The organism is Bradyrhizobium sp. BR2003 (assembly GCF_009720285.1).
Taxonomy (GTDB): Bacteria; Pseudomonadota; Alphaproteobacteria; order Rhizobiales; family Xanthobacteraceae; genus Bradyrhizobium; species Bradyrhizobium elkanii.
Genome location: NZ_SMYJ01000020.1, coordinates 1 through 113535, shown reverse-complemented (window position 1 = coordinate 113535; position 113535 = coordinate 1). Strand labels below are relative to the sequence as shown.

Genomic DNA, 113535 nt, shown 5'->3' with positions numbered 1-113535 from the left:
GCGGCTCAGGCTTCATGCGCGGCACGCCGATCGAGCGCATGGTGCGCGACGCCCGCGTGCTGACGATCGGCGGCGGTGCCACCGAGGTGATGCTGGAAGAGGTCGCCAAGCGGATGTGAGGGGGCGGCTCTTCCCTCGCTCCGTTTCGGCAGGGCGATCGCATACGCGTCTTCGCCGGCCGCGCAGGAGCTTGGCCTCGTGGTTCGAGTCGCGCCGCAAGCGGCGCTCCTCACCATGAGGGTCCACCCCGACGGGGAGAGGTCGGATTGCGCCTGGCGACGCGACGCATCGCCCAGTGCAATCCGGTTGAGGGCTCTTTCTCTCTCGATGGACCGTAACCCCTCACCCGAGGAGCGGGCAGACTCACATCGCTATTTCGGGATAATAGAATAATACAGCTGATTTGCCCGACGTGTCAAGTTGCCCTGCCGGACGCCGAAACCTCCTTTGCATGGGGTTGTTTTCGATATTTTGGCCGCGCGCACCCGTGGTGATCGCAAGCGGGGTTTGCGGAAGCAGTCACTCCACCGGCTTGAAGCTGAGCGTCGCGGCATCGGCCTGCATGATCTGCAGCTTCTGGTTGGAGAAGCGCACGCCGGGACCGAAGCTGATCGGCGCCATCACGCCGGTCTCGACATTCTTGGTCTTCTCCAGCTCCGAGATGGTGCAGGCCCAGGTCGGCTGCTTGCCGCAGCGCTCGATTGCGGCAATCAAGACCTTCGCGGCGGCATAGCCGGTCATCGTGTAGCGGTTGATGCCCTTGAACTCGGCCTCCGACACCAGCGGCTTGGCCTTCTCGAGGAACGCCTTGCCGGCGGTGCCCGCGAACGGTTCGACATAGTCGACCGCGTAGATGCGGTCGCCGGCCGGACCCATCAGCTTCAACACCGGCTCGATACGGCCGGGCCAGAAGATGCCGGTCACCGGCTTGATGTTCAATTTCTCGAGCTCCTTTGTCATCGCGATGTTCTCGGCGATGATGCCGCCGGCCAGGAACACCTCGGCGCCGGAATCCTTCAGCTGCAACATGTCGGACGAGAAATCCTGCTGGCCCTTCTTGTAGTTGCCGCTGTAGACGACGTTCAACTTCTTGGCCTTGACCACGGAATCGAAGCCGTCGCGCACCGTGATGCCGTAATCGTCGTCCTGGGTGATCAGGCCCCATTTCTTGCCTGGGTTCTTGTCGGCGAGGAAGTTGACGAGGTGGATGATGCCTTCTTCGTAGGATTGGCCGACCACGAACACGTTCTTGCGCGGCGGCTCCCACAGGAATTTGACCGGCGCGACGTCGATCACCGTCGGGATGCCGGATTTCTCCAGCACCGGCATCACCGCGATCGACTGGCCCGAGCCGGAGATGCCGAGCATCGCGAAGACCTTGTCGACGTCGATCACCTTCTTGACGCCCTGGATGGTGCGCGCGGTGACGTAGCCGTCGTCCTCCAGCACATATTTGATCTTGCGGCCGTTGATGCCGCCGGCGGCATTTGCTTCGGCGATCGCGATCTTGTGGCCGATCGAGGCGGCGACGCCGAGCAGCGCCGGCGGGCCGGTCAGCGGCTCGACGTCGCCGATCAGGATCTCGCTGTCGGTGATCCCGGGATCGGCGGCAGCAGCGGGCCCGATCGCAAGACAGGCCGCGGAAAGCAGCAGCGAGGCCGCCGCCAGGTGTTTGATCATTGTCTCCTCCTCATGGTGATGCGTTTTTTGTTAGTAGCGCAGCGGCCAGTGCACCCAGGTCCGCCTGATGTCGTGCCAGGCGCCGACCAGCCCCCTCGGCTGGAAGCGCAGGAACAGGATGATGACGAGGCCGTAGAGCATGCTCTTCAGCTCCTGCGCGCCGGTCGCGAAGGTCGCGTCCATCTGTGCGCTGAACAGGCTGAAGACGAGCCGTGTCGCCTCCGGCAGCAGCACGATCAGGATGGTGCCGAGCACCGCGCCGAGCGCCGAGCCGAGCCCGCCGACGATCAGGATCGCCAGCGCCTCGATCGAGAGCAGGAACGGAAAGCCCTCGACGCTGACGAAGGAGAGATAGATGCCGTACAGCGCGCCGGCGATGCCGGTGATGAACGCCGAGGTGATGAAGGCGAACAGCTTGTAGGCGTGCAGGTTGATGCCCATGACGCGCGCCGCGGTGTCGTTGTCCCTGATCGCGACGAAGGCGCGGCCGACCCGGCTGCGGCGGATGTTGAGGGTGGCGAACAGCGTCAGCCCCGCGATGCCGAGGCAGAGATAGGTGAAGGCGGCATCGCCGTCGAAGCTGATGCCGAAGATCTCGGGCCGCTGCACCTGAATGCCGCGCGCGCCATTGGTGAGCCAGCGCATCTCCAGGATCACGGTGTTGATGATGAACGAGAAGGCGAGCGTGGTGATGGCGAGGTAAAGTCCCTTGAGCCGCAACGACGGCGCGCCGACGATCAGGCTCGCCAGCGCCGGCACCACGCCGGCGCCGAGGAAACCGACCAGCGGCGGCATGTGGTACTTCGAGACCAACACCGCATAGGCATAGGCGCCGGTGACGAGGAAGCCGACATGGCCGAGCGAGATCAGGCCGGTGTAGCCGGTCAGGATGTTGAGTCCGAGCGCGCCGGTCACCGTGATCAGGATGATCATCAGGAACGACAGCGCGTAGGAATTCAGAACATAGGGCGCTGCGATCAGCGCCAGCATCAGCACAGCCGACCATAGCCACACCGGCGGGGAATCGATCAGCGCAACCAGTTCGCCATAGCTCTGCTTGTAATCGCCGGTCCGCATCACACCCTCTCGATGTCGCGTTCGCCGAAGATGCCGAACGGGCGGATCATCAGCACGATGATGATCATGGCAAAGCCCGCGACCTCCTTGATGCCGGAGCCGACATAGCCGCCGGCCAGGTTTTCGGTGATGCCGATCAGGAGGCCGCCGAGGCCGGAGCCGAGCACGGCGTCGAGGCCGCCCAGGATGGTGGCCGGAAACGCCTTCAGCCCAAGCTGGAACATCGCCGGCGATAGATCATAAGACAGCGCAAAGAACACGCCGCCGATGCCGGCGATCACCGAAGAGGCGGCCCAGGCCAGCGCATGAACTCTTGTTGCGCTGATGCCCATCAACAGCGCGGTGCGGTCGTCGGCCGCGACCGCGCGCATCGCAACCCCGACCTTGCTGTAGCGGAAGAACGCCCAGATCCCGGCGAGCAGCAGAAGCAGCGTCGCGATCACGGCAATCTGCCCGGTGCGCACGCCGATGCCGCCGAGATGCACGATGCCGCGGCCCATGCCGATATCGAGGCCGTGCGGGTAGGCGTCCCAGATGAAGTTGATGGCCGAGCGCAGGATCACGGCGAGCCCGATCGTCACCATCACGGTGGCGAATACCGGCTCGCCCAGCATCGGCCGCATCACGAGGCGCTCGATGATCAGGCCGAGCAGGACAGCGGCGAGAATCGCGCCCACCGCGACGACGAACACATTGCCGCTGACCGTGGTCGAGATCGTCCAGGCGATATAGGCGGTGATCATGGTCATTTCGCCCTGGGCGAAATTGACCAGCCCGGTCGACTTGTAGATCACGGCGAAGCCCATCGCGATCAGGCCGTAGATCGCGCCGATCGCGAGCCCCGAGATCAGCAGCTGGATCAGATACTGCATTCAGCCCTCCGCCCGGTAGATGATGGCGAGCTCGCGGGCGAACTTCTTCTCTATCATGGCGCGGCGTACCTTCTGCGTGGCGGTCAGCTCGCCGTCGTCATGGTCGAGCTCCTTTTCCAGGATGGCGAACCGCCTGATGTTCTCGACCCGGGCGAACCGCTTGTTGGTCTCGTTGACGACGCGCTCGACCAGCTCATTCACTTCGGGAAGCTGCGACAGCGATTTGTAGTTGGTGTAAGCGAGCGCCCGGTCGCGTGCCCAACGGCCGACATTGTCGTAGTCGACCTGGATGATGGCGCCGAGATACTTCTTGGCCTCGCCGACCACGATCGCTTCCTTGATGAACTCGGAATCCTTCAGTGCGTTCTCGATCTCGGACGGCGCGATGTTCTTGCCGCCGGCGGTGATGATGATCGCCTTCTTACGGTCGACCACGGCGATCTCGCCATTGTCCAATATCTCGATAATGTCGCCGGTGCGCAGCCAGCCGCCTTGTTCCAGCGAGGCGGTCGAGGCTTTCTCGTCGAGGAAGTAACCTTTGAAGACGCCCGGGTTGCGCAGCAGGATCTCGCCGTCGGTATCACACTTCCATTCCGTCTGCGGCAGCGGCACGCCGCAGCCGCCGATCCGGTGATGGCTTTCGGTCTGGATGAAGGCGACGCCGCCGCTTTCGGTGAGCCCATAGCCCTGCGACACCGGCCGGCCGATGATGTCGAAGAAGCGCAGCGTCTCCGGCGAGATCGAGGCGCCGGCGCAGAGCCGGTGCCGGCTGTAGGCGAAGCCGAGATGGCGCTGCAAATTGCGGAACATCAGGAGATAGAGCAGCCCGTAGGCGGCGCGATCGAGCCAATTGTCGTTGCCGGCCTGCCGGCGGTCGGACAGCGTGCGGCCCCAGGCGAGGCAGGCTCTGGTGAAGCTCTGGCGCAGCCGACCGCTCTCGCCGAGGCGGAACAGAAAGCCCTGCTGAAGCTTCTCGTAGATGCGGGGCACGCCGACAAAGAAGGTCGGGGCGATCTCGCGGATGTTGATTGCGACCGTGTCGATCGATTCGGCGAACGAGACGGTGCCGCCGAGTACGAGATGCGTCACGGTGCCGTAGCAGCGCTCGGCGACGTGGCACAGCGGCAGATAGCTCACCGCCTCGAACGGCTTGTCGGCGATGCCGACGGTCCTGGCGTAGGCATAGGCGGCGTAGACGAGATTGCGATGGGTCAGCATCGCGCCCTTGGGCGGACCTGTCGTGCCCGAGGTGTAGACGAGGATGCAGACGTCGTCGGGCGCGCCCTGGCTGATCAGGCGGTCGAGCGTGGCGTCGGCCTCCGGGTTCTGCTGGGCGTAGGTCTTGCCGCGCTCGCACAATGCGGCGAACGACATCAGCTCCGATTGCCGGTAATGCCGCAGGCCCTTCATGTCGATGCAGACGATGGCTTCCAGATCCGGCAGGCCGTCATTGCCCGCCATCGCATCCAGCACCTTGTCGGTCTGCTCCTGGTCGCCGGTGACGACGATGCGGGCGCCCGAATGCTTGACGATATATTGCAGCTCGACCCAGGGATTGGTCGGATAGATGCCGACCGCCACCGCGCCGATCATCTGCGCACCAAGATCGGCATAAAACCATTCCGGCGTGTTCTCGCCGGCGATGGCGATCCGGTCGCCCGGCTTGATGCCGAGCGAGAGCAGGCCGAGCGCCACCGCGCGCGCGGTGTCGTAATAGTGCCGCCACGAATAGGGATTCCAGATGCCGTAGTCCTTCTCGCGCAGCGCCAGCGCCTCGCCGTGCATCGCGGCGCGCTGCCGCAGCAATTGCGGGATGGTGATGGCGGCATCCGCAAGCGCGGCTTGGAATGCGTCGGCGCAGGTTGCCGGCGGATTCCGCGGCGTGCTCGCTTGCAGCGGCGGATGAGCGGTGCGCAGGCTGTCCAGCGTCGACATCACGCGCCTGCCTTTGCCATCGCGTCAGTGCGCTGGCCGCCGAGATAGGCCTCCGCGACCGCCGGATCGCGCCTGATCTCACCGGGCGTGCCTTCGGCTATCTTGCGGCCGAAATTGAGAACATGCACGCGGTCGGAGATGTCCATTACGATGCGCATCTCGTGCTCGATCATCACGACGGTGATGCCGAGCTCGTCGCGGATGTCGAGCACGAAGCGCGCGATGTCCTCGGTCTCCTCCTGGTTCATGCCGGAGACCATCTCGTCGAGCAGCAACAGCTTCGGCTCGCAGGCGAGCGCGCGGGCGAGCTCGACGCGCTTTTGCTGGCCGTAGGACAGCGTGCCGACCACGGCGTCCCTGATATGCTCGATCTCAAGGAATTCGATGATGTATTCGACACGCTGCCGTGCCGCGATCTCTTCCTTGCGAGTACGCCCGTAAAACCACATCGCATCGAGCACGGTCGAGCGCAGATGGGCGTGGCGGCCGGTCAGGATGTTCTCGACCACGGTGCCGTGCTTGAACAGCGCGAGATTCTGGAAGGTGCGGCCGATGCCGACCGCGGCGAATTTCCACGGCGAGATCGTCGAGAGGTCGATGCCGTCGAAACTCATGCGGCCGCCGCTCGGCCGCAGCACGCCCGAGATCATGTTGAACAGCGTGGTCTTGCCGGCGCCGTTCGGACCGATCACGCTGCAGATCTCGCCGGGCTCGACGCGCAGGCTGACATCGGCGACGGCCTGCAGGCCGCCGAAGCGCTTTGACAGGTTCTCGACTGTGAGCAGCGCGGTCACGACAGCCACCGCTTGCGGCGCTTGTAATGTTTGACGTCGCGCAGGCTCTTGCGGCCGGCGGAGGAGACGCCGAGATAGAATTCCTGGACGTCCTCGTTGGCGGTGAGCCTCGCTGCCGTGCCGTCGAGCACGACGCGGCCGGTCTCCAGGATGTAGCCGTAGTCGGAGATATCGAGTGCGCGCTGCGCGTTCTGCTCGACCAGCAGCACCGTCATCTTCAGTTCGTCGCGCAGCCGGACGATCACCTCATAGATGCGGTCGATGATCAGCGGCGCGAGGCCGAGCGACGGCTCGTCGAGCGCCAGCAGCACGGGATCGGTCATCAGCGCCCGGCCGATCGCGAGCATCTGCTGCTCGCCGCCGGACATGTAGCCGGCGATATGGTCGCGCCGCTCATATAGCCGCGGAAATAGCGCAAACACCTTGTCGCGGCGCTCGCGCGCCTCGGCGCTGGTCCTGGTGTAGCCGCCCATTTGCAGGTTCTCGTCGATGGTCAGTGCCGCGAACACGCGGCGGCCCTCCGGCACCTGCACGATGCCGCGGCGGACCAGTTCGTCCGGCGCAAGGCGATGCACCTCGTCATTGCGGAAGCGGATGCTGCCGTTCTCGATCACGCCTTCCTCGGTATAGAGGATGCCGGACATCGCTTTCAGCAGCGTCGATTTGCCGGCGCCGTTGGAGCCGAGCAGGGCGACGATGCTGCCCTCGGGCACCGCGATCGAGACGTCGCGGATCGCCTCGATCGCATTGTCGTAGACGATCCGGATGTTGCGGAAGTCGAGCAGGCAATCCTGCGCCGGCATGGCCTCTGGCGCTGCTTGCGGCATCGGATGCGGGATGGTCGTCGGCATCACGCTCAGACCCGGCCGGCCGACAAGCGCGGACGCGCGGCGAGGATGGCATCGGTGACGAGCTTCGCGGTCTCGGCGCAGGCCTGGGTGCCGCCATTGCCATATTGCTTCACCGCGTCGCCGACGCACCAGAGGCCCTCGATGCCGGTCTCGCGCGGCAGATCGTAGCCGGCGCAGCTGCGCTGCGCCGGCCAGTCGTCGCGCATCACCCGGACCGAGAGGATTTTTGCCTGGTCGAAATTCGCGAACTGCTCGCGAAGATCCTCGAGCGCGAGCGCGACCTCTGCGTGGGAGTCGAAATCGCCGAGCGCGGGCACCGGAACCGCGTAGGCGACATAGAGATGCCAGCCTGATGGAGCGAGCTCCGGACAGGTGGCGCTGAGGTTCGCCATGTTGCAGAGTCGGCGCGTCTTGCCGAAGGTGACGATGCCGGGATGATTGATCAGCGGCTCGCGACTCGCGACATTGATGACGATGTTGGCGGCCGGGTGCAGGTCGTTCTTCACCTTGGCGATGTAATCTGCCAGGAACGCCTCGCTGCCGGCAAGCGCGACGGTGGCCTTCGGTCCCGCATTGCTGATAACGAGATCGGTGTCGATCCGCACCGGCTCGCCGTTCCTGAGCACGGTGACGCCTTCAACCTTGCCGTTGGCGGTGTGGATCGTCGTCGCCAGCGTTCCGAGCCAGATGTCGCCATTGCGCCTGACAGCGTTGCCGAGACTGTTCCAGACGCCGATCGTGCCCTGCGGGCAGAAGCCGAACTTCTTGAAGGCGCCCTTGCTGGTGAAATAAGTGAGGAAGGCGCGGGCTGGCAGTTCGGCGGCGTTGCAGGCGAAGATCGCCGCGCAGAGATTGCGGAACAGCGCGTGCACCGTGGCATTGCTGGTGTAGCCCTTCAGCCAGTCTTCGGTCGATTGCCGCCCGTCAGGCAGATTGCCGGAGCGGGCGTCGGCGAATTTCTCCAGGATGCGCGAGGCTTGCTTGGTCAGTTGGCCGAGCAGCAGCGACCAGCCGCCGCGGCCGACATCGATCACCTTGCCGTCGATGAAGAACGAGCTCGCGGGCTCCGGCGCGCGGATGTCGAGCGGGGCGCCGACGGTGTGGAAGGTTTCCTCGAACACGCCACCGAACTCGATCGCGATCGCCCCGATATTGACCTTGAAGCCGTCGATCTCCTCGGTCGAGGCGCGGCCACCGAGCCGGTCCTTGTCGTCGACGACGAGCGTATGCAGCCCGCCATGGGCAAGGCGCGCCGCGGCGCACAGCCCGCCGGCACCGGCTCCGATCACGACAGCATCGATCCTCTGAGAATCCACGCACAACCTCCCGCGATGCCGCCGGGTTGGTCCCGGCGTGCGCAATCCGCTTGCTTGATGGACGGCAGTCTAATATAATCCGACCGGTCGTTCAAATTATTTTTTGACGCAGGTCGCATCATCAAGGGCGATCGAAGAGTTCTGGTGGAAGGTGCCCGCAAAGGGGAGGAGAGCGTGCGGCTGCGGTAGTATAGAGAGACGGCAGTCGCCCGATTCCGGCGGCGCCGATGGTGCACGAGAGAGACGGCAATGGCGCGGACGCGCTCAGAGAATTACGACGAGATTCAGCGGAACATTCTCACCACCGCCTGCGGCCTGTTCGCGCGGCAGGGCTATATGCGTGCCTCGATCGCCGACCTTGCGGATGCCTGCAAGCTGTCGCGGGGCGCGCTGTACCATTATTTCGATTCCAAGGAAGCGATCCTGTTCGCGATCCTCGACGCCCATATCCGAGAGATGATCACCGACGTCGAGGCCGCGATGGCCGCAAAGGCGACGACGCTGGAGCGGTTCCGCGCCGCGATCCAGGCCATCGTCGCGCTGAATGCGCGTTCGAGCGACGAGCAGCGCGTGATCCTCAACGACCTCTCGTTCCTCGGCGAGACCGAGCAGGATGCGATCAAGGCGCTGGAGCGTCAGCTCGTCGACACGGTCTCGGATCTTCTGGTCAAGCTCGACAAGGAAGGCAAGATCGTCAAGCGGACCAAGAAAATCTACAGCATGATGCTGTTCGGCATCCTGAACTTCAGCCACACCTGGTACGATCCGAAGGGCGGGATCGATCCAGGGGAGTTCGCCGACATGGTGGTGGACCTGTTCCTGTACGGCTTCACCATGCCGGTGCCGGCAAAGGACGCCGCGCGGCCGCTGCGCCAGCGCGCCTGAGGCCGACGCGGCGCGCTTCGCGGCTGCGCGCCGATGATATCTCTCGCAGCGAGGCATCTCTCGCATCGATTATTCCTCATCTCATCTGCACATCATCGTGAAGGCCGAGACGTTGTCCCGCGCGTAACGAGCGCGCGGCGCACTGCGTAGTTCTGCTCACGAACGCCGCAACAGCGGCCGATGATGGCATCGCAGCGAGGGAAGAAACATCCGCATGAATCTGTCGTTCAACATCGCCGAACAGGGCGAGGGGTCTTATCGAGCGCTCGCGATCCTGCGCTGGGTTATGGTCGTGATCTTCGTGTCGTTCGGCATGCAGAAATTCACGCTGCAATCGGCGCAAGGCATCGCGCAGTTCATCAGCAACAGCCCGTTCATCTCGTGGCTGTCGGTGTTCGGTCTCCGGGGCGAGGCCTATGTGCTCGGGGTAGCCGAGTTCGGCATTGCGGTGCTGCTCGCCGCCGGCGCGTTCAGCCCGCTTCTCTCGGCGATCGGCGCGCTGATGGGCGTCATCACCTTCGCGGTGACGTGGTCGTTCTTCTTCACGACGCCCGGGGTGGTCAAATGGAGCCTGTCGACCGATCCGATGGCCTGGAACCTGGCCGGCGAGTTTCTGTTCAAGGACATCGTGCTGCTGTGCGTGTGTCTCGTGCTGCTGTTGGCGTCGTTGCCGCGGTCGATCGTCCGCTTGCGCGCCACATAGGTCTCGCGCGGCGCGATCGATGGTTAATCGATGCTTAACGAGGCATCGCGCGCATCCGGCATCCGGAACAGGACAAAACGTCGCGGACGACCGTGTCTTGAAAATCGAATCCAATCGGCTTATGCAACCTTCGATTGACGAATTGTTGCTAGGAAGAAACGTCCCCGGTTGGGAGCGGAATGTGACGAAGTCAGAAATATCCTTGGTCCGATCGGCAAGCGCCGGTCTTGCCTTTTCGTCGAAGCCCACTCCCGTCATTTTCAAACGTCCCGCATTTTTTTGTTCGATTGCAGTTCCCGCACCGTGGCTGGAGTGGGAGGGCGGTCGCGATCGCGGCTTCCGGAAGTGACCACCGGAACAGCGATCGGGCCGCCCCTTCCCGGCCGGGATGGTAACGGCGCAAGACGCGTAATCGTGAATTCGGACGCATCGGTTCCACCGCTAGGATCGTGATGTCGCCATCTCGCGATGGTGAACAGACTTGCCCGCGGGTCACATCGCAACATCGTCCTGATTTCGTTCTTCATGAGACAATGGCTCTCCGTCCGGATCGCGGCCGTCCTGCTCGTCGTCGCTGTTAGCGCGCTTGGGATCGCGCGTGCCGATTCCGACATGGATGCGCAGATCGGGGATATCGTCACGACGGAACTCGCGCCGACCGCGACTGCGGCCGACCCGGGCGGCCTCGCCGTGGCGGTCTATGCCGGCGGCCGAGTCGCCTTCTTCAACTACGGTTTCGCTGACGCAGCGGCGAAGCGACCGGTCACCCCGGACACGCTGTTCAACCTCGCCTCGTTGCGTAAGCTGTTCGAGGCGACGCTGGTCGCGCTCGGCACGGAGCGTGGTGAATTGCGGCTGGACGATCCCGTCAAGAAATATCTGCCCGAGTTGCATGGCGACTACGTCAGCCGCATCACCATCGGCGAGCTCGTCAATCACACGTCAGGCCTGCTGCTGCCGACCGACCATCCGCCATGGCCGGTCGGCACCTTCAGCCGCGATCAGTTCATCGCGATGCTCAATGCATGGACTCCACCGGCAGGCGAACAGCCGGGCAAGCAGCGCATCTACAGCCATGCCGGCTATGTGCTGCTGCAACTGGTGCTGGAGCGGCGCTATGACATGCCGATCGCGACGTTGATCGGAAGTCGTATCCTCAAGCCCCTCGGCATGACGTCGACCTTCGTTCCGGACCGCAGCGAGGACAACCGCGCGACGATGGCGCCCGAGATGATGCAGCGTGTGGTTCAGGGCTACTCCCACGACGGCACGGTGATCGGTCTGCCGGGCAATCAGCAGCGCTACTATGATTTTCCAGGCACGGGCCAGATGTTCTCAACAGCGCGCGATCTCGGCACATTGCTGGGCGCCTGCCTCGACGGCGCGGTGATCGATCCCGAATTGCGCGCGGCGTTGCAGATGACCGAACATGAAAGCTTTCGCGTCGACGAAAAGTTCGGCCAGGCGATGGCGTGGGAGCATGTGCGGCTGGACGGCGTCACCGTGATCGACAAGCCGGGCGGTCTCAATAACGCCTCAGCCTATGTCGGGCTGGTGCCGGCGCGCAGGCTCGGCATCGTGCTGCTCGCCAATCGCGGCGACTATCCGCACGAGATCGCCCGCTACAGAATTTTGCCGGCGCTCGCGCGACTTTAATCGCCGGACATGCCGGTCCAATGACATGGCCTGCGCGGCAGGGCAGGGGATGCATGCAAAAATCGCGATGGCGCGGAACCATGATCGGCTGTATAAGCCGGTAGCTTCTTCTCCATTCGAAGAGGCTGATATGACCGATCTGTATCCTGATTTGCACAATTGGCTTTCGCAACAGCCCCATGGGTTGCGAACCTTCAGGACCTTCCAGCAAAAACTCGAGATCCTCAGCAGGGACGACCCGGAGCAATGCGGCGTTTGCCGGTTGCTGAGCGGTCTCGTCGGCAACTACGTCGAAACTTTCGACGAGGAGCCGGTGCCCGTCGCGGTCGCCGACCGCGCCTATGGCCGGCTGCTCGATCTCGTCGCAAGCCTTGATCTCGAGGGAAATCCCGACCGGCGCCTGGCGGACATCAACCGCGTCGCGTCCTGCGATCTGCTGAATTGATCGCGGCAGCTTAGCGCAGCGTCGTCGCGAGCTCGCGATAGAGCGCGGCGTAGCGGCCGGCGCGATTGTGCCAGGAGACATCGGTGGCCATGCCGGCCTGTTGCAGCCGGCGCCAGGTCACCTTGTCGTTGAACAGCAGGTTTGCCTTGCGCAAGCCGTGGGCGAGCGCATCCGAGGTGACGGGTGCGAACTTGACGCCGGTCGGCGCATCGCCGGTGATCGCGACTTCGTCGAAGTCGAGCACGGTGTCGGCAAGGCCGCCGACATTGGCGACAACAGGAACCGCGCCGTAGCGCAGCGCGCACAGCTGGGTGAGGCCGCACGGCTCGAAGCGCGACGGCACCGCGAGCGCGTCGGCGCCGGCCTGGATCAGATGCGCCAGCGCCTCGTCATAACCGATCACAACCGCGATCCGTCCGGGATTGTCGCGCGCCATGGCGGCGTAGCGATCCTGCAGGTCGCGATCGCCGCTGCCGAGCAGCGCGAGCTGAATGCCTTCGCCGAGCAGCGTCGGGATGTTCTCGAGCAGCAGGTCGAGGCCCTTCTGCCATGACAGCCGGCTGATGACGCCGAGCAGCATCGCATCCGGCGCGGGATCAAGCCCGAAGCGCCGCTGCAGCGCCGCCTTGTTCACCGCGCGCTCCGCCGGTTGCTCGGCGCTGAAGCGCGCCGCGATGTCGGGATCAGTGGCCGGATTCCACACTGATATGTCGATGCCGTTGAGGATGCCGCTCAGCACGTCGGCGCGTTCGCGCAGGAGGCCGCCGAGCCCCATGCCGCCCTCGTCGCTTTGAATCTCCCGCGCATAGGTCGGCGACACCGTGGTGATGCGGTCGGCGAATTGCAGGCCAGCCTTCAACAGGCTGATGGTGCCGTAATATTCGACGCCGTGCAGCGCGTAGGATTCGCCCGGCAGGCCGAACGCGGCAAGCATGTCCGGCGAGAACTGGCCTTGATAGGCGAGGTTGTGCACGGTCATCACCGTGCCCGGCCGCGGTTGCCCGGCGTAATGCAGGAGGGCCGGTGCGAGGCCCGCCTGCCAGTCATGCGCATGCACGATGTCCGGGACGAAGGAGGTGATCGCGCCCTGGCCGATCTCCGCCGCCATCCGCGACAGCGCGGCAAAGCGGATGCCGTTGTCCGGCCAGTCGCGTCCGTCCGGACCGACATAGGGATTGCCGGGCCGCGCATAGAGATGCGGCGCGTCCAGCGCGAACAGATCGAGACCGTCATGCGTGCCGCCGAGCACGCGGATCGGCCCGCCGTAGAATTCCGGCCAGTGCAGCAGCGTCTCCGCCGAAGCCAGCGCCTTGAGCACGTCGGGATAGCCGGGCACCAGCGTCCGCGTCGTGACGCCGTGTTGCTTCAGCGCCGCCGGCAGCGCGCCGACCACGTCGGCAAGGCCGCCGGTCTTGACGATCGGGTAGACTTCCGAGGCGACTGCGAGGACGCGGATGGGCGTCATGTCCCCAGCCTGTCGATCATCGACTGCGTGATCAGCGTGATTCCGTTCTCGGTGGTGCGGAAGCGCTTGCCGTCGAACTCGGGATCCTCGCCGACCACGAGCCCTTCCGGAATCCGCACCCCGCGATCGATCACGACGTTTCTGAGCCGTGCGCCGCGGCCGACATTGACATAGGGCATGATCACCGCATTCTCGACATTGGCGTAGGAATTGACGTGCACGCCGGTGAACAGCAACGACCGCCGCAGCGACGCGCCCGAGATGATGCAGGCGCCCGAGACCAGCGAGGTCACCGCCTGGCCGCGCCGTCCGTCCTCGTCATGCACGAACTTGGCGGGCGGCGTGATCTCGGCATAGGTCCAGATCGGCCATGATCGATCGTAGAGGTCGAGCTCGGGCACCACGTCGGTGAGATCGATGTTGGCCCCCCAATAGGCATCGATGGTGCCAGCATCGCGCCAGTAGGAGCGCGGATCGTCGCCGGAGCGGACGCAGGAATCGTTGAACTGATGCGCGATCGCCCGGCCGTGCTTGACGATATAGGGGATGATGTCCTTGCCGAAATCGTGGGCCGAGTTCGGGTCAGCGGCATCGCGGCGCAATTCGTCGAACAGGAACTCCGAATTGAAGACATAGATGCCCATGCTGGCCAGCGACTTGTCGGGCTTGCCGGGCATTGGCGGCGGATCGGCCGGCTTCTCGAGGAAGGACTGGATCAAGCCGGTCTCGTCGATATGCATGATGCCGAAGGCGCTGGATTCAGCCCGCGGCATTTCAAGGCAGCCGACCGTGACATCGGCGCCGCTTTCGACATGCTGCTTCAGCATGATCTCATAATCCATCTTGTAGACGTGGTCGCCGGCGAGCACCAGGATGTACTTGGTGCCGTGCGCCTCGATGATGTCGATGTTCTGGTAGACCGCGTCGGCCGTGCCGACATACCACATCGTTTCGGAGACGCGCTGGCTTGCGGGCAGGATGTCGAAACTCTCGTTTCGCTCCGGCCGGAAGAAGTTCCAGCCCCCTTGCAGATGCCGGATCAGGCTGTGCGCCTTGTACTGGGTCGCCACCGCGATGCGGCGGATGCCGGAGTTCACTGCATTGGACAGCGCGAAATCGATGATGCGCGACTTGCCGCCGAAATACACCGCGGGCTTGGCACGCTTGTCGGTGAGCTCCTGAAGCCTGCTGCCGCGTCCGCCGGCCAGCACGAAAGCGAGGGCGTGACGCGACAAGGGTTCATTTCCGACTGATCTCATGGTCATCCTCCCAGGACTTCAGGCTGGCCCCGCTACCTTCTCTTGTCCGGAAGGCCTGATCGGGCGCCAACGGGGCCGATTGGGAACGTAGCAAGTGCATCCCGGTTGAGCAAAGCGGATGGCGAGCTTTCGTTCCCCGAACCCGGTCTCGCGAAGATCGGGGTTGCGGGCCGGTTAAAGCTATTGACGAGGCGCGATTTCGGCCTAGAGCAAGCCTGCGCGTTTCCTGCCGAGGCCAGCATTCCATGACACTTGCTTCCGTCACACCCCAGAACATCCGCGCAACGCTGCTGCTGCGCCGGGAGATCGCGCTGCTCGACGTCAGGCATGAAGCGGTATTCGCCACCGGCCATCCGCTCTTCGCCGCCAACATGGCGGCCGGCCGGATCGCGTTGGAAGCCGAGCTGCGACTGCCGCGCAAGGACGTGCCGATCGTCCTTTATGACGATGGCGATGGACTGGTCGCGGCCGCGGCCGACCAGTTGCGGGCGCTGGGCTATAGCGACGTTGCTGCGCTTGCGGGCGGCTTGCAGGGCTGGAAGGCGGCCGGTTACGAGGTGTTCGAGGACGTCAATTCCTACGCCAAGGCGTTCGGCGAGCTGGTCGAGTCGCGCAGGCACACGCCGTCGCTGAGCGCCGACGAGGTCGCCGCGCTGATCTCGGACAAGGCCAACATCGCGATCCTCGACGTCCGCCGCTTCGACGAATATGCCACCATGAACATCCCGGGTTCGGTCAGCGTACCCGGCGCCGAGCTGGTGCTGCGCGCCGGCGGCGCGGCGCCGGATCCCGACACCACCATCATCGTCAACTGCGCCGGCCGCACCCGCTCGATCATCGGCACGCAGTCGCTGATCAATGCCGGACTGCCCAACAAGGTGCGGGCGCTGCGCAACGGCACGATCGGCTGGACGCTGGCGAAGCACGATCTCGAGCACGGCGCCGGCAAGCGCGGCGGCATCGGTCCGTTCGAGGGCGCAGGCGACAATGCGCGCGACGTCGCCTATCGCGCCGGCGTGCGTCACATCGGGATCGATGAACTCGCCGCGCTGGACAAGGACATGCACCGCACGCTGTATCGCTTCGACGTGCGCGATGCCGAGGAATACACGGCCGGTCACCTTGCCGGCTTCCGCCACTATGCCGGTGGCCAGCTGGTGCAGGAAATCGACATGGCCGCGCCCGTGCGCGGCGCGCGCATCGTGCTGACCGACGACAAGAACATCCGCGCCGACATGACGGCGTCCTGGCTCGCGCAGATGGGCTGGGAGGTCTACGTGCTCGACGGCGGCTATGACGGCCGGCTCGAAGTCGGGCCGCCGCGCGTCGTGCCGCGGCCCGACCCCGCGCACCGCTACCGGCGCCCCTATGAAGGCACCGGTGTCGCGGAAAAGGCCATGCAGGCCTATCTCGACTGGGAGTACGGCCTCGTCGATCAGCTTCGCCGCGACCGCACGCACGGGTTTTACGTGATCTAGCGCATGAAGGGGCGTGGCGCAGGAGGTTTCCGCATCCGTCATGCCCGGGCTTGACCCGGGCATCCACTCTTGGCTTCTGCAAAAGAAGACATGAATGGCCGGGACGAGCCCGGCCATGACGAGTCACGCGCTTACTTCGGCAACGCGATCGGCGTCAGCTTGAACGGGCCGGGGTCCTTGCCCTTGTTGTCGCCGATCACGTAGGACAGCTTACCTTCGGCGACCCAGCCGACATCGCCGACCTGCGTCACCGAGACCGGTTCGGCGAGGCCATCCTTGATGGTGTCGATGGTGGCCTCGCTGCCCTTCACCGTGATCTTGTCGAGCTTGCCGTTGCCTTCGATTAGCAGGAAGCCGCCGCCACGCGCCCGCAGCGCGTCGGCGTGGTCGAGCGGCCGCGACGGCTTCAGCTCGGTCACGGCGCCGGCCTTGCCGTCCTTCATCTCGATCCTGAACAGCTTGGCCGGAATGAAGGTCGTGACGTAAAGATTGCCGTCGGCGCCGATCGCGATGCCGTCGAGCCCGACGCCGTCCTTGGCGGGCGCGAGCTGCGGATCGGTCGCGAACGTCGCCAGCGCCGTGCCGCCCGGCTTCAGGCTGTAGACGAACGGCGCAAAGGAATCGCTCACATAGGCGGTGCCGTCGACACCGACCACGATGTCGTTGCAGAACGATTTCGGATCACTCAAGGCAAAGCTGCCCTTTGGCGCGCCGCTCTTGAGATCGAAGGTTTTCAGCCAGGCGCCCTTGGCGTCGCTCGGCCCCGCCACGCCCATCGCGCTGATGTCGTTGGAGCAGACATAGAGCGTGCCGCTCTTCTCGTCGGCGAGCACGCCGAGCGTCGAGCGGCTGTCGGCGGCGCCCGGCTTGACCAGTTGCTCGGCCTTACCGCCCGAGATCTTGGTCACGCCACCATGGTTGAAGCTGCCGACGTAGAGCGTCCCGTCGGAGGTCGAGGTCACGCTCTCCGGAAAACTCTTGTCGGGAGCGCCGACCGGAGCCGTTTCGGCGCGCGCCGCGCCGGCTATGCCAAGCGCAAGGACGATGGCCGCGGCGCTGGGTAGCGATGCGCGGCGGATCTTGAGCAGTTCTCCCGTTGCGCGCGGACGTCCCGCGTCGCTATTGTTCTTTATCATGATCGCGTTTCCTCAATGAACCTGGTTGGACCAGACAGGATTTTCTTGGCGATCGTCTCCGGTCGATGGTTGTTGTCTGCAGGGTTCTCGACCGGATTGTTCACCCGCCTGCCTTGTCGTCTCGATATATACGATAGTATATAGCGTGAGGGAAGCAGCAGAGAGGAAGCTGCGACGGCTGGAGAGCGCGTCATGGAACGGGAATTGGCGTCGCGCCACCAATGCGTGTGCTGCGGTGGCATGATCGAGGGGATCGTCGACGATGATGCGATCGGCCTCGATATACAGATCGGCCTGTTTACGGATGAGTGTGCGTTCGTCTGCAACGAATGCACCGCGAGCCTGATCGCGGCTGCAGCACGGCGCAGGCAGGAAACGGTTCGCGGCAATAGACGAGGGCGACGGAACTCAATCCGGGCTGAACGCGTCGTACACCAGCTTGCGGAACGCGGGCGTGATGCGCTGGCGCTCGTTCTGGGTCTGCTCGAGCATGATGTAGATCATGTCGAGCTTCGGATCGACGCCGAAATAGGTGCCGCTGCCGCTGTCCCATTTCAACTCGCCGATCGAGCCCGGCGGTGGCGGTTTGGCGATGCCGGGATCGGTGCGCACGGCGATGCCGTAGCCGTAGCCAAAGCCGTCGCCGGGGAAGTACCAGTAGTCGCGGCCGACGCCGGAGCCCGGCCCGATATGGTCCGTCGTCATGGCCTTGAAGGCTGAGGGGCTGAGATAGCGCTTGCCGTCGAGTTCGCCTCCGTTGAGCAGCATCTGCGCGAAGCGTGCATAGTCGAGGATGGTCGAAACCAGGCCGCCGCCGCCGGATTCCCACTCCGGATGCGCGCGCCGGTCGTTCTCTCCCTCGATCAGGATCGTGTCCGAGGGCAGCGGCTCCGCCAGCCGTGTCCGTTCGGTCTCGGCGTCGAGCACATATCTGGTGTCGTTCATTTTCAAAGGATCGAAGATGCGCTGCTTCTCGAACTGATAGAGCGTCTTGCCCGAGACGATCTCGATCACCCGGCCGAGCACGTCGGTGGAATGACCGTAGCGCCACAGCGTGCCGGGTTGCCGCGACAGCGGCAGCTTGGCCAGCCGCGCCACGAATTCCCTGTTGTCGAACTTGCCGTCGAACAGATGTCCTGCGCGGTAGATCTTCTGGATCCAGTCGGCGCCGATATATTCGTAGGTGATGCCCGAAGTGTGCCGCATGATATCTTCAATGGTCACCGGCCGGATCGGCGGCACCAGCTCCACCTTGGCCGGATCGTTCCCACCGTCCGGTTCGATGGCAACCTTCACGTCGGCGAACGCCGGGATGTATTTCGACAGCGGATCGTGCGGCGACAATTTGCCCTCGTCGACCAGCATCATCGCGGCGGTGTTGGTGATCGGCTTGGTCATCGAGTGCAGCGCGAACATCGTGTCGGGCCGCATCGGCGACCTGGTCGTGACGTCGCGATAACCGAAGGTCTTCAGGTAGACCGGCTTGCCGTGCTGCTGGATCAGGATGACCGCGCCCGGAATTTTCCCTGTCGCAACCTCGTTGTCAAAGAATGCGGTGATGCGTTCGAGTTTCTCCGGTGCCGGGGCATCGGAGGCGCGCGCCGCGCCTGATATGACAACTGCAAGACAAGCGATCGCGGTCACGGCCCCGCGAAGCGTCAGCACAGCACGGTGGACTGCCCGATCATATCCGCATGACATTGAGAAGCCTGCCCCTGCCTGATGCCTTGAGCGCAGAGTTTTAACGGCGTGCGCTCCCGCGCACCATAATCATTTTGGAGCGAATTTATTCCCGGCGATGGCCGAAATTTACACAATTTGGGTAGCGCCGACAGGCGTGCGCACGGCATTCGATAGCACCTGCAGCGCCTGGCTCAGTTCGGCGCGGTTGCGCGCGGCGCCGAGCGACACCCGCAGGCCGCGCGGCGCGGCTTCGCCCGCCGCAAAGGCGTCTTCGCCGACCACGGCGAGGCCGTTGCGCATCAGATGCGACAACAGGTCGGTGCCGTCGAAATGTTTCGGCAGCGGCATCCAGAGATGGTGGCTCGCCGGCCGCGCCGCGTAAGTGACGCCTTTGAGGAAGCGGGCCGCGAGCTGCTGGCGCGCCGCAGCCTCGTTGCGGATGGCGCGGATGATGTCGGCGGCGACGCCCGAGCGCAGCCATTGCGTGACGAGGGCGACCATCAGCGATGGCGGCATCTGCATGGTGGCCTGCATGCCGGCGCGCATGCGCTGCTCGGCGCTCGCATCAGGCGCCAGGAGATAGGCGACGCGCAGGGCCGGCGCGATGCATTTTGCGATGCTCGCGGCGTAGTAGGTGCGCTCCGGAATCAGCGTCGCGATCGGCGCCGCCTGCGGCTCGAGCGGGCCGTAGACGTCGTCCTCGATCAGGACGCAGCCGCGCTTCCTGATGATGTCGGCGATTGCCTTGCGTCGTGCCGCGCCCATCGTCGCCGTGGTCGGGTTCTGCTGCGTCGGCACCAGATAGATCGCCTTCGGCTTGTGCTTGCGGCAAGCTTCATCCAGCGCGTCGGGCCGCGCGCCCTCGGCGTCCATCGCAACCCCGACCAGGCGGACATCGAGCCGCGCCGCCGCGGCTTTGATGCCGGGAAAGGTCAACGCCTCCGTCACCACGACATCGCCCGGCGATGTCAGCGCCAGCAGCGCGTTGAAGATGATCGCCTGCGAACCCGGATAGATCACGATGCGGTCGGCCGAGGCCTGCGGCACGCGCGGCGCGAGCCACGCGGCGCCGGTCTCGCGCTCCTCAGTGGTGCCGCCGGGACGCGCGTAGCCGAGATAGGCGGAGAACCCGGCCTCGGAGCGGATCGTCGCAAGTCCCTGCGCGATGCGCAGGTCGAGATTGGCCTCGACCGGCTGCGGCGGCAGGTTCATCGACAGGTCGATGTTGACGGGTGCAGGCAGGTCGGACGCGGCGCGCGCGGTCGTCTCCGAGACGAACGTACCCTGGCCGACACGGGCGTCGAGCAGTCCGCGCCGCCGCGCCTCGCCATAGGCCCGCGTCACCGTGGTCAGATCGATATCGAGCGCCGAGGCCAGCGCGCGGTGGGTCGGCAGCCGCTGGCCCCGGACCAGCCGGCCGCTCGCGATGTCGGCGGCCAGCGCATCGACGATGCGCAGGAACATCGGGCCGTGCCATTCCGAAACTGTAGGGATCCAATCCATGCAATCCGACGCTTTGCCTTTGATTGTAGGTGCTAGATTGCATATTGTATGGATCATCAGACCAGGTCAAGGACAACGGCCAAAGGAAAACGACGATGACCGAGACGGTTTCCCTGCCAAAGGCGATGTGGCGCGGCTTCACCATGAAGTGCCCGAACTGCGGGCGCGGCCATCTGTTCGGCCGCTTCCTCAAAGTCGCCGATCACTGTGAAGTCTGCAGCGAGGATTTCACTCCGCAGCGCGCCGACGATTTCCCGGCCTATCTCGTGATCGTCGTGGTCGGCCACGTCGTGGTGCCGGCGCTGCTGTGGCTCGAGATGAACTACGCGCCGCCGGCCTGGCTGCAACTCGCGATCTGGCTGCCGGTGACGTTGTTCAGCGCGCTCGCGCTGCTGCAGCCGACCAAGGGCGCGATCGTCGGCCTGCAGTGGCAACTCGGGATGGAGGGATTTGCGGCGACGCGGCGTGTCGCCGCTCCGGCGCAGGTCGGACGGACTCGCGAAGCCTGACGCGGGGCCCGGACTTGTAGCCCGGATGAGCGAAGCGATATCCGGGAGCAGCGGTCCCGCATATCGCTTCGCTCCTGTGGGCTACAGCAGCGGGTCAAGTCAGGATCGTAGCCCCGATGGAGCCAACGGGTCGCGCGAACGCGCGCCCGATGACAGGCTCCGCGAAATCGGGGGCTCCTGTCGCAGGCAAAAGCGTCCCGGATTGCGCTTCGCTGCATCCGGGCTACGGATCGTCAAATAGGATGATGATGCGGCCGGAACATCCGGCCCTTCTCCGTCACCAATACGACGGCGAGCGCGGCCAGCGTGCACAGGAAAAAGCCGGTCGCGAACGGCAGCAAGGTGCCGTCGTAATCCTGGCCGATCGTGGTGCCGACGCCGATCCCGAGCAGCGTCGTGATCGTGCCGTACAGCGAGGAGGCGGTGCCGGCGATCTTGCCCTGCGGCTCCATCGCGAGCGCCGTGAAGTTCGCCATCATCAGGCCGAACGCGAACATCATCAGGCCCGACAGTACCATGAACAGCGGCAGCGACAGCGTGTCGGTCTTCACCGCCAGCAGCAGGGCGCCTGCGACGACGGCAAAGCCGGTCAGTGCGGCGTGCGAGATCACGCGCATGCCGATGCGGCCAACGATACGCGAATTGAGGAAGCCGGCGATCGCGACGCCGACCGCGCAGGCCGCGAAGGCGACCGGGAAGTAATGCCCGAGCTTGAAGATCTCGGTGAAGATCTGCTGCGAGGAGAACACGAAGGCAAACAGCGAGCCCTGCACGCCGCCGGCGGCGAGCGCATAGCCGAGCGTCTGGCGGTTGGTGATGGTCTGGCGGAACGCGGACAAGACCTCCGGGATCGCCAGCGACTTGCGCAGCTCCCTGGGCAGCGTCTCCGGCATCCGCATCGCACTCCAGGCCAGCGCGATCACGCCATAAATCATCAGCAGCACGAAGATGCCGCGCCAATGCGTCAGCAGCATCACCGCCTGGCCGAATGACGGCGCGATCACCGGCACCGCGATGAACACCATCATCGCAAGCGACATCACGCTCGCCATCCGGCGTCCGGCGTAGCAGTCGCGCACGATCGACGTCGCGATCACGCGGGTTGCCGCGGTGCCGAGCCCTTGCAGCGCGCGCGCCAGCAGCAGCGTCTCGAACGAGGGCGCCATGATCGCGAGCAGGCCGGCGATGGTGTAGACGGTCATGCCGCCGAGCAGCACCGGGCGGCGGCCGAAGCGGTCCGACAGCGGGCCCATCACGAACTGGCCGACGCCGAAGCCGACCAGGAAGATCGACAGCACCATCTGCGGACGGTTGGCGTCGGCGATCTGGAACGCGGAGCGGATGTTCGGCAGCGCCGGCAGCATCATGTCCATCGCCAGCGGGTTCAGCGCCATGATCGAGGCGACGACGACGACGAATTCGGGAAAGCCCATCGGGCGGTGGCCTGAAGAAACCCAGGCATCGGCATTGACGTCAGACACTTAGCAACCTCTTGGGATCCTCGCATCGTACCGATCTTGCTGCGACGCACAATCGGCATTTCGGGATAGCTGCCCGCCGATCGCCGTCGAGGTAGCGGGGTCGGGAACCGAGCCAAAAGCACAATCCGTCGAATATCGTTGCGACTGCAACTATTTTGCTCGTGCCGGACGGAAAGCTCTGCTATCCCGGGTCCAGCATCCGTGCGGGGCAGGCGCATTGACGCCGATCGCGCCCGCGCGGCCAAGAACGGCTTTTGGGGGGGCGACATGTCCATCGAAATGTCCGCGCGCTCGCGCGGCGCTGAACTGTCGGATGAGGAGCGCAAGGTCCTCACCGCAACGCTCGTCGGCACCACCATCGAGTGGTACGACTTCTTCGTCTACGCCCAGGCGGCGGGCCTGGTGTTCGGCGCGCTGTTCTTCGCGCCGATGAACGCGAACAATCCGCTGCTGGCGCAGATCGTGTCGTTCGCGACGCTCGGCCTGTCATTCCTGTTCCGCCCGCTCGGGGCCATCGTCTGCGGCCATCTCGGCGACCGCTTCGGGCGCAAGAACATGCTGGTCGTCACGCTGCTGTTGATGGGGGCGGCGACCGCGCTTGTCGGCCTGCTGCCGACCTACGCGCAGATCGGCGCCTGGGCGCCGGCGCTCCTCATTCTGCTGCGCATCCTGCAAGGCTTCTCGGCCGGCGGCGAATGGGGCGGCGCGGCGCTGATGTCGGTGGAATCGGCTCCCGTCGACAAGCGCAGCTTCTTTGGCTCGTTCCCGCAGATCGGCACGCCGCTCGGCATGATCCTGGCGACCGGCGTGCTGTGGGTGCTGACCGCGACGCTCGGCAAGCAGGCGATGATCGAGTGGGGCTGGCGGATTCCGTTCCTGCTGTCGATCGTGCTGATCGTCGTCGGCATCGTGATCCGCCGCACGGTCGAAGAGTCTCCGGTGTTCCAGGCGATGCAGCGGCGGCACAAGGAATCCTCCGCGCCGCTGCGCGAACTCATACGCAATCACAGCAAGGAAATCCTGCGCACCGCGCTGATCTTCATGGCCAACAATGCGGCCGGCTATATCCTGATCGCGTTCATCATCAGCTACGGCGCCAACACGCTGAAGATGCCGTCGGAGCAGCTGCTGCTGATCGGGACGCTCGCGGCAGTCAGCTGGTTCATCTTCACGCTGCTTGGCGGCATCCTCGGCGACAAAATCGGCCGCGTGCGCTGCTTCCAGATCGGCTACTCCCTGATGGTGCTGTGGGCGGTGCCGATGTGGTTCTTGATCGACAGCAAGAACCTCTTGCTGTTCTTCGTCAGCGCCGTCGGGCTCACCATTGCGCTCGGCCTGTCCTACGGCCCGCAAGCGGCGCTCTATGCCGAGCTGTTTCCGGCCAAGGTGCGCTATTCCGGCGTCTCGATTGGTTATGCGCTCGGCGCCATTTTCGGCGGTGCGTTCGCGCCGATGATCGCACAATGGATCATCGGCACCTACGGCCAGTCCTGGCGCGTCGGCGTCTATCTCGCGGTGCTGTCGCTGATCTCGCTGATCACGGTGTCGACGATCAAGGATCCGCAAGGCGTCGATCTGAACGTGCACGACGCGGGAGCGTAGGCGCGGCAGGGCGGATGAGCCGCAAGGCGTCATCCGCCGCGGTTCCTGTGTCGCGGTGGATTACGCTTCCGCTGGCAGCACCGCACTGTCGGGCGCGGTCATTCAGATGCGGGCGCCGCGGTTGTAGCCGTCGACGAGCTGATTGTAGTCGCGCATCAGCCGCGCCGGCGATCCTTCCACCATCCAGCCGGCGCCGGCGTTGCTCAGCATCATCTTCTCGCCGGAGCTGTAAGGCACCTTGTCGCGAACGCGGCGCATGAGCTGCTTCGCCGTGGTGAGGAATGATTTGGCGCTGCCGATGAACATCGAGCCGAGCTTGGTGTCGCCGTCCTTGCCCGAGGCCTCGTCCATTGCCTTCACCGTGGCCTCATACTCGTTGAGCGCCTGGGTTATCGCGTCGAGGTTGGGTTTGTCGGCCTGCTGCGCGCGAAGCACGCGCTTGGCCTGGATCATCAGGGCCTCGACATAGTAGTGCGACTTGCGGCCTTCGCTGGCCTCGATCGCGGCCAGCTGCTCGGCGGCGCGCTTGTCGTTGATGGCCTCGACGCCGGCGCGCAGCGCCTTGTCGGCGCCGGCAAACGCATCCCATGCCGCGACCAGGCGCGGATGCAGCGCCTTGCCCTTGGCCATCTTGTCGTCCTTGTAATTTTCCTGGGTGTAGTAGTCGTCCGCCTCCTTCAACAGCGGCTCAAGCGTGGTGACGGCCGCAACATACGCATTCGCGGCGGCTTCAAGCTCGGCATCGTGCGGGTCCGCTGCATTGGCAGCCGCGACGCTCGTCTTGCAGTCGGACGTGTCGTAGATCGTATACGTTCCGTAGATGATCCGCTCCTTGCCTGGGACCGTTCTTGGCGGCCCAGGAAAAGTAGCGTTCGCGGGATTCGTAGGAGCGCGCCGAGAGACGGTTGATGCACCCGACATAGGCGTTCAGCTTGTGCGTCAGTTGCGCGGACGAGGCGCTCGCCGATGATGCAGGCGGGGCCTGTTGGGCGGCGGCAGGTTCGAGGAAAGCAACGATGGCGGCAATCGCAAGGAAAGGGGTATTTCGCATCGGGAGTTGCCCTCATCTCGGCCGGAAGTTGGCCGCCTGGAAAGCTTATGTGACGTCAGAAAGTGACGTCACACGAGCCTCCGCCGAGGCCGCGCGGCACATTATCGATAGACTAATTTTTCGGCTACGGGCCAAAAGCCACTACCGCCGAACCCGGCGATCATGGACGAGCCTAGTTGATCCCCAGCATCGCCTTCAGCTTCTTGACCGCGCTGTCGGGTGTCGTCAGCACCTCGCGGCCCGTGACTTCGGCGACGCGCTCTGCGGCCGGGGCCATGCTGTACTGCGCGAGCGCGATCAGGTCGCAGTCGCGCAAGTCCCTGGCTGCCTCGACCACGATGCGGTCATGCTCGGCGCGGTCGCCGCGGTCGAGTGCGGCCAGCGCGCCCTCGGCAAGCTTCGGCACCAGCGTGACCTGCGACGGGAATTCCGGCGGCATCGAGACCAGCGTCGGCGGAAAGGTCGAGAGCAGGCCGATCCGCCGGCCCTTCGCCACCGCCTGTTCGATCATCGCCTCGTTCGGCTTCAGCACCGGCATCGGCGCGTGCTCGCGCGCCACCGCCTCGATGCACGGCCCGAACGCCGAGCAGGTGAACAGAATGCCATTGGCGCCGGTGCCGACAGCATAGCGGCCCATGGTGAGGAAGCGCTCGGTCATGCGGCCGGTCAGCTTGCCGTCGCGCGCGAGATCGGCCGACAGGCTGTCGTCGAGCAGGTTCATCAGCCGCGCGTCCGGCCAATGTCGTGCGAACGATGCCTCGATCGGCACGATCGAGTGCTTCAAGGCGTGAATGAGGGTGATGCGCATGGATGTTTCGTGCTCTCCCTCTCCCCGCTCTTCGCGAGGAGAGGGTCGGGGTGAGGAGCTCTATTGTCGTAACAGGTGAGAGGAGGGTATGCGGAGGCTCCCCCTCACCCGGATTGCTTCACAATCCGACCTCTCCCCGCAGGCGGGGCGAGGTGACTTCGGTTACTTGAACGGAATCGCGTACATCAACCCACCCTTGCTCCAGGTGGCGTTGAGGCCGCGCTCGAGCTTCAGCGGGCTGGCCTTGCCGACATTGCGCTCGAAGATCTCGCCGTAATTGCCGCCGGCCTTGATGGCGGCGACCAGCCATTTGTTGTCGAGCCCGAGCCGCGAGCCGAGATCGCCGGACGCGCCGAGCAGGCGCTGGATCGCCGGGACCTGCGACTTCGCCATCTCGTCGGCATTGGCCTGGGTGACGTCGAGCTCTTCGGCCTCGATCAGGCCGTAATGCAGCCAGGTGATGATGTCGCTCCAGACCTCGTCGCCGTTGCGGGTGAACGGGCCGAGCGGCTCCTTGCTGATGGTCTGCGGCAGCACGACATAGTCGTCGGCCTTCGGGGCTGCGGTTGCGACCGCGCCGGCGAGCGCGGAAGCATCCTGGGTCATGGCGTCGCAGCGGCCGCCGAAGAAGGTCTGGTACATGGTGTCGACGCGGTCGAACACCAGCGGCTTCCAGTCGATGCCGTTGGCGCGGCCGTAGTCGCCGAGCGTCACTTCATGCGTGGTGCCCTGGGCGACGCACACGGTGGCGCCCTTGAGGTCCTTCAGCTCCTTCACGCCGAGGTCCTTCTTCACGACAAAGCCCTGACCGTCGTAGAAATTGACAGGTCCCTGCCGCAGTCCAAGCGTGGTGCCGCGCAGAAAGGTCTGCGTCGAGTTGCGGTAGAGCACGTCGATCTCGCCCGACTGCAGCGCGGTGAAGCGGTTCTGCGCGGTCAGCGCGACGTAGCGCACCTTGGCGGGATCGCCGAGCACGCCGGCGGCAAGCGCGCGGCAATAGTCGACGTCGAGGCCCTTGAAGTTGCCTTGCGAGTCCGGCGCCGAGAAACCGGCAAAGCCGGTCGAGACGCCGCACACCAGCGTGCCGCGCTGCTTGACGGTGTCGAGCGTCGCCGCGCTCGCGCCCGCAATGCCTGCGGCGAGAACGGTTAGAGTGATGATACCCCTCAGCATGTTTTCCTCCTCCTCATGTTTGAGCATGATCCCTGCGCAAACGCTTCGCGTCTGTCGCGGGAAAACCGGTGCCTACTTTTCCGGATCATGCTCCGTGACCAACATCTTTCAACGCGCTGTCGACCGCAGCGCCTAGCCGTTCGACGATCATGTCGATGTCGCCCGATGTCGCGATATAGGGCGGGGCGAGCAGCACGTGATCGCCGCGTTGGCCGTCGGCGGTGCCGCCCGACGGATAGCAGCCGAGCCCGCCGGCGAAGGCCGCGGACTTGATCCGCTGATGCAGCTTCAGCTTGGGATCGAATGGCTGCCGCGTGGCGCGGTCGGCGACCAGCTCGATTCCCCAGAACAGGCCGCGGCCCCTGATATCGCCGACATGGCGGTGATTGCCGAACCGTTCGGTGAGCCGCCGCTCGAGCTGGCGGCCGCGCTCCTTGACCTGGTCGAGCAGCTTCTCCTCGCTGATCACCTTCTGCACCTCGAGCGCGGCGGCACAGGCGAGCGGATGCGCCAGATAAGTGTGGCCGTGCTGGAACGCGCCGGAGCCGTTGCGCACCGTGTCGACGATCGCGCCGCTGGCCAGCATCGCGCCGATCGGCTGATAGCCGCCGCCGAGGCCCTTGGCGACCGCTTGGATGTCGGGCGAGATGCCTTCCTGCTCCCAGGCGTGCAGCGTGCCGGTGCGGCCCATGCCGCACATCACCTCGTCGAGGATCAACAGCGCGCCGTGGCGGTTGCAGATCTCGCGCACCGCCTTGAAGTAACCCTCCGGCGCAGGCACGCAGCCGGCGGTGGCGCCGACCACGGGCTCGGCGATGAAGGCCGCGACCGTATCGGGGCCGAGCCGTTGGAATTCGGCCTCGAGCTCGGCGGCAAGGCGCGCCACGAACGCCGCCTCCGATTCATCGTCGCGCTTCTCGTGATAGGCGAAGGCCGGCGTGACATGGCTGAACGAGGGCGACAGCAGCGGCGCATAGGGCTCGCGGCGCCAGGCATTGCCGCCGGCCGACAGCGCGCCGAGCGTGTTGCCGTGATAGCTCTGGCGGCGCGCGATGAAGCGCGCGCGCTTCGGTTCGCCGCGCTCGATGAAATATTGCCGCGCCAGCTTGATCGAGGCCTCGATCGCCTCCGACCCGCCGCTGACGAAATAGACATAGCCGAGGCCGCCCGGCTCGTGGCCGACCAGCCGCTCGGCGAGCTCTTCCGCGGGCTCGGAGGAGAAGAAGCCGGTGTGGGCATAGGCGATCTTCGAGGCCTGCTTGGCGATCGCGGCAAGGATCCGCGGATGCTGATGGCCGAGGCACGACACCGCGGCGCCGCCGGAGGAATCCAGAATGCGGCGGCCGTCCTCCGCGATCAGCCAGACGCCGTTACCGCCGACCGCCTTCGGTGGCGTTTCGCGCAGGCTGCGATGCATCACGCGGCTCTTGTTGGCGGCCATGATACTCATCCTTTCTCGACAAAATATTGCGACATCTCGGCAAGCCGGCCCTCGGTCTCCTCCAGCTTGCGCTTTGCCCCGGCGCCGCCCAGCGTGAAGGCGACGGCCGCAAGCGACTGCGCCACCGCGATCGCGCCGGTGAGGCTCGGGAAGAAGCCGGGGGAGGAGGCGGCCTCGAACAGCAGCAGATGATCGGCGCCCTCGGCCATCGGAGCTGTGATGGTGTCGGCGATCGCAATCAGCGCGGCGCGCGCCTGATGCGCGGCGCGCGCCGTCTCGACGCTGACCAGGGTGTAGGGCGCAAAGCCGATCACGACCACGGCGTCGCCTGAGCGGAAGGCGCCGTGGTCAAGATCGAACGGGCCGGAGCCGCCGACCAATTGCACGGCATCGGGGCGGAACAGGCGAAGCTGATAGGTCAGCAGTTCCGCGACGCTGCGGCAGCTGCGAAACCCCGATATCCAGATCCTGCCAGCGGCGTGCAGCGCACGCGCGGCTTCCGCGATCGCGCTCGCTGAAATCCGCGCAAGGCCCGCGGCCTCGGCCTCCAGCTTGTCGTGCACCAGTCTGACATCGGCATTCGGCCCGGCGCGGCGGCTCTTGGCGCGGCCGGAGAACGGTGAGCCCTGTGCCGGCCGGCGTGCCTCGGTGAGCGCGGCGCGCAATTCGTCCCAGCCGGAATAGCCGAGTGCCTTGGCAAGACGGGTGAATGAGGCAGGATCGGCGCCGGCGACGGAGGCGAGCTCGCGCATCGAGCGGGTGGTGGCGTCGTAATCATTGGCGGCGACGAACCGGCCGACCTCCTGCAAGCGCATCGGCAGCGACGGCAGTGCGCTGCACAATTCGTTGAGGGGCGATGGTTTCGGCTGAGCCTGGGCCATGAAACATATGTTGCACAAATATTAATTTGGTGCAACATATGACGCGCGCAGGATTTGAGGTTGACGCGTTTTCTTCACGCGAACCGGTATCCGCTTCGCTCGAAAACGCTCTTGCGCATGGCAGAAGATCGCTTCTCACTGGGGTCCTTGTGCTGTGACGACATCGACGCCGAAACGCCCTCCCGCCCGGCCCTGGCGGCTTTCGCTCAGCGATCCCCGCGTCGCGGGCCTGTTCTGGCAGATCCTGGTGGTCGCCATCGCGGTCGCCATCGTCGCCTGGCTGTGGTCGAACGCGGTCCATAACCTCTCGGTGCGGCGCATCTCGACCGGCTTTGCCTTCCTCGGCCGTGAAGCCGGCATGCCGATCGCCGACAGCTGGATCGACTACACGCCGAAGAACACCTATCTGCGCGCCTTCATCGTCGGCGTCGTCAACACGCTGCGCGTCGCGGTCATCGGTATCGTGCTGGCGACCGTGATCGGCACGCTGGTCGGCATCGCGCGGCTGTCGTCGAACTGGCTGCTGGCGCGGCTCGCCGCCGTCTATGTCGAGGTGCTGCGCGACCTGCCGCTGCTGCTGCAGCTGTTGTTCTGGTACGTGCTGATGCAGGGCCTGCCGGCGGCGCGCCAGGCGTGGAGGCCGGTCGACGGGGTCTATCTGTCCAACCGCGGCCTGGTGCTGCCGTCGGTACCGCTGCATGAGGCCAATGTCTGGACGCTCGTTGCGCTGGTCGCCGGCGTGATCGTCTTCCTCATCGTCAGGCGCCGCCTGATCGCGCAGCAGATGCTCGATGGCAAGGCGCGGCCGGCCTGGCCCTACGCGCTCGGCCTCATCATCGCGCTGCCGGCGCTGGTGTCGTGGCTTCTGGGCGCGAGCTGGAGCGTCATGCTGCCCGAACTGCGCGGCTTCAACTTCGTCGGCGGGCTGACCCTGGCGCCGGAATATTTCGCGCTGCTGATCGCGCTCGTCACGTATACTTCGGCGTTCATCGCCGAGATCGTGCGTAGCGGCATCCAGGCGGTGCCGCGCGGCCAGTCGGACGCCGCCAAGGCGCTCGGGCTGAAGCGCAGCTTCGTGCTGCAGCACATCGTGCTGCCGCAGGCGCTGCGCGTCATCATCCCGCCGATGACCAGCCAGTATCTGAACCTGACCAAGAATTCCTCGCTCGCGGTCGCGGTCGGCTACCAGGACATCGTCTCGATCGCCAACACCACGCTGAACCAGACCGGGCAGGCGATCGAGTCGATCGCGCTGATCATGATGGTGTTCCTCACCATCAGCCTCGGCATCAGCCTGTTCATGAACTGGTACAATGCGCGGATCGCGCTGGTGGAGCGCTGACATGAGCTCGGTCGCACATCTCCCGCAGGATCCGCTGCCGATCGGCCGGCGCCGCGCGCAGCGCACGCTCGGCGGCCAGATCGTGGCCTGGCTGCGCGCCAACCTGTTCGCGTCCGTGACGTCGAGCATCATGACGCTGCTGCTGCTGTTCGTGCTCGGCAAGGCCTGCATCGCGCTGTGGCAATGGGGCATCGCCAACGCGGTCTGGATCGTCTCCGGCAACGACACCAATGCCTGCCGCGCGCTGCGCGGCGTCGGGGCCTGCTGGGCAGTGATCCCCGAGAAGTACCGCTTCATCCTGTTCGGCACCTATCCGTTCAGCGAGCAGTGGCGGCCGGCGCTCGCGGTCGTGATCTTCATCGCGCTGTTCGTGGTCTCGAGCCGCCGCAGCTTCTGGCGCAAGGAGCTGTTCCTGCTGTGGGCTGCGGCCTTGATCGCGATCGGATGCCTGATGTGGGGCGGCTTTCTTGGCATGTCCTTTGTCACGCAGGACCGCTGGGGCGGGCTGCCGGTGACGCTGATCCTTGCGACTTTCGGGCTTGCCTTCGGCTTCCCGCTCGGAATTTTGGTGGCGCTCGGCCGCCGCTCGAAATTGCCGGCGATCCGCTCGCTCTGCGTGCTCTATGTCGAGCTGATCCGCGGCGTGCCGCTGATCAGCCTGTTGTTCATGGCGAGCGTCATGTTCCCGCTGTTCATGCCCGACGGCGTCAACATCGACAAATTGCTGCGCGCCCAGATCGCCTTCATCCTCTATGCCGGCGCCTACCTTGCGGAAGTGGTGCGCGGCGGTCTGCAGGCAGTGCCGCGCGGACAATATGAGGCCGCCGACGCGCTCGGGCTGTCCTACTGGGAGAAGAACGCGCTGATCGTGCTGCCGCAGGCGATCCGCCACGTCATCCCGCCGCTGGTCAACACCTTCATCGCCTTCTTCAAGGACACCAGCCTGGTGCTGATCATCGGCATCTTCGATCTCTTGACCACCGCCAAGACCGCGATCGTCGATCCGGCCTGGCAGGCCTTCAGCGTCGAGGTCTATGTGTTCGTCGGCGTGATCTACTTCGCGGTCTGCTTTGCGATGTCGCGCTACAGCCGCGGCCTCGAGGCGCAGCGCACGCACGGCTGAGCGATCCGGATTCTCCGTCGCTTGCCTCCCTCACATGCTGTATCCTTCCGTGCCGGCATGTTCGCATCCGCAGCCGTCTGCTTTGATTTTTGCAGCGGCCTGTTTTGGCCTTAACGATGCGGCAACCAAGACTTGGCCGATGGTTGGCGCAAAGGCGCGGCTGGCACATAGTGCACTAGCCGATGTTCCGCCCCTAACTTATCTTGAGCGCCATTGGAATCACGAGCGCGCCGCTGACAGAAATCATTGTTCGCGTGGGCATCGTTCGATCTGGACTGAACGCAAGAGCTGCCGTTGATTTGTTGATTTGATGCGGGCCTGACAGGGCTTTATTTTTGATTTTTGCCGTACGCCAATGGCCGAAGACAACGCCGCCTATCCGGAAAGCACCCGAAGCCAGGTCCACGATGCCCTGCAAGGCTTTTCGACCGATGAGCTTCGCCAACTCCTGGCGGAGATCGAGCAACTCCTGAGTGTTGACGCCACGCCTCGCCGACCGAGACTGCGACTGGCGGGAGGCACATACGTGAACGAGTATGCCGCGCGCGCAAACATCGACCACTATCTGGATCTGCTGAAGCGCCCGGACATTCCAACCAACACAAGATCGATGCTCAACCAGCGGCTGCTTGAGGAAGAAGACAAGCTCGGCCGCCGACGCGAGCAACTGGAGTTTGCCGAAAGCAGGGCCGCAGCCTGCCGGGATCGTGCAGATCGCCAGCGGCGTCTGGCGGAATCGTTTGCCCCTGGTTCGGCCGACCGGGAGCAGGCCGAAAGGCTGCTGGTTAATTTCGAGGCGCTTGCGCAGTTCGTGGAGGGCTTCTGTCGCCAGATGCGCCACACCGTGAACCATAGTCCGCTTTAAGCGCGACGCCGCCTCGGTTCCGCGGACTCCTCGTCATCACCATCTTCCAGCGTCCGGTCGACCCTCTGACCGCGTAGGCGCGTCGCCACGGGGGGGCGTGCCAAGCGACCGGGATACGCCGGTATGGCGGGGCCTCGGCATCACGAGGTCAAGGGCCGCTCCAATCGGCTTGCAAAGGGATCATGATCCTATTTATGATCATAAAATGGATAAATCGGCTCTCCCGTCCCTCGACCCTTCGCGCCGCGCCTCGATCAAGCGCAAGCGCTCGGACGCCGTCGCCGACCTGATCCGCAGCCACATCTTCCAGGCCGGCTTGCAGCCGAGCGACCGGCTGCCGCAGGAGGGGGAGCTGATCGAGATGTTCGGCTGCAGCCGCTCGACCATCCGCGAGGCGCTCAAATCGCTGGAGGTGCAGGGGCTGGTGCAGAACACCACCGGTCCCGGCGGCGGCGCGCGGGTGGCGCCGGTGTCGATCAACCGGATCGTCGGCCTGCTCAGCAACTATTTCTATTTCCAGTCGACCAGCACCGCGCAGATCTACCAGATCCGCCGGCTGATCGAGCCGGAGCTCGCCTTCAGCGTGGTCGGCCACCTGACGGCGGCGCATTTCGCCGCACTGGAAAAGGCGATCACGGTCCAGGAGCATCGTCCCGACGGCGATGCCGATTGGGAACATCATCGCCACGCCGAGATCGATTTCCACGACATCCTGATCGAGGCCTGTCCCAACCCGCTGCTCGGCCTGATGTGCCGGTTCGTCAACGAGGCGATCCGTCATCTGATCGGCAAGCTCGGCGTCCAGGAATTCGCATCCAGCTTCACCTGCGAGAACATCGAGTTTCACAAGCGTCTGCTGGCCGCATTCCGCTCCGGCAATGCCGCGCGCGCCCGGCGCGTGATGCTCGAGCATGTGCTGAGCGCCGAGGCGGCGGTCGTTCCCGCGGAAGACCGGCGCATCGATCTGCCTGTGTTTCACCAGCCGTTGCGGCTCGACTGAACCGCATCGGCCGACTGCTGCATCACGCCTTGGAGAAAACGACAATGGACACGCGGCGCGAGAATGAGTTGTGGAGTTGGTCGGCCGTCGATCTGGCGCGTGCGATCGCGACGCGCGCGATTTCCAGCCGGGAAGCCGTGCAATCCAGTTTCGATCGCATCGCCGAGGTCAATCCGGCATTGAACGCCATTGTCGCTGTGCTCGCCGACGAGGCGCTGGCCGCAGCGGCCGCGGCGGATGCCACGGTGAAGTCAGGTGCGGAGCTCGGCGTGCTGCATGGCGTGCCGGTTACCATCAAGGTCAATGTCGACCAGCGCGGCTGCGCCACCACCAATGGCGTCGTCGCGTTCCGCGACGTGATCGCCACCGAGGACAGCCCGGTGGTCGCGAATCTTCGCAAGGCGGGCGCCGTCATTGTCGGGCGCACCAACACGCCGGCCTTTTCGCACCGCTGGTTCACCAACAACGATCTGCACGGCGCGACCTACAATCCGTGGAGCCGTCGGCTGACTCCGGGCGGCTCCAGTGGTGGCGCCGCATCGGCCGTTGCTTCCGGCATGGGTGCGATTGCACACGGCAATGATTTCGGCGGCTCGATCCGCTATCCAGCGTACGCCTGCGGCGTTGCCGGACTGCGTCCGACGCCGGGGCGGATCCCGGCGTTCAATCCGTCGGCAACCAGCGATCGTCCGATCACTGCGCAGATGATGTCGGTGCAGGGCCCGCTGGCCCGCACGGTCGCCGACTTGCGCATCGGCCTCGCCGCGATGGCGCAGGCGGACGCGCGCGACGGCACCTGGCTGCCGGTGCCCCTGCAGGGTGCGCCGCTCAAGCGTCCGATCGGTGTTGCGATCGTGCCGGCGCCGTTCGGCGACGAGGCGCCGGAGGTGAGCGCGTCGGTGCGCGTCGCCGGACGCTGGCTCGCGGAGGCCGGCTTTGCCGTGGAGGAGACCGTGCCGCCGCGGCTCGCGGAGGCCGCCGATCTCTGGCATCGCCTCGTCATCAATGAGGAGCGGCGCGTGCTGGCGCCGATGATCCGCAAGTTCGGCGACGATCGGAGCCGATACAATCTCGAGTGCCATATCGCCTACGCGCCCGAACTCGACGGCGATCAGGTGCTCGCCTGTTTCGAGCAGCGGCTGGCGATCGTGCGGGCCTGGCAGCTGTTCCAGGAGCGCTGTCCCGTCATCATCCTGCCGGTCTCGGCGCAACTGCCGTTCCGGTTCGATCAGGACCAGGAAGACGCGACGATGGTGCGCGCGCTGCTCGATGCGCAGCGGCCGCTGCTCGCGGTGCCCGCGCTCGGCTTTCCGTCGGTCGTCGTGCCGACCGGGACCGCCGGCGGCGCGCCGGTCGGCGTGCAGGTGATCGCCGGGCGTTTCCGGGAAGACGTCTGTCTCGCAGTGGCCGAGCTGATCGAGGCGCGTGCATCGAAGCTGACGCCGATCGACCCGCGAGATTGAACCAACAACAAGGCACTGAACATCATGGGAGAACATCACGTGACGAACGCACCAATCTGGCAATGGTCCGCCGTGGACACGGCCGCGGCGATCCGAAACAACGAAGTGACGTCGGAAGAGGTGGTTCGCGCCCATCTCGACCGCATGCAGGAAGCCAACCCGGCGCTCAACGCCGTCGTGGTCGATCTCGGCGCGTCAGCGATGCAGGCCGCCAAGGCCGCGGACGCGGCGCTGGCCGCGAGCAAGCGCGAAGGCGGTATCGTCGGACCGCTGCACGGCGTGCCGGTCACGATCAAGATCAACATCGACGTCGAGGGCCAGGCCAATTCGAACGGCGTGGTGGCGTTCAAGGACAACATCGCGCCGAGCGACTCGCCGGTGACGGCGAATCTCAAGAAGGCCGGTGCAATCATCATCGGCCTCACCAACACGCCAGAGTTCTCGCTGCGCGGCTTCACCGACAACCCGCTCCACGGCCTGACGCGCAATCCCTGGAATGCCGACGTGACCTGCGGCGGCTCCTCGGGCGGCGCCGGCGCGTCGATCGCGGCCGGCATCGGCACCATCGCGCATGGAAACGACATCGGCGGCTCGCTGCGCTGGCCGGCGCATTGCAACGGCATTGCCACCATCAAGCCGACCCAGGGCCGCATTCCGGCGTTCAATCCGAGCGCCACGGCAGAACGGCCGCTGATGGCGCAGTTCATGTCGTCGCAGGGGCCGCTGGCGCGCCACGTCGCCGACGTGCGCCTCGGCCTCGAGGTGATGGCGCAGCGCGATCCGCGCGACCCCTGGTATGTGCCGGCGCCGCTGACAGGGCCGAAGCCGGCTGGGCCGATCAAGGTCGCGCTCGCAAAGATCCCCGAGGACATGGCGACCGATCGCGGCGTGATTGCGCTCCAGCGCAAGGCGGCGGATCATCTGGCGGATGCGGGTTACGCGGTCAGCGAGGTGGAGGTGCCCGATCTCAACAAGGTCTGGCAGCTCTGGTGCGACCTGATCATGACCGAGGTTCGCGTCCTGCAGCAGGACCAGATGCTGGCGACCACCAGCGTCGACTTCCAGAAGACATTCCGCGGCTTCATCGCGCTGGCCAATCAGCTCGATCAGGCCGGCTACATGAAGGCGATCGCCGAGCGCTCGCGCCACATCAGGAGCTGGATGACGTTCCTCGAGCAGTATCCGCTGGTCGTGATGCCGACCACGGTGCGCAAGACGCCGGAGGTCAATGCCGATCTCGGCGGCGATCAGCGCGTCAAGGATTTGTTCTGGAACGACCTGCGCTTCATTTCGTCGATGAACGTGCTGGGGCTGCCGGCGGCCGTGGTGCCGGTCGGCCTCGATGAGGGATTGCCGGTCGGCGTCCAGATCGTCGGCTCGCGCTATCGCGAGGACATGTGTCTCGACGCCGCCGAGGCGATCGAGCGCAAGGCCGGCATTCTGGCACGGCAATTGTGGCAGCGGCGCTGAGGCGATCTCGACGCCACAGCGCGTTATCCATTGGTATGATTCAGCGTACGCCGCGGCGAAATATCGTCGCGGCGTTCGCGTGATCCGCGTCGCGTGTGTCGACGCAATGGCTCTGTTCCTCCTCCCGGAATTTCTCAACGGAATCGCAGGGCGCCATGCCGGCGACGGGGTTGTCGGCGATCCCTGATTGCTTCAGGAGATCGTCCGAAACGTCGAAACACCCGGGAACGAAATGTCCATCACGAAACGCTCGCATCTCCTGATCGCAATTGCCGCCATGTGTCTCACATTTGCGGCCGGCGCTGTCCGAGCGGAGGATGGCGTGCTGCGGGTCGGCATCATCACCGACATGAGCGGGCAATATTCCGACGGCAATGGCCCGGGATCGGTGATCGCGGCACAAATGGCGGCGGAGGAAATCGGCGGCACGGTCGCCGGCCGCAAGATCGAGATCATTTCGGCCGATCACCAGAACAAGCCTGACGTGGCGACCGGCATCGTGCGCAACTGGATCGACAACAAGGGTGTCGACGTGGTCGCCGAAGGCGTCAATTCCGCGGTGGCGCTCGCGATCCAGACGGTGACGCGCGAGCGCAAGAAGCTGTTCCTGATTTCGGGCTCCGGCTCGTCCGACCTCACCGGCAAGCAATGCTCGCCGACCAGCGTGCAGTGGACTTATGACACCTATGCCTCCTCGAACGCGACGGCGAAGGCCGTGGTGGCGCGCGGCGGCACGCCCTGGTTCTTCCTGACGGCGGACTATGCGTTCGGCCAGGCGCTGGAGCGCGATGCGAGCAAGGCCGTGACATCGGCCGGCGGCAAGGTGCTCGGCGCGGTTCGCCACCCCTTCGACACCGCCGATTTCTCGTCTTTCCTGCTGCAGGCCCAGTCCTCCGGCGCCAAGATCCTGGCGCTCGCCAATGCCGGTTCCGACTTCCGCAACGCGGTGTCGCAGGCCGACGAGTTCAACATCCGCGCCAGCATGCAGCTCGTCGCGCTGCAGGTGACGCTCACCGACGTGCCTGCGCTTGGCCTCGCGCATGCGCACGATCTGCTGTTCACCGATTCCTTCTATTGGGATCGCACGCCGGAGACGCGCGTCTTTGCCCAGGAGTTCTTCAAGCGTCATGGCGCGATGCCGACCGCCTACCAGGCCGGCGTCAACTCGGCGCTCCGGCACTACTTCAAGGCGGTCGCCGCCACCAACTCGGTCGATTCGGAGACCGTGATCGCGCAGATGCGCAAGACCCCGGTCAATGATTTCTTCGCCCAGAACGGCCTCGTGCGCGAGGACGGCCGGATGGTGCACGACATGTATTTGATGCGCATCAAGAAGCCGGAGGAGTCCAAGAGCAAATGGGATCTCTACGAGTATCTCGCGACGGTGCCGGGCGACCAGGCCTTCCGTCCGCTCGATGAAGGCGGCTGCCCTTACGTCGCCAAATCGCACTAGCGTCGCCCTCGCGTGAGTTTTTCTTCTATCATGCGCGAGTTTTGATCGATTGTCCGGCGCTGATCCTGACGATACGTTCGGATTGAGATCAGTCTCAGTCGGCAGATCATGCTCCTGCGCAGTTCCGAGCGAACTGCGTGCGGCGCCTTGACCTCGCTGAGCGATCCGGACAGGAGACGCAAGCAACATGACGGGCGACACGGGTGTTCGGGCTGGCCAGTGCCATTGCGGCGCAGTGCGTTTCGAGGTGACGCTCAGCGACGGCTTCAATTCGATCCGCCGCTGCACCTGCTCTTACTGCCGGATGCGTGGCGCTGTGGTTGCCATGGCGGAGATGGGCGGGATCAAGGTCCTGCACGGCGAGGATGCGTTGACAAGCTACCGCTTCCATACCGGATCGGTGCAGCACTTCTTCTGTTCGCGCTGCGGAATCTACACCCATCATCAACGACGATCCAATCAGAACCTGTATGCCGTCAACGTGGCTTGCCTGGACGGCGTAAGCCCATTCGATTTCCCCGATGTGCCTGTGATGGACGGCGTCAATCATACGAACGACACCGGCAAGCCGACGCGCCGCGCGGGCACACTCCGCTTCATCCCGGCCGACTAGCGGTCGCTGTCGGCCGACAACCGCCCGGCTCGTCGCGGGACGACGGTGATCGTGCAACAAATTCAGTGTCGTCCCTGCGAAAGCAGGGACCCATAAGCACCGATGCTGATTATTCCGCGTCGCCGGAACAACAAGTCCCCTTAACAACGGCCGCCGCGGAGTATGGGTCCCTGCTTTCGCAGGGACGACAGCTGTGGTGAAATCAAGCGGGACGTCATCGCGACGGCCCCATCACCGTGTTCACGAGGCAACATGACCAACACCATCGAGGGTCCCGACGGCGGCTACCGCTTCATGCCCGGCGTCAGTCAGTATTCCTGCGGCATCGGTGCGCTGCCCGGCTTTGCCATCGAGCGCGTCAGGTTCTCTGAACCGGTGCCGTTGAGCGCGGGTTTTGCAAGGATCGCGGATATCATTGGGGATGCGGGCCGTCCGCTGACAGCGTTCGGCGCCTGCGAACTGCGTTCCCCGGCGCCGTTCACCGAGGACGGCTTCAGGGCCTTCAACGAGATCTACATCAAGACGCTGGTCGCTTGGGGCGTGATGCGGGACGGCGTCAATCCGGTGGCGCGCAGCAATGTCTGTCCGAAGCTCGATCCGCCCGGCGAGCCGAGCTTCCACGCCTTCTGCTACACAGTGCCGGCCGCCAAGGACGAACCAACCAGCTTTGTCGTCGCCGGCAGCGGCGAGTCGGTCGAGGGCAAGGCCAATTACCGCGACCACACCGTCGCCCTTGGCGACACCAGCCCGGCCGGCCTCCTGGCGAAGGCGAAATTCGTGGCTGACGAGATGGAACGCCGGATGAGCTCGTTCGGCGGCCGTTGGCAGGACACCACCGCGGTGCAGCTCTACACCGTGCACGACGCCTATCCGGTGCTGGAAAGCGAGCTCGGCCGCCGCGGCGTGCTTCGCAACGGCTTGACCTGGCATTTCGACCGGCCGCCGGTGGTTGGCCTCGACTTCGAAATGGATTGCCGGCGCGTGCATCGCGAACGCGTGCTGTGACGTGTCGGTCGCGTGATGCATCAAAAGCGCGTGTGGGTGCATGTGGAAGCGTGCGCCCTTTCTTGACACGGATCGCGTCAACCGTTTCCCTTCGCCATCGACGTCAGTGGCTGGGTGAGCGCGGGTGCAGAACGAATCTGTAATCAGGCGGCGGGATCTGCTGGCGCTGATTGGCACCATTGCCGGCAGTTCGGCGATGTATCACGCGATGACGAGCCTCGGCTTCGCGTCGGAATCCGCCTACAAGGGGCCGCTGAAGCTCGCAGGCGACGTGAAGGGCGCCTCGGTGCTGATTCTCGGCGCGGGGCTTGCCGGGATGACCGCGGCGCTGGAGCTGCGCAAGGCCGGCTACAAGGTCCAGATCCTCGAATTCAACAACCGCGCCGGCGGCCGCAACTGGTCGATCCGCGGCGGCGACAGTTTTGTCGAACTCGGCGGCTTCAGGCAGATCAGCAAATTCGAGCAGGGGCTCTATCTCAATCCCGGTCCGTGGCGGATTCCCTATCATCACCGTGCGCTGCTCGACTACTGCCGCCGGCTCAATGTGACGCTGGAACCCTTCATCCAGCTCAACCACAACGCCTATCTGCACGCGACGCGTGCATTCGGCGGCAAGCCGCAGCGCTTTCGCAGCATCAAGGCGGATTTCCAGGGCGGGGTCTCGGAGCTGCTCGCAAAGATCACCCAGCAGGGCCGGCTCGACGAGACCGTCGGCAAGGAAGATCAGGAGATCCTGCTGCAGTCGCTGCGCGACTGGGGCGCGCTGGATCGCGACTACAAGTACAATGCCAACCTCGTGTCGGCCGAGTTCCGCGGTTATGCGCGCGATCCCGGCGGCGGCTTGATGGGCGATCCGCTGCCCAGCGACCCGATCTCGCTGCAGGAGCTGCTGCGGTCGCGGATGTGGCGCTATCTGCAGACCTTTGCACGCTACGATTTCCAGACCACCATGTTCCAGCCGGTCGGCGGCATGGACATGATCGGCAAGGCGTTCGCGCGCGAGGTCGGCGATCTCATCCGCTATGGCGCCAAGGTGACGCAGATCCAGCAGAACGGCTCCGGCGTCACCGTGAGCTATGTCGACACCGCCAATCCATCCACGGTGCAGCAGGCGACCGCCGACTGGTGCATCTGCACCATCCCGTTGCCGATCCTGAGCCAGTTGCCGGTCGATGTCAGCGCGCCGATGAAGAGTGCGATCGATTCCGTGCCCTATGCCGCCTCGGTGAAGATCGGCCTGCAGTTCAAGCGGCGGTTCTGGGAGGAGGATGACGCGATCTATGGCGGCATCAGCTACACCGACCTGCCGATCCGGCAGATCGCCTATCCGAACTATGGCTTCAACCGCGGCGGCCGGGGTATCCTGCTCGGCGCCTACATGTATGGCGGCGCCAATTCCTTCGAGTTCACCGCGATGACGCCGGCCGAGCGGGTCGCCAGCGCGGTCGAGTTCGGCGCCGCAATCCATCCGCAGTACAGAAGCGAATTCGAGAACGGCGTCGCGGTGGCCTGGCATCGTGTGCCGTTCACGCTCGGCTGCGCCGGCGAATGGACCGAAGCCGCCCGCGCGCAGCATTACCGCAATCTCTGCCAGATCGACGGCCGTATCGTGCTGGCGGGCGAGCACGCTTCGCAGCTGCCGGCTTGGCAGGAGGGCGCGATCCTGTCCGCGCTCGACGTCATCTCCCGGCTGCACGAACGCGTGGTGAAGACGTGATGATGCGGACCGCAACATCCGTCGTCGCTGCACTGGCGCTGCTGTCGGCGACGGCAGCCCCTGGGCAGGACAGTGGCGCGGGCAGGCGCACCTTCTCTTCGGGCTACCGCTTCGTCGAGATGACCGGCGAGGAGCTGTTCGCCAATGTGTGCCAGGGCTGCCACATGCCGGATGCGACGGGCGCGACCGGGGCGGGCATTTACCCGTCGCTGGCCGGCAACAAAAATCTCGAGGCCGGCAGCTATCCGGTCTTCCTGGTCATCAATGGCCGCCGCGGCATGCCGGCGTTCGGCGACATGATGACCGATGGTCAGATCGCCGCCGTTGTGAATTATCTGCGGACGCACTTCAGCAATAACTATGAGGACGCGGTGACGACCAAGGATGTCCAGGACGCCCGCCGCTGACAAAAACACTCGGGGAGAGTTTGATGAAGTTCACCGGTATCGCACTGGGCGCCGCGCTGTCGGCGGCTGCAACTGCCGCCTGTGCAGACGTCGTCAGGCATCCGATTCCCAACTCGACATTCCCGATCGCGCAGGCAGTAACCGTCACCGGCAACACCACGACCGTCTATGTCAGCGGCCAGGTGCCGCCGGCGATTAACAAGGACGCCGATCCGTCGAGCCCGCAGGCCTATGGCGATATCAAGACGCAGACCGTCGGCGTGCTCAACCGCATCAAGACCATTCTGGAAGGCCAGGGCCTTGGCATGGGCGACGTCGTCAAGATGCAGGTGTTCCTGGTGCACAACGCGTCCGCGCCGATGGACTTCAAGGCCTTCATGGAGGGCTACACCCAGTTCTTCGGCGGCAGCCAGCCGAATCTGCCGGCGCGCTCGGTGGTCGGCGTCGCAGCCCTCGCCAATCCCGGATTCCTGGTCGAGATCGAGGTGATCGCGGCCAAGGACACCAACAAGGACACGAAATAAGGACTGCAAATAGCGTGCGCGAAACCGCGGAGCATGCGCGCGGAAATTGAAGGGCTCGCCGTCTTGCCAAAGCGCAGATCGCCTGTCTGAATTCGCCTTCAATCAGGCGGTGGAATTCTGGGAGAGCATGATGTCGCACAAGGCTAGAGACACGGTTCGATCGCTGCGGCTCGCGGCGGCGCTCGGTCCGGTGCTGCTCGCAGCCGGCGCCGCGGCGCAGGGGCTGACCGAGCAGCAGCAATTCGCCCGCGGTATCTACCAGGAACTGGTCGAGATCAACACGACCACCGCGACCGGCGATACCCAGAAGGCGGCGGAGGCGATGGGCGCGCGGCTCCGTGCGGCGGGTTTCCCCGAGGTCGACGTGCACGTGTTCTCGCCGGCACCGCACAAGGGCAATCTGGTGGCGCGGCTGCACGGCTCCGGCGCGCGCAAGCCGATCCTCCTGGTCGCCCATATCGACGTCGTCCCCGCCAACCGCGAGGACTGGTCGGTCGATCCGTTCAAGCTCACCGAGCAGGACGGCTATTTCTACGGCCGTGGCTCCAGCGACGACAAATACATGGCGTCCGCCTTCATCACCAATCTGATCCGCTACAAGAAGGAGGGCTACAAGCCCGATCGCGACATCATCGTGGCGCTCGAGACCGACGAGGAGATCCTCGATGCCAACGGTCTCGGCATGCAGTGGCTGATCAAGAACCACCGCGACCTGATCGATGCCGAGTTCGCGCTCAATGAAGGCGGCGGCGTCGGTCTCAAAAACGGCAAGGCGATCCGCAACAGCGTGCAGACCAGCGAGAAGGTCTCGATCGGCTACCAGCTCACGGTGAAGGATCGCGGCGGCCACTCGTCGCTGCCGCGCAAGGACAATGCGATCTATCACCTCGCCGAAGGCCTCGTGCGGCTCTCCAATTACAGCTTCCCGATGAACCTCAACGAGACCACGCGGATCTATTTCACCAAGACCGCCGAGGTCGACACGTCGCATGCCGACGACATCAGGGCGATCCTGGCGCCGCAGCCCGATCCGGCGGCGCTGGCGCGATTGTTGGAGAATCCGGGCTATAATGCGCAGCTCCGTAGCACCTGCGTCGCGACCATGCTGGAGGGCGGCCACGCCATCAACGCGCTGCCGCAGTTGGCGACCGCCAAGGTGAACTGCCGGATCCTGCCGGGCGAGCCGGTCGAGGGCGTGCAGGCGGCGATCGAGCGCGTGCTCGCCGACGAGCAAATCGCGGTGGCTCCGACCGGCAAGGCCGTGCTGAGCCCGCCATCGCCCCTGAATGAGGAGATATTGGGTTCGATCGAGAAGCTGTCAAAGGAGTTCTGGCCGGATGCGTCGATCGTTCCGGTCATGAGCACCGGCGCAACCGACGGCAGCTATCTGCGCAATGCCGGAATTCCGACCTATGGTCATTCCGGGCTGGCCGCCGATGTCGACGACAATCGCAACCATGGCAAGGACGAGCGCGTGCTCGTCAAGTCATTCTACGAGGGCGAGGAGTATCTCTATCGCCTGGTCAAGATGCTCGCCGGCGGGAAATGATGGCTGACAGCAAGACAAAGACACGGGTTGCGGTCGCCGGCCTCGGCGCGATCGGCACCGACGTCGCCAAGGCGCTCGATCAGGGCATCGAGGGCCTGACGCTGGTCGCGGTGTCGGCGAACAGCCCGGACAAGCACCGCGGCTGGGTGGCGGAGCTCAAGTCGGCGCCGAAGCTGGTGCCGATCGAGCAGCTGGCGGAGGTCGCCGACATCGTGGTCGAATGCGCGCCGAGCAAGGTGGTCCGTTCGATCGTGGCGCCGGTGGTCGAGCGCGGCAAGACCGCGGTCGTGCTCAGCGTCGGCGCGCTGCTGCAGAACGAGGACCTCGTCGATCTCGCGAGAGCCCATGGCGGCCAGATCATCGTGCCGACCGGCGCGCTGATCGGGCTCGATGCCGTGACTGCCGCGGCGATCGGAACCATTCATTCGGCGAGGCTGGTGACGCGCAAGCCGGTCGCGGGCCTGGTCGGTGCGCCGCATCTGGTCGAGAACAACATCCGGATCGAAGGCATCACCGAGCCGCTGCGTATCTTCGAGGGCAGTGCGCGCGACGCCGCCAAGGGCTTTCCGGCCAACCTCAACGTCGCGGTGGCGCTATCGCTGGCCGGCATCGGCCCCGACCGCACAAGGGTCGAGATCTGGGCGGATCCGACCGTGACCCGCAACACCCACCGGATCGAGGTCGATTCCGATTCAGCGCGGTTCTCGATGATGATCGAGAACATTCCCTCGGAGAACCCGAAGACCGGCCGCATCACCGCGCTGTCGGTGATCGCCTGCCTGCGCAAGCTGCGCGCGTCATTGCGGATCGGCACATGATGAAGATTGCACCCGACGATCTGTTGCTGGTCATCGACGTGCAGAACGATTTCTGCCCCGGCGGTGCGCTGGCGGTCGCGGACGGCGATGCCGTCGTGCCTGTCGTCAACCGGCTCGCTGCGCGCTTCGACCATGTCGTGCTGACCCAGGACTGGCATCCGGCGGGCCACAGCTCGTTTGCGACCTCGCATCCGGGCGCGGCGCCGTTCTCCGAGATCGCCATGCCGTATGGGCCGCAGACGCTGTGGCCGGATCATTGCATCCAGGGCAGCGCGGGCGCGGCGTTTCATCCCAACCTTGCGATCGACCGGGCCGAGCTCGTGATCCGCAAGGGCTTCCGCGTCGCGATCGATTCCTACTCGGCATTCTTCGAGAACGACCGCAAGACGCCGACCGGGCTCGCCGGCTATTTGCGCGAGCGCGGCCTCAGGCGCGTCGTGATGGCGGGGCTCGCCACGGACTATTGCGTGCAGTACTCGGCGCTCGATGCGCGCCGGCTCGGTTTCGAGACCATTGTCGTGCTGGCGGGCTGCCGCGCCATCGATCTCGGCGGTTCGCTTGCTGTCGCCACCGCGGCGATGCGCGAGGCCGGGGTGGAGCTTGTCGAGGAGGTCGTCTGAGCGTGGCCAAGGAGGGGGCAAAAACCGTTGTTTTGACTGGCCTTTTGTTCTAATCCCCAGCCGTTGATGATCACGCGCAGCGGAGCTTTCGTGTCGGGACAGGTTTTGCGGATTGGGACGCGCAAGAGCGCGATGGCGCTCGCGCAGACGGAGGAGGTCGCGCGGCTGCTGCGCGCCTCGGCGGGCGACCTTGCCGTCGACATCGTCAAGTTCGAGACCCGCGGCGACCAGGACCAGACCAGCAAGCTGTTGCGCCATGGCGGCAAGGGCGGCGCCTTCGTCGCCGAGATCCGCGAAGCCATGCGCGCCGGCACCTTGCAGGCGGCGATGCATTCGCTCAAGGACGTGCCGGGCAACGAGGAGACGCCGGGTCTCGTCATTGCCGCGATGCTGGCGCGCGACGCCGCCAATGACAGCCTCGTGCTGCGGCCGGGCTTGTCGCTGGAGACGCTGCGTGCCGCGCGCGGCAAGGGCTTCATGATCGGTACCAACGCCGTGCGCCGCGCCGCCTATCTGCGCCGGCTGTTTCCGGATGCGACCGTGATCCATTATCGCGGCGCCGCCGACACGCGAGTTGCAAAACTCGATCGGGGCGACAAGCAGCGGCTGCCTGGCGGCGGCGAGGTCGGGCCGGCGGATGCGCTGGTGATGGCGCGCTCTGGCCTCGAGCGCATAGGCATGACCGCGCGCATCGCGCATGATTTCTCGGTCGGCGAGATGTTGCCGGCGGTCGGCCAGGGCATCGTCGCGGTGGAATGCGTCGAGACCGACTGGGCGACGCGGGCGCGGCTGGCCGGGATCGACAACGCGCAGTCGCGGCTTGCCGCCGAGGCCGAGCGCGAGGTGCTGTGGGTGCTCAACGGCCATTGCAATTCGCCGATCGCCGGCCACGCCACGCTCGCCGGAGGCGAGCTGACGCTGCGCGCCTCCGTGCTCGACGAGGCCGGCGCCGGCTTCATCGAGGTGACGCGGCGCGGGCCCGCGGATCGTCCGCGCGAACTCGGCCGCGCCGTCGGCATGGAGCTGCTCGCGAAGGGCGCCGCCGAGATCATCGACCGCACACGGGTCGACGAGTAGCGATATCTATCCCACGTCGTCCCGGCGAAAGCCAGGACGACGCCGGTGTAGGCGGCCTAATCCCGATCGGCCCGCAGCGGCCAACTGCCGGTGATCCGGAAGCGGGATGCGGTGTCCGTTTGCTTGAACAGCGCGATGCGGTCGATCGCAAGCGACGCGAGCTCGATCGCCGCGAACCGTGTGCGCAGCTGCGCCACGATCGGGCCGCGCCGCTCGTCGCTCAGCCGTCCCGTCAGCGTCATGTGGAAGCGGAACTCCTCCATGACGTAGGGATAGCCCCAGCGATCGAGATAGTCGCACTGCCGCGCGGTGAGCCGCTCGGGCTTGCGCCGCGCGCGATCCGCGGCCGTCAGCGGTGCGCGGAACGCGTCGAATTCGGTGACGCAGTCGGCGGCAAGCTGCTGCAGTTCGTCCGAGCGGCCGGCCGGGATCACCGCGATGAAGCCGCTGATCGCATCGACCACGGGTTCGATCACCGGAATGCGCCGCGCGCGGCCGGCGAAGGCGGCACAGGCATCGAGAAGCTCGGCCTCGCTCCGACCGTCGACGAGCGCGGTGGGCGCCTTCAGCGTGGCGTGGAATCCATACTTGCGCGGATCTTCGGTCACCTCATGCCAGTCGGACGCGACGCCATCGGGAAACGGAAGGTCGTCGCCCGACACTGCATCGTAGCCGAGCAGCGTCGAACCGAAGCGGTGCAGGGCGCTGTCGGGTGACGGCGCATAATAGATCGCGTAGCGCGGGGTACTGGCCATGGGACTGGGCTACGCCGCCGCAACTGTCTTGCGCGGCGCGAGCGAATGAACGAGGCAGCTCGCGTCCGCCAGATGCACCAGCCGTCCGGCTGAGATCACGGCGACGATGCGCGGCCGCAGCGGCGCCCTATCGTCGACGACGACGATGTCGGCGCGGCGGCCCGCGGCGAGCACACCGCGATCGGCGAGCCCTGCCGCGTGTGCCGGAGCCGACGAGATCAGGTCCCAGGCCCTGGCGAGCGGCAGGATGCCGTCGGCGACGAGGCGGAACGCCGCGAGCAGCTGCGCCGGATAATAGTAGTCGGACGCCAGCACCGAGCAGAGGCCTAGTGCGATCATGTCGGATGCCTTGGTCCAGCCGGTGTGGCTGCCGCCGCGCACCACATTGGGCGCGCCGAACACGATGAAGTCGCCCGCATCAGCGGCATCGCGCGCGGTCTCCTCGTTGACCGGGAATTCGGCGATCACAGCGCCGAGCGCACGAAACTCCTGGCGCATCGCCGGGCTGTTGTCGTCATGCGACAGCATGCGGATATCGGCCGCGCGTGCGGCGGCGGCCAGTCGCGCGATCGAGGCGGGTACCTCGGGGCGGCGCGCGACGACCCGGTCGAGCATGTCGTTGACGGCCTCGACGGAGAGTCCGGTGCGTTCGGCCAGCTGGTTGCGCTTCTTCGGCTTGACGTTGCTGTGGTCGTTGAAGGCGAACAGGTCGATGCGGCCTTCACTGAGCCATTGAATGATCTCGGCCTCGGCCTCGAGATTGTGGGTCTCGTGGCGCAGGTGGAAGCGCGTGTCGGCGGCGAGCTGCGGCCGCAGTGCCTCGATCGCGTCGAGCAGCTTGCGCGCATTCTCCGCGCTGCGCAGGCCGGGCTCCCACGACCAGGTCGTGCCATGAAACACGGTGGTGATGCCGTTGGCGATCGCCTGCCGGTCGCTGTCGATCAACGCGACGTCAGTCGGGAAGTCGACACTGGGGCGCGGCATCATCTGCCGCTCGAACGCATCGCCGTGCAGGTCGATGATGCCGGGCAGCACCAGCAGGCCGCTGGCATCGATGTGAAGCGCGGCGCGGCCCTGCTCGGCGTCGAGCGCGCCGATGTCGCGGCCCGCGGTCCGCAGCGAGGTCTCGACCAGTGCGCCGTCAACCAGCGTGCGTCCGGCTTCGATGAAAATATCAGTCACGATGCGGCGCTCCGTTGTTTGGCTTGCGATTGGGATACGGCCTCGGCCTCATGCTTGTCGAGGAATTCCTCGACCGCGAGCTTGCGAAAATCGGGCAGGACACGCCGAAGTGTTTCGTGATCCCAGTCCCACCATGCGAGCGCGGCAAGGCGGTCGGCGATCGTCTCGGAGAAGCGCCGCTTCACCGGCCGCGCCGGATTACCGGCGACGATGGTGTAGGCAGGGACATCCTTGGTCACGATCGCGCCGGCGGCGACGACAGCGCCGGTTCCGATGTTCCGGCCCGGTAGCAGGATCGCGCCATGCCCGATCCAGACGTCATGGCCGATATGCACGTGATGCGCACGTCGCCAGTTGAAGAAATCGGTGTCGTCGCTCTCTCCGGGGAAGTAAGCGCTGGCGCGGTAGGTGAAATGCGCCTGACTAGCGCGATGCATCGGGTGGTTGCCGGGATTGATGCGGGTCATCGCCGCGATCGAGCAGAACTTGCCGATAGAAGTGTAGGTGATCTGGCTGTCGTTCACGACGTAGGAGTAGTCATCCATGCTGACTTCAAGCAGGATCGTGCGCGCGCCGACCTCGGTATATTTGCCGAGCTTGCTCTCGCGCACCGACGCCGTCGGGTCGACGGTCGGCACAACCGAGAGTGTTTTTCCGGCCATTGGAGCCTCCGCAAATCTTCAAGAATCTTGGGCTTCCGGGGAATGCGCGCTCGTCATCGGGACGCTTGATGACAACATCATGACGTTGCGATGACGGCAAGGGGAGCGACAAGGGAGGTGTGGACGATCGCCGCATCGCAGCGCTGCCGTCACATAACTGTAAAACGCCGGGGATAGCGATGGCCCAACGAGGCGCGGTTGGAGCATTACATGCTGGTGGTGGAAGGTTTGACGTGCCGTTTCGGCACGAAAGCCGCAGTCGACAACGCGTCCTTTTCGATCGCGCCGGGCAGCTTTGTCGGCGTGATCGGCCGTTCCGGTGCCGGCAAGTCGACGCTGCTGCGGATGATCAACCGTCTCGCCGATCCGACCTCCGGCCGTATCCTGTTCGAAGGCACCGACGTCACCGCCCTGCGCGGCAAGGAACTGCGGCAGTGGCGCGCGCGCTCGGCGATGATCTTCCAGCAGTTTAATCTGGTCGGCCGCCTCGATGTGCTGACCAATGTGCTGATGGGCCGGCTGGCCCAGATTCCGTCATGGCGCTCGCTGGCGCAGGTCTGGCCGGAGCAGGACAGGGCACTCGCGCTGTCGGCGCTCGAGCAATTCGACATCGCCCAGCTGGCGGCGCAGCGCGCCGACCAGCTGTCCGGCGGCCAGCAGCAGCGCGTCGCGATCGCCCGCGCGCTGGTGCAGGAGCCCGACATCATTCTCGCCGACGAGCCGATCGCCTCGCTCGATCCGCGCAACACCAAGATCGTGATGGATGCGCTACTGCGGATCAACAAGCACTTCGGCATCACGGTGCTCTGCAACCTGCACTCGCTCGACCTGGCACGGACCTATTGCGATCGCCTGGTCGGCATGGCGGCGGGTCGCGTGGTGTTCGATGGCGCCCCCGCCGCGCTCACCGACCATATCGCCCGCGAGCTCTATGATCTCGAGGCCAATGACGTCATCGGCGCGGCGCCGTTGCCCGCGCCCGACGGTGCGACTGCTCCGGCACTCGGCACCGCAGCCGCGGCCTGACGGCCGCGCATTTTCAATCTGGGAGGCCGGGCATTTTGCCCGGCCAACAGCTGCAACTACGACAAAAGAGGGGTAGTCATGTTCACTCGTCGCATCATTCTGGCTGGCGCTGCCGCGCTGGCGTTTGCCGGTTCGGCCTCCGCGGAGGACTGGAAGGCAAAATATCCGGAGCTCACCTTCGCTGTGGTTCCGGCCGAGAACGCCTCCGGCGTCACCGAGCGCTGGACGCCGTTCGTGGCGTATCTGTCGAAGGAGCTCGGCGTGAAGGTCACGCTGCGCATTGCCAACGACTACGCGGCCGTCATCGAGGGCCAGCGCGCCGGCAACATCCAGATCGCCAGCTACGGCTCGGCCTCGTTCTCTCGCGCGCGCCTGACCGGCGTCAAGACCGACGCGTTCGCCAACGACATGAACGCCGACGGTTCGACCGGCTATTACTCGGTGTTCTTCGTCAAGGCGTCGAGCCCGTACAAGACCGTCGAGGACCTGAAGGGCAAGAACCTCGGCCTGGTCGATCCGAATTCGACGTCCGGCAACAACGTGCCGCGCTTCGAACTCAACAAGATGGGCATCGCGAACGCCGAAGGCTATTTCGGCAAGGTCGTGTTCACCGGCAGCCACGAGAACGCCGTCCTGGCGCTGTCGCAGGGAACCGTCGATGTGGCCGCCAACCAGTGGACCAACGAGGACGATTCCACGCTCGCCCAGATGCTGACCAAGGGCATGCTGAAGAATGCCGACGGCTCGGCGATGAAGAAGGATGATTTCCGCATCATCCACAAGTCGGCGCTGATCATCAACGGCCCCTATGCGTACAACACCGATCTTCCGGAGGACCTGAAGGCTGCGATCGCAAAAGCCTTCTTCGACGCCCCGACCAAGGACAAGGCCGCCTTCGACCGTCTGTCCGACGGTCAGAAGAAGGGCTTCCATCCCGCCACCACCAAGGATTGGGACGGCACCATCGAGCTGATCAAGTTCGTCGATGGTCTGCGCAAGAAGGCGAGTTGATCGCACGCCCGACGTCACGAGGGCCGGGCGCATAGCCCGGCCCTTTCTCTCCACTCAACTCCGAACCGGACTGGCACGCGTCGATGGCGACCGCCGTATCCATTCTTCCAGCGCAGCAACTGGCGACGCTGGAGGACGCCTACCGCAAGTCCGTCGCGCGCAAGCGGTTGAAAGCCGCGCTGGCAACGGCGGCATTCTGCGCGGTGCTGGTGATCGCGGCGTTCGGCGCGGAAGTGAACCTGCGCACGCTGTTCACCTATTTTGGCAATTTCGTCAGCTATTTCGATCGCATCCTGACGCTGGATTCCGGCGCGCGGGTCTGGACCGATCCCGCCGAATGGTTCTGGGGTTGGCATAAATGGCTGAAGATGCTCGGCGAGACGATCCTGATCAGCTATGTCGGCACGCTGACGGGTGCCGTGCTCGCCTTCGCGCTCAATTTCTTCGCCGCCCAGAACACCTCGCCGGGACCGTGGGTACGCTTCGTCGTCCGCCGCCTGCTCGAATTCGCCCGCACTGTGCCCGGCATCGTGTTCGCGCTGATCTTCGTGATCGCGTTCGGCCTCGGCCCGATGGCGGGCGTGCTGGCGATCGCGATCCACACCACCGGGGCGCTCGGCAAGCTGTTTGCCGAGATCGTCGAGAATGCCGACATGAAGCCGGTCGAGGGCATCCGCTCCACCGGCGCGAGCTGGCTGTCCTGCATGCGATTTGCGGTGCTGCCGCAGGTCTCGGCGGGCTACGCCAGCTATGCGCTGCTGCGCTTCGAGATCAACGTCCGTGAGGCGTCGGTGATGGGCTTCGTCGGCGCCGGCGGCATCGGCCAGGAGCTGGTGGTCGCGATCCGCAAGTTCTACTATTCCGACGTCAGCGCTATCCTCGTCACCATCATCATCACCGTCTTCATCATCGACATCTCGACCGGCTGGCTGCGCGGCCGGCTGTTCGGCAAGGAGACCCGCCGATGAGTCAGATGCCGAGGCCGGACACCGCGGAATTGCGCGCGAAATACCCCGGCGTGTTCGAGCGTCCGGCGTCGGCACGGCTGGCGATGCCGGCCATGATCGCCGCGGCGGTCGCGATCTTCGTGTTCGGGCTGGTCGATCTCGACTTCTCACCGTCCCGGCTGCTCTCGGGCCTCGGCGAGCTCGGCTGGATCACCATGTTGATGCTGCCGCCGAATCCCGGCTCGTCGTTCCCGCTCTACATGCAGGCGCTCGGCGAGACGCTGTCGATCGCGCTGCTCGGCACCACGCTTGCCGCGCTGCTGGCGCTGCCGGTCAGCCTACTGGCGGCGCGCAATATCATCCCCTCGAATCTGATCCGCTTTCCGGTACGCCGCTTCCTGGATTCGATCCGCGGCGTCGACACGCTGATCTGGGCGCTGGTCTGGATCAACGTCGTCGGCCTCGGCCCGTTCGCCGGCGTGCTCGCGATCATGGTGTCCGACTTCGGCGCGTTCGGAAAGCTGTTCTCGGAGGCGATCGAGGCGGCGGATCGCAAGCAGGTCGAGGGCATCCGCGCCTCCGGCGGCAACGCGCTGCACGAAATCCGCTTCGGCCTGCTGCCGCAGGTGCTGCCCGTGATCGCCGGGCAGGTGCTCTACTTCATCGAGTCGAACACCCGTTCGGCGACCATCATCGGCATCGTCGGCGCCGGCGGCATCGGCTTGCAGCTCGCCGAGCAGATCCGCGTGCTGGAATGGCAGAAGGTATCGTTCCTGATCCTGATGATCCTGATCGCCGTTGCCGCGATCGATTTCATCTCCAGCAAGCTGCGTTTTGCGATCATCGGGCAAAGAGCGGTGTTGTAGGACCCTACCTCGCCCCCGCTCTTGCGGGGAGAGGTCGGATTGCACTCGGCGATGCGAAGCATCGTCCGCTGCAATCCGGGTGAGGGGTGTTTCCCCGTACTCACATCCGTCGGATTCGCGGAGATAGCCCCTGACCCCAACCCTCTCCCCCGTAAGAACGGGGAGAGGGGGAGGAACCGTCAACCGTTCTCGACCAGAAACTCGACGCGCTCGGCGGCGAAGCGCGAGCGCTTGGTCACCAGCGGCTGGTCCAGCATGTCGACGTCAGTGGCGTCGACCACCAGCACCGGCCGTCCCAGCGGCAGGTCGAGCCGCGCGGCGTCGGTCGCATCGACGATCGCCGCGGTGATCCGGGTCGAGGCGCGGTGGTAGTCCTTGACGCCGTAATGTCCGAGCAGCTTGGTCATCGAGCGAACGTTGGCGAATACGCTGCCGGCATCGGGAAACCGCTCGGCCGACAGCCAGGTGGTGGAAACGCAGATCGGCGTCCGGTCGGCGAGCCGCACCGCTTCGATCCGGATCAGCGGCGCACCGATCTTCAGACCCAGTTCGCGTGCGATCTCGCGATTGGCAACGTCGTCGCCTGCCTCGATCAACTGGCCGCGCGGCTCGTGACCGCCGGCGCCGACGATCTCGGAAAATCGCGTGCGTGAGCGCAAGGGATAGGCGAGGCGCTGGGCTTCGACATAGGTGCCGCTGCCGCGCTCTGCGCGCACCAGGCCGCGCTCGGCCAATGCGGCGAGCGCCCGCCGCACGGTGTGGCGGTTGACCCGGTACGTCTCGGCGATCTCCATCTCGCCGGGCAGCTTTTCGCCGGCGGCAAAGCGGCCGTCAGCGATGCCGCGCTCGATGCCGTCGGCGACCTGCCGCCACAAGGCGACGCCGGAACTTTCCTGCATGCTCATGGCGCGGTGATACCAGAAATCTTTGGTTTGTCACGAAACAGTCATGGCGCTCCGCTATCAAGTTGTCTAGTATCATAGACAACTTGATGCAAGCAAGGTTGCCCAAAGGTTGCTCATGAATTCGACCGGACCAAACAGCAAACAGGCCCAGCGCAAGGCCGCGATGACGGTGCTGGCGCATGCCGCCGCTGCCGACATCGCAGGCAGGCTGGCGGCGATCGCGGTGCCCGCGCATGAGAACCTGCGCGAGCCGGAAAACGGCCTTGTGATGCTGCGCGGGCGGATCGGCGGCGACGGTGCGCCGTTCAATCTCGGCGAGGCGACGGTGTCGCGCGCGGCGGTGCGGCTTGCGACTGGCGAGGTCGGCTTCGGCTACACGCTCGGCCGCGACGCACGGAAGGCGCAGATGATCGCGCTGTGCGACGCCATGGTGCAGTCGGCGGAGCTGTCCGGCGAGGTGGAGGCCAAGGTGATCGCGCCGCTGCGCGTCGCCATGGACGCCGAACGCGGCCGCAAGGCAGCGGAAACCGCGGCGACGCGGGTTGATTTCTACACGATGGTGCGCGGTGAGGGATGATGCAATGACGACGATTGCCGAAATGCCCGCGGGCTTTGCCGACAAGGTGCTGTCGGCGCAGTCGACCTTCCGTTCCGTGATGGATGCGATGGCGCGCCCGGGCAGCGTGCAGCGGGTTGCCGCGAGCGTGGGAACACCGGCCGGCATGATGCGCGGCGCGGCCGCGATCGCGCTGACGCTGTTCGATCACGACACGCCAATCTGGCTCGATGCTGCGATGTCGGCGACACCGGACGTCGCCCGCTGGCTGAAGTTTCACGCCAGCGCGCCGGTGGTCACCGATTCCTCGATCGCGAGCTTCGCTTTGATCGGCGATGCCGCGAGCCTGCCGGCGCTGGAGCATTTTGCGTTCGGCAGCAGCGAATATCCTGACCGGTCGACCACGCTGATCCTGCAGGTCGACAGCCTGTCGCAGGGCCCGGCTTTCGAGCTGAAAGGGCCCGGCATCGACGGCAGCGCCGTGCTGCAGGCGATGCTCAAGCCGCGCGACCTGTTCCAGCGGCTTGCGATCAACGAAGCTCTGTTCCCGCGCGGCATCGATGTCGTGCTGGTCCATGACGATGCCATTGTCGCGATCCCGCGCACCACGCGGCTGATCGCAAGCGGAGTGTGAGCGATGTATGTAGCCGTCAAGGGAGGCGAACGCGCCATCGAGAACGCTCATCGGCTGCTCGCGCATGAGCGGCGCGGCGACCGCGACGTGCCCGAGGTGACGCTGGCACAGATCTCCGAGCAGCTCGCGCTGGGCGTCGATCGCGTGATGACCGAAGGTTCGCTCTACGACCGCGAGCTCGCGGCACTCGCGATCAAGCAGGCGCGCGGCGACATGATCGAAGCGATTTTCCTGGTCCGCGCCTTCCGCGCCACGCTGCCGCGCTTTGGCGCCACCGAGCCGGTCAACACCGGCGAGATGCAGGTGCGGCGGCGGATCTCCTCTACCTTCAAGGACGTTCCGGGCGGCCAGATCCTGGGGCCGACCTTCGACTACACCCATCGCCTGCTCGATCCGCAGCTCGCGGAAGGCTTTGTGCCGGAGCAGCCGATGGTCGCCGAAGCCTCGCAGGCGGCGACGCCGCGGGTGACTGACATTCTCGGCCGCGACGGCCTGATCGAGTCCTCGCCGCAGGCAGATAGCGACACGCCGGTCGGCGACCTCACGCGCGAGCCGCTGAGCTTTCCGGCCGACCGCGATTTGCGGCTGCAGAATCTGGCGCGCGGCGACGAGGGCTTCCTGCTCGCGCTCGGCTACTCGACGCAGCGCGGCTACGGCCGCAATCACCCGTTCGCCGGCGAGATCCGCTTCGGCGAGGTCGAGGTCGAGTTCTTCGCCGAGGACGCCGGCTTTGCCGTGCCGCTCGGCTCGATCGAATTGACCGAGTGCCAGATGGTCAACCAGTTCAAGGGCTCGACGACCGAGGCGCCGTGCTTTACCCGCGGCTATGGCCTCGCCTTCGGACAGAGCGAACGCAAGGCCATGTCGATGGCGCTGGTCGATCGCTCGCTGCGTGCGCGCGAGCTCGGCGAGGAGGCGGCGGCGCCGGCGCAGGACGAGGAGTTCGTGATGTCGCACTCCGACAATGTCCAGTCGACCGGCTTCGTCGAGCATCTCAAGCTGCCGCATTATGTCGACTTCCAGTCCGAGCTCGGTCTCTTGCGCAAGCTGCGGCAGGAGTTTGCGGAAGCCAACGAGGCGGTGGAAATGCAGGAGGCTGCGGAATGAACGCGCCGACGTACAACTTCGCCTATCTCGACGAGCAGACCAAGCGGATGATCCGCCGCGCGATCCTCAAGGCGATCGCGATCCCCGGTTATCAGGTGCCGTTTGCGAGCCGCGAGATGCCGATGCCGTATGGCTGGGGCACCGGCGGCGTGCAGGTGACGGCGGCGATCCTCGGTCCCGACGACGTGCTGAAGGTGATCGACCAGGGCTCGGACGACACCACCAACGCGATCTCGGTCCGCAAATTCTTCGGCAAGACCGCTGGTGTCGCGACCACGACCTCGACCACGGACGCGACCGTGATCCAGACCCGGCATCGCATTCCCGAGGCGTCGCTGCATGCCGGACAGGTGCTGGTCTATCAGGTGCCGATCCCCGAGCCGTTGCGCTTCCTCGAGCCGCGCGAGACCGAGACGCGGCGCATGCACGCGCTCGCCGAATACGGGCTGATGCACGTCAAGCTCTACGAGGACATCGCGCGCTTCGGCCATATCGCCACCGCCTATGCCTATCCGGTGAAGGTGAACGCACGCTACGTGATGGACCCGTCGCCGACGCCGAAATTCGACAATCCGAAGATGGACAATTGCGCGGCGCTGCAGCTGTTCGGCGCCGGCCGCGAGAAGCGCATCTACGCGATCCCGCCCTACACCACCGTCGTCTCGCTGGACTTCGAGGATCACCCGTTCACGCGCTACCGCTTCAACGCGCCCTGCGCACTGTGCGGCGCCGACAATTCCTATCTCGACGAGATCGTCACCGACGACAAGGGCGGGCGGATGTTCGTCTGCTCCGACACGGACTTCTGCGAGCAGCGCCAGGCCGCCGGCCATCATGGCACCGAGAGCGCGGCGCCGCACAAGGAGAAGGCGCATGTCTGAGCTCTCGAGCCTCGACAACGATGAGCCGTTGCTGGTGGCCGAGGGGCTTGCCAAGAATTACGGCCGGCTGGCCGCCTGCCGCGACGTCTCGTTCGCGCTCTATCCCGGCGAGGTGCTGGCGATTGTCGGCGAATCCGGCTCCGGCAAGTCGACGCTGCTGCAGCTGCTCTCGGCGCAGCTCGCGCCGAGCGCGGGCCGGGTGTCCTACCGGATGCGCGACGGCGTGCTGCGCGATCTCGCTGAACTCAGCGAGGCCGAGCGGCGCTTCCTGTTTCGCACCGATTGGGGCTTCGTGCACCAGGACCCGGCGCAGGGCCTGCGCATGGGCGTGTCGGCCGGCGCCAATGTCGGCGAGCGGCTGATGGCGGTCGGCTGGAATCATTACGGCCGCATCCGCGACACCGCGTCGACCTGGCTGGAGCGGGTCGAGATCGATGCCGGCCGCATCGACGACGCGCCGAAGACCTATTCCGGCGGCATGCGGCAGCGGCTGCAGATCGCCCGCAACCTCGTCACCGAGCCGCGACTGGTGTTCATGGACGAGCCGACCGGCGGCCTCGATGTCTCGGTGCAGGCGCGTTTGCTCGACCTGATGCGCAACCTCGTCAGCGAGCTCGGGCTTGCCGCGATCGTAGTGACCCACGATCTCGCCGTGGCGCGGTTACTCTCGCATCGCGTGATGGTGATGAAGGGTGGCCGCGTCATCGAGACCGGCCTCACCGACCAGGTGCTCGACGATCCGCGCGAGCCCTACACGCAGCTGCTCGTTTCCTCGATTCTTCCGCCATGAGCGTGCCAATGACCGCGATGATCGAACTTGCCAACGCCGAGAAGACCTTCACCATGCACCTGCAGGGCGGCGTCGAGCTGCCCGTGGTGCGCGGCGTCTCGTTCCACGCCGATCCGGGTGAGTGCGTGGTGCTGTCGGGCCCGTCGGGCGCCGGCAAATCCTCGATCCTGAAAATGATCTTCGGCAACTACCGCTGCGACAGCGGCCGGATCGGCATCCGCCATCACGGCAAGGTTGTCGACCTTGCCACCGCCGAGCCGCGCCAGGTGCTGAGCATCCGCCGCTCGACCATCGGCTATGTCAGCCAGTTCCTGCGCGCCGTGCCGCGGGTGGCGACGATCGACGTCGTTGCCGAGCCCTTGATCGCCAACGGCGTGGCGCGCGAGGAGGCCCGCGCGCGCGCTGGCCAGTTGCTGCGCCGGCTGAACATTCCGGAGCGGCTGTGGACCTTGCCGCCCTCGACCTTCTCCGGCGGCGAGCAGCAGCGCGTCAACATCGCGCGCGGCTTCATCTCGGACCTTCCGATCCTGCTGCTGGACGAGCCGACCGCTTCGCTCGATGCGGCGAATCGCGCCGTGGTGGTCGAGCTGATCGCCGAGAAGAAAACCAAGGGCGTCGCGATGGTCGCGATTGTCCATGACGACGAAATCCGTCATCTGATTGCCGACCGCATCGTCGATGTGACCTCGTTCGCGGCTGCTGCCTGAAGGACCGTTTGAAATGACCGCCAAGCAAGACATCATCATCGGCAACGCCCGGCTGGTCCTCGCCGATCGCGTGATCAAGCAGGGCTGGGTCGCGATATCAGGCGGCAAGATCGTCGAGTTCGGCGAGGGCAGGGCGCCCGAGGCCGCCGAGGATGCCGGCGGCGACCTCCTGATGCCCGGGCTGATCGAGCTGCACACCGACCATCTCGAGATGCACTATGTGCCACGGCCGAAGGTGTTCTGGAATCCAGTCGCGGCCGTGATCTCCTATGACGGGCAGCTCGCGACCTCAGGCATCACCACGGTGCTGGATTCGCTGCGGGTCTGGCGCGAGGACGGCGCCGAGGATGTCGACGGCCGCGCCGGCGTGCTGGCGGCGGCGATCTCGGCGGCGCGCGAGGAGAATCTGCTGCGCGCCGATCACTTCCTGCATCTGCGCTGCGAGGTCCCCATGCCGGACGTGGTTGCCGAGGCCAAGGAACTGATCGACCGGCCGGACGTGCGGCTGATGTCGCTGATGGACCACACGCCGGGCCAGCGCCAGTTCCGCGACGAGGTCAAGCTGCGCGACTACTATCGCGGCAAGGGCGGCGGTATGACCGACGCCCAGCTCGACGTGCTGTTCGCGCGCCGCTTCGCCTATCAGAAGGAATACGCCGTTGCGAACACCCGCGCCATCGTCGCGCTGGCGCATGAGTACAGGATCCCGCTGGCGAGCCATGACGACACCACGGATGAGAACGTGGTCGACGCCGTCAACGACAGGGTCGCGGTGGCGGAGTTCCCGACCACGATGGAAGCTGCGCGGGGCTTGCACGCCGCCGGCATCGACATCCTGATGGGCGCGCCGAATGTGGTGCGCGGCGGCTCGCACTCCGGAAATATCGCGGCGGTCGATCTCGCCAATGAGGGCATGCTCGATATCCTGTCGTCGGATTACATCCCGTCCAGCCTGCTGATGGCGGCGCTGCAACTGCCGCGGCATGTGCCGGCGATCGATCTCGCCTCCGCCGTGCGCACCGTGACCAAGACACCGGCCGAAGCGGTCGGGCTCGACGACCGCGGCGAGATCGCGGTCGGCCGGCGCGCCGACCTGATCCGCGTGCACGTCGCGCGCGATCTGCCCGTCGTGCGCAGCGTCTGGCGGGAAGGCGGGAGGGTCGCATGACCGATGCATCCGTCGTCGCCGATCGGCGCGCCGGAATCGGTCCCGGCCGGCTGATCCTGGTGGTCGGCCCGAGCGGCGCCGGCAAGGATACGCTGCTTGGGTTCGCCAAAGCGGCCTGTGGCGATGATCGCGATGTCGTGTTTCCCCGTCGGCTGATTACCCGCCGGGCCTCGGCGTCGGAGGACAATGAGGAGGTCAGCACGGAGAGCTTCCAGCGCGCGGTAGTCGCCGGTGACTACGCCATGCATTGGGAAGCGCACGGCCATCGCTACGCGCTGTCGCGGTCGATCAACGATGATATCGGTGCAGGACGCACCGTGATCGCGAACGTCTCGCGCACCGTGATCGCCGCGGCGCGCCGCAACTATGCCAATGCTGTCGTGGTGCTGGTCACGGCGCCGCCGGATGTGCTGGCCGCACGGCTCGCGATGCGGGCGCGCAGCAGCGACGGCCTTCTCGAGCAGCGGCTGGCCCGCACCGTCGACGAGAGCACGTCGACGCCCGATTTCACCATCGTCAATTCCGGCACCGCCGACTATCACGCGCGACAGCTTGTCCGCATCATCAAGGGCGAACGCTGGGACGACTAGCAACGACGGACGAGTAGCCACAGAGGAGAACAGCACGAATGTCGGTGATCGAAACGGTCGAGCAGCTTGAGGCGATCTACGGCTTCCCGAACGACGCGTCGACCGTGAAGGTCGCCGATCACGTGACGCCGCTCTATCGTGTGCTCATCGAGAAGTCGCCGTTCGTGTCGCTTGCGACCGCGGGCCCCGAAGGGCTCGATTGCTCGCCGCGCGGCGACCTGCCGGGCTTCGTGCGCATCCATGATGCGAAGACGCTGATGATGCCGGATCGCCGCGGCAACAATCGCTGCGATTCGCTGCGCAACATCGTTCGCGATCCCCGCGTCGGCTTGCTGTTCCTGATTCCGGGCTCGGGCAGCACGCTGCGCGTCAACGGCCGCGCCTATGTCACGGCCGAGCCGGAGCTGCTCGCCTCCTTCACGATGGAAGGCAAGGCGCCGCGCACGGTGATCGTGATGAATGTGGAGGAGATCTATTTCCAGTGTGCGCGTGCGATCGTGCGCTCCGATCTCTGGAATTCGGACAAGCGGGTCGATCCGAAGGTGTTGCCAACGCCGGGCCAGATCCTCGCCGAGATGAGCGAGCACACGGTCGGCGGCGAAAAATACGATCGCGAATGGCCGGAGCGCGCGCGGCAGACGATGTGGTGATCCGCGCAGATGGCTGGGAACGAACTAGGCGCCAGCCCGGTCTTCCCAGTCCTCCCAGGTCACGTCGTCATTGATCTCGAGGTAGCGCGCAACGGCGACGCCGATGGTCGGGAAGAAGTTGTTCTCGCCGAGCTGCGCCAGCAGGCCGAATTTCTTCAGCTTGTCCTTGACGGGGTCCTTGAGTTCGGCGAAGCACAGCTCGATCTTCTGTGCGTGCAACGCCTCGTCGAGCTCGGCGAGAATGTCGCCGGCGGTCACGTCGACGCTGGTGACCGGCTCGGCCGCGACCACCAGCCAGCGCACCGGGGTCGGGGATTTCGCCACCGCATCCAGCGCGCGTTCCTTGAAGAACTCGGCATTGGCGAAGAACAGCGGCGCATCCCACCGGAACAGCACCAGCCCGGGGATCTGGCGTGCGTCCGGATATCGCGTGATGTCGTGATAGCCCTTCACGCCGGAGGCGCGGCCCAGCACGGCGGAATGCGGCCGCCAGCCGTCCCACAAGAACTCGACGATGGCGAGCACGATGGCGAGGCCTATTCCCGGAATCACTCCCAGCACGGCCACGCCGACAAAGCAGACCATCGATAGCCAGAACTCCCACTGCTGAATGCGGTAGATTCGCCTGAGGTCGCCGACCTCGAACAGGCCGAGCGCGGCGGCGATGACGACCGCGGCCAACGCGGCGTTGGGCAAGTGCTGGAGCAGGTTCGGCGCCATCAGCAGCAGGAATGCGATGGCAAGCGCGCCGATGACGCTGGTCAATTGAGTGCGCGCTCCGGCAGCTTCCGCAACGGGCGTGCGCGATCCGCTGCTGCTGATCGGAAAACCCTGAAAGAAGCCGGCCGCCAGATTGGCCGTGCCGAGCCCCACCATCTCCTGGTTGGGATCAACGCGATCGCCCAATCGTCCCGCATAGGCGCGCGACAGCACGCTGGTGTCGGCGAACGACACCAGCGCGACGGCGCAGCCGCCGATCAGCACCTGCACGATGTCGCCATAGCCGATCCGGGGAATGGCAAGTCCCGGCAGGCCCTGCGGAAGCGAACCCAGGACCGTCACGCCGAAGCGCGCCCCGAGATCGAGAACCCCGGTGATGGCTGTCGCCGCGACGACGGCGATCAGAATGCCCGGCACCCTCTTGTTCCGGGCGAGCAGCAGGATCACCGCCAGCGCCGCCAGGCCGATCCCGAAAGTCGCCCAATTCGTCTTTCCGTCGACAATTGCTCCGACGATCGCCCAGAGGCTGCGCAGAGGTCCATCGCCTTCAATGGAAAAGCCGAACAGCTTTGGCAGCTGGCTGATCAACACGGTCAGGGCTATTCCGTTCATGTAGCCGTAGCGGATCGGCTTGGAGAGAAGCTCGGTCAAAAATCCCAACCGCGCGATGCCCGCCACGATGCATATCGTTCCGGAGACGACGGCCATCATGGCGGCCAAGGTTGCCGCGCGCATCGGATCGCCGCCCGACAGCGGAACGACGACGCCGAGGATGATGGCCGCAAGCGCCGAGTCCGGCCCAAGGACAAGGATGCGGCTCGGCCCGAACAGCGCGTAGACGAGCAGCGGGACGATCGTCGCATAGAGCCCGTAGATGCCGGGCAGGCCGGATGCTTCCGCATAAGCGATGCCGACCGGGACCAGCATGGTCGCGAGCACCAGCCCGGCGACAATGTCGTGTGGAAGCCACGCCGCTTGATATCGACGCAGCGTGTCGAGACCCGGCAGCCAGCCGGACCAATGCTTCATCGCCGGTCACTCCCAACTTCGTTGGGGCTCGCAGGCGCTTGACCTGGAACGCTCTACCCCTTCGCCTGCTCATCAAACGCCTTCAGCGACACCGCTGCAATCTCGCGCAGCGCGTTGCGGTCGGCGCCCGAGGAGGCCATCACGCACATGCCTGATGTCACCGCGGAGAGATAGCGGGCAAGCGTGGCCGGATCGGCGCTTTCGCCCAGGTCGCGTTCGGCCTTCGCGCGGACAAAACGTTCGTGCAACTGGTCCTCGGTCCGGGTGCGCCGCGCTGCCAGTTCAAATGGAACATTCTCCGAGCCGGTGCCGCAGGCAAGGCCGCCCTGGACCAGCAAGCAGCCGGGCGGGTTGGCGGGATCGGTCTGGGCGTCCGCGTGCTCCATCAGAAATCGTTCGGCCACCTCTCGGGCGGTGGCGGCGCCCAAGACCTTTTCCATCCAGGCGTCGCGCTTCTCGGTGTAGCGGTCGAGCGCGGCCTTCAGCAGACCCTCCTTGCTGCCGAAGGCGGCGTAGAGACTCGGGGGATTGATGTTCATCGCCTCGGTGAGCTGGGCGATCGTCGCGCCCTCGTAACCGTGGCGCCAGAACACATCCATGGCCTGGTCCAAAGCGGCGTCCGCGTCGAAAGCGCGGGGGCGTCCCATTCCCATTTTTCGTTGCTCCGTAAGCCGGGTGCCGTTTCTATGACGGATTGTCCCTGGCTTATCCTCTTGTTGCACGTGATGTTTTTCCGCGACTTCCCATTTCCCCATGAATGAGATAAGAAATTCGTAGTGCTCGATACATAAGTATCTTGCGAACCGGCGTCCAGCTCCACATCTGTAGCGAACACTACAGATATCTGGAGCGCGTGAATGCCTTCGTCAACCCAAAATCCCCGTTCCGGCCGCCTTCGACGTGTCGTCGGCGGTATCGTAATTCTTGGCGCCCTCGCGGTGGCTGGTTCGATCGCGACCGGCCACTATTTTCATGCCGCACAGGCGACCGCGACTGCCGCGGCTCCCGAGCCGGCGGTCCCGGTCACCGTTGCCGTGATCCAGCCGCGGCCGACCACGCTGTTCGATGACTTCTCGGGCCGGCTCGAAGCCGTCGACCGCGTCCAGCTCCGGCCGCGGGTGGCGGGCGCGATCCTTTCGACCAACTTCACCGAGGGCGCGCTGGTGAAGTCCGGCGATATCCTGTTCAAGATCGACCCCGCGCCCTACGCCGCCGAGGTCGATCGCGCCCAGGCGCAACTCGAGGCCGCCAAGGCCCGCGTCGTGTTCACCACGAGCGAGGTCGAGCGTGGTGCACAGCTGGTCGGCAACAACATCGTGACCAAGCGCGATTTCGACCAGCGCGACAACGCCAACCGCGAGGCAGTCGCCAACGTCAAGGCCGCCGAGGCCGCGCTGCAGACGGCCAAACTCAATCTCGACTACACCGAGGTCCGCGCGCCGGTCGACGGCCGGGTCGGCAGGATCGAGGTCACCGTCGGCAATCTGGTCGCGGCAGGGACGTCTTCGCCGGTCCTGACCTCGCTGGTCTCGGTCAATCCGATTTATGCGAGCTTCGATGCCGACGAGGAAGTCGTGCTGCGCGCGCTGAACTCGATCGCGGACGCCTCCGGCAAGCGAGGCAATCTCGACCAGATCCCGGTCGACATGGTGACGTCGGGCGGCCTCAGCGCCAAGGGGCACATCCAGCTGATCGACAACCAGGTCAACGGGCAGAGCGGTACCATCCGCGTCCGCGCCGTGTTCAAGAACGATGACGGCCGATTGATACCCGGGCAGTTCGCCCGTGTGCGCATGGGCCAGCCGAAGCAGCAGACGCTGGTGCTGATCGACGAGCGCGCCGTCGGCACCGACCAGGACAAGAAGTTCGTGATGCTGGTCGGCGACGACAGCCGCGCGGTCTATCGCTCCGTCACGCTCGGCGGCGCGGTCGATGGCCTGCGGATCGTCACCGCCGGCCTGAAATCCGGCGACCGCATCGTCGTCAACGGCCTGCAGCGCGTGCGGCCCGGTGCGCTTCTGAAGATGGAAGTCGCCGAGATGGGCGCGCGCGGCATGCAGCAGGCATCCACTGAAACCAACCAGCACGTCGTGCAGCGCTAGGCGCTGCACGCGGGGGCGGAGTCATGAATCTCTCAAAATTCTTCATCGACCGGCCGATCTTCGCCGGCGTGCTTTCGATCCTGATCTTCCTGGCCGGCCTGATCTCGCTGGTGGCGATGCCGATCTCGGAATATCCCGACGTGGTGCCGCCGTCGGTCGTGGTGCGCGCGACCTATCCCGGCGCCAATCCGAAGGTGATCGCCGAGACCGTCGCGACCCCGATCGAGGAGCAGATCAACGGCGTCGAAGGCATGCTTTACATGTCGAGCCAGGCGACCACCGACGGCGCGATGACGCTGACGGTGACGTTCCGGCTCGGCACCGACCCCGACAAGGCGACCCAGCTGGTGCAGAACCGCGTGCAGCAGGCCGAGCCGCGCCTGCCGGCCGTGGTGCGCCAGCTCGGCATCATCACCAAGAAGAGCTCGCCCGACCTCACCATGGTCGTGCATCTGCTGTCGCCGAACAACCGTTATGATATGACGTATCTGCGCAACTACGCGGTACTCAACGTCAAGGACCGGCTGGCGCGGATCGACGGCGTCGGCGACGTCCAGCTCTATGGTGCCGGCGACTATTCGATGCGGGTCTGGGTCGATCCGCAGAAGGCCGCCGAGCATTCGCTGACCGCGAGCGACGTGGTGCGCGCGATCCAGGCGCAGAACGTCGAGGCCGCCGCCGGCGTGGTCGGCTCCTCGCCCAGCGTCAAGGGCATCGACCTCCAGCTTTCCGTTAACGCCGAGGGGCGGCTGTCGACCGAGGAGCAGTTCGGCGACATCGTGGTGAAGACCGGTTCGGCCGGCGAAGTGGTGCGGCTGCGCGACGTCGCCCGGATCGAGCTCGGCGCCTCCGAATACGGCCTGCGCTCGCTGCTCGACAACAAGCAGGCGGTCGCGATCCCGATCTTCCAGGCGCCCGGTTCGAACGCGCTGGAGATCTCCGACCATGTTCGCGCCACGATGGCCGAGATCAAGAAGAACATGCCGGAAGGCGTGTCCTACCAGATCGTCTACGATCCGACGCAGTTCGTGCGCTCGTCGATCGAGGCTGTCATCCACACGCTGCTCGAGGCGGTCGCGCTGGTCGTGCTGGTCGTGATCCTGTTCCTGCAGACCTGGCGCGCCTCGATCATTCCACTGATCGCGGTCCCGGTGTCGATCGTCGGCACCTTCGCGGTGATGCATGTGTTCGGCTTCTCGATCAACGCGCTCAGCCTGTTCGGCCTGGTGCTCGCGATCGGCATCGTGGTCGACGACGCCATCGTCGTGGTCGAGAACGTCGAGCGTAACATCGAGTCCGGCCTGTCCCCGCGCGATGCCACCAACCAGGCGATGCGCGAAGTGTCCGGCCCGATCATCGCGATCGCGCTGGTCTTGATCGCGGTGTTCGTGCCGCTCGCCTTCATCTCCGGCCTCACCGGACAGTTCTACAAGCAGTTCGCGCTGACCATCGCGATCTCGACCGTGATATCAGCGATCAATTCGCTGACGCTGTCGCCGGCGCTGTCGGCGCTGCTGCTGAAGGGGCATCATGAGCCGAAGGACTGGCTGACCCGGATCATGGAAAGGTCGCTCGGCTGGTTCTTCCGCGGCTTCAACAAGGTCTTTACCAAGTCCTCCGAGAACTACGGCCGCACCGTCACCAAGGTGATCTACGGCAAGGCCGTGGTGATCGGCCTCTACGTGCTGCTGATCGGCCTGACGGGCGTGCTGTTCAAGCAGGTGCCGAGCGGCTTCGTGCCGGGCCAGGACAAGCAGTATCTGGTCGGCTTTGCCCGGCTGCCCGATGGCGCGACGCTCGACCGCACCGAGGAAGTGATCCGCAAGATGAGCGACATCGCGCTGACCCAGCCCGGCGTCGAAAGCTCGGTGGCGTTCCCCGGCCTGTCGATCTCCGGCTTCACCAACTCCTCCAACGCCGGCATCGTGTTCTCGACCTTGAAGCCGTTCGACGAGCGCAAGGATCCCTCGCTCAGCGGTCCGGCGATCGCGGCGGCCCTGAACAAGAAATATGCCGGCATCCAGGACGCCTTCATCGCCATGTTCCCGCCGCCGCCGGTCAACGGCCTCGGCACCATCGGCGGCTTCAAGCTGCAGATCGAGGACCGCGCCGGCCTCGGCTATGAGGCGCTGAACGCCGCGACCAAGGCGTTCATGGCGGCGATGCAGAAGGCGCCGGAGATCGCCGGCGTGTTCTCGAGCTTCCAGGTCAACGTGCCGCAGCTGTTCGCCGACATCGACCGCACCAAGGCGTTGCAGCTCGGCGTGCCGGTCACCGAGGTGTTCAACACGCTGCAGATCTATCTCGGCTCCTACTATGTCAACGACTTCAACAAATTCGGCCGCACCTATTCGGTCTATGTGCAGGCCGACGCGCCGTTCCGCGCGCGTGCCGACGACATCAGGCAGTTGAAGGTGCGCTCGTCGTCCGGTGACATGGTGCCGCTGTCGGCGCTGCTGAAGGTCCGCCAGAGCGCAGGTCCGGAGCGTGCGATCCGCTACAACGGCTTCCTGTCGTCGGACATCAACGCCGCCGCGGCGCCGGGCTATTCCTCCGGCCAGGCCCAGGAGGCGGCGACGCGGATTGCGGCCGAAACGCTGCCGCCGGGCTTTGCATTCGAATGGACCGACCTGACCTATCAGGAGTTCATCGCCGGCAATTCCGGAATCTGGGTGTTTCCGCTGGCGATCCTCTTGGTGTTCCTGGTGCTTGCCGCGCTCTATGAGAGCCTGGCGCTGCCGCTCTCGATCATCATGATCGTGCCGATGGGGCTCTTGGCGGCGATGTTCGGCGTCTGGTTGTCGAAGGGCGACAACAACGTCTTCACCCAGATCGGGCTGATCGTACTGGTCGGCTTGTCGGCCAAGAATGCCATCCTGATCGTCGAATTCGCGCGCGAGCTCGAATTCGCCGGGCGGTCACCGATCCGCGCCGCGATCGAGGCCAGCCGGCTGCGGCTGCGGCCGATCCTGATGACCTCGATGGCGTTCATCATGGGCGTGCTGCCGCTGGTGCTGTCGACCGGCGCGGGCTCGGAGATGCGGCGCGCGATGGGCGTCGCGGTGTTCTCCGGCATGATCGGCGTCACGGTGTTCGGTCTGTTCCTGACGCCGGTGTTCTATGTGCTGTTGCGCACGCTCACCGGCATGAAGCCGCTGACGCAGCACGGCGAGGCGACCATCCCCGGAAAGGCACACGCGGCATGATGCCGCGTGTGTAAGCCTCGTTTCAGTGTGTGGGGGAAATCACGCTGCGATATCGAGCAGCAGCAGTGACGAACCGCGGACCAGCACCTTGCGGCCCGCGGGCGTCAGCTCAAACGAGTCTCCCCGCACCGCAACATAGCCGAGCGTGACCAGGCTTTCGACGGCAAACCGGTTCAGCCTTGAAGGGTTTGCTGCGGGAGCCCGCAACGCTTTCAGCGCATCCCACTGATCGGGTCTGAGTTCGAATTCTTCGCTCATCGGTCCAGGCACTCCAGAAGTTCTTGGCGTGCGAGATACAGAGCGCAGATGAATTTCGTGCGACCACAACGAGTCAGGATTTCGATTTATGTGGACGCGTCGTCACATCGCCGTGTCATTGGAATACTTCAATTTTTTCGAATCATTGCGGCGCAATAACGCGTGATTTCGTCACAGTGATTAATCCCGAATTGTCACACAGGTTAATCAACTCGATTGACCGGGTTAACCGTCTCAATTAACCGCGTCGCACGCTTGCGCCGCCATCGACCGGCAACGTCACGCCTGTGATGAAATTGGCCTCATCGGAGGCGAGAAACAGCGCGGCATTGGCGACGTCCCAGCCGGTGCCCAACTTGTGACGCAGCGGCACCTTGCTGTCACGCTCAGCCTCGACCTCGGCGCGGCTCTTCTTGAATTCGCGCGCGCGCGTGTCCACCGCCATCGGCGTGTTCATCAATCCTGGCAAGATCACGTTTGCGCGAATGCCATATTGCGCATTCTGGTAGGCGAGCTGTTCGGTGAAAGCGATAATCGCCGACTTAGTCGCCTTGTAGGCGACGTAAGGATAGGTCGTGACCGCGGCCATCGACGAGATGTTGATGATCGAGCCGCGCTGCTGCGCGCGCATGATCGGGATCACATGCTTGGCGGCGAGGATGCAGCTCTTCAGATTAATCGCCACGCAGCGGTCGAACGCCTCCTCTGATATGTCGAGCAGTTCGGCATCGCCGCCGGAGAGGCTAACGCCGACATTGTTGTGCAGGATGTCGACGCTGCCCCAGCGGCCATGTGCGTCCGTCACCATCGCCTTGATGTCGGCATTTTTGGTGACGTCGGCCTTGAAGGCGACTGAAGTCCCGCCCTTGGCCGCGATCAGATCGACGGTTTCCTGCGCCGATGCCAGATTGTGATCGACGCACAGCACCCTGGCGCCTTCGCGCGCGAAGGTCAGCGCGGTGGCGCGGCCGTTGCCGATGCCCTCGCCGGGGCTCTGGCCGGCGCCGACGACGATGGCGACGCGATCCTGCAGGCGCATGTCACCTCACTCCCTGTAGCGGGTACTGCTGCAGTACCTCCTTGTAGTGAGGCTCATTGTCGATCTGCATGGTGGCGAGCACCCGCACTACGGCACAGTAGAACGCGATCGTCAGCACCAGGTCAGTCATGTGCTCGTCGGAGAGATGTTGCTTGATCTCGGCGAAGGTCGCGTCCGACATCGCGAGCTCGCGCACCATCTCGCGGGCGCCTTTGAGGATCGCCTTCGCCAGCGGCTCGAGTGTTGACGGTTTGCCCTCGGTCTCGGCGATCAGGCCCTGGATGTCTTCGTCGGTGACGCCGAACTCCTTGCCGATCTTCACATGGTGGGTGAACTCGTATTCCGACTGTTCGAGCCAGCCGACCTGCAGGATCGCGAGTTCGCGTAAGCGCGGATCGAGCTTGCTCTTGAAGCGGATGTAGCCGCCGACGCCGTTGAAGGCGCGCGCCATGTCCGGCGAGTTCACCAGCAGCTTGTGCAGATTGGTGTTGCGCTTGAGCATGTCGCGATATTCGGGAGCGACCTGATCGGCTTCGAGATAGGGCAGGCGGGCCATTGTTGTTGTCCTTTTTTCGGCGGCTTGCGGATGAGGCGGCTGTTGTTTCAGCCGTAGAGGGCTTTGTGCTCGCTTTCGTAGTTGGCGTAGGAGTCCTTCATGCTGGCGCCGTTCAGCAGCATGGTCGCGACCACGGTATTGTCGGCATCGAACACGGTCGAGCGCACCCACATGCTCTCGGTGCGCTTGCTGCCGGAAAGCGCCACGACCTCGCGCTCGACCCAATAGGTCTCGCCCGGGAATAGCGGCCCGCGCAGCAGCCGGATCTCCTGATCGGCGAACAGGCCGACAGCGGGGCCGCGGACCGGCAACCGGTCCTCGCGCGCGCGGTACTGGAACAGCACGCTCAGCATCTCCATCGGGATGATGGCGCGGCCCCAGGGATTGTGCTCCAGCGAATAATAGTCCGACGGCTCGGTGATCACCTTAAGCTTGTCGGCCAGCGAAAACGGATAGAGGTCGCCCATGTTCTGGTCGAAATCCATCCTGATCGCCTGCCGCGGCGCCGTCATGCCGACCTTGATGTCGGCAAGGATGACGGGATCGGTCAGCGGCTTCAATTCGCCAAGCCGGTGGCTGAGCGCCGTCTCGGCGCCGTCGCCGTCGATCGAGGCGGTGCCGCGCAGGATCTCGGTGCCGTCGCGCTTGATCATCCCGATCGTGCAAACAGTCTGGCCCGGCTTCGGCTTCTCGATCTGGGCCTGCACCTCTTCGCCCTCGAACACCGGGTTGCGGTAATGCGCCGAGAGGCACCCGGTCATGAACCACGCGCGGCCCCAGATCCGCTCGCACAGCGGCGCGAACTGGCTGAAATGAGTCGGTCCCTCGATCGTACCGCCGCGGAAGCCGAGCTTCTGCGCGGTTGCATCGTCGTGAATCGAGGCGTGGGAGTCGTAGGTCTGCGCCTGCAGCATCTGCTTCGGGCTGCGCCAGGGACCCACCAGCAGATCGCCGTTCTCCAGGATTTCCGTCGTGAACGCGGATTCGACTATAATCATCCTTGGTCTCCCTTTGCGCGCCACCGTTTCAAAGATGCCGGGGTTCGGCAAGGCCTCGCAGAGCAAGAAGGCCTCGCAGAGCAACAAGGCCGCGCATGCGCAACACGAGATATGTGCTGCGGCCATGGAACGGGGCTGTTCATGCATAACAAAATCAGTGCATGCTGATGCATGATCATTTCCGAAGATAATGAGACCGGTTCGGACCGGCGTGGCTGACTGACGGGGAAACTGATGGCGTTGATGGAAGTTGGACTGGACGACAAGTACCGGTTGGATACGAAACGAATCTTCCTCTCCGGTACCCAGGCGCTGGTCCGATTGCCCATGTTGCAGCGCGAACGCGACCGCGCGCACGGGCTGAACACCGCCGGTTTCATCTCCGGTTACCGCGGCTCGCCGCTTGGCATGTACGACCACGCGCTGTGGCGGGCGAAATCCTTCCTGAAGGAGCACGACATCGCCTTCGTTCCGGGCCTCAACGAGGATCTGGCGGCGACCGCGGTCTGGGGCAGCCAGCAGGTCGGCATGTTCCCCGGCGCCAAGGTCGATGGCGTGTTCGGCATCTGGTACGGCAAGGGCCCCGGCGTCGACCGCTCGCTCGATGCGCTCAAGCACGCCAATTCCGCCGGCACCTCGCCGAACGGCGGCGTGATTGCGCTGGCCGGCGACGACCATGGCTGCCAATCCTCCACCCTGGCGCATCAGAGCGAGCAGGTATTTGCCTCGGCGCTGATGCCGGTGGTCAATCCGGCGACGCTGCAGGATTATCTCGACCTCGGCATCCTTGGCTTCGCGCTGTCGCGCTATTCCGGCTGCTGGGTCGGCTTCAAGGCGATCTCCGAGACCGTCGAGAGCTCGGCCTCGATCGTCAGCGACCCCGATCGCATCAAGATCATTATGCCCGACGATTTCGAGATGCCGCCGGACGGGCTCTCGATCCGCTGGCCGGATCCGCCGCTCGAGGCCGAGCGCCGGCTGCACGGGCCCAAGATGGAGGCGGTCGCGGCCTTCGCCCGCGTCAACCGCTTCGACCGCATCGTGCTGGATTCCAAGCCGGCGAGGCTCGGCATCATGGCGACCGGCAAGGCCTATCTCGATCTGCGCCAGGCGCTCGCCGATCTCGGCATCACCGATGCCGATGCGCAGGCGCTCGGCCTGCGCATCTACAAGGTGGCGCTGACCTGGCCGCTCGAAGCGCGCGGCGCGCGCGCCTTCGCCGAGGGCCTGCAGGACGTGCTGGTGGTCGAGGAGAAGCGTGGCTTCATCGAGGATCAGCTGATCCGTATCCTCTACAACGTGGACGCATCCAGGCGCCCCTCCGTGGTCGGCAAGCGCGACGAGAGCGGCGCGCCGCTGCTGCCGAGCGAGGGTGAACTGACGCCGACCGTGGTCGCCGCCGCCGTGGTGGCGCGGCTGCGCCGGCTCGGCCATCGCAGCCCGCTGCTGGAGCAGCGTCTGGCAAAACTCGAGGCGTTCGATCGCCCGGCCGAGGGCACGGGCACCGCGAAGCTGCAACGCACGCCGTATTTCTGCTCGGGCTGCCCGCACAACTCGTCGACCAAGATTCCCGAGGGCAGCCGCGCCATGGCCGGCATCGGCTGTCACGGCATGGCGCTGTCGGTGCCGAACCGCAACACCCAGACCATTTCGCATATGGGCGCGGAGGGGGTGAGCTGGATCGGGCAGGCGCCGTTCACCAGCGAACAGCATGTGTTCCAGAATCTCGGCGATGGCACCTACACCCATTCCGGTTTGCTGGCACTGCGCGCGGCGGCCGCGGCCGGCGTCAACATCACCTACAAAATCCTCTACAACGATGCGGTGGCGATGACCGGCGGCCAGCCAGCCGAGGGCGGCTTTACGGTGTCGCAGATCGCGCATCAGGTCGCCGCCGAAGGCACCAGGAAGCTTGCGATCGTCTCCGACGATCCCAACAAATACCCCGCGAATTATTTCCCGCCCGGCGCCACCATTCATCATCGCCGCGAACTCGACGCCGTGCAGCGCACCCTGCGCGAGATCGAGGGCCTCACCGTCCTGATCTACGACCAAACCTGCGCCGCCGAGAAGCGCCGCCGCCGCAAGCGCGGGCTGTTCCCCGATCCGGCCAAGCGCGTCTTCATCAACGAGCGCGTCTGCGAGGGTTGCGGCGACTGCTCGGTAGCGTCGAACTGCGTCTCGGTGCAGCCGCTCGAGACCGAGCTCGGCCGCAAGCGCCGCATCGATCAGTCGAATTGCAACAAGGATTTCTCCTGCATCGAGGGCTTCTGCCCGAGTTTCGTGATGGTGCAGGATCCGAAGCTGCGCAAGGCCGACCGCACCGCCGTTGATCCCAAGGCGTTGTTCGCCGATTTGCCGACGCCGCCTGCGAGCGCGCTGACGAACCCCTACAACATCCTGATCACCGGCATCGGCGGCACCGGCGTCATCACCATCGGCGCGCTGCTCGGCATGGCCGCGCATGTCGAAGGTCTCGCCTGCTCGACGCTCGACTTCACCGGCCTGTCGCAGAAGAACGGCGCGGTCATGAGCCATGTCCGGATCGCGCCCGCCTCCGACATGCTGACCACGGTGCGCATCGCGCCGGGCAATGCCAACCTGATCCTCGGCTGCGACCTCGTCGTCGCCACCAGCGTGCCGGCGCTGAGCCGCGCCGAGCGCGGCGTCACCCGCGCCGTCGTCAACGCCGACCTGCTGCCGACCGCGAGCTTCGTGATCGATCCGGATATCGACTTCGAAGCCAGCTCGATGCGCGATGCGCTGAACGGCGCGGTGAGGCCGGATGATCTCGACATCCTCGATGCCACCGGGCTGGCCACCGCGCTGATGGGCGACAGCATCGCCACCAACGCCTTCATGCTCGGCTTTGCGTTCCAGCGTGGCGCGATCCCGCTGTCGCTCGAGGCCATCCTGAAGGCGATCGAGCTCAACGGCGCCGCGATCGAGATGAACAAGACCGCGTTCTCGTGGGGCCGGCTTGCCGCGCACGATCTGCAGCGCGTGGTCAGCGCCGCACGCTTCAAGAACGCAGGCACGGCGCCGGCGAAGAAGACGCTCGACGAGGCGATCGCCTTCCGCGCCAAATTCCTCACCGATTATCAGGATGCGGCCTACACCAAGCGCTATCTCGACGACGTCGCGCGCGTCCGTGCCGCCGAGGCGGCGGCCGCGCCGGGCTCGCAGGACCTGACCGAAGCCTTCGCCAAGGGCCTGTTCAAGCTGATGGCCTACAAGGACGAATACGAAGTCGCGCGGCTCTATTCCGACGGCGAGTTCAGCAAGGCCTTGAGGGAGCAGTTCGAGGGCAATTCCGGTCTGAAGGTCTTGCTGGCGCCGCCGCTGCTGGCGCAGCGCGATCCCGTCACGGGGCGGCTGCAGAAGCGTGAATTCGGTCCGTGGATTTTCACCGCGTTCGGCATGCTCGCGAAGCTCAAGGGCCTGCGCGGCACCGCCTTCGACATGTTCGGCTACACCGCGGAGCGCAAGATGGAGCGCGCATTGCCGGTCGAGTATTCGGCGATGATCCTGCGTCACCTCGACGGCAGGAAGCCGCTCGACCTGCCGCGCCTCGTGGCGCTGGCAAAGGCCGCGGACCTCGTGCGCGGCTATGGCCACATCAAGGAGAGCAACGTCGCCCGCTACCGCACCGAATGCGCGCGGCTGGAGCGCGCGATCAGCCAGCCGTTGGCGCAGGCGGCCGAATAGGGCAGAGCGTTTTCGAGCGAAGTGGCTACCGGTTCGCGTTAAGAAAACGCGTCAGAACAAGAATCTGGAGCCGCGTTCCCGATTCCATCGGAAGGGCTCCAGGTGGCGACTGGGGAACTTTCCACGGCCGCCCCGGTTGACCGGTAACCCTGCCGCTAACCGTGGCTGGATTCGCGCGGCCGGGGCCCCTACATGATGGCTGTTCTGTTCGAGTGATTTCAGGAGGCCGTTTGATGGTCCTGAAAAACGCTTTTGTTGCAATCGTTTGCACCACGTGCCTGACTTGGGGTGGCGTGGCGTTTGCTGACGAGTACGGCCCCAGCGAGTTCTTCAGCCTCGATCTCTCCAAGGCGGTGCTGTCGCCGAAGCGGCTTGGCCCGCCGGCGCAGTTTGAGCCGGTTCCGGTCGAGGCGAAGGCCGACCACGGTCCCGATCAGCATGCGAATGTCGAGCCGCAGGTCGAGGAGACGAAAGTCGCGCCAAAGAAAGCCGTGCGGACCACCAGGGTAACCGCGCCGCATGAGAAGAAGCGCGCAGAAGCGCGCGTTCCCGCCCGCGCCAGGCTGGCGCGCCGCCACTCGAACCCGCTCGATGCGGAGGCCCGCGACACACGGATCCAGACCTGGCCGTGCCGCACCGGCGGCATCTGCAACTGGCATCGGTGAGGCGGCTCGGCGGCCTCACGCCGACTGCGCGCGTTCGCACCGATATTAAATCCGTCATCCTGCCTGAAGGAGGCCGCGAAGCGGCCGTGTCGAAGGATGAATCGGCCACGAACGGGGGCCGTTCATCCTTCGAGACGCGCGTTCCGCGCTCCTCCAGCGACAAAGGCTTCGCCTTTGCGTGGGGACGACGGTTTTGGCTGAGTGCTTAGCACTCCAAACCTTTTCCGATCTCCATCTTCCCCCGAGTCATCCCGCCGTCGCAAAACCGTCGGCGGAGAGTCAAGAAACCGTAAGGCCGGAGTCAAGGAGCGCAGGCAAAACCTTCGTTGCGATTCGACGAAGGTTATTCGATGCCGACAGCGAACTCCGCGAGGCGGCGAGGCCTCACCCGGCGTCAGCTTCTGGTGCGCTCGGCGTCGACCGCCGCGCTGGCGGGATTCGGCGCGCTGGCAAAACCATATCTGAGCCGCGCCGCGGATCGGCCCGCGATCGCGGGCATCCAGTCCGGCGAAGTCGCAGGCGATTCCGCTGTCATCTGGGCCCGCGCCGATCGCGCGGCGCGGATGCGCATCGAATGCGCGGCGGTCGAAAGCTTCGCCACCATCCTGCGCGCCGCGTCCGCCGACGCGCTGCCCGAGCGCGACTTCACCGCCAAGCTGTTGCTCGACGGCCTGCCGCCGGGCCAGGACCTGTTCTATCGCGTCAGCTTCGAGGACCGTGACGGCACAACAGGCGAAAGCCGGGTCGGCCATTTCCGCACCGCGCCGGCCGACCGGCGTCCGGTCTCGTTCGTCTGGTCGGGCGACGTTGTCGGGCAGGGCTGGGGCATCGACCCCGCGCGCGGCGGCTTGCGCAGCTACCGCACCATGCTGGACGAGCGCCCGGACTTCTTCATCCATTCCGGCGATCACATCTATGCCGACTGCACGGTGCCGTCGGAGCAGAAACTCCCCAACGGTGAGGTCTGGCGCAACATCGTCACCGAGGAGAAATCCGCCGTCGCGCACAGCCTCGATCAGTTTCGCGGCAACTACAAATACAACTGGCTCGACGAGAATTTCCGCGCCTTCCACGCCGAGGTGCCGATGTTCGCGCAATGGGACGACCACGAGGTGGCCGACGACTGGTCGCCGCTCGGCACCGCCGATCCGACCGGTTACGACGCGGACGGCAGCTCGCGTCTGGTGGCGCGGGCGCGGCGTGCCTTCCACGAATTCATGCCGATGCGGCTGATGCCGGAGCGCGATGGCCGCGTCTACCGCAAGATTCCCTACGGGCCGCTGCTCGACGTCTTCATCATCGACATGCGTTCCTATCGCGATTCCGACTGGAACAAGCAAGGTGACCCTGACCAGGCGTGCATCCTCGGCCAGAACCAGCTTGCCTGGCTGAAGCGGGAACTGGTGGCGTCGGATGCTGTGTGGAAGGTGATCGCGGCGGACCTGCCGATCGGCCTCGTCAGCCTGGATGCGGTCGCGCTCGGCGACGGCCCGCCCGCGCGGCGCGAACACGAGATCGCCGATCTATTGTCCTTCATGAAGCGCGCCGGGGTCCGCAATACGGTGTGGCTCACCGCCGACATGCACTACACCGCCGCGCATCGCTATGATCCGAACCGCGCGGTGTTCCAGGAGTTCGAGCCGTTCTGGGAGTTCGTCTCCGGTCCGCTGCATGCCGGCACCTGGCCGCCGGGCGAGCTCGACAACACCTTTGGCCCGAAGGCGATGTACCATAAGGGCTGCTCGGCCGAGCAGGGCGACAATCTCGCACCGTGCTTCGGCCTGCAATTCTTCGGCCGCGTCGACATCGACGGCAAGACCGGCGTGATGACGGTGACGCTGAAGGACGTCGACAACCACGATCTCTGGTCGGTCGATATCGAGCCGCAGCCGGACGCGCGGCCCGGCCAGATCATGGCGCAGCACATTTAGCGCCGTCTCTGATCCCATCGCGACATCTTGATTGCCGGCGTCTTGCCCGAAGGGCGGGTCTGCGGGCAGACTGCATGTCGGCAGTCCTGCCAATTTCATTCCCACGAAATGATTTGCTGGCGTGACGTCGTCGATGACATCGGCGTCCCACGCGTCAGGAGCTACCCATGAAAAATCTGCAGACACAGGGCATCAGCCTGCCGCAGCTCGGGCTCGGCACCTTCCGCATGCAGGGCGACGCCTGCCGCGCGGCGGTCGAGAGCGCGCTCGGGCTCGGTTACCGGCATATCGACACCGCCGAGATGTACGGTAATGAAGAGGCGATCGGGGCGGCGATCGCGGCATCGAATGTCGCGCGCAAGGACCTGCACGTGACCACCAAGGTCTGGCACGAGAACCTGGCGCCGGATGCGATCCGGGCAGCGTTCGACGCCAGCCTGAAGAAGCTGCGGCTCGATCACGTCGACCTCTATCTGGTGCACTGGCCGTCGCGGAGCATGAAGCTGCCCGCCGTTTTCGAGACGCTGATGAAGCTGAAGGAGGAAGGCCGCACCCGCGCGATCGGCGTCGCCAATTTCACCACCGCGCTACTCAAGACCGTGGTCGAGGACATCAAGGCACCGATCGCCTGCAACCAGATCGAATATCACGCGATGCTGGACCAGACGCCGGTGCGCGAATATCTCACCGCGAAGTCGATCCCGCTGGTGGCCTATTGTCCGCTCGCCCAGGGCCGCTTCGCCACCGACAAGACGTTGGCGAAAATCGGCAGCAAGCATGATGCGACCGCAGCACAGGTGGCGCTGAAATGGCTGCTCGATCAGGATGGCGTGGCGGCTATTCCGAAAGCCTCGCGCGCCGAAAGCCAAAGGGCCAATCTCGACGCACTGAAGGTCAAGCTCGACGACGAGGACCGCAAGGCGATTGCGGCGCTGCGCAAGGACATGCGCTGCGTCAATCCGGGGTTTGCGCCGGCGTGGGATTGAGGCCGCTGTGGCCTGAGGAAGCAGAAAAGAAAGTGGCTCCGTGAGGAGCCATTTTCCGTTGTGCCGGTCTTTAGTAGTGATGACGTTTGATGATCACCGTCCGGTCATGGCCGTGATGCCAGCCATGATGCCAACCGCGATGCCAACCGCGATGCCAGCCACGGTCATGGCGCATTTCGGCGCGTGCGCCCCAGCCGCGGTCCCAGTGATGATGACCGCCATGCCTGATCACGACCGTCTCGGCGCTGGCGATCGACGGAACGGCTACCGCAAGCGCACCAACCGCCGCAAGAACAAAGCCAATCTTTTTCATCTCATCCTCCTCAAATAAGTGAAGAGAAAACCGTGCGAACATTGAAACGTTCCGCAGGAACCAGAGGAGTTTTCTGAACGCTTGTTCAGCAATAACAGCCGTCGCGGCGCTCGCCGAGAGTCGGCTGCACAACCGACAGCGAGCGGCGCCGCCCCCGCGGCGCCCTTGCCTAACCTCGGCGTCCGACGCATCATCGCGTCATAAAAATCAATGTTCGGGGGGACGTTGCCGTGAGCGAATTTTCACGCCGGGATTTTTTCAAAGTGACGGGATCGGCCGCTGCCGCAGCCATCGCCGGGCCGGCCACTGCGGCGATGGGGCCGGACGACAAGTTCGACCTCGTGATCAAGAACGGCGATGTGATCGATCCCAGCCAGTCGCTGCGCGGCAAGCGCGACATCGGCATCCGCTGGGGCATCATCGAGGCGATCGAAGACGAGATCCCGGCTGCGCGCGCCACCAGGTCCATCGACGCCTCGGGTAAGCTCGTGATGCCGGGCCTGGTCGATCTGCACTGCCACGTCTACCCGTATGGATCGGCGATCGGCATTCCCGCCGACGAACTGGTGCAATTCCAGGGCACCACGACGGTGGTCTCGGCGGGCGACGCCGGCGTCAACAATCTCGCGGCGCTGCGGCGCTTCATCGTCGCGCAATCGCGGGCGCGGATCTACGCCTTCGTCCACATCGCCAACAACGGCCTGTCCGCATTCCCGGTGGCCGAGCTCTACAACATCGACAACGCCCAGGTCGAAGCCTGCGCGATGGCGCTGGGCGAGAACGCCGACTTCCTGATCGGGGTCAAGGTGCGGATGTCGGAAAACGTCATCTTCAAGCATGGTCTCGAGCCGCTGAAGCGCGGCATCCAGGCCTGCGAGATGTGCGGCTGGCCGGCGCGGATGATGGTGCATATCGGCGGCGTCGAGACCAGGGAGCTGATGTCCGACATCCTCAATCTGCTGCGGCCGGGCGATATCCTGACCCATGCCTATTCCGGCGCGCCGAACATATCGGGCGCTTTCACCAATATCGTGCAGGAGGGCAGGCTGTTGCCGGCGGCGCTCGCGGCCAAGCAGCGCGGCGTGCTGTTCGACGTCGGCCATGGCGGCGGCAGCTTCGATTTCACGGTGGCCGAGATCGCGATCCCCGCCGGCTGCACCCCCGATACGATCTCCTCCGACATTCACGTTTTCTCGGGCAACTCGCCCAGCATCCCGTTCCTGCCGAACGTGATGAGCAAGTTCCTGGCGATGGGCTCGTCGCTGGATCAGGTGGTGGCGATGGCGACCTCAGTGCCGGCGCGGATCATCAACCGGACCCCGAAGATCGGCACGCTGCAGCGTGGCGCGCCCGGCGACGTCGCGATCATGGATCTTGTCGAAGGCCCGGTCACCTTCGTCGACACCCGCAACAACAAGCGCGACGGCAATCTGCTGCTGAAGCCGGTGCAGACCGTGGTCAACGGCGTGCCATTCGGCCGGCCCTATCAGGCGCCGTTCTCTGTGCGATAGAAGCGGCAGGTCCCGCCGAGTCTTCTGCCATTGATCCGCGTCAAGGACGGAAGACCCCGCTCGTCGATAATGAGCGATCACAAGGGACATGTCGTGACTGGGAATCATTCAGCCACAGGTCGATCGGTACGTTCCTCCGCGCAGGGCGGCGCGTCGTTCTCCGAAAGCGATTTTCTGCTGCAGCTTGGCGCGGCGATGCGCGGGGCGCGCGCCAACCTCGGCATGACACGACGCGAGCTGGCCCGCCGATCCGGAGTGTCGCAGCGCTACATTGCGCTCATCGAGGCAGGCAAGGGCAACGTCTCGATCGTTCTGCTGCTGCGCATTCTGCGTGCGTTCCGCCACGATCCCGCTGAATCTTGCGAAGATCGGGAAGGCAGTCGACTGCAGGGATGAACGCTGCTCGCCGCTATTGCTTCTCCACATTGCTGCTGCGCGTCGGCACGCCGAATTCCTTGCGGCACACCTCGGCCAGCACGGCAACGCCCTCGCGGATCTGCTCGTGCGAGGGGCTGGCGAAGCAGAGGCGGAGCCGGCTGCCGGAATGGGCCTTGCTGGTCGACCATTCCGGTCCCGGATTGATCGAGACGCCGGCGGCAAGCGCCGCCTGATAAAGCTTCAACGTGTCGACATTGTCGGGCAGCTTGACCCAGAGGAAGATGCCGCCCTTGGGCGCCTCGAACTCGGCCGCGGTGCCGAACTGCTCGTTCAGCGCCTCCATTAGCGTATCGAGCTTGGCGCGCAGGCCCTTGGTCAGGCGCGGCACATGGGTCGAAAAATGCGGCGCGCAATATTCCGCGAGCACCATCTGCTCCAGTGCACCGGAGCCGGCGTCGGTCTTCAGCGGCAGCATTCGCGACATGATCTCCCAGGGCGCGACGATAAAGCCGACCCGCAGCGCGGGCGCGATCGATTTGGAGAACGAGCCGATATGGATCACGCCGCCATGCTTGCTCATGGCATAGATCGCGGGCGGCCGTTCGCCGCTCCAGATCAAATCGGCATAACAATCGTCCTCGAAGATCGGCACGCCGTATTCCCTTGACAGCTTCAGCATCTCGGCGCGGCGGCTCTCGGGAAGGATCGAGCCGGTCGGGTTCTGCACCGTCGGGATGGTGTAGATGTATTTCGGCGTGATGCCGCGCCGCTTGTGATCGGCGAGTGCCGCGGCCAGCGCATCGATCCTGATGCCCTCGCCATCGAGGGGAATACCGACCGCATTGACGCCGAGCCGTGTCAGCCGGTTCAGCGAACCCTGATAGGTTTCCTGCTCGATCAGCACGGTATCGCCCTTGGCGAGCAATGTGTGATTGACGAGATCGAGCGCCTGCAGCGAGCCGGAGACGATCATGATCTCGTCCGGCGTGCAGGCAATCCCGGCGTCGCGCTTCAGCTTCTCGGTCAGGAACTGGCGCAGCGGCAGATAGCCCTGCGGCCCGTGCGCGAGGTTGTAGGTCGCTAGATTCCTGCCCTCGCGCTTCAACACGGCGTTGACCGCCTCCAGCAGCCCGTCGACCGGGACCTGGTCGGGATCGTTGTTGCCGCCGACGAAGCTGTATTTGGCGAGCCCGGTCCAGCGTGCGGCCGGCGCAGGCAGGCCGGCCGGGAGCAGCGGTGCAAAGTCGAACTGGGCTGAGGTGGTCATGGACGTTTCGCTCCGTGTTGTTATCGTTGAGAAGACCGCGGCAAGCGGCCTTCCATGAGGTTAGTCCTTGCCGACCAGCCGGGTTGGCCGGCCCTGGCTGATGAAGGCGTAGTGCCCTGCGCCGACACTGCCGACCATCAGGGCCTCGACCGCCGGTTCCGCGATCTCGCCGGCGGCCGCCCAATCGACCACGAAATTCGCGCCGGTGCCGCCGCGGGTATCGGTCGTGGCGATCGCGACCTCGACGGTCGCAAACGGTTTTAGCGCGACCGGCGATTTGAGGTAGCTCTCCACCATCTTGCCTGATGTGTCGAAATAGGCGATCCGCTTCAGCACCAGCGGCTTCGTCTCGGAGGCGTTGTGCACGCTGAGCGTCACCGAAAAATCGGCCCTGAGCTTGCCCTGGCTCATCGACACGCTGGAATACACCGGCACGTAGAATGCACCGGAGGCGGTGAGGCCCTTCGATGGCACCGCCGTCAACGAGTTCGCGAAATTTTGTTCAATACTTGCCGAGGATTGTGCTAGCGCCTCTGACATGCGCACGGTGAGCAGGCAGAGCAAAACCGCGAGAAAAATGCCGCCTGCGCGGATGTGACACATTGCTCGGTTGATCCTCACGCCCGGCCCTCTAGGTTGCGGCAACAGGAAGTCTTTGACGCATGCATGAACTGATTCCCGATATCACGCTCTGTATTCTGTTTGCCTGGGGGCTTGGGCTGCTGGCCCATTTCTCCCGGCAACCGCTGATACTGGCCTACCTTATCGCCGGCTTTTTCATTGGTCCATTCGGCATGGGCTGGGTCAAGTCCCAGGAATCGATCAGCGTCATCTCCGAGCTCGGCCTGATCTTCATGCTGTTCATGATCGGGCTGGAAATCGACCTCAAGAAGATCATCCGCGCCGGCAAGGTCATCCTGTTCGCGGGAGCCGGGGAGCTGATCGGCGGCTGCCTGATCGGCGTGGCGTTCTTTGCCGCTATCGGGCTTGCGGTCGGCGGCGGCAAGTTCGACGCGATCTATCTCTGCGTCGCCTGCGCGCTGTCCTCGACCGTGATCATCGTCAAGGTGCTCTACGAGAAGCGCGAGCTGGATACGTTGCCGGGCCGCATCACGCTCGGCGTGCTGGTGCTGCAGGACATCTTCGCGATCCTGTTCCTGGCGGTGCAGCCGAGCCTGGATAATCTGCAGATCAGCGTCGTGCTGCTGTCGATTGCCCGCGTCGCGGTGCTGGTCGCGACCGCGCTGGTGCTGAGCCGCTACGTGCTGCCGCGGCTGTTCCACCAGATCGCGCGGCGACCGGAGCTCGTGCTGCTCGGCGCGCTCGCCTGGTGCTTCCTGATCGGCGAAATCGCCGAGCGGCTGCATTTGTCGCGCGAGATGGGCTCGCTGGTCGCCGGCGTCTCGATCTCGACCTTTCCCTATGCGCTCGATGTCACCGCCAAGGTCACGACGCTGCGGGATTTCTTCATCACGCTGTTCTTTGTCGCGCTCGGCATGACGATCCCGATTCCGGGCCTCTCGGTGATCTGGCTTGCGCTCGTCATCGCGGCCTTCACGGTGGCGAGCCGCCTGATCACGACGTTCACGCCACTCTACCTGATGAAGCAGGGGCTGCGCGCCAGCCTGCTGCCGGCGATCAACCTGGCGCAGATCTCCGAATTCTCGCTGGTGGTGATCCAGACCGGTGTCGCCGCCAACCACATCGGAACCGAAACCGCGAGCGCGGCCTCGTTCGCTTTCGTCGTGCTGGCGGTGCTCTCGACCTTCGCGATGGCGCGCAGCGACCAGATCGTGCGCGGCCTCATCGGTCCGTTGAAGCGGATCGGGCTGCGCGACCTCGACCAGGAAGGCCAGGGCCGCGGCGAGGCCGGGCACGAGGGCGGACATGGCGAGATCCGGCGCATCGTGATTCTCGGCTTTTTCCGCGCGGCGAGCGCGCTGATCAGCCAGATCGAGCGGCAGAACCAGTCGCTGCTCGAGCAGATCAGCGTCATCGATTTCAACCCGCTGGTGTTCCGCACGCTGTCCGATCGCGGCATGCACGTCATCTATGGCGACATCAGTAATGTCGACACCCTGGTTCATGCTGGCATCGGCAAGGCCGAGATCATCATCCTCAGCGTGCCGGATTTCCTGCTGGTCGGCGCCGACAATGAGAAGCTGGTGCGCCACGTCCGCGCCCTCAATCCGACCGCGCGGATCGTTGCCACCGCGGACCTCCTGACCGGCGTCGACGACCTCTACAGCGCCGGCGCCGACTACGTGACGGTGACCCGGCTCAGCGACGCCGGCGAGCTTTACTCCGTGATCGAGGCGGCCGACGCCGGCCTGCTCGACGACAAGCGCGCCGAGCTGGACGTCCAGCTCAGCGACCGGCGCGAGGTGCTGCCGTAGGCGAACTTTCTCTACCTCTCCCCATCGGGAAGAGGTCGCGCTGAAAGCGCGAGTGAGGGGGATCAGGTCCCAGGAGGGAGCGCAACCCCTCACCCGGATTGCATCTGGCGATGCAATCCGACCTCTCCCTTTGGGAGAGGTGAAGCGGCCTGGTATGCCTGCCAGATGCATGGCGGGTTGCATAATGATACTGGCGCTGACATCGGAACCCGGCTAATCCACTGCCTGCATATAGCGAGATGTCAGGACAATGGCCGATACGATCCAGGAAGTGCTGCAAGCCTTTGCGAAGGGTGAACTCGTTGTCGTCACCGACGATGACGATCGGGAAGGCGAAGGCGATCTGATCGTCGCGGCGTCGTTCTGCACGGCGGAGAAAATGGCCTTCATCATCCGCCACACCTCCGGCATCGTCTGCGCGCCGATCACCACCGAGGACGCCCGCCGGCTGCGGCTCGACCCGATGGTGGCGCACAACGAGTCCAACCACACCACCGCTTTCACGGTCTCGATCGACTACAAGCCAGATGGCGGCACCGGCATCTCGGCCGAGGAACGCGCCTCCTGCTGCCGCGCGCTCGCCAATCCCAATGCCGGCGCCAACGATTTTGCGCGCCCTGGCCACATCTTCCCGCTGATCGCGCGCGACGGCGGCGTGCTGCTGCGCTCCGGCCACACCGAGGCCGCGGTCGATCTGTGCCGGCTCTCCGGCCTGCCGCCGATCGGCGTCATCAGCGAGCTGATGAACGACGATGGAACCGTGATGAAGGGCGAGCAGGTCGCGAAATTCGCCGCCGCCCACAAGCTCAAGCATGTCACGATCGCGGACATGATCGCCTATCGCCAGGCGCGCGAGAAGCTGATCGAGCGGGTCGCGACCTTCACCACCGAAAGCCCGATCGGTCCGCTGCAGGGCTACGCCTATCGCTCGCCGTTCGACGAGATCATGCATGCCGCCTTCGTCTATAACGGCATCGGCGACGGCCGGGACGTGCTGACGCGGCTACACAAGCCGAACATCGTGAAAGACCTGTTCACCGGGCCGGCGCGCATGGAGGCCGTGTTGCGGCACTTCAAGGACGCCGGCCGCGGCGTGCTGGTATATCTGCGCGACGGTGCCGCCGGTGTTCCGGTCGAACCGGTGGGAGAGCAGAAGACGGCGGAGGCCGATCGCCACCGGCAGTGGCGCGAGGTCGGCGTCGGGGCACAGATCCTGCGCGATCTCGGCGTCACCTCGATCCGGCACCTGACTTCGTCGGTCCACGACTACAAGGGATTGTCCGGTTTCGGCATCGAGATCGTGTCGAACGAGAAGCTGGAAACCTAGCGTCAGTCATTCCGGGGCGATGCACAGCATCGAACCCTCAGGTGCGCGGTTGCGCACCGAGAATCTCGAGATTCCGGGTTCGCGCTAGCGTGGGCCCCGGAATGACAGTGATCCCAATTCAATTGCGCTTCGCAGCATAGCGCTTTAATTTATCCACCAATTTCCGATAGACGATGCGAAAGGATGTTTCATGAGCGTGCGCCCCCAGGCCAAGGACAAGCCGGCTGCCGCCAGCTTCCAGTGGGATGATCCGTTCCTGCTCGACGACCAGCTCACCGAAGACGAGCGCCTGATCCGCGACACTGCGCGGGCCTATGCGCAGGACAAGCTCCTGCCGCGGGTCACCAAGGCCTATCTGGACGAGAAAACCGACCGCGAGATCTTCAATGAAATGGGCGAGCTCGGCCTGATCGGCGTGACGCTGCCCGAGGAGTATGGCTGCGCCAATGCGAGCTACGTGGCCTATGGCCTCGTGGCGCGCGAGATCGAGCGCGTCGATAGCGGCTATCGCTCGATGAACTCGGTGCAGTCGTCGCTGGTGATGTATCCGATCTATGCCTATGGCGACGAAAACCAGCGCAAGAAATATCTGCCCAAGCTCGCGACCGGGGAATGGGTCGGCTGCTTCGGCCTGACCGAGCCGGATGCCGGTTCCGATCCCGGCGGCATGAAGACCCGCGCCGAGAAAGTGGCTGACGGCTACAAGCTCAACGGCGCCAAGATGTGGATCTCGAATGCGCCGATCGCCGACGTGTTCGTGGTGTGGGCCAAGTCGGCGGCCCACGACAACCAGATCCGCGGCTTCATCCTCGAGAAGGGCATGAAGGGCCTGTCGGCGCCGAAGGTCGGCGGCAAGCTCTCGCTGCGCGCCTCGATCACCGGCGAGATCGTGCTCGATAATGTGGTGGTGCCGGAAAGCGCGCTGCTGCCCAACGTCTCGGGCCTCAAGGGGCCGTTCGGCTGCCTCAACCGCGCCCGCTACGGCATCTCCTGGGGCGCGCTCGGCGCCGCCGAGGACTGCATGCACCGCGCGCGGCAATACACGCTCGACCGCAAGCAGTTTGGCCGGCCGCTCGCCGCCACCCAGCTGGTGCAGAAGAAGCTCGCCGACATGGAGACCGAGATCGCACTCGGCCTGCAGGCCTCGTTGCGCGTCGGCCGCCTGATGGACGAGGGCAAGATGGCCCCCGAGATGATCTCGATCGTCAAGCGCAACAATTGCGGCAAGTCGCTCGACATCGCCCGCATGGCGCGCGACATGCACGGCGGCAACGGCATCCAGATCGAGTATCACGTGATGCGTCACGCCGCGAACCTCGAGACGGTGAACACCTATGAGGGCACGCACGACGTCCATGCGCTGATCCTCGGCCGCGCGATCACCGGCATCCAGGCGTTCTCGTAAGGGTGCTTGCCCGTCATTCCGGGGCGCGCCATCGGCGCGAACCCGGAATCTCGCGCCACGTTCCTTTCCCTTCCTTCGAGATTCCGGGTCTGGCCCTGCGGGCCATCCCGGAATGACGATGCAGAGAAAATCCCCATGGCCGACAACGACGACATCCCGTTCAACCGCGATTTTCCGCTCAAGCCCGGCGTGGTCGAACAGGTCCGCCCCGGCGTTCGCCGTGTCCTCTGCAACAATCCGAGCCCGTTCACCTTCACGGGCACGGTCAGCTACATCGTCGGCGAGGGGAAGGTCGCGATCATCGATCCCGGTCCCGACGACGAGGCGCATGCCAAGGCGCTGCTCGATGCGGTCAAGGGCGAGACCGTGACGCATATCCTCGTCACCCATACCCATCGCGACCATTCGCCGAACACGCCGCGGATCAAGGCCGCGACCGGCGCGCCTGTTTATGCCGAGGGGCCGCACCGCGCCGCGCGCCCGCGCTTCGAGAGCGAGAAGCACAATCCGGAATCCGGCGCCGACCGCGATTTCCTGCCCGACGTGCAGGTCAGGCACGGCGACGTTATCGAGGGGGCGGGTTTCGCGCTGGAGGCGGTCGCCACCCCCGGCCACACCGCCAATCACCTGGCGTTCGCCTGGGCCGAGCGCAGCATCAATTTCGTCGGCGACCATGTGATGGGCTGGTCGACCTCGATCGTGGCGCCGCCCGACGGTTCGATGATCGATTACATGGCCTCGCTGGAGCGACTGGAGCAGCGGCCCGAGCAGCTGTACTTCTCCGGCCACGGCCCGGAGATTCCGGAAGGCCGGCGCTACGTCCGTTTCCTGGCGCGGCATCGCCGGGCGCGCGAGGCATCGATCCTGCATCGTCTCGGCAAGGGCGAGGCCGACATCCCGACCATGGTGCGGGCGATCTATATCGGGCTCGATCCGCGCCTCGCCAATGCCGCCGGCTATTCGGTGCTGGCGCATCTTGAGGACCTCGTCGCGCGCGGCATCGTGGCGACGGATGGCGATCCCGTGATCGGTGGAACGTATCGGATGGCGTAGGGCGCTATTTCTTCACCGTCTTCGCCGGTGGTGCCTTTGGCGCGACAGGGGCGGCCTTCTTCGCCGGCTTCGAATTGTCGTTCTCGGCGGCGGTGTTGAGGTCCTCGATCAGCTTCTTGACGCGGGCGGCGTTGCTGCCGAGATCGGCGTCGAAATAGCGCGATGCCGAGCGGATATCGACGCGGGAGTCCTCGTCGTCGGGCGTGACCCGGATCGAGACGTCCTCGCGGAAACCCATGATCGGCGTGCGCGCCACCGCCTCGATGCGGCCGATGCGGCGCGGCGGCTGCGGCGCGCGCGCGTCGATGACGAGCCATTTGCGGCGGTTCACCAGCCGCAGCGTCAGCTCATAGGCGCGGTCGACCGGGGTTTCGAGCTCGACGGTTTCGATATCGGGATAGGCCGCGCGCTGCTGCTCGGCCGAATAGAGGCCGGCATAGGCGGCAGGATTGGTGCCTTCCCCGGTGCGCAGCCGCGCCAGCGCCTCGAACCTCGGGGGGTCGATCGCGTCGGTGGTGACGTCGTAGATCCGCGGCAGCTTGCGGTACTGATAGATGAGGTAGGCCGGGTAGGCGAGGATCGCCGCGTCGATCAGCAGCGCGAGCAGGATCCGGCCCATGCCGCGGGTGCCGTTCTGCCAGATCGCGGCAAAGGCGGCCAGCCCAAGTAGGATCGACAGGCCGGCCAGGCCCAGCGCGCCGAAGAAGGTCGCCAGCGCCGGTTTGACCTCCAGGAACCCGAAGCGGACGATCAGGATCGAGACCACCACCGCGACGACGGAGAAGATGGCGAGGTTGCGCGACCAGGTGGCGAGACCGGACACGGGCTCCTGCTGGTAGGGAGCGGAAAACCTGCGCGCCATCGTCGAAAAATCTGCCGGTTGAGATGTCCTCAGGCGACCTCGGCCGCCGCGATCAGTCGTGTGAGACCACGGACCTGCGGCGAATTCAAGGGATTTGGGCTTTACCCCGAATCGCCATGGCCGGGCATAGCCGTCCGAAGCGACGGCGTCGCTTGCGCTCGCCTATGCCCCCGCCATCCATGTCTTGCCAAACGGCGAAGTCGTGGATGCCCGGGTCAAGCCCGGGCATGACGAGCGTTAGTCTTCACGCCGCGGCGGTCGGGAACGTGTAGTCCTTGAACTGGTCGCGCAGCGCCGTCTTCAGGATCTTGCCGGTCGCGGTGTGGGGGATGCCGTCGACGAAGGCGACGTCGTCGGGCATCCACCATTTGGCGATCTTGCCGTCCATGAACTTCAGGATGTCCTCGCGCGTGGCGCTCTGGCCCTGCTTGAGCTGCACGATCAGCAGCGGCCGCTCATCCCATTTGGGGTGATGGACGCCGATCACGGCGGCTTCCGCGACCGCCGGATGGCCGACCGCGAGGTTCTCGAGATCGATCGAGGATATCCACTCGCCGCCGGACTTGATCACGTCCTTGGAGCGGTCGGTGATCCGCATGTAGCCGTGCTCGTCCATCGTCGAGACGTCGCCGGTGTCGAAATAGCCGGCATCGTCGAGGATATTGCTGTCGACCCTGAAATAGGCCCTGGCGATCGCCGGGCCCGAGACCTTGAGACGGCCGAAGGTCTTGCCGTCCCACGGCAGGTCCTTGCCGGCATCGTCGGTGATCTTCATCTCGACACCGAACGGCGGATAGCCTTGGGTCTGCAGGATGTCGAGCCGCTCCTCGCCGGTGCGCTCGGTGAACGGCGGCTTCAGCGTCGCCAGCGTGCCGAGCGGGCTCATCTCGGTCATGCCCCAGGCGTGGCGCACTTGGCTGCCCATGTCGAGGAACGCCTTGATCATCGAGCGCGGCATCGCCGACCCGCCGCAGATCACCATCTGCAGGTCCGGCAGCTTGACGTTGTTGGCGGCCATGTATTGCAGCAGCATCAGCCACACCGTGGGCACGCCGGCGGTGTGCGTGACCTTCTCGGTCGACAGCAACTCGTACACCGAGGCGCCGTCGAGCTTCGGGCCCGGCATCACGAGCTTGGTGCCCATCGACGGCGCGGAGAAGGCGATGCCCCAGCTGTTGGCATGGAACAAGGGGACCACCGGAAGCATTGTGTCCGACGCGGAGGTGCCGAGCGCGTCCTTCGAGTTGGCCATCAGCGCGTGCAATACGTTGGAGCGGTGCGAATAAAGTACACCCTTGGGATCGCCCGTCGTGCCGGAGGTGTAGCACATCGCCGCCGCGGTGTTCTCGTCGAAGGTCTTCCACTCGAACTTGCCGTCGGATGCTGCGATCCAGTCCTCATAGGCGACCGCGTTCTTCAGCGTGGTCTGCGGCATGTGCGCCTTGTCGGTCAGCACCACGTAGCGCTCGACGCTCGGCAGCTGGCCTGCGATCTTCTCCAGCACCGGAACGAAGGTGAGGTCGGTGATGACGATGCGGTCCTGGGCGTGGTTGACGATCCAGGCGATCTGCTCCGGAAACAGGCGCGGATTGACCGTATGGCAGATCGCGCCGATCCCCATGATGCCGTACCAGACTTCGAGGTGGCGCCAGGTGTTCCAGGCGATGGTGGCGACGCGGTCGCCGAGCTTGATGCCGTCGCGTTCCAGGCTCTGCGAAACCTTCAGCGCGCGGGCATGGATTTGGGCATAGGTGGTGCGATGAATGGGGCCTTCGACCGACCGCGTCACGACTTCCTGCGTGCCGTGATATTTGGCGGCGTGCTCAATAATCTTGTGACACAGCAAAGGCCAATCTTGCATCAAACCAAGCATACGCAAATCCCTCCTCGATCCTCACGCATGATCCGCCGGCATCTTGGACGGCCGGCAGTAAAATCATGGAACTGACATGAACTCTAGCGCGGAGAAAGCAAGCCGAAAATGGCCTGTTGGCGCGTTTCGTCGCGGGGGCGCGGCAATGGTTACCGCCGCCGCCCTGCTGCTTTGCCTTGGCATGCAAGCAAGCCCCGCCGAGGCCGCCCGCCGCGCGCCCAGCTTTCCGTGGGACGATCTGTTCGGCACCCGGCCACAAAGGCCGCACAAGGCGGTCCGCCGCTCAGCGGTGCCGCTCCCGAAGCCGCGCCCGGCGCAGGCGCCGGCGGCAACTCACGCGCCCGCGGCAGCTCACGCGCCGGCGGCAACCGAGCCCGAGCCGCCCGCGGCCGAGAGACAGCCTCCTGCCGAGGCTGCGAGGCCCGCCGAGACGGCCAAGCCGGCCGAGCCCGCCGCGCCGCAGCTGTCGGCCTGCCGGCAGGCGCTGACCGATGAGATCGCGATCGCGCCGAGCATTCCGGATATCCACGGAGCCGGTGGGTGCGGCGGCGAGGATCTGGTGCGGCTCGAGGCGATCGTGCTGGCGGACAAACGCAAGGTCGCGGTCAAGCCCGCGGCGATCCTCCGCTGCAAGATGGCCGCTGCGGTCGCCGACTGGGTCCGCACCGATATCGCGCCGCTCGCGCAGAGCCTCGGGGGCGGGATCAGCAATCTCGACAATTTCGACTCGTTCGAATGCCGCGGCCGCAATCGGGTCGCCGGTGCGCAGCTCTCCGAGCACGGCCGCGCCAATGCGCTCGACGTGCGCGCTCTCGGCCTCGCCAACGGCAAGTCGATTTCGCTGACCGACCGCAGCGTGCCGCGGACCTTGCGCGAGACCGTGCTGCACTCGGTCTGCGCCCGCTTCTCCACGGTGCTCGGGCCGGGCTCGGACTGGTACCACGAGGACCACATCCATCTCGACCTGATCGAGCGTCGCAACAATTACCGGATCTGCCAGTGGAACGTGGACGACCCGCTGCCAGAGGTCGCGCCGCTGTTGCCGGCCGAGCGCCCCGAAGAGGCACCGCCGCGCGAAGTTGCCGCCAAATCCGACGCGTCGAAGACGGACGCATCCAGAGCTGACCAAGGCAACGCTGATCACGGCAGGGCCAGCGACGGCAAGCCGGATGCCACAAGATCACATGATGCGTCCGCGCCCGACCGCAGCGCCGAGACCAAGCCGCAGCCAACAAAAAAGCGCCGGCAAAGCCGGCGCTTTTGATCGCGATTGCGATGGGATCAGTAGGTCGTGCCGCCGCCGCCCTGCAGCGCCATCTGCGGCTTGTAGGGCGAGTCGCCGTGCTTCGGCTCCAGCACCACGACGATGGTGCCGAGCTTGACGCGGTTGTAGAGGTCGATGACGTCCTCGTTGGTCATGCGGATGCAGCCTGACGAGATCGACGCGCCGATATATTCCGGCTGGTTGGTGCCGTGGATGCGGAACAGCGTGTCCTTGCCGCCCGAATAGAGATACATCGCGCGCGAGCCCATCGGATTGTCCGGGCCCGGGGCCACGAAGGTCGGGACGCCGAGGCGCGAGATTTCGCCGGGGGTCGGGTGCCAGGCCGGCCATTCGGTCATGCTGCCGACCTTGGCGATGCCGGACCAAGCCATGGCTTCCTCGCCGACGGTGATGCCGTAGCGGATCGCCTTGCCGTCGTTCAGCACGTAATAGAGGTAATGGTTGTCGGAATCGACCACGATCGAGCCGGGGGCTTCCTTGCGGTGATACTCGACGATGGCGCGGCGGAACGGTTCCGCCACCGGCGTCTTGACGTAGGTAGTCTTGGCCAGGAGTTCCTTGTCACGCGGCTTGAAGTTCGCGGTGTTAGTTGCCTCATAGGTTGTGGCCTGCATACAGCCCGACAACATCAGGCCCGCGGCCAGAATCCCGAAGGTAACTTTGAGCGACGACATGATTACATTCCAATCGAAAATCCGCGCCCGAAAGCGCCACTATTACGCCCCAAACGCCACGATTCCATGAGGGCAGTATTGCTGAAACCCGCCATTATTCCCAGAGTTTAGATGCCTTTCCCGCATCGCGGGACGCTGTCTGTGGCTTTTTTGCCGCAACTGTTCTGGCGCCGGGTTGGTTTTTGTGCAAACAGGCAACGGTCGACGAGTCGGCGCCACGTCACTGCCGTCTGGCCGCCACAAGTATGGATGCCCGGTTAATGCCCCGGTCATGAAGCGCCCCCCAGAATCGCGCTAAGTCGGCGGGTCCTGCCAGCCCTGTTTCGTGGAGTTCGTGATGCTGTCGGTGTTCGTTCCGTCCGAGTTTTCGCTCAAGAAGGCCACCGCGACCGACCTCGGCGCGCTGCCCGAGGGAGCGGTCTGGGTCGATCTGGTGAATCCGACCGTGGAGGAGGACCGGGCGGTCGAGAAGCTCGCGGGGATCGCGGTGCCGACCCGGGAAGACATGCAGGAGATCGAGATCTCCAGCCGACTCTATATCGAGAACAGCGCGCGCTACATGACCGCGACGCTGATGTGCCAATCCGACACCGACATGCCGCGCACCACGGCGGTCACCTTCATCCTGACCAGCCATCGCCTGGTCACGGTACGCTACGACTTGCCGAAACCGTTCGCGTTGGTCGAGAACAAGCTGGCGCGCGCCTGTGCTCCCGGTATCACCGGCGAGCAGGTGCTGATGGAACTGCTGGACGCTGTGATCGACCGTTGCGCCGATCTCCTGGAGCGCTGCGGGGCCGATATCGACCAGGTGTCCCACGACATCTTCGAGCCGGAGAGCGAGCGCCACGGCCACGCCAAGCAATATTCGCAGATCCTGATCGCGATCGGCCGCAAGGGCGACCTGACCTCCAAGGTTCGCGAAAGCCTGGTCTCGATCGGCCGCCTCGTCACCTTCCTCTCCGCGGTGGTCGAGGGCGTGAAATGGTCCAAGGACATGCGCGAGCAGCTCAAGACCATGCAGCGTGACGTGGCCTCACTGACTGACCACGCCTCCTATCTCTCCAACAAGATCACCTTCGTGCTCGACGCCATGCTCGGCGTGGTCAATCTGGAACAGAACAACATCATCAAGCTGTTCTCGGTGATGGCGGTGGTGCTGATGCCGCCGACGCTGATCGCCTCGATCTACGGCATGAATTTCAAGATCATGCCGGAACTCGAATGGGTGCACGGCTATCCGATGGCGCTGGTGATGATGCTGATTGCGGCCGTTGTGCCGTACTGGATCTTCAAGTGGAAGAAGTGGCTTTAAGCCGGTTCCACACGTCGCGTTTTGGGACGCGTTTTCTGCCTTATTTCCTCTCCTAAAATTTGAGCGTTGCGCTGAACGTTTGGGCGAAACTTGTCTGCGATAACGCCCGCCTCGAAGCCGGAGGACAGCAATGGTTGAGAAGATCATAACGCCACGGCGTAACGTCATCGACTTTGCGCGCTATCAACAGGACCGCGCAGCAGGCAAGGTGCAGGCGATCTCGCCGAGACTTTGCCGTTACTGTGGCGCTGCGTTGCTGGATGGCGAGGACGAAGACGAATGCTCCAGCGCGCTGAACGACGTCGCGCTGCGGCAGCCCGAGAAGAAGTCGCGTCGGTTCTACGCAGACTAGAGGCCGAAGCCTCGGAGGCAGAAGCCTCGTTTGCGTTTGTTACGCCTGCAAGTGAAGCAATCCCAATGACGGCCGCGGCGGCGGCCGGGATCGCCTCAAAACTTCCTTCCCCGAAATACGGCTCTTCCCAAGCTCAGACGTGCTGACCACCGTTGATGTGGATCTCCGCACCGTTCACGTAAGAGCTGGTCTCCGTGCAGAGAACGTAGATGATCTTGGCGACCTCGTCCGGCGTGCCGAGGCGATGCATCGGGATCTGCTGGTCGACGATCTTCTCGGTACCCGGCGACAGGATCGAGGTATCGATCTCGCCCGGCGCGATCGCGTTGACGCGGACGCCGACGCGGCCGAAGTCCGATGCCATCTCGCGCGTCAGCGCCGCGAGCGCGGCCTTCGACGTCGCGTAGGCCGCGCCGGCAAACGGATGCACGCGCGAGCCCGCGATCGAGGTGACGTTCACCACCGCGCCCTTGGCGTGTTTCAACTCCTCGATCAGCCCGCGCGCGATCATGATCGGCGCGAAGAAGTTGACGTGGAAAACGTGGGTCCAGGTCTCGATGTCGGTGTCCATGGTGCCGAGCCGGCCGCCGCCGGCAGCCTTCGGCGAGATCGCGGCGTTGTTGACCAGCGCGTGCAGTTCATCGTTCTCGAGCCGCCTGCGGATCTCGGAGATCGCGCGCACGGTGTCGTCATGGCTGCCGAGATCGACCTCGATGTGGTCTTCCGGCCCGGCGCCCCACGGGCAGACCTCGGGAAACGCATGCCGCGACAGGGTGATGACGCGCCAGCCGGCGGACGAGAAGCGGATCGCGGTGGCATGGCCGATGCCGCGGCTTGCGCCGGTCAGGAGCAGCGTGCGCCGCGGTGCATTGGATGGGTGGGGCATCGACGGTTTCTTTCGTTTTCGTCATGCGCGGCGTCGTGCCGGGCATCCACGCCTTCGAACGACTTGGGATGACTTGGGATCAAGACGTCGATGGCCGGGGTCATCTTACACGAAGGCACGCTTCGCGCTTTCGCCCGGCCATGACGGTCGCAGTTTTCAGGGATAGAGCCGCACCTTCGACCAGGCGCTGGCGGCGCCGTCGCGGCGGAATTCGATGCGGTCGTGCAGGCGGTAGGGGCGGTCGTGCCAGAACTCGAAGCGTTGCGGCGTGATCCGCCAGCCGCTCCAGCCCGGCGGCCGCGGCACCTCGCCGATGACGTATTTCGCACCGGTCTTGGCGATCGCCTGTTCGAAGGCGAAGCGGCTCTCCAGCGGCTGCGATTGCTTGCTGGCCCAGGCGCCGATCTGCGCCTGCTTCGGCCTCGTGGCGAAATAGGCATCGGCCTCGGCATCGGTCACCGGAGTGACCGGTCCGCGGATGCGCACCTGGCGGCGCAGCGATTTCCAGTGAAAGAGTAAAGCGGCTTTAGGATTTGCGGCCAATTCGCGGCCCTTGGCGCTCGCAATGTGGCTGTAGAACACGAAGCCGTCGGCATCGAAGCCCTTCATCAGCACCATCCGCACGTCGGGCAGGCCGTCGGGGTCGACGGTCGCAAGCGCCATCGCGTTCGGATCGTTCGGCTCGGACTTGACCGCCTCCGCAAACCATTCGGCGAACAGGGCGAACGGCTCCTCCGCCGCGGTGAAATCACCCGATGTTAACGGTGTCGGGTGTTTGATGGAGGTCGTGTCGGTCATGTCAGGAGTCCCGATTTGCATCCGCCCGCGTCTGAAAGCGCGTTACTGGCCCTATATAGGGCATGGGGGCGCGTTGGCCTATCGGCGATCCATCCCGCAGGCGCGGTGGTGACATTGATCCTGATCGGCGTCGGCGCAAGCGGCTGCAGCCTGTCGCGCAGCGACGCCTTCGCCAAGCTGGACGACAAGGATGTGACTGGCTCGATCAGCCCGACCCAGGTCAACGCGGTGATGCCGACCGACAGCGACCTCGCGTTCGCCCGCAATGCGGCCTCCGACGTGCTGACCAAGGGCGACAAGGATTCCAGCCAGCCCTGGGAAAATCCTGAAACCGGCGCGCGCGGCTCGGTGACGCCGCTGGCCCAGGCCTATTCGGGCGAGGACGGCAAGACGTGCCGGGATTTCCTTGCCAGCTACGTCAATGGAGCCACCGAGAGCTGGCTGCAGGGGGCCGCGTGCAAGGCTGGACAAGGGCGGTGGGAAATCCATAGCCTGACGCCTTGGAGAAAATCCTGAGAATTCCGGCGAAGCCGGACTAGTTGCAAAAATGCCACTGAGCTCCCACATAAAGGCAAAGTGGGCCCGGACGGGTTCCCGGCCAGGATTGATTTTTCCCGTGAAGGAGACGTGACGGATGCGCGACCCCTATGAGGTCTTGGGGGTGCAGCGGAGCGCCAGCGCTGCGACGATCAAGAGCGCCTATCGCAAGCTCGCCAAGAAGCATCACCCTGATAACAACAAGAACGACCCGAAGGCGGCGGCCCGCTTTGCGGAGATCAACACGGCCAACGAGATCGTCGGCGACGAGGACAAGCGTAAGCAGTTCGACCGCGGCGAAATCGATGCCGAAGGCAAGCCGCGCTTCCAGGGCTTCCCTGGCGGCGGCGCCGGCGGCCGTGCCGGTCCGGGCGGCTTTGAGTACAGTTTCCGCTCTGGGCCCGGCGGCGGCATGGGCGGCGGCAGCTTCGAGGACATCCTCAACAGCATGTTCGGCAATGCCGCTCGCGGCGGCGGCCGTGCGGGCCGGGCCAGTCCGTTCGAGTTTGACGGCGGCGGGGTCGGCGTCGACCTCGATCTTTCGGTCGCCATGACGGTGTCGCTGGAGGAATCGATCAGGGGCGGCGACAAGCGCGTCCGCCTGCCGACCGGCCGCGAGCTCAACGTCAAGATTCCGCCCGGGGTCGCTGCGGGCCAGCAGATCCGGCTGAAGGGGCAGGGCGAGACCGCGCAAGGTCATCCGCCCGGCGATCTCCTGATCACGATCTCGATCGCGCCGCACCCGTTCTTCAAGGTCGACGGCAACGATCTTCGGATCGACCTGCCCATCACCCTCTACGAGGCGGTGCTGGGCGGCAAGGTCCGCGTGCCGACGCTCGGCAGCGCGGTCGAACTGTCGATCCCGAAGAACACCTCGAGCGGCCGTACTTTCCGCCTCAAGGGCAAGGGGCTGTCGAAGGCGGGCGCGACCGGCGACCTCTATGTCACGACCCGCATCATCCTTCCGGACGGGAACGATGCCGAGCTTGAGGCATTGATGCAGACGTGGCGGGAGCGAAATCCCTACAATCCGCGCAGCGATCTCGGCTGACCGCCGAGAGCGCGCCCCAAAGACGCGAAGACGCGAAACTGCAACTACCCCGGAGTCTATCGGGGTAGACGCGGGCATTGCGAGCGCGTCACAAAGGATAACGGGCCGTCCGAGGTCTGCGGCGTGCAGATCGGATGACGAAAAAGGAGTGCGGCCTCGAGAGGGGGACCAGCGCGGTACACAAAACCCCAATCGAGGCCGCGTGCGCCGATCGGCGGATCGAGCGCAGATCATCTTCGCGTGAGCATCCGGTACGACAATGAGACGCGTCCATGACGCGAATCGAAATTTTCAATGTCGGAATTGGGACACTGAGTGAGGCTGGATTCACTTACTCGAAACGGCACAATTTCGCCGAGGTAATCTCCCGTAAAATTACGGAAGGTCAGCCGCCGCTCTGCTCCATCTGATCGTAGACGGCCTGCGCGACCTGGGTCAGCCGCGTGCGATCGGTGCCGCCGCTGACGACATAGGCGACGCCTCGATCGGCCCAGAACAGCGCGCCGTCGCTGCCCTGCACGGCGTAACGCATCTGGGTCGCCTCGGTCTTCACCTTGGCGGTATAGACCGTGAAGCGCTCACCCGACGTGCTCTCATACATCAGGAACGATGCCGGGCCGCTCGGTCCGGGCAGCAGGCGGCCGCCGACCAGCTTCAGCCCGGTGAGCTCCGGTGCGCGGACGTCCCAGCCGCAGCGCTTGGTCAGCCATTGCTGCAGGTGGTCGCGCTCGCTGCCGGGCACCTCGACGGGATGGCGGACCTCGACCACGTAGAGCCGATGCGCATCGAGTGCATCGACCGTGAAGCTCTGGAAGGTCGACGGCGTCGCCGAGACGCCGCGCGCCATCCAGCCGGCGCCGCCGCCGGCGACGAAGGCCACGACCGTCGCCGCCACCGCGCCATAGACCCAGCGGCGCGGCTGACGCACCAGCCGCTCGAGCTCGAGCCGTTTCGGCACCGCTTCGTCCAGCACGGTGTCGTAGCGTGCATGCAGCGTCTCGGCCATCGCACGCCATGACTGCACCCGCGCCGCGTCGTCAGGATGCGCGGCAAGCCACGCCTCGACATCACCGCGGCGTTCGGCCGGCAGCTCGTTGTCGACGTAAGCGTGCAGCTCGTCTTCGGTGACGGGAATGTTCGGGTCGGTCATATCAGTCGTCTCTGCCAAATCTTGTTCGAAAATGGTTCATGCATAACGCCGGCCATCGCGCACATTATCATTTCACCCGCCGGAGCGCCGGACGCTGGCCCTCGATCGAGGCCCGGACATGGGCGCGGGCGCGGGCGAGGCGGGACATCACCGTGCCGATCGGCACGCCCTGGATGTCGGCGACCTCGCGGTAGCTCATGCCCTCCAGCATGACGAGCAGCAGCACCGAGCGTTGCTCCTCGACCAGCGTCGACAGCGCGCGCTCGATGTCGCGTCCTTCGGCCTCGGTGCCGCTGGCGTCGGCATTGTTGTCGAGCAGCGGCACGAACGCCGGCCGCCGGGCCAGCGAACGCCGGCGATTCTTGTTCAGATTGGTCAGGATCGTGTAGAGCCAGCTCCTGACGTCGCCGCCGAGAAACAGCCGCTCCGAGCGCAGCGCCCGCACCAGCGTGTCCTGCACCAGATCGTCGGCGATATCCGTGTCACGCGCCAGCGCGCGCGCATAGCGACGCAGCGCCGGTATCATGGCTTCGACACTTTGACGAAACGCGGTCATGCATCCCAGTCTTCGATGGTCTCGGCGATAGCCGCCTTGTCCAACATAACACCCTGGCGGCGTGGCTATTCCGTCTGCGTCGATCTGCGCGCATACCGCCCAAGCTGCGGCCGATTTGGGCTTGTCGCCAGCCGAAGTGCTGGTGTACCTCCGGGCCGAAAAAATTCGAAGCGTGGAAGTCTTGAGACGGCCGACATCTCGCTCAGCAGGGACCAGCCGTTACGGGAATGCCGGTGCCGACGATCTATTACATCCGCCACGGCGAGACCGCGTGGAACGCCGAAGGCCGGCTCCAGGGCGTGCAGGACATCGCCCTCAACGAGCGCGGCCGCGCCCAGGCCGCGCATGCCGGGCGCATCCTCGCCGATCTCCTGGCGCGCGACGGCCGTGACCAGACGACGCTGCCGTTCGTCGCGAGCCCGCTGATCCGGGCGCGCGCCACCATGGAGCTGGTGCGCGCCGAGCTCGGCCTGCCGTCCGGCGACTACGCCCTCGACGCGCGGCTGCGCGAGATCGGCTACGGGACGTGGGAGGGCTCGACCTTGGCGCAGGCGCAGGCCGCGGACCCCGTGCTGTATGCCCGCCGCCTGGCCGAGAAGTGGACGGTGGCGCCGGCCGGCGGCGAGAGCTATGTCGACGTCCAGGTGCGGATGACCGACTGGTATCGCTCGGTGACGGCAGACACGGTCGCGGTTGCGCATGGCGGCACGGCGCGGGCGCTGATGGTGGCGCTCGGCTTCGAGACCCCGGCCTCGGCCGCCGAGCTCTATATCGAGCAAGGGGCGGTCTATGTGTTCGGCGAGCAGGGGCTGCGGAAGCATGGTTAAGGGCGCCGGTGTCCCCGCCCGTCATTCCGGGGCGATGCGGAGCATCGAACCCGGAATCTCGAGATTCCGGGTTCGCCCTTCGGGCGCCCCGGAATGACGGACGCGAAGTTTGACCCCGCTGCCTCTGCGCGTTACGACACGCCATGTCCTTCAATACTTTCGGCCATATGTTCCGCGTCACGACCTTCGGCGAGAGCCATGGGGTCGCGATCGGCTGCGTTGTCGACGGCTGCCCGCCGCTGATCCCCCTGACCGTGGAGGAGATCCAGCACGACCTCGACCGCCGCCGTCCCGGTCAGTCCCGCTTCACCACCCAGCGCCAGGAGCCGGATGCGGTGAAGATCCTGTCCGGCGTGATGGCGCATCCGGAGAGCGGGGTGCAGGTGACGACCGGCACGCCGATCGCGCTTTTGATCGAGAACACCGATCAGCGTTCGAAGGATTATTCCGAGATCAAGGACAAGTTCCGCCCCGGCCACGCCGACTTCACCTATGAAGCGAAATACAGCCTGCGCGACTATCGCGGCGGCGGACGCTCCTCCGCGCGCGAGACCGCGACCCGCGTCGCGGCCGGAGCGATCGCGCGCAAGGTCCTGCCCGAGGTGAAGGTGCGCGGCGCGCTGGTGCAGATGGGGCCGCACAAGATCGACCGCGAGAAGTGGGACTGGGACGAGGTCGCCAACAACCCGTTCTTCTGTCCCGACAAGGACAAGGCGGGGTTCTTCGAAAGCTATCTCGACGGCATCAGGAAGAGCGGCTCCTCGATCGGCGCCGTCATCGAGGTCACAGCCGAGGGCGTGCCGGCCGGGCTCGGCGCGCCGATCTACGCCAAACTCGACAGCGACCTGGCGGCGGCGATGATGAGCATCAACGCGGTCAAGGGCGTCGAGATCGGCGCCGGGTTCGGCGCCGCCGAATTGTCGGGCGAGGAGAACGCCGACGAAATGCGGACCGGCAACAACGGAACGCGTTTCCTGTCCAACCATGCCGGCGGCGTCCTCGGCGGCATCTCGACCGGCCAACCGGTGGTGGTGCGCTTTGCGGTCAAGCCGACGTCCTCGATCCTGACCACGCGCCGGACCGTGGACCGCAAGGGTGCCGATACCGACATTCTCACCAAGGGCCGCCACGACCCCTGCGTCGGCATCCGGGCGGTGCCGGTCGGCGAGGCCATGATGGCCTGCGTGCTGGCCGATCATTTTCTGCGCGACCGCGGGCAGACCGGGCGCTGATCCCTTATATAGTGGCGGTCGCCAGACCGCCCTTGGGGGAATGCCATGAACGCGTCGGAGCTTCGGGACATCATCGAGTGGATGATCGGCGGCGCGCGGTCGGCGCCGACCCCGCCGCAGATGATGGCGGAATGCTGCGAACGGCTGGTGCGGGCCGGATTGCCGCTGTGGCGCATCGGCGTCTTCGTGCGCACGCTGCATCCGGAGATCTATGGCCGCCATTTCTTCTGGAAGCCCGGCGCCGAGGTCGAAACCGGCACCGTCGATCACAACATCCTGGACTCCCCGGAATTTGCCGTCAGCCCGCTGTCGACCGTCTTCAGGCAGGGCGTTGAAGTCCGCGCGCGGCTCGACGATCCCGCAAGCGCCCGGTTTCCGATCGTCGTGGACCTGCAGGCCGAGGGCGTCACCGACTACATCGCCGTGCCGCTGGTCTATACCGACGGCTTCGTCAATGCCTCGAGCTGGACCACCAGGCAGCCGGGCGGCTTCACCGACGAGCAGCTCGACGCGATCCGGTCGATCGCCGTGCCATTGGCGCGCTATATCGAGATCATCACCCTGCGCCGCACCGCCTCGCTCTTGCTCGACACCTATGTCGGCAACCGGGCCGGCGAGCGCATCATGGGCGGGCAGATCCGGCGCGGCCATGCCGATACGATGGATGCGGCGATCTGGCTGTCCGACCTGCGCGGCTTCACCGCGCTGTCGGACCGCCTGCCGGCCGAGACGGTGGTGGAGATCCTCAACCTCTATTTCGATTGCCAGGTCAGCGCGATCCGCGACCATGGCGGCGAGGTGCTCAAATTCATGGGCGATGGCCTGCTCGCGGTCTTCCCGATCGACGAATATCTCGGCGACGAGGTGCAGGTCTGCTCACGCGTGCTGGAAGCCGCGCGCGCGTCCCGCGCCGGCGTCGAGGCGCTGCAATTCGCCAATGGCGATGCCGTCGAGCGTTTTCGTTTCGGCCTCGCGCTGCATCTCGGGCGCGTGCTCTACGGCAATATCGGTGGCGGCAATCGGCTCGACTTCACCTGCATCGGTCCGGCGGTCAATCTCGCCGCGCGGCTGGAGAAGATCGCCGGCCGTCTCGGCCGCACCGTGGTGGCCTCGGAGCGCTTCGCCGGCATCAGCGACGGCGGCTGGAGCGATCTCGGCGAGTTTCCGATCGCGGGATTCGCCAAGGCCGAACGAGTCTATGGCCTGTTCGACGAGGCGCCGGTCGCTGCTGCGAGCTAGCCGCCGCGGGCGTAAGACTGCTTCAGGCCGAGGGTCAGGATCGACAGCGTGATCCACAGCCGCAGCATTGCGAAGCTGAAGATGAAGACGACGTAGACCAGGTTCTTGAGCGGCTGCCCCACCATCGCGATCTGCCAGAAGTGCCAGATCGCGGTGCGAAGCAACCCTTGCCCGTAGCCGAGCGCAACATTGATCGCGCCCAGCACGAGTACAGCGGCGCCAAGCCAGAGCCCGTGCCGCCCAAAATCCTTGACGGCCGCAAACAGCGCGACGCGACCGCCATTGCCTTCCGCATTGACGATGATCAGCAGCACCAGCGCCGCGATCGCGGCACTCCAAAAGCGCCCGAGATCGGCGCCCTGATCGAACGCCATGCCATCGAGACCCCACAGTAGGTGCGGTGCAAACGACGAGAAACCGATCGCGGCAGTGGCGAGTGTCGCGACGATTATCACGAGCACGATCCGCCACAGGATCGACAGTGACAGCCTGATCTGCTCGCCCAGCGTCAGTTCGCCGAGCGATGATTGGCCTCCGGCAGCCTGGATCGAGTCCCGCGCAGTAGCGAAAAAGGCGAGCAGCACGCAGATGTCGGCTAGCGCCAGGGCGGGCACGATCAGGCCGGGCTTGCCGAAGCCGACGATCCGTATCGCCGTCGCCATGATGAGCCAGGGCAGGGCGGGCAACGGGCGAAACGGCCCGAACGAGGTTTCCGGGCGAGTCTTCCGCAGGGACAATTGTTGGCGCAGCGCGACGGACATGCCGCGTCGGTACCATGCGATCCCTAAAGCACCGGTCGCCGCGATCGCTAAAATTCGTGGCAAGGCCCGCGGCAATCTGGCGCCGGCGCGCTATTCCTCGGGCTCGGTGGTGAACAGCAGCGGATAGCCCTTGGCGCGGCCGGCGTCGGTGGCACGCGTCGCCTTGGTCTCGGCGACGTCCCTGGTGAACACAGCGACGACGCAGACGCCGCGCTGGTGCGCGGTCAGCATCACCTTGTAGGCCTGGTCGTCGGTCATGCGAAATTCACCCTTCAGCACGGTGACGACGAATTCGCGCGGCGTATAGTCGTCGTTGACCAGGATCACCTTGTGCAGGCGCGGCCGCTCGACCTTGGTCTTTGTCCTGGTTTTCGGCTTGACGACGGTATCTGGCATCGCACTCCCTCGCGATTGCTCCGTAAGAATACCGTCTTCCGCCGCGCCTTGGAACCGTTCGATTTGCACGGCGTCATTGCGGCAACGGTACGGCGCGCGTCGCCGCATTCGAGACAAGCGAGGTCCGACTTGAGTGTGGACGTCTAACCTGAATGTGAAGGACAGCTGATATCTGCGCTTTTCGCCGCCTGAATTGCGTGTCACCATGACACTCATACGACGGGAGGGCCGCAATGCGCTGGTATGTCTCGATCGGAGCGGTGCTTGTCGCGGGCATGCTGGCCAGCGGCGATGTGGCCGGTGTTGCCGCGCCCGGCCCGGGAACCCAGCCCGGCCATCGCCTGGCTGAAAAGGAATCCACTCCGAGCGTCGACATCGAGTTGATCATCGCGGTCGACGTCTCCTATTCGATGGACATGGACGAGCTTGCGATCCAGCGCGAGGGCTACGCGCAGGCCATCGTTTCCAAGGATTTCCTGCAGGCGCTGAAGGCAGGTCCGAACGGCAAGATCTCGATCACCTATTTCGAATGGGCCGCCTCCAACGATCAGAAGATCATCATCCCCTGGCGGGTGATCGACGGCCCTGAATCCGCCGATGCGGTCGCCGCCGAGATCATGAAGACGCCGGTGCGCCGCGCCTCGCGGACCTCGATCTCCGGCGCGATCTATTTCGCGATTCCGATGTTCGACGAGAATCCGCATCGCGGCCTGCGCCGCGTGATCGATATTTCCGGCGACGGGCCCAACAACAACGGCTCGCCGATCACGCCCGCGCGCGATGCGGCGCTCGACAAGGGTATCGTCATCAACGGCCTGCCGATCATGGTGAAGGAACCGTCCTACTCGACGATGGATATCGAAAATCTCGACTATTACTACGAGGACTGCGTGATCGGCGGACCGGGCTCCTTCGTGGTGACGATCAAGGATCGTGAGAAGTTCAAGGAGGCGATCCGCACCAAGCTGCTGCTCGAAGTCGCCGGCCGCACCCCGGAGCGCCCGATCATGCGGACCGCCGATAAGGAGCCGCGGGTCAATTGCCTGATCGGCGAGAAGATCTGGCAGGATCGCTGGGGGCGGTAGCGATCATGTCGATCTCGTAGACGGTTCTAACTCACCCTACAGATCTTCTGGAGGTCACTCTCCAGCACGCGCAGCATCTGCAACGCGGCGGCGTGCTCGGTCGCGCCGATCTGCCGCCAGACCTCCGTGGCACGGCCAGCGAGGTCGCGAACCGTCACCGGAAAATTCGCTGCCTGCGCCAGCGCGCCCTTTTCGTTGATCGGATACGCCCCGTTCAGCGCAAAGAGCACCTGCGCGATGCAGGCCAGCGCGCGATAGGCGCAGCCGGCGATATGCGTGCCGTCGCCGCGCGGCAGGGCAAGCTCGGCATTCTCGATGCTGAACAGCACTTCCCATTGAAAACGCCGCACCAACGCATCGCGGAGGGCCGGCGGGTAGGGCGCGGTCCTCGCCTTCAGCGCCGCGACGAGGCCGTCGGGATCGTGCAGCGCACGGCACAGCGCGACCTCGCCCATCCAGATCGCCGAGCAGAAGCCGTGCGGATGGCCCGGCTGGTAGTGCATGCTGATCTCGCCGTTCCGGCAAGCGTCGATGACAGCAGAGACCTGATCGATGCTGCGGTAGAGCAGGTCGACCTTGCGGCCGCCGATCGTGAGCCAGGCACCGCCGACGATCCACGGTCCCCATTCGCCGACCGGCGTGACATGCGCAACAGCTGGATCGTCGACCAGACCCGTTACAGCTTCGCGGAGCCGATCGATATCCGGCACGGCGTCATCCCGATAGTAGAGGCCGACATCCGTATCGGAGGCGTCATGCGCCGTGCCGCGCGCACGTGAGCCGCCGAGCACGATGGCGGCAACGCCCGGTACGGCGGCGACAACGGGAATGATGCGTGCGAGCAGCGGATCGTCGGACATGCAGCGCAGACTATAGCGAGACTGCCGCGATCAGCGATAGCCGCAGCGTCTTGTCAACGCGCGAACCGCGCCGCCAGCTCGACATGCGCCGTGTGGCGGAACTGATCGACCGGCGTGACGGCTGCGATCTTGTAGCCGCCGTCGATCAGGATTTTCGCGTCGCGCGCGAACGTTGCGGCGTTGCAGGACACCGCTACGATCACCGGCACCTTGCTCGCCGCCAGCTGAGTGACCTGCGCCTGCGCGCCCTGCCGCGGCGGATCGAACACGACCGCGTCATAGTCGCGCAATTCCTGCGGCATCAGGGGGCGGCGGAACAGGTCGCGCGGCTCGGCCTTGAGCGGCTTCAGCCCCGGCGTCGTTTGTGCGGCCTTCTGCAGCGCCGCGATAGCGCCGGCATCGCTGTCGAAGGCCGCGATGCGCGCCTTCTCCGCGAGGCGCAGCGCGAACGGACCGACGCCGCAAAACAGGTCGGCGATATGCTTGGCGCGTCCGCAATGCTCGCGAACCAGCGCGGCCAGCGTCTCCTCGCCCTTGACGGTCGGCTGCAGGAACGAGCCGGGCGGCAGCACGACCTTCGCCTTTCCGATTGCAATCTCGGGGGAGCCGCGCTGCAGCACCAGCTCGCCGTGCCGTGTCAGCCGCGCCAGCCGGTGCCTCTCCGCGACGCGCGACAAAGTGGTGATCAGGCTGGTGGGCAGCGCGCCGGAGCCGCGCACGTCGACGTCGAGGCCGTTGACGGTTGCGGTCACTTGGATGTCGAGCGGCTTGCCGATCGCGATCAGGGGCTCGGCCGTGGCCCAGGCCGCCTCGAGCGCGCCATCGAGCGCCGGATCGAGGATCGGGCAGCGATCGACCGGGACGATGTCGTGCGAACCTGCCGCGGCGTAGCCGACCTTGAGGACCTCATGGGTGCCCATGCGCCCGTGCAGCGTGATGCGGCGACGGCCCGCGCCGTGGGCGTCGATCAGCGCTGTGACGTCCGCCGCAATCTTCGCCTGCGCCAGCGTCTCGACCACGATGTTGCGCTTCCAGGCGCGGTAGGGCGCGTCGCTCCAGTGCTGGATCGCGCAGCCGCCGCAGACCCCGAAATGCGGACAGAACGGCGCGATGCGCTCGGGGCTTTCCTGCGCGACCCGCAGCAGCCGCCGCCGGTCGGGATGGTTGCCCGGGACGCCGTCGACCTCGACCGTTTCGCCGGTCAGCGCATAAGGCACAAAGATCGATTGCGATCCCTCGATCGCGACGCCGTCGCCGCGGTGGCCGACATGGTCGATGGTAAGAAGCTCAGCCACGGCGCGCGCCGAGGAAGAATTCGATATTGCCGTCGCCGCCCGGGATCGAGGACGGGAACACCTGAATGTCGGTGCAGCCCTGCGAGGCGGCAAAGGCGGCGATATCGTCGCAGATCTCCTGGTGCACCATCGCGTTGCGGATGACGCCGCGCTTGGAGTGTTTGCGCGCCGCCTCGAACTGCGGCTTGATCAGCGCCAAAAGACGCATCGGGGCTGCCGCCAGCGACAGCGCCACCGGCAGCACCAGCTTCAGCGAGATGAAGCTGACGTCGATCACCACGATGTCGGGTCGCGCCGGCAGGCGCTTGCCCTCGAAACTCCTGATGTCGGTCGCCTCCATGGAGACGATCTTCGGATGTCCTTGCAGCGAGGGATGCAGCTGGCCGTGGCCGACATCGATGGCGAACACGAGGCTTGCGCCGTTGGCGAGCAGCACTTCGGTAAAGCCGCCGGTCGAGGCGCCGACATCGAGGCAGACATGGCCCTCGACGTCGATCGGATAGTGCTCGAGCGCGCCGGCGAGCTTGACGCCGCCGCGCGAGACATAGGGATGCGCCGGCTCGGCCGAGAGGGCCGCGCCCGGTGCGACGATCTCGGACGCCTTCGCGATCTGCTTGCCGTCGGCGGTGACGAGGCCGGCGTCGATGGCGGCGCGCGCCCGCGCCCGGCTTTCGAACAGGCCGCGTTCCACCAGCAGCACGTCGATACGCTTGCCGGCGGATGCGTTGTTGTCGTTGTCGCCCGCTGTGGTCACTTCGCCGCCTGCCGGCGCTGCGCGGCGGCGAGCCGCACGCAGGCCTCGAAGGAGGTGAGGTCGTGCCAGAGGTTGGCCGACGGCTCGCGCGGGGTCACCAGCGGGCTGCCGTGCAGGTCGAGCGCGTGCATCATCATCAGATTGTCCGGTAATCCAAACTCTTCCACCGTCAGCCCTTCCGCATCGATCAGGCGTCCGTCGGATGCCGGCACGACCTGACTGAGCCGCGCCACGCGATTGGCGTAGGACGTGGGATCGTTGGAATAGGCGAGGCACAGTTTGCCGCGTCCCGCCATGTAGCCGAGTTCGTAAACCGTGCCTGCGTCGGCACTGGGGCCGCGAAACGGCGTCAAGTTGGCGATGATGGCGTCGGCAGACTCCATCATCGCCTCGTTGCTCTTGAAGATTGTGAGTGAGGCGCCGGCGGCGGTGGGATCGATGCTGTTGTCGAGCGGATACAGCCCGCTCAGCCCGTGATAGGCGCAAACCTCCGCCTTACGGCGGCCGATCTCCACGGCATCCGGCAGGAACACGTCAGGACCTGCCAGATAGATCTTCATGGACGTGCCGGGGCTAGTGCGTTTTCGAGCGAGATTCTAGAGCTTCGGTTCTGATTCAATCAGAACCGAAAATGCTCCGAGCGCCGCCCGTAGCGATCAGGCGAGCTTGACGGTCTCGGTCTTGTAGTCCTTGCCGAGGGTCTCGAACACCTTGGCAACGATGCTCTTGGCGTCGAGACCGGCGCGGGCATACATCGCCGCCGGCGTGTCGTGGTCGAGGAACACGTCGGGCAGGATCATCGAGCGGAACTTGAGCATGCCGCTGTCGAGCATGGCGTTGTCCGACAGGAACTGCATGACATGCGAGCCGAAGCCGCCGATCGAGCCTTCCTCAATCGTGATCAGGATATCGTGGTCGCGGGCGAGCTTCATGATCATCTCTTCGTCGAGCGGCTTCATGAAGCGCGCGTCGGCGATCGTGGCGGAGAGGCCGTGGGCGGCGAGCTCGTCGGCCGCCTTCTCGCACTCGGCGAGACGGGTGCCGAACGACAGCAGCGCGACCTTCTTGCCCTCGCGGATGATGCGGCCCTTGCCGACTTCCAGGGCAACGCCGACTTCCGGCATCTCGATGCCGCGGCCTTCGCCGCGCGGATAGCGCAGCGCGCTCGGACGATCGTTGATCGCAACCTGCGTCGCCACCATGTGGACCAGTTCCGCCTCGTCGGCGGCGGCCATGATCACCATGTTCGGCAGACAGCCGAGATAAGCATTGTCGAACGAACCCGCGTGCGTCGCGCCGTCGGCGCCGACCAGGCCGGCGCGGTCGATCGCGAAGCGGACCGGAAGGCTCTGGATCGCGACGTCATGGACCACCTGGTCATAGCCGCGCTGCAGGAAGGTCGAGTAGATCGCGCAGAACGGCTTGTAGCCTTCGGTGGCGAGGCCGGCGGCGAAGGTCACCGCGTGCTGTTCGGCGATGCCGACGTCGAACGTGCGGTCCGGGAACGCCTTGTTGAAGATGTCGACGCCGGTGCCCGACGGCATTGCCGCGGTGATGGCGACGATCCTATCGTCCTTCTCGGCTTCCTTGACGAGGCTCTGGCCGAACACGTTCTGGTAGGCCGGCGCATTCGGCTTAGCCTTGGCCTGGGTGCCGGTCGCGACGTCGAACTTGACCACGGCGTGGTACTTGTCGGCGGAAGCTTCGGCGGGACCGTAGCCCTTGCCCTTCTGGGTCACGACGTGAACCAGGATCGGGCCGGTCTCCATGTCACGGACGTTCTTCAGCACCGGCAGCAGATGGTCGAGATTGTGACCGTCGATCGGGCCGACATAGTAGAAGCCGAGCTCTTCGAACAGCGTGCCGCCGTCCATCATGAAGCCGCGCGAATATTCCTCGACGCGGTTGGCGCGGTTGGCGAGGATCTTGGGCAGGCGCTTGTTGATCTGCTTGGCGGCCTCGCGCAGCGAGCGGTAGGTCTTGCCCGAGTAGAGGCGCGACAGATAGGCGCTCATCGCGCCGACCGGCGGGGCGATCGACATGTCGTTGTCGTTGAGGATCACGATCAGGCGCGAGTTCATCGCGCCGGCGTTGTTCATCGCCTCATAGGCCATGCCCGCCGACATCGCGCCGTCACCGATCACGGCGATAACGTTGTTCGTGCCGCCAGAGAGATCGCGCGCCACGGCCATGCCGAGGCCGGCCGAAATCGAGGTCGAGGAGTGCGCGGCGCCGAACGGATCGTAGTCGCTCTCGGTGCGCTTGGTGAAGCCGGAGAGGCCGCCGCCGGTGCGCAGCGTGCGGATGCGGTCGCGGCGTCCGGTCAGGATCTTGTGCGGATAGGCCTGGTGGCCGACGTCCCAGATCAGGCGGTCGCGCGGGGTGTCGAAGATGTAGTGGATGGCGGTGGTCAGTTCGACCACGCCGAGGCCGGCGCCGAAATGGCCGCCGGTCACCGACACCGCGTCGATGGTTTCCTGGCGAAGCTCGTCGGCAACCTGCCGCACCTGCTCGACCTTCAGCTTGCGCAGGTCATCCGGCGTGTGAATAGTGTCAAGAAGCGGCGTCTTACTAAATGTGGTCACAGCGAATTTCCAATTTTTGCCTGTCGGAACGAACCGCCCGACGCGAGATGGGATGGCGCGCACACCGCGCAGCGAATGCCAGACACTGGGTGCCGCCCCGGCAGGCCGGTGCCTGGTTGTAAGCCTAGATTCACTCCGGATTGGACCACGTGATATGCATCACCTTGGTCGCTCTTCACCCGTCCCGGTTCAGTTTTGTCGAACCATTTGAGATGCTTGCCGCCCGAAAAAGTCGGGCCGCCCGCCACCTTCAAATGCCCATAGAACTGGAAGCATTACACCAAAGCTGTAGCCAAAGCCAACCCGATAGGGGGTGCAGGGTTCCTATGCGTTGTCTTGAAAAACCTAGACTTTTCAATGCTTGGAGCCAACCCGGGTTCCAATAACGCCCTTTTTAGCGGCAGCCGGCCGGTACGGAGCGGGCCGATTCGCGCGCCGCGCCGATCGCCGCGGTCACTCCGCGGCGTGATGGATTGCTGGAAATAAACAGCAACAATTGCCCGCCGGGGCGGGCATTCAGTCGCATGATCGTGGTGGCTGGCGCCCGGAGCCTACTCCGTTTCGATGGAATCGGAGCGGGGCTCTACTGCACGTCGAGCGGCTCGGTCCCGGTCGGCTGGCCCGAGGCGTCGGTGGTGATTTTGTCGACGCGGGCTTCGGCCTGGCGCAGCAATTCCTCGCAGCGCCGCTTCAGCGCCTCGCCGCGCTCGTAGATCGCGACCGATTCCTCAAGCGGGACCTTGCCGTCCTCTAGCCGCTTGACGATCGTTTCGAGTTCCTCGATCGCGCGTTCAAAGGAGAGCTTCTTCACGTCGGCTTGGGTGTTGTCGGCCATTCTTTGCGTTCCCGATTGCGTGGATCAGATCGCAACCTGATCTTGTCGTCCAAACATGACCTGTCGCAGGCCATGCTCGCCCCGGCGCAGAATCAATCGAATTTTTGCGGGCGTATTGTGGCGGGGATTTACCCGCCCATCAATGCGGTGACGTGAGGTGCTACCGACTCTTTCAGGCCCTGCAGGTCGTAGCCGCCTTCCAGAACGGAGACGACGCGGCCGCCGGCGCTCCTGTCGGCGAGATCCATCAGCTTGCGCGTGACCCAGCCGAAATCCTCGCCCGTCAGGTTGATCGAGGCCAAGGGATCGCGGTGATGCGCGTCGAAGCCGGCCGAGATGACGATGAGTTCGGGGGAGAACTTCTCGAGCTGCGGCAGGATCAGGTTTTCGAAAGCGGAGCGGAACTTGGCGCCGCCGTCGCCGGGCGCCAGCGGCGCGTTGACGACGGTGTCATGCTCGCCGCGCTCGCCGGCGGCCCCAGTGCCGGGGAACAGCGGCATCTGGTGCGTCGAGCAATACATCACGGTCGGGTCGGCCCAGAAGATATCCTGCGTGCCGTTGCCGTGATGGACGTCGAAATCGATGATCGCGGCACGCTTGATGCCGTATTTGCGCTGCGCGTGGCGTGCGGCGATCGCGGCATTGTCGAAGAAGCAGAAGCCCATCGGCGTCGACTTCTCGGCGTGGTGCCCGGGCGGGCGCACCGCGACGAAGGCGTTTTGATGCTTGCCCTCCATCACCGCATCGGTGGCGGCCACCGCGCCGCCGACGCCGCGCATCACCGCTTCCCAGGTGCCCGGCGACATCGAGGTGTCGCCGTCGATATAGATCATGCCCGAGGTCGGCGCGATGTGGCGGAGTTCACTGACATAGTGCTCGCCGTGACAGAGCAGCACGATGTCGAGGTCTCCTTCCGGCGCGGAATCGCGCACCAGCGCCTTGAAGCGATCCTCGCCAAGCACCTCGGCGACCGCCCGCAGCCGGTCGGGGCGTTCGGGATGTCCGGGAGGGGTCAGGTGGTCGAGACAGGCGGAATGCGTCAGAAGCAGTGTCATGCAAATTCCCGGCGCAATGGATGCGCGTGCGAGGACGCATGATCCGGAAAAGTGCGCAGCGGTTTTCCGAACAAGATCATGCAAGAGCAGGCCCTAATCTAGGCCGTTAGCGGCGTTCCGGAAAGGGCCGCGTGCCATGACGAAGACGAGTTTGCGGCTCAATTGATCCGCTCGATCCGCTTGCCTGCCGTCGGGCCCACCGGGCTGTTGGCCTTGAAGTAGGCATAGAGCGCATCGACGTCGTAGATGCCGAACTGCTGCGCGGTTCCTTGCTTGAACACCGTGAAGCCGTCGCCGCCCTCGGCGAGATAATTGTTCACCGTGACGCGGTAGCTCGCGGCCGGGTCGATCGGTTTGCCGTCCAGCGACATCCGTGCGGCGATGATGCGCGCGCCGTCGCCCTTGCTCGCATCCCACGCATAGGAGAACCCCTTCGAGACCTGGAGGGCGCGCGGCCGCTTCGGATCGGCCCATTGCTGCTCCAGCGCGTCCTTGAGCTGCTTGCCGGTCAGCGTCATCGTCACGAGTTGGTTGCGGAACGGCTGGCTGGCGAAGATATCGGCATAGGTCACCGCGCCGTCCTCGCGCTTGACGATGTCGGTGCGCACGCCGCCGGGATTGGTGAAGGCGATCACCGCGCCGCCATTCGGCTCAGCGTTGGTTGCAAGCAGCTGTGCATCGGCGACGATATCGCCAAGCGGGCTCTCGCCCGTCTCGCTCGGCGTGCGCGACAATGTTTCGGTGACCGAGCCTGCCGCGCGGCTCGCGATCGGTGCGGCCAGCCGGTCGTAGGATTCCAGCAGCGCGCTCTGCTCGGGATCCTTGGCTGTACCGGCGATCCGCACGATGGTGTTGGCGGCCCTGGCGCTGATCACGTCATGGCTGTTCGGATCGAGCCGAAGATCGATCGCGGTAATCAGGGTACCGTATTTGTCGCCGGAGGTGACGAGCCGCCCGTCGATCTCGCAGACATAGGCCTGGTGGGTGTGGCCGGAGATCACGACGTCGACCGCGCGATCGAACTTCTTGACGATGTCGACGATCGGCCCGGAGATCCCTGGACATTCATTATAGTCGCCGGTCGGAAAGCCGCCTTCGTGGATCAGCACCACGATCGCCTCGACGCCCTTCGCCTTCAGCTCGGGGACCAGCGCATTGACGGTCTCGGCCTCGTCGCGGAAATCGAGGCTCGCGACGCCGGCCGGCGACACCAGGTTCGGGGTGTTCTTCAGCGTCAGTCCGATGAAGGCCACTGGA

General features: G+C 65.3%; 105 protein-coding genes and 1 pseudogene (1 of these 106 only partly in view). 58 read left to right on the top strand and 48 right to left on the bottom strand.

All coding sequences use genetic code 11. From position 1 onward, the window contains the following. A protein-coding gene (locus E2I15_RS15380) for an acyl-CoA dehydrogenase family protein (protein WP_246729405.1) crosses the window boundary here: on the top strand, positions 1-119 show its 3' end. The gene continues 1066 nt to the left of window position 1, outside the view; the window shows 119 of its 1185 coding nt (coding positions 1067-1185); the start codon falls outside the window, past its left edge; it ends in the stop codon at positions 117-119. Positions 120-519: 400 nt separating this feature from the next. On the opposite strand, the gene E2I15_RS15375 is transcribed toward E2I15_RS15380, so the two are convergent. From E2I15_RS15375 to E2I15_RS15345, 7 genes are read right to left on the bottom strand one after another with little or no spacing between them, the layout of a single operon-like run. Continuing rightward, on the bottom strand, positions 520-1680 hold the full coding sequence (locus E2I15_RS15375; protein ID WP_137477308.1) for an ABC transporter substrate-binding protein: 1161 nt from the start codon (positions 1678-1680) through the stop codon (positions 520-522). Positions 1681-1710: 30 nt separating this feature from the next. Continuing rightward, a complete protein-coding gene (locus E2I15_RS15370) occupies positions 1711-2757 on the bottom strand; it encodes a branched-chain amino acid ABC transporter permease (RefSeq protein ID WP_137477307.1) in 1047 nt (348 codons plus the stop codon). Continuing rightward, positions 2757-3629: a branched-chain amino acid ABC transporter permease gene (locus tag E2I15_RS15365; RefSeq protein ID WP_137477306.1), complete on the bottom strand. Its 873-nt coding sequence runs from the start codon at positions 3627-3629 to the stop codon at positions 2757-2759. Before E2I15_RS15365 ends, E2I15_RS15370 begins: the two co-directional genes overlap by 1 nt. Continuing rightward, entirely contained in the window at positions 3630-5564 is a 1935-nt protein-coding gene (locus E2I15_RS15360; RefSeq protein ID WP_137477305.1) for an AMP-dependent synthetase/ligase, read from the bottom strand. Further along, the gene (locus E2I15_RS15355) at positions 5564-6358 is read right to left on the bottom strand and encodes an ABC transporter ATP-binding protein (protein WP_137477304.1); all 795 of its coding nucleotides are present in this window, start codon (positions 6356-6358) and stop codon (positions 5564-5566) included. The genes E2I15_RS15360 and E2I15_RS15355 overlap by 1 nt, the downstream gene beginning before the upstream one ends. After that, positions 6355-7209: an ABC transporter ATP-binding protein gene (locus E2I15_RS15350; protein WP_137477303.1), complete on the bottom strand. Its 855-nt coding sequence runs from the start codon at positions 7207-7209 to the stop codon at positions 6355-6357. The genes E2I15_RS15355 and E2I15_RS15350 overlap by 4 nt, the downstream gene beginning before the upstream one ends. Positions 7210-7214: 5 nt before the next feature. After that, a complete protein-coding gene (locus E2I15_RS15345) occupies positions 7215-8525 on the bottom strand; it encodes a phytoene desaturase family protein (protein ID WP_246667952.1) in 1311 nt (436 codons plus the stop codon). A gap of 249 nt (positions 8526-8774) precedes the next feature. Here E2I15_RS15345 and E2I15_RS15340 point away from each other — a divergent pair, with 249 nt between their 5' ends. The 4 genes from E2I15_RS15340 (at position 8775) to E2I15_RS15325 (ending at position 12214) form a co-directional block, all read left to right on the top strand. Continuing rightward, a complete protein-coding gene (locus E2I15_RS15340) occupies positions 8775-9410 on the top strand; it encodes a TetR/AcrR family transcriptional regulator (protein WP_137477301.1) in 636 nt (211 codons plus the stop codon). Between the two features lie 214 nt (positions 9411-9624). After that, entirely contained in the window at positions 9625-10113 is a 489-nt protein-coding gene (locus E2I15_RS15335; protein WP_137477300.1) for a DUF417 family protein, read from the top strand. Between the two features lie 525 nt (positions 10114-10638). Then, positions 10639-11769, top strand: a complete 1131-nt coding sequence (locus E2I15_RS15330) for a serine hydrolase (protein ID WP_137477299.1) — start codon at positions 10639-10641, stop codon at positions 11767-11769. 130 nt (positions 11770-11899) lie between these two features. Next, entirely contained in the window at positions 11900-12214 is a 315-nt protein-coding gene (locus E2I15_RS15325) for a hypothetical protein (RefSeq protein ID WP_137477396.1), read from the top strand. Positions 12215-12224: 10 nt separating this feature from the next. Here E2I15_RS15325 and glgA read toward each other — a convergent pair whose 3' ends face one another. Both glgA and glgC read right to left on the bottom strand, forming a co-directional pair. Continuing rightward, entirely contained in the window at positions 12225-13679 is a 1455-nt protein-coding gene (gene glgA / locus E2I15_RS15320; protein ID WP_137477298.1) for a glycogen synthase GlgA, read from the bottom strand. Further along, complete coding sequence (gene glgC / locus E2I15_RS15315; RefSeq protein WP_137477297.1) at positions 13676-14938, bottom strand: glucose-1-phosphate adenylyltransferase; 1263 nt, start codon at positions 14936-14938, stop codon at positions 13676-13678. The genes glgA and glgC overlap by 4 nt, the downstream gene beginning before the upstream one ends. Positions 14939-15183: 245 nt before the next feature. Between glgC and E2I15_RS15310 the strand changes: the two genes are divergently transcribed. Then, positions 15184-16416, top strand: a complete 1233-nt coding sequence (locus E2I15_RS15310; RefSeq protein WP_137477296.1) for a rhodanese-like domain-containing protein — start codon at positions 15184-15186, stop codon at positions 16414-16416. Between the two features lie 131 nt (positions 16417-16547). On the opposite strand, the gene E2I15_RS15305 is transcribed toward E2I15_RS15310, so the two are convergent. The 3 genes from E2I15_RS15305 to E2I15_RS15295 form a co-directional block, all read right to left on the bottom strand. After that, the gene (locus E2I15_RS15305) at positions 16548-17552 is read right to left on the bottom strand and encodes an NHL repeat-containing protein (protein ID WP_137477295.1); all 1005 of its coding nucleotides are present in this window, start codon (positions 17550-17552) and stop codon (positions 16548-16550) included. Positions 17553-17960: 408 nt separating this feature from the next. Further along, the gene (locus tag E2I15_RS15300; protein ID WP_155262413.1) at positions 17961-19214 is read right to left on the bottom strand and encodes a serine hydrolase domain-containing protein; all 1254 of its coding nucleotides are present in this window, start codon (positions 19212-19214) and stop codon (positions 17961-17963) included. 147 nt (positions 19215-19361) lie between these two features. Beyond that, on the bottom strand, positions 19362-20738 hold the full coding sequence (locus E2I15_RS15295; RefSeq protein WP_137477294.1) for an aminotransferase-like domain-containing protein: 1377 nt from the start codon (positions 20736-20738) through the stop codon (positions 19362-19364). Positions 20739-20833: 95 nt separating this feature from the next. On the opposite strand from E2I15_RS15295, the gene E2I15_RS15290 reads away from it, so the two are divergent. Beyond that, positions 20834-21247, top strand: a complete 414-nt coding sequence (locus E2I15_RS15290; protein WP_246667950.1) for a DUF983 domain-containing protein — start codon at positions 20834-20836, stop codon at positions 21245-21247. A 233-nt stretch (positions 21248-21480) separates the two neighbouring features. On the opposite strand, the gene E2I15_RS15285 is transcribed toward E2I15_RS15290, so the two are convergent. Next, positions 21481-22680: a multidrug effflux MFS transporter gene (locus tag E2I15_RS15285; RefSeq protein WP_155262412.1), complete on the bottom strand. Its 1200-nt coding sequence runs from the start codon at positions 22678-22680 to the stop codon at positions 21481-21483. Between the two features lie 315 nt (positions 22681-22995). Between E2I15_RS15285 and E2I15_RS15280 the strand changes: the two genes are divergently transcribed. Continuing rightward, positions 22996-24330: an MFS transporter gene (locus E2I15_RS15280; protein ID WP_137477292.1), complete on the top strand. Its 1335-nt coding sequence runs from the start codon at positions 22996-22998 to the stop codon at positions 24328-24330. A gap of 102 nt (positions 24331-24432) precedes the next feature. Here E2I15_RS15280 and E2I15_RS15275 read toward each other — a convergent pair. The 5 genes and pseudogenes from E2I15_RS15275 to E2I15_RS15255 form a co-directional block, all read right to left on the bottom strand. Continuing rightward, a pseudogene (locus E2I15_RS15275) lies at positions 24433-25381 on the bottom strand (YiiG family protein). 172 nt (positions 25382-25553) lie between these two features. Further along, positions 25554-26189, bottom strand: a complete 636-nt coding sequence (locus E2I15_RS15270; RefSeq protein WP_137477291.1) for an aspartate/glutamate racemase family protein — start codon at positions 26187-26189, stop codon at positions 25554-25556. A gap of 162 nt (positions 26190-26351) precedes the next feature. Next, entirely contained in the window at positions 26352-27362 is a 1011-nt protein-coding gene (locus tag E2I15_RS15265; protein WP_137477290.1) for an amino acid ABC transporter substrate-binding protein, read from the bottom strand. A gap of 85 nt (positions 27363-27447) precedes the next feature. Next, positions 27448-28803: an aspartate aminotransferase family protein gene (locus E2I15_RS15260; protein ID WP_137477289.1), complete on the bottom strand. Its 1356-nt coding sequence runs from the start codon at positions 28801-28803 to the stop codon at positions 27448-27450. 5 nt (positions 28804-28808) lie between these two features. Beyond that, on the bottom strand, positions 28809-29684 hold the full coding sequence (locus E2I15_RS15255; protein WP_137477288.1) for a MurR/RpiR family transcriptional regulator: 876 nt from the start codon (positions 29682-29684) through the stop codon (positions 28809-28811). Positions 29685-29838: 154 nt separating this feature from the next. On the opposite strand from E2I15_RS15255, the gene E2I15_RS15250 reads away from it, so the two are divergent. The 16 genes from E2I15_RS15250 to hemC all read left to right on the top strand — a co-directional run bounded on the left by E2I15_RS15250 (position 29839) and on the right by hemC (position 46730). Beyond that, positions 29839-31026: an amino acid ABC transporter permease gene (locus E2I15_RS15250; protein WP_137477287.1), complete on the top strand. Its 1188-nt coding sequence runs from the start codon at positions 29839-29841 to the stop codon at positions 31024-31026. 1 nt (position 31027) lies between these two features. Then, positions 31028-32149 (top strand): amino acid ABC transporter permease, encoded by a 1122-nt coding sequence (locus E2I15_RS15245; protein ID WP_137477286.1) that lies wholly within the window; start codon positions 31028-31030, stop codon positions 32147-32149. A 355-nt stretch (positions 32150-32504) separates the two neighbouring features. Continuing rightward, positions 32505-33014: a hypothetical protein gene (locus E2I15_RS15240; protein WP_137477285.1), complete on the top strand. Its 510-nt coding sequence runs from the start codon at positions 32505-32507 to the stop codon at positions 33012-33014. 205 nt (positions 33015-33219) lie between these two features. Further along, on the top strand, positions 33220-34014 hold the full coding sequence (locus E2I15_RS15235; protein ID WP_137477284.1) for a FadR/GntR family transcriptional regulator: 795 nt from the start codon (positions 33220-33222) through the stop codon (positions 34012-34014). Between the two features lie 44 nt (positions 34015-34058). After that, complete coding sequence (locus E2I15_RS15230) at positions 34059-35477, top strand: amidase family protein (RefSeq protein ID WP_170991423.1); 1419 nt, start codon at positions 34059-34061, stop codon at positions 35475-35477. 24 nt (positions 35478-35501) lie between these two features. Beyond that, entirely contained in the window at positions 35502-36947 is a 1446-nt protein-coding gene (locus E2I15_RS15225; protein ID WP_137477283.1) for an amidase family protein, read from the top strand. Positions 36948-37179: 232 nt separating this feature from the next. Beyond that, on the top strand, positions 37180-38400 hold the full coding sequence (locus E2I15_RS15220) for an ABC transporter substrate-binding protein (RefSeq protein ID WP_137477282.1): 1221 nt from the start codon (positions 37180-37182) through the stop codon (positions 38398-38400). 187 nt (positions 38401-38587) lie between these two features. Next, positions 38588-39013, top strand: a complete 426-nt coding sequence (locus E2I15_RS15215) for a GFA family protein (protein WP_137477281.1) — start codon at positions 38588-38590, stop codon at positions 39011-39013. 252 nt (positions 39014-39265) lie between these two features. Next, positions 39266-40018 carry a 2-amino-5-chloromuconate deaminase CnbZ gene (cnbZ, locus tag E2I15_RS15210; protein WP_137477280.1) on the top strand — a complete coding sequence of 251 codons (753 nt, stop codon included), beginning with the start codon at positions 39266-39268 and terminating at the stop codon, positions 40016-40018. A gap of 124 nt (positions 40019-40142) precedes the next feature. Further along, complete coding sequence (locus E2I15_RS15205) at positions 40143-41735, top strand: NAD(P)/FAD-dependent oxidoreductase (protein ID WP_137477279.1); 1593 nt, start codon at positions 40143-40145, stop codon at positions 41733-41735. Then, positions 41735-42142, top strand: a complete 408-nt coding sequence (locus E2I15_RS15200) for a c-type cytochrome (protein WP_170991426.1) — start codon at positions 41735-41737, stop codon at positions 42140-42142. Before E2I15_RS15205 ends, E2I15_RS15200 begins: the two co-directional genes overlap by 1 nt. Before the next feature lie 23 nt (positions 42143-42165). After that, complete coding sequence (locus E2I15_RS15195) at positions 42166-42666, top strand: Rid family hydrolase (RefSeq protein ID WP_137477278.1); 501 nt, start codon at positions 42166-42168, stop codon at positions 42664-42666. A gap of 130 nt (positions 42667-42796) precedes the next feature. After that, positions 42797-44215: a M20/M25/M40 family metallo-hydrolase gene (locus tag E2I15_RS15190; protein ID WP_246667948.1), complete on the top strand. Its 1419-nt coding sequence runs from the start codon at positions 42797-42799 to the stop codon at positions 44213-44215. Next, the gene (locus E2I15_RS15185; protein WP_137477276.1) at positions 44215-45033 is read left to right on the top strand and encodes an aspartate dehydrogenase; all 819 of its coding nucleotides are present in this window, start codon (positions 44215-44217) and stop codon (positions 45031-45033) included. The genes E2I15_RS15190 and E2I15_RS15185 overlap by 1 nt, the downstream gene beginning before the upstream one ends. After that, on the top strand, positions 45033-45653 hold the full coding sequence (gene pncA / locus E2I15_RS15180; RefSeq protein ID WP_137477384.1) for a bifunctional nicotinamidase/pyrazinamidase: 621 nt from the start codon (positions 45033-45035) through the stop codon (positions 45651-45653). The genes E2I15_RS15185 and pncA overlap by 1 nt, the downstream gene beginning before the upstream one ends. Positions 45654-45719: 66 nt before the next feature. Next, positions 45720-46730, top strand: coding sequence for a hydroxymethylbilane synthase (hemC, locus tag E2I15_RS15175; RefSeq protein WP_137477275.1), 1011 nt, complete (start codon positions 45720-45722; stop codon positions 46728-46730). Between the two features lie 56 nt (positions 46731-46786). Here the strand turns inward: hemC and E2I15_RS15170 are convergent, their stop codons facing one another. The 3 genes from E2I15_RS15170 to E2I15_RS15160 are packed head-to-tail and all read right to left on the bottom strand — an operon-like array spanning position 46787 to position 49329. Beyond that, the gene (locus E2I15_RS15170; protein WP_137477274.1) at positions 46787-47485 is read right to left on the bottom strand and encodes a DUF1045 domain-containing protein; all 699 of its coding nucleotides are present in this window, start codon (positions 47483-47485) and stop codon (positions 46787-46789) included. A 9-nt stretch (positions 47486-47494) separates the two neighbouring features. Next, positions 47495-48667: an alpha-D-ribose 1-methylphosphonate 5-triphosphate diphosphatase gene (locus E2I15_RS15165; RefSeq protein WP_246667947.1), complete on the bottom strand. Its 1173-nt coding sequence runs from the start codon at positions 48665-48667 to the stop codon at positions 47495-47497. Next, positions 48664-49329: an LbetaH domain-containing protein gene (locus E2I15_RS15160; RefSeq protein WP_137477272.1), complete on the bottom strand. Its 666-nt coding sequence runs from the start codon at positions 49327-49329 to the stop codon at positions 48664-48666. The genes E2I15_RS15165 and E2I15_RS15160 overlap by 4 nt, the downstream gene beginning before the upstream one ends. A 210-nt stretch (positions 49330-49539) precedes the next feature. Here E2I15_RS15160 and phnC point away from each other — a divergent pair, with 210 nt between their 5' ends. The 4 genes from phnC to phnE (E2I15_RS15140) all read left to right on the top strand — a co-directional run bounded on the left by phnC (position 49540) and on the right by phnE (E2I15_RS15140) (position 53179). After that, positions 49540-50355, top strand: a complete 816-nt coding sequence (gene phnC / locus E2I15_RS15155) for a phosphonate ABC transporter ATP-binding protein (RefSeq protein ID WP_137477271.1) — start codon at positions 49540-49542, stop codon at positions 50353-50355. A gap of 78 nt (positions 50356-50433) precedes the next feature. Further along, entirely contained in the window at positions 50434-51366 is a 933-nt protein-coding gene (phnD, locus tag E2I15_RS15150) for a phosphonate ABC transporter substrate-binding protein (protein WP_137477270.1), read from the top strand. 83 nt (positions 51367-51449) lie between these two features. Beyond that, the gene (gene phnE, locus E2I15_RS15145) at positions 51450-52334 is read left to right on the top strand and encodes a phosphonate ABC transporter, permease protein PhnE (RefSeq protein WP_137477269.1); all 885 of its coding nucleotides are present in this window, start codon (positions 51450-51452) and stop codon (positions 52332-52334) included. Next, positions 52331-53179, top strand: coding sequence for a phosphonate ABC transporter, permease protein PhnE (phnE, locus tag E2I15_RS15140; protein ID WP_170991422.1), 849 nt, complete (start codon positions 52331-52333; stop codon positions 53177-53179). Before phnE (E2I15_RS15145) ends, phnE (E2I15_RS15140) begins: the two co-directional genes overlap by 4 nt. A gap of 179 nt (positions 53180-53358) precedes the next feature. Here the strand turns inward: phnE (E2I15_RS15140) and phnF are convergent, their stop codons facing one another. Continuing rightward, entirely contained in the window at positions 53359-54084 is a 726-nt protein-coding gene (gene phnF / locus E2I15_RS15135; protein WP_016846420.1) for a phosphonate metabolism transcriptional regulator PhnF, read from the bottom strand. A 115-nt stretch (positions 54085-54199) separates the two neighbouring features. Here phnF and phnG point away from each other — a divergent pair, with 115 nt between their 5' ends. The 9 genes from phnG to E2I15_RS15090 are packed head-to-tail and all read left to right on the top strand — an operon-like array spanning position 54200 to position 61167. Further along, entirely contained in the window at positions 54200-54661 is a 462-nt protein-coding gene (phnG, locus tag E2I15_RS15130) for a phosphonate C-P lyase system protein PhnG (protein WP_137477268.1), read from the top strand. A 4-nt stretch (positions 54662-54665) separates the two neighbouring features. Further along, positions 54666-55274, top strand: coding sequence for a phosphonate C-P lyase system protein PhnH (phnH, locus tag E2I15_RS15125; RefSeq protein ID WP_155262403.1), 609 nt, complete (start codon positions 54666-54668; stop codon positions 55272-55274). A gap of 3 nt (positions 55275-55277) precedes the next feature. Continuing rightward, positions 55278-56381 carry a carbon-phosphorus lyase complex subunit gene (locus E2I15_RS15120; RefSeq protein ID WP_137477266.1) on the top strand — a complete coding sequence of 368 codons (1104 nt, stop codon included), beginning with the start codon at positions 55278-55280 and terminating at the stop codon, positions 56379-56381. Continuing rightward, entirely contained in the window at positions 56378-57262 is an 885-nt protein-coding gene (locus E2I15_RS15115; RefSeq protein ID WP_137477265.1) for an alpha-D-ribose 1-methylphosphonate 5-phosphate C-P-lyase PhnJ, read from the top strand. Before E2I15_RS15120 ends, E2I15_RS15115 begins: the two co-directional genes overlap by 4 nt. Next, positions 57255-58052 carry a phosphonate C-P lyase system protein PhnK gene (phnK, locus tag E2I15_RS15110; RefSeq protein ID WP_137477264.1) on the top strand — a complete coding sequence of 266 codons (798 nt, stop codon included), beginning with the start codon at positions 57255-57257 and terminating at the stop codon, positions 58050-58052. The genes E2I15_RS15115 and phnK overlap by 8 nt, the downstream gene beginning before the upstream one ends. Before the next feature lie 8 nt (positions 58053-58060). After that, a complete protein-coding gene (gene phnL / locus E2I15_RS15105) occupies positions 58061-58759 on the top strand; it encodes a phosphonate C-P lyase system protein PhnL (RefSeq protein WP_170991421.1) in 699 nt (232 codons plus the stop codon). Positions 58760-58772: 13 nt separating this feature from the next. Continuing rightward, positions 58773-59927 (top strand): alpha-D-ribose 1-methylphosphonate 5-triphosphate diphosphatase, encoded by a 1155-nt coding sequence (locus E2I15_RS15100; RefSeq protein WP_137477262.1) that lies wholly within the window; start codon positions 58773-58775, stop codon positions 59925-59927. Continuing rightward, positions 59924-60517: a phosphonate metabolism protein/1,5-bisphosphokinase (PRPP-forming) PhnN gene (gene phnN / locus E2I15_RS15095; protein ID WP_137477261.1), complete on the top strand. Its 594-nt coding sequence runs from the start codon at positions 59924-59926 to the stop codon at positions 60515-60517. The genes E2I15_RS15100 and phnN overlap by 4 nt, the downstream gene beginning before the upstream one ends. 38 nt (positions 60518-60555) lie before the next feature. Continuing rightward, on the top strand, positions 60556-61167 hold the full coding sequence (locus tag E2I15_RS15090) for a pyridoxamine 5'-phosphate oxidase family protein (RefSeq protein WP_137477260.1): 612 nt from the start codon (positions 60556-60558) through the stop codon (positions 61165-61167). 24 nt (positions 61168-61191) lie between these two features. On the opposite strand, the gene E2I15_RS15085 is transcribed toward E2I15_RS15090, so the two are convergent. Together E2I15_RS15085 and E2I15_RS15080 are read right to left on the bottom strand one after the other, a co-directional pair. Beyond that, a complete protein-coding gene (locus tag E2I15_RS15085; protein WP_137477259.1) occupies positions 61192-62916 on the bottom strand; it encodes a SulP family inorganic anion transporter in 1725 nt (574 codons plus the stop codon). Between the two features lie 53 nt (positions 62917-62969). Continuing rightward, positions 62970-63569: a TetR/AcrR family transcriptional regulator gene (locus tag E2I15_RS15080; RefSeq protein ID WP_028339538.1), complete on the bottom strand. Its 600-nt coding sequence runs from the start codon at positions 63567-63569 to the stop codon at positions 62970-62972. A 204-nt stretch (positions 63570-63773) separates the two neighbouring features. On the opposite strand from E2I15_RS15080, the gene E2I15_RS15075 reads away from it, so the two are divergent. Both E2I15_RS15075 and E2I15_RS15070 read left to right on the top strand, forming a co-directional pair. Beyond that, entirely contained in the window at positions 63774-65018 is a 1245-nt protein-coding gene (locus E2I15_RS15075; RefSeq protein ID WP_137477258.1) for an efflux RND transporter periplasmic adaptor subunit, read from the top strand. Positions 65019-65041: 23 nt separating this feature from the next. After that, entirely contained in the window at positions 65042-68224 is a 3183-nt protein-coding gene (locus tag E2I15_RS15070) for an efflux RND transporter permease subunit (RefSeq protein WP_137477257.1), read from the top strand. 39 nt (positions 68225-68263) lie between these two features. Here the strand turns inward: E2I15_RS15070 and E2I15_RS15065 are convergent, their stop codons facing one another. The 4 genes from E2I15_RS15065 to E2I15_RS15050 all read right to left on the bottom strand — a co-directional run bounded on the left by E2I15_RS15065 (position 68264) and on the right by E2I15_RS15050 (position 71075). Continuing rightward, positions 68264-68482, bottom strand: a complete 219-nt coding sequence (locus E2I15_RS15065; protein ID WP_016845043.1) for a hypothetical protein — start codon at positions 68480-68482, stop codon at positions 68264-68266. 238 nt (positions 68483-68720) lie between these two features. Beyond that, complete coding sequence (locus tag E2I15_RS15060; protein WP_137477256.1) at positions 68721-69521, bottom strand: SDR family NAD(P)-dependent oxidoreductase; 801 nt, start codon at positions 69519-69521, stop codon at positions 68721-68723. A 1-nt stretch (position 69522) separates the two neighbouring features. Then, complete coding sequence (locus tag E2I15_RS15055) at positions 69523-70077, bottom strand: carboxymuconolactone decarboxylase family protein (protein ID WP_137477255.1); 555 nt, start codon at positions 70075-70077, stop codon at positions 69523-69525. A 47-nt stretch (positions 70078-70124) separates the two neighbouring features. Beyond that, complete coding sequence (locus E2I15_RS15050) at positions 70125-71075, bottom strand: hotdog family protein (protein WP_137477254.1); 951 nt, start codon at positions 71073-71075, stop codon at positions 70125-70127. Positions 71076-71309: 234 nt separating this feature from the next. On the opposite strand from E2I15_RS15050, the gene E2I15_RS15045 reads away from it, so the two are divergent. The 4 genes from E2I15_RS15045 (at position 71310) to E2I15_RS15030 (ending at position 78365) form a co-directional block, all read left to right on the top strand. Continuing rightward, on the top strand, positions 71310-74783 hold the full coding sequence (locus E2I15_RS15045; protein ID WP_137477253.1) for an indolepyruvate ferredoxin oxidoreductase family protein: 3474 nt from the start codon (positions 71310-71312) through the stop codon (positions 74781-74783). 233 nt (positions 74784-75016) lie between these two features. After that, on the top strand, positions 75017-75448 hold the full coding sequence (locus E2I15_RS15040) for a hypothetical protein (RefSeq protein ID WP_155262402.1): 432 nt from the start codon (positions 75017-75019) through the stop codon (positions 75446-75448). Positions 75449-75798: 350 nt separating this feature from the next. Continuing rightward, on the top strand, positions 75799-77379 hold the full coding sequence (locus E2I15_RS15035) for an alkaline phosphatase D family protein (protein ID WP_137477252.1): 1581 nt from the start codon (positions 75799-75801) through the stop codon (positions 77377-77379). 167 nt (positions 77380-77546) lie between these two features. Continuing rightward, positions 77547-78365 (top strand): aldo/keto reductase, encoded by an 819-nt coding sequence (locus tag E2I15_RS15030; RefSeq protein ID WP_137477251.1) that lies wholly within the window; start codon positions 77547-77549, stop codon positions 78363-78365. A 70-nt stretch (positions 78366-78435) separates the two neighbouring features. Here the strand turns inward: E2I15_RS15030 and E2I15_RS15025 are convergent, their stop codons facing one another. Next, the gene (locus E2I15_RS15025) at positions 78436-78678 is read right to left on the bottom strand and encodes a hypothetical protein (RefSeq protein ID WP_137477377.1); all 243 of its coding nucleotides are present in this window, start codon (positions 78676-78678) and stop codon (positions 78436-78438) included. Between the two features lie 230 nt (positions 78679-78908). Between E2I15_RS15025 and E2I15_RS15020 the strand changes: the two genes are divergently transcribed. Next, positions 78909-80189 carry an amidohydrolase family protein gene (locus tag E2I15_RS15020; RefSeq protein ID WP_137477250.1) on the top strand — a complete coding sequence of 427 codons (1281 nt, stop codon included), beginning with the start codon at positions 78909-78911 and terminating at the stop codon, positions 80187-80189. Between the two features lie 69 nt (positions 80190-80258). Next, the gene (locus E2I15_RS15015; protein ID WP_137477249.1) at positions 80259-80585 is read left to right on the top strand and encodes a helix-turn-helix domain-containing protein; all 327 of its coding nucleotides are present in this window, start codon (positions 80259-80261) and stop codon (positions 80583-80585) included. A gap of 13 nt (positions 80586-80598) precedes the next feature. Here E2I15_RS15015 and E2I15_RS15010 read toward each other — a convergent pair whose 3' ends face one another. Then, the gene (locus E2I15_RS15010) at positions 80599-81834 is read right to left on the bottom strand and encodes an aminotransferase-like domain-containing protein (protein WP_137477248.1); all 1236 of its coding nucleotides are present in this window, start codon (positions 81832-81834) and stop codon (positions 80599-80601) included. Between the two features lie 60 nt (positions 81835-81894). Next, positions 81895-82437 carry a DUF3124 domain-containing protein gene (locus E2I15_RS15005; RefSeq protein ID WP_422109816.1) on the bottom strand — a complete coding sequence of 181 codons (543 nt, stop codon included), beginning with the start codon at positions 82435-82437 and terminating at the stop codon, positions 81895-81897. A 59-nt stretch (positions 82438-82496) separates the two neighbouring features. Between E2I15_RS15005 and E2I15_RS15000 the strand changes: the two genes are divergently transcribed. The 4 genes from E2I15_RS15000 (at position 82497) to E2I15_RS14985 (ending at position 88015) form a co-directional block, all read left to right on the top strand. Further along, the gene (locus tag E2I15_RS15000; RefSeq protein ID WP_016845056.1) at positions 82497-84230 is read left to right on the top strand and encodes a cation:proton antiporter domain-containing protein; all 1734 of its coding nucleotides are present in this window, start codon (positions 82497-82499) and stop codon (positions 84228-84230) included. Between the two features lie 250 nt (positions 84231-84480). Next, a complete protein-coding gene (ribB, locus tag E2I15_RS14995) occupies positions 84481-85557 on the top strand; it encodes a 3,4-dihydroxy-2-butanone-4-phosphate synthase (protein ID WP_137477246.1) in 1077 nt (358 codons plus the stop codon). Positions 85558-85747: 190 nt separating this feature from the next. Further along, entirely contained in the window at positions 85748-86962 is a 1215-nt protein-coding gene (locus tag E2I15_RS14990; RefSeq protein WP_137477245.1) for an acyl-CoA dehydrogenase, read from the top strand. 135 nt (positions 86963-87097) lie between these two features. Then, complete coding sequence (locus E2I15_RS14985; protein ID WP_137477244.1) at positions 87098-88015, top strand: MBL fold metallo-hydrolase; 918 nt, start codon at positions 87098-87100, stop codon at positions 88013-88015. A 4-nt stretch (positions 88016-88019) separates the two neighbouring features. Here the strand turns inward: E2I15_RS14985 and E2I15_RS14980 are convergent, their stop codons facing one another. Together E2I15_RS14980 and E2I15_RS14975 are read right to left on the bottom strand one after the other, a co-directional pair. Next, positions 88020-88877 (bottom strand): DUF1499 domain-containing protein, encoded by an 858-nt coding sequence (locus E2I15_RS14980; protein ID WP_137477243.1) that lies wholly within the window; start codon positions 88875-88877, stop codon positions 88020-88022. Between the two features lie 244 nt (positions 88878-89121). Beyond that, positions 89122-90750: a fatty-acid--CoA ligase gene (locus E2I15_RS14975; protein WP_069278627.1), complete on the bottom strand. Its 1629-nt coding sequence runs from the start codon at positions 90748-90750 to the stop codon at positions 89122-89124. Between the two features lie 76 nt (positions 90751-90826). On the opposite strand from E2I15_RS14975, the gene E2I15_RS14970 reads away from it, so the two are divergent. Beyond that, positions 90827-92014, top strand: a complete 1188-nt coding sequence (locus tag E2I15_RS14970; RefSeq protein ID WP_422109815.1) for an extensin family protein — start codon at positions 90827-90829, stop codon at positions 92012-92014. Between the two features lie 17 nt (positions 92015-92031). On the opposite strand, the gene E2I15_RS14965 is transcribed toward E2I15_RS14970, so the two are convergent. Continuing rightward, entirely contained in the window at positions 92032-92709 is a 678-nt protein-coding gene (locus E2I15_RS14965; RefSeq protein WP_018270352.1) for a L,D-transpeptidase, read from the bottom strand. 337 nt (positions 92710-93046) lie between these two features. On the opposite strand from E2I15_RS14965, the gene E2I15_RS14960 reads away from it, so the two are divergent. After that, on the top strand, positions 93047-94024 hold the full coding sequence (locus E2I15_RS14960) for a magnesium transporter CorA family protein (RefSeq protein WP_026192439.1): 978 nt from the start codon (positions 93047-93049) through the stop codon (positions 94022-94024). A gap of 130 nt (positions 94025-94154) precedes the next feature. Then, complete coding sequence (locus E2I15_RS14955; RefSeq protein WP_063709281.1) at positions 94155-94376, top strand: hypothetical protein; 222 nt, start codon at positions 94155-94157, stop codon at positions 94374-94376. Between the two features lie 133 nt (positions 94377-94509). On the opposite strand, the gene E2I15_RS14950 is transcribed toward E2I15_RS14955, so the two are convergent. Continuing rightward, the gene (locus tag E2I15_RS14950; protein WP_018270354.1) at positions 94510-95262 is read right to left on the bottom strand and encodes an SDR family NAD(P)-dependent oxidoreductase; all 753 of its coding nucleotides are present in this window, start codon (positions 95260-95262) and stop codon (positions 94510-94512) included. A 156-nt stretch (positions 95263-95418) separates the two neighbouring features. Next, on the bottom strand, positions 95419-96060 hold the full coding sequence (pdxH, locus tag E2I15_RS14945) for a pyridoxamine 5'-phosphate oxidase (protein ID WP_137477242.1): 642 nt from the start codon (positions 96058-96060) through the stop codon (positions 95419-95421). A 15-nt stretch (positions 96061-96075) separates the two neighbouring features. Here pdxH and E2I15_RS14940 point away from each other — a divergent pair, with 15 nt between their 5' ends. Both E2I15_RS14940 and E2I15_RS14935 read left to right on the top strand, forming a co-directional pair. Further along, positions 96076-96576, top strand: coding sequence for an RT0821/Lpp0805 family surface protein (locus tag E2I15_RS14940; protein ID WP_246667944.1), 501 nt, complete (start codon positions 96076-96078; stop codon positions 96574-96576). A 118-nt stretch (positions 96577-96694) separates the two neighbouring features. Further along, positions 96695-97648, top strand: a complete 954-nt coding sequence (locus E2I15_RS14935) for a DnaJ C-terminal domain-containing protein (protein WP_137477241.1) — start codon at positions 96695-96697, stop codon at positions 97646-97648. A gap of 385 nt (positions 97649-98033) precedes the next feature. On the opposite strand, the gene E2I15_RS14930 is transcribed toward E2I15_RS14935, so the two are convergent. Together E2I15_RS14930 and E2I15_RS14925 are read right to left on the bottom strand one after the other, a co-directional pair. Beyond that, positions 98034-98798, bottom strand: a complete 765-nt coding sequence (locus E2I15_RS14930; RefSeq protein ID WP_137477240.1) for an anti-sigma factor family protein — start codon at positions 98796-98798, stop codon at positions 98034-98036. 67 nt (positions 98799-98865) lie between these two features. After that, positions 98866-99354, bottom strand: a complete 489-nt coding sequence (locus E2I15_RS14925) for a sigma-70 family RNA polymerase sigma factor (protein ID WP_016844579.1) — start codon at positions 99352-99354, stop codon at positions 98866-98868. A 227-nt stretch (positions 99355-99581) separates the two neighbouring features. On the opposite strand from E2I15_RS14925, the gene E2I15_RS14920 reads away from it, so the two are divergent. The 3 genes from E2I15_RS14920 to E2I15_RS14910 all read left to right on the top strand — a co-directional run bounded on the left by E2I15_RS14920 (position 99582) and on the right by E2I15_RS14910 (position 102652). After that, on the top strand, positions 99582-100181 hold the full coding sequence (locus E2I15_RS14920; protein ID WP_137477239.1) for a histidine phosphatase family protein: 600 nt from the start codon (positions 99582-99584) through the stop codon (positions 100179-100181). A gap of 143 nt (positions 100182-100324) precedes the next feature. Beyond that, a complete protein-coding gene (gene aroC, locus E2I15_RS14915; protein WP_137477238.1) occupies positions 100325-101413 on the top strand; it encodes a chorismate synthase in 1089 nt (362 codons plus the stop codon). 45 nt (positions 101414-101458) lie between these two features. Then, positions 101459-102652: an adenylate/guanylate cyclase domain-containing protein gene (locus E2I15_RS14910; protein ID WP_137477237.1), complete on the top strand. Its 1194-nt coding sequence runs from the start codon at positions 101459-101461 to the stop codon at positions 102650-102652. On the opposite strand, the gene E2I15_RS14905 is transcribed toward E2I15_RS14910, so the two are convergent. Both E2I15_RS14905 and clpS read right to left on the bottom strand, forming a co-directional pair. Next, entirely contained in the window at positions 102649-103488 is an 840-nt protein-coding gene (locus E2I15_RS14905) for a hypothetical protein (protein ID WP_246729403.1), read from the bottom strand. The two genes, E2I15_RS14910 and E2I15_RS14905, sit on opposite strands and share 4 nt — an antisense overlap. 15 nt (positions 103489-103503) lie before the next feature. Further along, a complete protein-coding gene (clpS, locus tag E2I15_RS14900) occupies positions 103504-103809 on the bottom strand; it encodes an ATP-dependent Clp protease adapter ClpS (RefSeq protein ID WP_021076758.1) in 306 nt (101 codons plus the stop codon). 233 nt (positions 103810-104042) lie between these two features. Here clpS and E2I15_RS14895 point away from each other — a divergent pair, with 233 nt between their 5' ends. Further along, a complete protein-coding gene (locus E2I15_RS14895; RefSeq protein WP_137477236.1) occupies positions 104043-104894 on the top strand; it encodes a DUF1194 domain-containing protein in 852 nt (283 codons plus the stop codon). Positions 104895-104920: 26 nt separating this feature from the next. Here the strand turns inward: E2I15_RS14895 and E2I15_RS14890 are convergent, their stop codons facing one another. From E2I15_RS14890 to E2I15_RS14855, 8 genes are all read right to left on the bottom strand, one after another. Beyond that, complete coding sequence (locus E2I15_RS14890) at positions 104921-105754, bottom strand: nucleotidyltransferase domain-containing protein (protein ID WP_137477235.1); 834 nt, start codon at positions 105752-105754, stop codon at positions 104921-104923. A 53-nt stretch (positions 105755-105807) separates the two neighbouring features. Then, positions 105808-107049, bottom strand: a complete 1242-nt coding sequence (locus tag E2I15_RS14885) for a class I SAM-dependent RNA methyltransferase (RefSeq protein ID WP_137477234.1) — start codon at positions 107047-107049, stop codon at positions 105808-105810. Then, entirely contained in the window at positions 107042-107803 is a 762-nt protein-coding gene (locus tag E2I15_RS14880) for a TlyA family RNA methyltransferase (protein WP_137477233.1), read from the bottom strand. Before E2I15_RS14880 ends, E2I15_RS14885 begins: the two co-directional genes overlap by 8 nt. Further along, a complete protein-coding gene (locus E2I15_RS14875) occupies positions 107800-108363 on the bottom strand; it encodes a nucleoside 2-deoxyribosyltransferase (RefSeq protein ID WP_137477232.1) in 564 nt (187 codons plus the stop codon). The genes E2I15_RS14880 and E2I15_RS14875 overlap by 4 nt, the downstream gene beginning before the upstream one ends. 96 nt (positions 108364-108459) lie before the next feature. Continuing rightward, positions 108460-110388 (bottom strand): 1-deoxy-D-xylulose-5-phosphate synthase, encoded by a 1929-nt coding sequence (gene dxs, locus E2I15_RS14870; RefSeq protein ID WP_137477231.1) that lies wholly within the window; start codon positions 110386-110388, stop codon positions 108460-108462. A 583-nt stretch (positions 110389-110971) separates the two neighbouring features. Beyond that, positions 110972-111223 (bottom strand): exodeoxyribonuclease VII small subunit, encoded by a 252-nt coding sequence (locus E2I15_RS14865; protein ID WP_016844565.1) that lies wholly within the window; start codon positions 111221-111223, stop codon positions 110972-110974. Positions 111224-111351: 128 nt separating this feature from the next. Next, on the bottom strand, positions 111352-112278 hold the full coding sequence (locus E2I15_RS14860) for a histone deacetylase family protein (protein WP_137477230.1): 927 nt from the start codon (positions 112276-112278) through the stop codon (positions 111352-111354). Positions 112279-112436: 158 nt separating this feature from the next. Beyond that, positions 112437-113535: bifunctional metallophosphatase/5'-nucleotidase (locus E2I15_RS14855; RefSeq protein WP_196238911.1), on the bottom strand; the 1099-nt coding region annotated here is incomplete at its 5' end.

Bases quoted from the DNA above. Each gene is read 5' to 3' on its own strand.
- E2I15_RS14950 (WP_018270354.1), bottom strand. From the start codon at position 95,262: ATGCCCCACCCATCCAATGCACCGCGGCGCACGCTGCTCCTGACCGGC.
- E2I15_RS15240 (WP_137477285.1), top strand. From the start codon at position 32,505: ATGGCCGAAGACAACGCCGCCTATCCGGAAAGCACCCGAAGCCAGGTC.
- E2I15_RS15120 (WP_137477266.1), top strand. From the start codon at position 55,278: ATGTATGTAGCCGTCAAGGGAGGCGAACGCGCCATCGAGAACGCTCAT.
- E2I15_RS15030 (WP_137477251.1), top strand. From the start codon at position 77,547: ATGAAAAATCTGCAGACACAGGGCATCAGCCTGCCGCAGCTCGGGCTC.
- E2I15_RS15005 (WP_422109816.1), bottom strand. From the start codon at position 82,437: ATGTGTCACATCCGCGCAGGCGGCATTTTTCTCGCGGTTTTGCTCTGC.
- E2I15_RS15075 (WP_137477258.1), top strand. From the start codon at position 63,774: ATGCCTTCGTCAACCCAAAATCCCCGTTCCGGCCGCCTTCGACGTGTC.
- E2I15_RS15190 (WP_246667948.1), top strand. From the start codon at position 42,797: ATGTCGCACAAGGCTAGAGACACGGTTCGATCGCTGCGGCTCGCGGCG.
- E2I15_RS15010 (WP_137477248.1), bottom strand. From the start codon at position 81,834: ATGACCACCTCAGCCCAGTTCGACTTTGCACCGCTGCTCCCGGCCGGC.
- aroC (WP_137477238.1), top strand. From the start codon at position 100,325: ATGTCCTTCAATACTTTCGGCCATATGTTCCGCGTCACGACCTTCGGC.
- phnD (WP_137477270.1), top strand. From the start codon at position 50,434: ATGTTCACTCGTCGCATCATTCTGGCTGGCGCTGCCGCGCTGGCGTTT.
- phnK (WP_137477264.1), top strand. From the start codon at position 57,255: ATGTCTGAGCTCTCGAGCCTCGACAACGATGAGCCGTTGCTGGTGGCC.
- E2I15_RS15215 (WP_137477281.1), top strand. From the start codon at position 38,588: ATGACGGGCGACACGGGTGTTCGGGCTGGCCAGTGCCATTGCGGCGCA.
- pdxH (WP_137477242.1), bottom strand. From the start codon at position 96,060: ATGACCGACACGACCTCCATCAAACACCCGACACCGTTAACATCGGGT.
- phnE (WP_170991422.1), top strand. From the start codon at position 52,331: ATGAGTCAGATGCCGAGGCCGGACACCGCGGAATTGCGCGCGAAATAC.
- glgA (WP_137477298.1), bottom strand. From the start codon at position 13,679: ATGACGCCCATCCGCGTCCTCGCAGTCGCCTCGGAAGTCTACCCGATC.
- phnL (WP_170991421.1), top strand. From the start codon at position 58,061: ATGACCGCGATGATCGAACTTGCCAACGCCGAGAAGACCTTCACCATG.
- E2I15_RS14990 (WP_137477245.1), top strand. From the start codon at position 85,748: ATGAGCGTGCGCCCCCAGGCCAAGGACAAGCCGGCTGCCGCCAGCTTC.
- E2I15_RS14980 (WP_137477243.1), bottom strand. From the start codon at position 88,877: ATGGCGCGCAGGTTTTCCGCTCCCTACCAGCAGGAGCCCGTGTCCGGT.
- E2I15_RS15185 (WP_137477276.1), top strand. From the start codon at position 44,215: ATGGCTGACAGCAAGACAAAGACACGGGTTGCGGTCGCCGGCCTCGGC.
- E2I15_RS15295 (WP_137477294.1), bottom strand. From the start codon at position 20,738: ATGGATTGGATCCCTACAGTTTCGGAATGGCACGGCCCGATGTTCCTG.
- E2I15_RS14860 (WP_137477230.1), bottom strand. From the start codon at position 112,278: ATGACACTGCTTCTGACGCATTCCGCCTGTCTCGACCACCTGACCCCT.
- E2I15_RS14930 (WP_137477240.1), bottom strand. From the start codon at position 98,798: ATGACCGACCCGAACATTCCCGTCACCGAAGACGAGCTGCACGCTTAC.
- E2I15_RS15225 (WP_137477283.1), top strand. From the start codon at position 35,502: ATGGGAGAACATCACGTGACGAACGCACCAATCTGGCAATGGTCCGCC.
- E2I15_RS15000 (WP_016845056.1), top strand. From the start codon at position 82,497: ATGCATGAACTGATTCCCGATATCACGCTCTGTATTCTGTTTGCCTGG.
- E2I15_RS15160 (WP_137477272.1), bottom strand. From the start codon at position 49,329: ATGGCCGGAAAAACACTCTCGGTTGTGCCGACCGTCGACCCGACGGCG.
- E2I15_RS15265 (WP_137477290.1), bottom strand. From the start codon at position 27,362: ATGCTGAGGGGTATCATCACTCTAACCGTTCTCGCCGCAGGCATTGCG.
- cnbZ (WP_137477280.1), top strand. From the start codon at position 39,266: ATGACCAACACCATCGAGGGTCCCGACGGCGGCTACCGCTTCATGCCC.
- E2I15_RS15015 (WP_137477249.1), top strand. From the start codon at position 80,259: ATGAGCGATCACAAGGGACATGTCGTGACTGGGAATCATTCAGCCACA.
- E2I15_RS15335 (WP_137477300.1), top strand. From the start codon at position 9,625: ATGAATCTGTCGTTCAACATCGCCGAACAGGGCGAGGGGTCTTATCGA.
- E2I15_RS15080 (WP_028339538.1), bottom strand. From the start codon at position 63,569: ATGGGAATGGGACGCCCCCGCGCTTTCGACGCGGACGCCGCTTTGGAC.
- E2I15_RS15055 (WP_137477255.1), bottom strand. From the start codon at position 70,077: ATGGCCCGCCTGCCCTATCTCGAAGCCGATCAGGTCGCTCCCGAATAT.
- glgC (WP_137477297.1), bottom strand. From the start codon at position 14,938: ATGAGATCAGTCGGAAATGAACCCTTGTCGCGTCACGCCCTCGCTTTC.
- phnF (WP_016846420.1), bottom strand. From the start codon at position 54,084: ATGAGCATGCAGGAAAGTTCCGGCGTCGCCTTGTGGCGGCAGGTCGCC.
- E2I15_RS15340 (WP_137477301.1), top strand. From the start codon at position 8,775: ATGGCGCGGACGCGCTCAGAGAATTACGACGAGATTCAGCGGAACATT.
- E2I15_RS15195 (WP_137477278.1), top strand. From the start codon at position 42,166: ATGAAGTTCACCGGTATCGCACTGGGCGCCGCGCTGTCGGCGGCTGCA.
- E2I15_RS15350 (WP_137477303.1), bottom strand. From the start codon at position 7,209: ATGCCGACGACCATCCCGCATCCGATGCCGCAAGCAGCGCCAGAGGCC.
- E2I15_RS15065 (WP_016845043.1), bottom strand. From the start codon at position 68,482: ATGAGCGAAGAATTCGAACTCAGACCCGATCAGTGGGATGCGCTGAAA.
- E2I15_RS15330 (WP_137477299.1), top strand. From the start codon at position 10,639: ATGAGACAATGGCTCTCCGTCCGGATCGCGGCCGTCCTGCTCGTCGTC.
- E2I15_RS14985 (WP_137477244.1), top strand. From the start codon at position 87,098: ATGGCCGACAACGACGACATCCCGTTCAACCGCGATTTTCCGCTCAAG.
- phnG (WP_137477268.1), top strand. From the start codon at position 54,200: ATGAATTCGACCGGACCAAACAGCAAACAGGCCCAGCGCAAGGCCGCG.
- E2I15_RS15310 (WP_137477296.1), top strand. From the start codon at position 15,184: ATGACACTTGCTTCCGTCACACCCCAGAACATCCGCGCAACGCTGCTG.
- E2I15_RS15230 (WP_170991423.1), top strand. From the start codon at position 34,059: ATGGACACGCGGCGCGAGAATGAGTTGTGGAGTTGGTCGGCCGTCGAT.
- E2I15_RS14890 (WP_137477235.1), bottom strand. From the start codon at position 105,754: ATGTCCGACGATCCGCTGCTCGCACGCATCATTCCCGTTGTCGCCGCC.
- E2I15_RS14925 (WP_016844579.1), bottom strand. From the start codon at position 99,354: ATGACCGCGTTTCGTCAAAGTGTCGAAGCCATGATACCGGCGCTGCGT.
- E2I15_RS14955 (WP_063709281.1), top strand. From the start codon at position 94,155: ATGGTTGAGAAGATCATAACGCCACGGCGTAACGTCATCGACTTTGCG.
- E2I15_RS14875 (WP_137477232.1), bottom strand. From the start codon at position 108,363: ATGAAGATCTATCTGGCAGGTCCTGACGTGTTCCTGCCGGATGCCGTG.
- E2I15_RS14970 (WP_422109815.1), top strand. From the start codon at position 90,827: ATGAACTCTAGCGCGGAGAAAGCAAGCCGAAAATGGCCTGTTGGCGCG.
- E2I15_RS15260 (WP_137477289.1), bottom strand. From the start codon at position 28,803: ATGGCCGCCAACAAGAGCCGCGTGATGCATCGCAGCCTGCGCGAAACG.
- E2I15_RS14910 (WP_137477237.1), top strand. From the start codon at position 101,459: ATGAACGCGTCGGAGCTTCGGGACATCATCGAGTGGATGATCGGCGGC.
- E2I15_RS14975 (WP_069278627.1), bottom strand. From the start codon at position 90,750: ATGCTTGGTTTGATGCAAGATTGGCCTTTGCTGTGTCACAAGATTATT.
- E2I15_RS15365 (WP_137477306.1), bottom strand. From the start codon at position 3,629: ATGCAGTATCTGATCCAGCTGCTGATCTCGGGGCTCGCGATCGGCGCG.
- E2I15_RS15170 (WP_137477274.1), bottom strand. From the start codon at position 47,485: ATGGCCAGTACCCCGCGCTACGCGATCTATTATGCGCCGTCACCCGAC.
- E2I15_RS15305 (WP_137477295.1), bottom strand. From the start codon at position 17,552: ATGATAAAGAACAATAGCGACGCGGGACGTCCGCGCGCAACGGGAGAA.
- E2I15_RS15060 (WP_137477256.1), bottom strand. From the start codon at position 69,521: ATGCGCCTGCAGGATCGCGTCGCCATCGTCGTCGGCGCCGGCCAGAGC.
- E2I15_RS15255 (WP_137477288.1), bottom strand. From the start codon at position 29,684: ATGGCCCAGGCTCAGCCGAAACCATCGCCCCTCAACGAATTGTGCAGC.
- E2I15_RS14965 (WP_018270352.1), bottom strand. From the start codon at position 92,709: ATGTCGTCGCTCAAAGTTACCTTCGGGATTCTGGCCGCGGGCCTGATG.
- hemC (WP_137477275.1), top strand. From the start codon at position 45,720: ATGATCACGCGCAGCGGAGCTTTCGTGTCGGGACAGGTTTTGCGGATT.
- E2I15_RS15025 (WP_137477377.1), bottom strand. From the start codon at position 78,678: ATGAAAAAGATTGGCTTTGTTCTTGCGGCGGTTGGTGCGCTTGCGGTA.
- E2I15_RS15270 (WP_137477291.1), bottom strand. From the start codon at position 26,189: ATGCGCATCACCCTCATTCACGCCTTGAAGCACTCGATCGTGCCGATC.
- E2I15_RS15040 (WP_155262402.1), top strand. From the start codon at position 75,017: ATGGTCCTGAAAAACGCTTTTGTTGCAATCGTTTGCACCACGTGCCTG.
- clpS (WP_021076758.1), bottom strand. From the start codon at position 103,809: ATGCCAGATACCGTCGTCAAGCCGAAAACCAGGACAAAGACCAAGGTC.
- phnH (WP_155262403.1), top strand. From the start codon at position 54,666: ATGACGACGATTGCCGAAATGCCCGCGGGCTTTGCCGACAAGGTGCTG.
- E2I15_RS15100 (WP_137477262.1), top strand. From the start codon at position 58,773: ATGACCGCCAAGCAAGACATCATCATCGGCAACGCCCGGCTGGTCCTC.
- E2I15_RS15070 (WP_137477257.1), top strand. From the start codon at position 65,042: ATGAATCTCTCAAAATTCTTCATCGACCGGCCGATCTTCGCCGGCGTG.
- E2I15_RS15220 (WP_137477282.1), top strand. From the start codon at position 37,180: ATGTCCATCACGAAACGCTCGCATCTCCTGATCGCAATTGCCGCCATG.
- E2I15_RS14920 (WP_137477239.1), top strand. From the start codon at position 99,582: ATGCCGGTGCCGACGATCTATTACATCCGCCACGGCGAGACCGCGTGG.
- pncA (WP_137477384.1), top strand. From the start codon at position 45,033: ATGAAGATTGCACCCGACGATCTGTTGCTGGTCATCGACGTGCAGAAC.
- E2I15_RS15050 (WP_137477254.1), bottom strand. From the start codon at position 71,075: ATGATTATAGTCGAATCCGCGTTCACGACGGAAATCCTGGAGAACGGC.
- phnN (WP_137477261.1), top strand. From the start codon at position 59,924: ATGACCGATGCATCCGTCGTCGCCGATCGGCGCGCCGGAATCGGTCCC.
- E2I15_RS15280 (WP_137477292.1), top strand. From the start codon at position 22,996: ATGTCCATCGAAATGTCCGCGCGCTCGCGCGGCGCTGAACTGTCGGAT.
- phnC (WP_137477271.1), top strand. From the start codon at position 49,540: ATGCTGGTGGTGGAAGGTTTGACGTGCCGTTTCGGCACGAAAGCCGCA.
- E2I15_RS15090 (WP_137477260.1), top strand. From the start codon at position 60,556: ATGTCGGTGATCGAAACGGTCGAGCAGCTTGAGGCGATCTACGGCTTC.
- E2I15_RS14865 (WP_016844565.1), bottom strand. From the start codon at position 111,223: ATGGCCGACAACACCCAAGCCGACGTGAAGAAGCTCTCCTTTGAACGC.
- E2I15_RS15370 (WP_137477307.1), bottom strand. From the start codon at position 2,757: ATGCGGACCGGCGATTACAAGCAGAGCTATGGCGAACTGGTTGCGCTG.
- E2I15_RS15360 (WP_137477305.1), bottom strand. From the start codon at position 5,564: ATGTCGACGCTGGACAGCCTGCGCACCGCTCATCCGCCGCTGCAAGCG.
- E2I15_RS15035 (WP_137477252.1), top strand. From the start codon at position 75,799: ATGCCGACAGCGAACTCCGCGAGGCGGCGAGGCCTCACCCGGCGTCAG.
- E2I15_RS15290 (WP_246667950.1), top strand. From the start codon at position 20,834: ATGACCGAGACGGTTTCCCTGCCAAAGGCGATGTGGCGCGGCTTCACC.
- phnE (WP_137477269.1), top strand. From the start codon at position 51,450: ATGGCGACCGCCGTATCCATTCTTCCAGCGCAGCAACTGGCGACGCTG.
- E2I15_RS14935 (WP_137477241.1), top strand. From the start codon at position 96,695: ATGCGCGACCCCTATGAGGTCTTGGGGGTGCAGCGGAGCGCCAGCGCT.
- E2I15_RS15375 (WP_137477308.1), bottom strand. From the start codon at position 1,680: ATGATCAAACACCTGGCGGCGGCCTCGCTGCTGCTTTCCGCGGCCTGT.
- E2I15_RS15045 (WP_137477253.1), top strand. From the start codon at position 71,310: ATGGCGTTGATGGAAGTTGGACTGGACGACAAGTACCGGTTGGATACG.
- ribB (WP_137477246.1), top strand. From the start codon at position 84,481: ATGGCCGATACGATCCAGGAAGTGCTGCAAGCCTTTGCGAAGGGTGAA.
- E2I15_RS15325 (WP_137477396.1), top strand. From the start codon at position 11,900: ATGACCGATCTGTATCCTGATTTGCACAATTGGCTTTCGCAACAGCCC.
- E2I15_RS15245 (WP_137477286.1), top strand. From the start codon at position 31,028: ATGAGCTCGGTCGCACATCTCCCGCAGGATCCGCTGCCGATCGGCCGG.
- E2I15_RS15115 (WP_137477265.1), top strand. From the start codon at position 56,378: ATGAACGCGCCGACGTACAACTTCGCCTATCTCGACGAGCAGACCAAG.
- E2I15_RS15200 (WP_170991426.1), top strand. From the start codon at position 41,735: ATGATGCGGACCGCAACATCCGTCGTCGCTGCACTGGCGCTGCTGTCG.
- E2I15_RS15235 (WP_137477284.1), top strand. From the start codon at position 33,220: ATGGATAAATCGGCTCTCCCGTCCCTCGACCCTTCGCGCCGCGCCTCG.
- E2I15_RS14960 (WP_026192439.1), top strand. From the start codon at position 93,047: ATGCTGTCGGTGTTCGTTCCGTCCGAGTTTTCGCTCAAGAAGGCCACC.
- E2I15_RS15285 (WP_155262412.1), bottom strand. From the start codon at position 22,680: ATGGGCTTTCCCGAATTCGTCGTCGTCGTCGCCTCGATCATGGCGCTG.
- E2I15_RS15085 (WP_137477259.1), bottom strand. From the start codon at position 62,916: ATGAAGCATTGGTCCGGCTGGCTGCCGGGTCTCGACACGCTGCGTCGA.
- E2I15_RS14895 (WP_137477236.1), top strand. From the start codon at position 104,043: ATGCGCTGGTATGTCTCGATCGGAGCGGTGCTTGTCGCGGGCATGCTG.